Source organism: Cellulosilyticum sp. I15G10I2 (assembly GCF_900095725.1).
In the GTDB taxonomy this organism is placed as follows: Bacteria; Bacillota; Clostridia; order Lachnospirales; family Cellulosilyticaceae; genus FMMP01.
This window is the reverse complement of sequence record NZ_FMMP01000010.1, coordinates 1-84,112: the sequence shown is the minus strand read 5'-3', so window position 1 is coordinate 84,112 and position 84,112 is coordinate 1. Positions and strand designations below refer to the sequence as shown.

97 protein-coding genes, 5 tRNA genes and 3 rRNA genes are annotated in these 84,112 nt (G+C 32.7%); 13 read left to right on the top strand and 92 right to left on the bottom strand.

All coding sequences use genetic code 11. The annotated features are described in order from the left end of the window. Both BN3326_RS12065 and BN3326_RS12060 read right to left on the bottom strand, forming a co-directional pair. Positions 1-123 (bottom strand): 23S ribosomal RNA (locus BN3326_RS12065); the annotation flags it as partial. Between the two features lie 274 nt (positions 124-397). Continuing rightward, positions 398-1,093 carry a M48 family metallopeptidase gene (locus tag BN3326_RS12060; protein ID WP_069999501.1) on the bottom strand — a complete coding sequence of 232 codons (696 nt, stop codon included), beginning with the start codon at positions 1,091-1,093 and terminating at the stop codon, positions 398-400. A gap of 248 nt (positions 1,094-1,341) precedes the next feature. Between BN3326_RS12060 and BN3326_RS12055 the strand changes: the two genes are divergently transcribed. Together BN3326_RS12055 and BN3326_RS12050 are read left to right on the top strand one after the other, a co-directional pair. Then, positions 1,342-1,749: a nucleoside triphosphate pyrophosphohydrolase family protein gene (locus BN3326_RS12055; protein ID WP_069999500.1), complete on the top strand. Its 408-nt coding sequence runs from the start codon at positions 1,342-1,344 to the stop codon at positions 1,747-1,749. Between the two features lie 280 nt (positions 1,750-2,029). Beyond that, on the top strand, positions 2,030-2,506 hold the full coding sequence (locus BN3326_RS12050) for an NUDIX domain-containing protein (protein ID WP_069999499.1): 477 nt from the start codon (positions 2,030-2,032) through the stop codon (positions 2,504-2,506). A gap of 72 nt (positions 2,507-2,578) precedes the next feature. On the opposite strand, the gene BN3326_RS12045 is transcribed toward BN3326_RS12050, so the two are convergent. The 6 genes from BN3326_RS12045 to kduI all read right to left on the bottom strand — a co-directional run bounded on the left by BN3326_RS12045 (position 2,579) and on the right by kduI (position 8,691). Continuing rightward, positions 2,579-4,273, bottom strand: a complete 1,695-nt coding sequence (locus tag BN3326_RS12045; protein ID WP_069999498.1) for a methyl-accepting chemotaxis protein — start codon at positions 4,271-4,273, stop codon at positions 2,579-2,581. Positions 4,274-4,456: 183 nt separating this feature from the next. Then, positions 4,457-5,818 (bottom strand): DNA repair protein RadA, encoded by a 1,362-nt coding sequence (gene radA / locus BN3326_RS12040; protein ID WP_069999505.1) that lies wholly within the window; start codon positions 5,816-5,818, stop codon positions 4,457-4,459. A 167-nt stretch (positions 5,819-5,985) separates the two neighbouring features. Continuing rightward, positions 5,986-6,618, bottom strand: a complete 633-nt coding sequence (locus tag BN3326_RS12035) for a DUF305 domain-containing protein (RefSeq protein WP_069999497.1) — start codon at positions 6,616-6,618, stop codon at positions 5,986-5,988. Positions 6,619-6,763: 145 nt separating this feature from the next. Further along, entirely contained in the window at positions 6,764-7,528 is a 765-nt protein-coding gene (gene kduD / locus BN3326_RS12030; protein WP_069999496.1) for a 2-dehydro-3-deoxy-D-gluconate 5-dehydrogenase KduD, read from the bottom strand. Between the two features lie 65 nt (positions 7,529-7,593). Beyond that, entirely contained in the window at positions 7,594-7,779 is a 186-nt protein-coding gene (locus BN3326_RS12025) for a hypothetical protein (protein WP_069999495.1), read from the bottom strand. A gap of 69 nt (positions 7,780-7,848) precedes the next feature. Then, entirely contained in the window at positions 7,849-8,691 is an 843-nt protein-coding gene (gene kduI, locus BN3326_RS12020) for a 5-dehydro-4-deoxy-D-glucuronate isomerase (RefSeq protein ID WP_069999494.1), read from the bottom strand. A 462-nt stretch (positions 8,692-9,153) separates the two neighbouring features. Here kduI and BN3326_RS12015 point away from each other — a divergent pair, with 462 nt between their 5' ends. From BN3326_RS12015 to BN3326_RS22905, 3 genes are all read left to right on the top strand, one after another. Beyond that, positions 9,154-9,450: a transposase gene (locus tag BN3326_RS12015; RefSeq protein WP_074463613.1), complete on the top strand. Its 297-nt coding sequence runs from the start codon at positions 9,154-9,156 to the stop codon at positions 9,448-9,450. A gap of 140 nt (positions 9,451-9,590) precedes the next feature. Further along, positions 9,591-9,878 (top strand): IS3 family transposase, encoded by a 288-nt coding sequence (locus BN3326_RS22545; RefSeq protein WP_083258685.1) that lies wholly within the window; start codon positions 9,591-9,593, stop codon positions 9,876-9,878. 7 nt (positions 9,879-9,885) lie between these two features. Further along, complete coding sequence (locus BN3326_RS22905) at positions 9,886-10,293, top strand: DDE-type integrase/transposase/recombinase (protein WP_083258684.1); 408 nt, start codon at positions 9,886-9,888, stop codon at positions 10,291-10,293. Between the two features lie 290 nt (positions 10,294-10,583). Here the strand turns inward: BN3326_RS22905 and BN3326_RS12010 are convergent, their stop codons facing one another. The 7 genes from BN3326_RS12010 to BN3326_RS11980 are packed head-to-tail and all read right to left on the bottom strand — an operon-like array spanning position 10,584 to position 18,587. After that, positions 10,584-12,215, bottom strand: a complete 1,632-nt coding sequence (locus BN3326_RS12010; RefSeq protein WP_069999493.1) for an L-lactate permease — start codon at positions 12,213-12,215, stop codon at positions 10,584-10,586. Positions 12,216-12,229: 14 nt separating this feature from the next. Then, entirely contained in the window at positions 12,230-13,132 is a 903-nt protein-coding gene (locus tag BN3326_RS12005; RefSeq protein ID WP_069999492.1) for an AEC family transporter, read from the bottom strand. A gap of 53 nt (positions 13,133-13,185) precedes the next feature. After that, a complete protein-coding gene (gene kduD, locus BN3326_RS12000) occupies positions 13,186-13,944 on the bottom strand; it encodes a 2-dehydro-3-deoxy-D-gluconate 5-dehydrogenase KduD (protein ID WP_069999491.1) in 759 nt (252 codons plus the stop codon). Positions 13,945-14,001: 57 nt separating this feature from the next. Then, complete coding sequence (locus tag BN3326_RS11995; protein ID WP_069999490.1) at positions 14,002-16,065, bottom strand: heparinase II/III family protein; 2,064 nt, start codon at positions 16,063-16,065, stop codon at positions 14,002-14,004. Positions 16,066-16,117: 52 nt separating this feature from the next. Then, positions 16,118-16,837, bottom strand: a complete 720-nt coding sequence (locus BN3326_RS11990) for an SDR family NAD(P)-dependent oxidoreductase (RefSeq protein WP_069999489.1) — start codon at positions 16,835-16,837, stop codon at positions 16,118-16,120. A 14-nt stretch (positions 16,838-16,851) separates the two neighbouring features. Further along, positions 16,852-17,883 carry a zinc-dependent alcohol dehydrogenase gene (locus tag BN3326_RS11985; RefSeq protein ID WP_083258683.1) on the bottom strand — a complete coding sequence of 344 codons (1,032 nt, stop codon included), beginning with the start codon at positions 17,881-17,883 and terminating at the stop codon, positions 16,852-16,854. Continuing rightward, on the bottom strand, positions 17,883-18,587 hold the full coding sequence (locus BN3326_RS11980; RefSeq protein ID WP_069999488.1) for an RraA family protein: 705 nt from the start codon (positions 18,585-18,587) through the stop codon (positions 17,883-17,885). Before BN3326_RS11980 ends, BN3326_RS11985 begins: the two co-directional genes overlap by 1 nt. Positions 18,588-18,743: 156 nt before the next feature. On the opposite strand from BN3326_RS11980, the gene BN3326_RS11975 reads away from it, so the two are divergent. Next, a complete protein-coding gene (locus BN3326_RS11975; protein WP_069999487.1) occupies positions 18,744-19,547 on the top strand; it encodes a helix-turn-helix domain-containing protein in 804 nt (267 codons plus the stop codon). A 57-nt stretch (positions 19,548-19,604) separates the two neighbouring features. Here the strand turns inward: BN3326_RS11975 and BN3326_RS11970 are convergent, their stop codons facing one another. The 9 genes from BN3326_RS11970 to BN3326_RS11930 form a co-directional block, all read right to left on the bottom strand. Further along, positions 19,605-20,003 carry a hypothetical protein gene (locus BN3326_RS11970; RefSeq protein WP_069999486.1) on the bottom strand — a complete coding sequence of 133 codons (399 nt, stop codon included), beginning with the start codon at positions 20,001-20,003 and terminating at the stop codon, positions 19,605-19,607. 24 nt (positions 20,004-20,027) lie between these two features. Then, the gene (locus BN3326_RS11965) at positions 20,028-21,485 is read right to left on the bottom strand and encodes a glycoside hydrolase family 88 protein (protein ID WP_069999485.1); all 1,458 of its coding nucleotides are present in this window, start codon (positions 21,483-21,485) and stop codon (positions 20,028-20,030) included. Positions 21,486-21,653: 168 nt separating this feature from the next. Then, complete coding sequence (locus BN3326_RS11960; RefSeq protein ID WP_069999484.1) at positions 21,654-22,037, bottom strand: VOC family protein; 384 nt, start codon at positions 22,035-22,037, stop codon at positions 21,654-21,656. 58 nt (positions 22,038-22,095) lie between these two features. Next, positions 22,096-23,394 carry a TRAP transporter large permease gene (locus BN3326_RS11955; protein ID WP_069999483.1) on the bottom strand — a complete coding sequence of 433 codons (1,299 nt, stop codon included), beginning with the start codon at positions 23,392-23,394 and terminating at the stop codon, positions 22,096-22,098. Further along, complete coding sequence (locus BN3326_RS11950; RefSeq protein ID WP_069999482.1) at positions 23,384-23,890, bottom strand: TRAP transporter small permease; 507 nt, start codon at positions 23,888-23,890, stop codon at positions 23,384-23,386. Before BN3326_RS11950 ends, BN3326_RS11955 begins: the two co-directional genes overlap by 11 nt. Positions 23,891-23,969: 79 nt before the next feature. Further along, entirely contained in the window at positions 23,970-25,067 is a 1,098-nt protein-coding gene (locus tag BN3326_RS11945; protein ID WP_069999481.1) for a TRAP transporter substrate-binding protein, read from the bottom strand. 181 nt (positions 25,068-25,248) lie between these two features. Then, a complete protein-coding gene (locus BN3326_RS11940) occupies positions 25,249-26,763 on the bottom strand; it encodes a response regulator transcription factor (protein WP_069999480.1) in 1,515 nt (504 codons plus the stop codon). Then, a complete protein-coding gene (locus BN3326_RS11935; RefSeq protein ID WP_069999479.1) occupies positions 26,763-28,199 on the bottom strand; it encodes a sensor histidine kinase in 1,437 nt (478 codons plus the stop codon). Before BN3326_RS11935 ends, BN3326_RS11940 begins: the two co-directional genes overlap by 1 nt. 102 nt (positions 28,200-28,301) lie before the next feature. After that, positions 28,302-29,108: a helix-turn-helix domain-containing protein gene (locus BN3326_RS11930; protein ID WP_069999478.1), complete on the bottom strand. Its 807-nt coding sequence runs from the start codon at positions 29,106-29,108 to the stop codon at positions 28,302-28,304. Positions 29,109-29,330: 222 nt separating this feature from the next. Here BN3326_RS11930 and BN3326_RS11925 point away from each other — a divergent pair, with 222 nt between their 5' ends. Continuing rightward, positions 29,331-30,479, top strand: a complete 1,149-nt coding sequence (locus BN3326_RS11925; protein WP_069999477.1) for a hypothetical protein — start codon at positions 29,331-29,333, stop codon at positions 30,477-30,479. 78 nt (positions 30,480-30,557) lie between these two features. On the opposite strand, the gene BN3326_RS11920 is transcribed toward BN3326_RS11925, so the two are convergent. The 18 genes from BN3326_RS11920 to BN3326_RS11835 form a co-directional block, all read right to left on the bottom strand. Continuing rightward, complete coding sequence (locus BN3326_RS11920; protein ID WP_069999476.1) at positions 30,558-30,968, bottom strand: endosialidase; 411 nt, start codon at positions 30,966-30,968, stop codon at positions 30,558-30,560. A 99-nt stretch (positions 30,969-31,067) separates the two neighbouring features. Continuing rightward, a complete protein-coding gene (locus BN3326_RS11915) occupies positions 31,068-33,515 on the bottom strand; it encodes an ATP-dependent Clp protease ATP-binding subunit (protein WP_069999475.1) in 2,448 nt (815 codons plus the stop codon). A gap of 21 nt (positions 33,516-33,536) precedes the next feature. Continuing rightward, positions 33,537-34,550, bottom strand: a complete 1,014-nt coding sequence (locus BN3326_RS11910) for a hypothetical protein (protein ID WP_069999474.1) — start codon at positions 34,548-34,550, stop codon at positions 33,537-33,539. Next, entirely contained in the window at positions 34,550-35,110 is a 561-nt protein-coding gene (locus tag BN3326_RS11905) for a UvrB/UvrC motif-containing protein (RefSeq protein WP_069999473.1), read from the bottom strand. The genes BN3326_RS11910 and BN3326_RS11905 overlap by 1 nt, the downstream gene beginning before the upstream one ends. A gap of 15 nt (positions 35,111-35,125) precedes the next feature. Further along, a complete protein-coding gene (locus BN3326_RS11900) occupies positions 35,126-35,590 on the bottom strand; it encodes a zinc ribbon domain-containing protein (RefSeq protein WP_069999472.1) in 465 nt (154 codons plus the stop codon). Positions 35,591-35,687: 97 nt separating this feature from the next. After that, positions 35,688-36,614 (bottom strand): AEC family transporter, encoded by a 927-nt coding sequence (locus BN3326_RS11895; RefSeq protein WP_069999471.1) that lies wholly within the window; start codon positions 36,612-36,614, stop codon positions 35,688-35,690. 160 nt (positions 36,615-36,774) lie between these two features. Next, on the bottom strand, positions 36,775-37,122 hold the full coding sequence (locus BN3326_RS11890; protein ID WP_069999470.1) for a type II toxin-antitoxin system PemK/MazF family toxin: 348 nt from the start codon (positions 37,120-37,122) through the stop codon (positions 36,775-36,777). A 2-nt stretch (positions 37,123-37,124) separates the two neighbouring features. Next, positions 37,125-37,316, bottom strand: coding sequence for a hypothetical protein (locus BN3326_RS11885; protein ID WP_069999469.1), 192 nt, complete (start codon positions 37,314-37,316; stop codon positions 37,125-37,127). A gap of 103 nt (positions 37,317-37,419) precedes the next feature. Continuing rightward, positions 37,420-38,547, bottom strand: a complete 1,128-nt coding sequence (alr, locus tag BN3326_RS11880; RefSeq protein ID WP_069999468.1) for an alanine racemase — start codon at positions 38,545-38,547, stop codon at positions 37,420-37,422. Between the two features lie 30 nt (positions 38,548-38,577). Beyond that, positions 38,578-39,195, bottom strand: a complete 618-nt coding sequence (locus BN3326_RS11875; protein ID WP_069999467.1) for a LolA family protein — start codon at positions 39,193-39,195, stop codon at positions 38,578-38,580. A gap of 12 nt (positions 39,196-39,207) precedes the next feature. After that, positions 39,208-39,657: a CBS domain-containing protein gene (locus BN3326_RS11870; protein ID WP_069999466.1), complete on the bottom strand. Its 450-nt coding sequence runs from the start codon at positions 39,655-39,657 to the stop codon at positions 39,208-39,210. 30 nt (positions 39,658-39,687) lie between these two features. Further along, positions 39,688-41,217 (bottom strand): NAD(P)H-hydrate dehydratase, encoded by a 1,530-nt coding sequence (locus BN3326_RS11865; RefSeq protein WP_083258680.1) that lies wholly within the window; start codon positions 41,215-41,217, stop codon positions 39,688-39,690. Next, positions 41,186-41,605, bottom strand: coding sequence for a holo-ACP synthase (gene acpS, locus BN3326_RS11860; RefSeq protein ID WP_069999464.1), 420 nt, complete (start codon positions 41,603-41,605; stop codon positions 41,186-41,188). Before acpS ends, BN3326_RS11865 begins: the two co-directional genes overlap by 32 nt. Next, positions 41,602-42,291 carry a hypothetical protein gene (locus BN3326_RS11855; RefSeq protein ID WP_069999463.1) on the bottom strand — a complete coding sequence of 230 codons (690 nt, stop codon included), beginning with the start codon at positions 42,289-42,291 and terminating at the stop codon, positions 41,602-41,604. Before BN3326_RS11855 ends, acpS begins: the two co-directional genes overlap by 4 nt. Before the next feature lie 136 nt (positions 42,292-42,427). Next, complete coding sequence (locus tag BN3326_RS11850; protein WP_083258679.1) at positions 42,428-42,892, bottom strand: redox-sensing transcriptional repressor Rex; 465 nt, start codon at positions 42,890-42,892, stop codon at positions 42,428-42,430. 156 nt (positions 42,893-43,048) lie between these two features. Next, positions 43,049-43,585 (bottom strand): hypothetical protein, encoded by a 537-nt coding sequence (locus tag BN3326_RS11845; protein WP_069999462.1) that lies wholly within the window; start codon positions 43,583-43,585, stop codon positions 43,049-43,051. Between the two features lie 12 nt (positions 43,586-43,597). Next, positions 43,598-44,911: an FtsK/SpoIIIE domain-containing protein gene (locus BN3326_RS11840; protein WP_069999461.1), complete on the bottom strand. Its 1,314-nt coding sequence runs from the start codon at positions 44,909-44,911 to the stop codon at positions 43,598-43,600. Between the two features lie 2 nt (positions 44,912-44,913). Beyond that, entirely contained in the window at positions 44,914-45,135 is a 222-nt protein-coding gene (locus BN3326_RS11835) for a hypothetical protein (protein WP_069999460.1), read from the bottom strand. 500 nt (positions 45,136-45,635) lie between these two features. Here BN3326_RS11835 and BN3326_RS11825 point away from each other — a divergent pair, with 500 nt between their 5' ends. Beyond that, positions 45,636-45,845, top strand: a complete 210-nt coding sequence (locus tag BN3326_RS11825; RefSeq protein WP_069999458.1) for a helix-turn-helix domain-containing protein — start codon at positions 45,636-45,638, stop codon at positions 45,843-45,845. A 9-nt stretch (positions 45,846-45,854) separates the two neighbouring features. On the opposite strand, the gene BN3326_RS11820 is transcribed toward BN3326_RS11825, so the two are convergent. Further along, positions 45,855-46,430, bottom strand: a complete 576-nt coding sequence (locus BN3326_RS11820; protein ID WP_069999457.1) for a hypothetical protein — start codon at positions 46,428-46,430, stop codon at positions 45,855-45,857. Positions 46,431-46,548: 118 nt separating this feature from the next. On the opposite strand from BN3326_RS11820, the gene BN3326_RS22035 reads away from it, so the two are divergent. Beyond that, positions 46,549-46,716 carry a hypothetical protein gene (locus BN3326_RS22035; protein WP_171903829.1) on the top strand — a complete coding sequence of 56 codons (168 nt, stop codon included), beginning with the start codon at positions 46,549-46,551 and terminating at the stop codon, positions 46,714-46,716. Positions 46,717-46,741: 25 nt separating this feature from the next. Here the strand turns inward: BN3326_RS22035 and BN3326_RS11815 are convergent, their stop codons facing one another. The 34 genes from BN3326_RS11815 to BN3326_RS11660 all read right to left on the bottom strand — a co-directional run bounded on the left by BN3326_RS11815 (position 46,742) and on the right by BN3326_RS11660 (position 71,273). Next, a complete protein-coding gene (locus BN3326_RS11815) occupies positions 46,742-47,011 on the bottom strand; it encodes a hypothetical protein (RefSeq protein WP_069999456.1) in 270 nt (89 codons plus the stop codon). 124 nt (positions 47,012-47,135) lie between these two features. Next, positions 47,136-47,639, bottom strand: a complete 504-nt coding sequence (locus BN3326_RS11810; RefSeq protein ID WP_069999455.1) for a M15 family metallopeptidase — start codon at positions 47,637-47,639, stop codon at positions 47,136-47,138. Further along, positions 47,639-48,055: a phage holin family protein gene (locus tag BN3326_RS11805; RefSeq protein ID WP_069999454.1), complete on the bottom strand. Its 417-nt coding sequence runs from the start codon at positions 48,053-48,055 to the stop codon at positions 47,639-47,641. The genes BN3326_RS11810 and BN3326_RS11805 overlap by 1 nt, the downstream gene beginning before the upstream one ends. Positions 48,056-48,116: 61 nt before the next feature. Next, a complete protein-coding gene (locus tag BN3326_RS22030; protein WP_171903828.1) occupies positions 48,117-48,266 on the bottom strand; it encodes a hypothetical protein in 150 nt (49 codons plus the stop codon). Beyond that, positions 48,256-48,423: a hypothetical protein gene (locus BN3326_RS22025; RefSeq protein WP_171903827.1), complete on the bottom strand. Its 168-nt coding sequence runs from the start codon at positions 48,421-48,423 to the stop codon at positions 48,256-48,258. Before BN3326_RS22025 ends, BN3326_RS22030 begins: the two co-directional genes overlap by 11 nt. 47 nt (positions 48,424-48,470) lie before the next feature. Further along, positions 48,471-49,028: a hypothetical protein gene (locus tag BN3326_RS21740; protein ID WP_069999453.1), complete on the bottom strand. Its 558-nt coding sequence runs from the start codon at positions 49,026-49,028 to the stop codon at positions 48,471-48,473. A gap of 15 nt (positions 49,029-49,043) precedes the next feature. Then, positions 49,044-49,565: a hypothetical protein gene (locus BN3326_RS11795; RefSeq protein ID WP_069999452.1), complete on the bottom strand. Its 522-nt coding sequence runs from the start codon at positions 49,563-49,565 to the stop codon at positions 49,044-49,046. Next, positions 49,565-49,750 carry a hypothetical protein gene (locus tag BN3326_RS11790; RefSeq protein WP_069999451.1) on the bottom strand — a complete coding sequence of 62 codons (186 nt, stop codon included), beginning with the start codon at positions 49,748-49,750 and terminating at the stop codon, positions 49,565-49,567. Before BN3326_RS11790 ends, BN3326_RS11795 begins: the two co-directional genes overlap by 1 nt. After that, on the bottom strand, positions 49,747-50,760 hold the full coding sequence (locus BN3326_RS11785; protein ID WP_069999450.1) for a hypothetical protein: 1,014 nt from the start codon (positions 50,758-50,760) through the stop codon (positions 49,747-49,749). The genes BN3326_RS11790 and BN3326_RS11785 overlap by 4 nt, the downstream gene beginning before the upstream one ends. Further along, positions 50,757-52,685, bottom strand: a complete 1,929-nt coding sequence (locus BN3326_RS11780; RefSeq protein WP_141722910.1) for a hypothetical protein — start codon at positions 52,683-52,685, stop codon at positions 50,757-50,759. The genes BN3326_RS11785 and BN3326_RS11780 overlap by 4 nt, the downstream gene beginning before the upstream one ends. Positions 52,686-52,844: 159 nt before the next feature. Continuing rightward, positions 52,845-54,563, bottom strand: a complete 1,719-nt coding sequence (locus BN3326_RS11775; RefSeq protein ID WP_069999448.1) for a hypothetical protein — start codon at positions 54,561-54,563, stop codon at positions 52,845-52,847. A gap of 1 nt (position 54,564) precedes the next feature. After that, the gene (locus tag BN3326_RS22020; protein WP_171903826.1) at positions 54,565-54,741 is read right to left on the bottom strand and encodes a hypothetical protein; all 177 of its coding nucleotides are present in this window, start codon (positions 54,739-54,741) and stop codon (positions 54,565-54,567) included. 116 nt (positions 54,742-54,857) lie between these two features. Continuing rightward, a complete protein-coding gene (locus BN3326_RS11770) occupies positions 54,858-55,190 on the bottom strand; it encodes a hypothetical protein (RefSeq protein WP_069999447.1) in 333 nt (110 codons plus the stop codon). A 30-nt stretch (positions 55,191-55,220) separates the two neighbouring features. Then, on the bottom strand, positions 55,221-55,769 hold the full coding sequence (locus tag BN3326_RS11765) for a hypothetical protein (protein ID WP_069999446.1): 549 nt from the start codon (positions 55,767-55,769) through the stop codon (positions 55,221-55,223). 4 nt (positions 55,770-55,773) lie between these two features. Beyond that, the gene (locus BN3326_RS11760; RefSeq protein WP_069999445.1) at positions 55,774-56,160 is read right to left on the bottom strand and encodes a hypothetical protein; all 387 of its coding nucleotides are present in this window, start codon (positions 56,158-56,160) and stop codon (positions 55,774-55,776) included. Positions 56,161-56,167: 7 nt separating this feature from the next. After that, positions 56,168-56,497, bottom strand: a complete 330-nt coding sequence (locus BN3326_RS11755; RefSeq protein WP_069999444.1) for an HK97-gp10 family putative phage morphogenesis protein — start codon at positions 56,495-56,497, stop codon at positions 56,168-56,170. Then, on the bottom strand, positions 56,490-56,786 hold the full coding sequence (locus BN3326_RS11750) for a hypothetical protein (RefSeq protein ID WP_141722909.1): 297 nt from the start codon (positions 56,784-56,786) through the stop codon (positions 56,490-56,492). The genes BN3326_RS11755 and BN3326_RS11750 overlap by 8 nt, the downstream gene beginning before the upstream one ends. A gap of 11 nt (positions 56,787-56,797) precedes the next feature. Further along, on the bottom strand, positions 56,798-57,088 hold the full coding sequence (locus BN3326_RS11745) for a phage head-tail connector protein (protein ID WP_069999442.1): 291 nt from the start codon (positions 57,086-57,088) through the stop codon (positions 56,798-56,800). 52 nt (positions 57,089-57,140) lie between these two features. After that, the gene (locus BN3326_RS11740; protein ID WP_207646343.1) at positions 57,141-57,878 is read right to left on the bottom strand and encodes a hypothetical protein; all 738 of its coding nucleotides are present in this window, start codon (positions 57,876-57,878) and stop codon (positions 57,141-57,143) included. A 160-nt stretch (positions 57,879-58,038) separates the two neighbouring features. Next, positions 58,039-58,614 (bottom strand): DUF4355 domain-containing protein, encoded by a 576-nt coding sequence (locus tag BN3326_RS11735; protein WP_069999440.1) that lies wholly within the window; start codon positions 58,612-58,614, stop codon positions 58,039-58,041. Between the two features lie 110 nt (positions 58,615-58,724). Next, complete coding sequence (locus tag BN3326_RS11730; RefSeq protein WP_069999439.1) at positions 58,725-59,495, bottom strand: minor capsid protein; 771 nt, start codon at positions 59,493-59,495, stop codon at positions 58,725-58,727. Continuing rightward, the gene (locus BN3326_RS11725) at positions 59,488-60,801 is read right to left on the bottom strand and encodes a phage portal protein (RefSeq protein ID WP_069999438.1); all 1,314 of its coding nucleotides are present in this window, start codon (positions 60,799-60,801) and stop codon (positions 59,488-59,490) included. Before BN3326_RS11725 ends, BN3326_RS11730 begins: the two co-directional genes overlap by 8 nt. 14 nt (positions 60,802-60,815) lie before the next feature. Further along, entirely contained in the window at positions 60,816-62,069 is a 1,254-nt protein-coding gene (locus BN3326_RS11720) for a PBSX family phage terminase large subunit (protein ID WP_069999437.1), read from the bottom strand. A 136-nt stretch (positions 62,070-62,205) separates the two neighbouring features. Further along, entirely contained in the window at positions 62,206-62,769 is a 564-nt protein-coding gene (locus BN3326_RS11715) for a recombinase family protein (protein WP_069999436.1), read from the bottom strand. A 195-nt stretch (positions 62,770-62,964) separates the two neighbouring features. Continuing rightward, the gene (locus tag BN3326_RS11710; protein ID WP_069999435.1) at positions 62,965-63,339 is read right to left on the bottom strand and encodes a phBC6A51 family helix-turn-helix protein; all 375 of its coding nucleotides are present in this window, start codon (positions 63,337-63,339) and stop codon (positions 62,965-62,967) included. Positions 63,340-63,411: 72 nt separating this feature from the next. Then, positions 63,412-63,954 (bottom strand): hypothetical protein, encoded by a 543-nt coding sequence (locus BN3326_RS11705; RefSeq protein WP_069999434.1) that lies wholly within the window; start codon positions 63,952-63,954, stop codon positions 63,412-63,414. Positions 63,955-64,091: 137 nt separating this feature from the next. Beyond that, entirely contained in the window at positions 64,092-64,322 is a 231-nt protein-coding gene (locus BN3326_RS11700) for a hypothetical protein (protein WP_069999433.1), read from the bottom strand. 123 nt (positions 64,323-64,445) lie between these two features. Then, a complete protein-coding gene (locus BN3326_RS11695) occupies positions 64,446-64,760 on the bottom strand; it encodes a hypothetical protein (RefSeq protein ID WP_069999432.1) in 315 nt (104 codons plus the stop codon). A gap of 142 nt (positions 64,761-64,902) precedes the next feature. Continuing rightward, complete coding sequence (locus BN3326_RS11690) at positions 64,903-65,100, bottom strand: hypothetical protein (protein ID WP_069999431.1); 198 nt, start codon at positions 65,098-65,100, stop codon at positions 64,903-64,905. A 160-nt stretch (positions 65,101-65,260) separates the two neighbouring features. Further along, complete coding sequence (locus tag BN3326_RS11685) at positions 65,261-66,031, bottom strand: helix-turn-helix domain-containing protein (protein WP_069999430.1); 771 nt, start codon at positions 66,029-66,031, stop codon at positions 65,261-65,263. A gap of 536 nt (positions 66,032-66,567) precedes the next feature. Continuing rightward, a complete protein-coding gene (locus tag BN3326_RS11675; protein ID WP_069999428.1) occupies positions 66,568-66,864 on the bottom strand; it encodes a hypothetical protein in 297 nt (98 codons plus the stop codon). 76 nt (positions 66,865-66,940) lie between these two features. Continuing rightward, a complete protein-coding gene (locus BN3326_RS11670) occupies positions 66,941-67,558 on the bottom strand; it encodes a hypothetical protein (protein ID WP_069999427.1) in 618 nt (205 codons plus the stop codon). Positions 67,559-67,853: 295 nt separating this feature from the next. Next, positions 67,854-70,706, bottom strand: coding sequence for a hypothetical protein (locus tag BN3326_RS11665; protein ID WP_207646342.1), 2,853 nt, complete (start codon positions 70,704-70,706; stop codon positions 67,854-67,856). Between the two features lie 336 nt (positions 70,707-71,042). After that, positions 71,043-71,273 carry a hypothetical protein gene (locus BN3326_RS11660; protein ID WP_069999426.1) on the bottom strand — a complete coding sequence of 77 codons (231 nt, stop codon included), beginning with the start codon at positions 71,271-71,273 and terminating at the stop codon, positions 71,043-71,045. A gap of 281 nt (positions 71,274-71,554) precedes the next feature. Between BN3326_RS11660 and BN3326_RS11655 the strand changes: the two genes are divergently transcribed. Continuing rightward, entirely contained in the window at positions 71,555-71,857 is a 303-nt protein-coding gene (locus BN3326_RS11655; RefSeq protein WP_069999425.1) for a helix-turn-helix domain-containing protein, read from the top strand. A 35-nt stretch (positions 71,858-71,892) separates the two neighbouring features. On the opposite strand, the gene BN3326_RS11650 is transcribed toward BN3326_RS11655, so the two are convergent. The 4 genes from BN3326_RS11650 to BN3326_RS11635 all read right to left on the bottom strand — a co-directional run bounded on the left by BN3326_RS11650 (position 71,893) and on the right by BN3326_RS11635 (position 75,309). Further along, positions 71,893-72,078 carry a hypothetical protein gene (locus BN3326_RS11650; protein WP_069999424.1) on the bottom strand — a complete coding sequence of 62 codons (186 nt, stop codon included), beginning with the start codon at positions 72,076-72,078 and terminating at the stop codon, positions 71,893-71,895. Between the two features lie 14 nt (positions 72,079-72,092). Then, positions 72,093-73,073 carry a hypothetical protein gene (locus BN3326_RS11645; RefSeq protein ID WP_069999423.1) on the bottom strand — a complete coding sequence of 327 codons (981 nt, stop codon included), beginning with the start codon at positions 73,071-73,073 and terminating at the stop codon, positions 72,093-72,095. Between the two features lie 507 nt (positions 73,074-73,580). Further along, positions 73,581-74,522, bottom strand: a complete 942-nt coding sequence (locus BN3326_RS11640) for a tyrosine-type recombinase/integrase (protein WP_069999422.1) — start codon at positions 74,520-74,522, stop codon at positions 73,581-73,583. Positions 74,523-74,667: 145 nt separating this feature from the next. Then, a complete protein-coding gene (locus BN3326_RS11635) occupies positions 74,668-75,309 on the bottom strand; it encodes a redox-sensing transcriptional repressor Rex (protein ID WP_074463612.1) in 642 nt (213 codons plus the stop codon). A gap of 134 nt (positions 75,310-75,443) precedes the next feature. Here BN3326_RS11635 and abc-f point away from each other — a divergent pair, with 134 nt between their 5' ends. Continuing rightward, on the top strand, positions 75,444-77,354 hold the full coding sequence (gene abc-f / locus BN3326_RS11630) for a ribosomal protection-like ABC-F family protein (protein ID WP_069999421.1): 1,911 nt from the start codon (positions 75,444-75,446) through the stop codon (positions 77,352-77,354). A 90-nt stretch (positions 77,355-77,444) separates the two neighbouring features. Here abc-f and BN3326_RS11625 read toward each other — a convergent pair whose 3' ends face one another. From BN3326_RS11625 to BN3326_RS11615, 4 genes are all read right to left on the bottom strand, one after another. Beyond that, positions 77,445-78,095, bottom strand: a complete 651-nt coding sequence (locus BN3326_RS11625) for a GntR family transcriptional regulator (RefSeq protein ID WP_069999420.1) — start codon at positions 78,093-78,095, stop codon at positions 77,445-77,447. 90 nt (positions 78,096-78,185) lie between these two features. Next, positions 78,186-79,481 (bottom strand): hypothetical protein, encoded by a 1,296-nt coding sequence (locus BN3326_RS11620; protein ID WP_069999419.1) that lies wholly within the window; start codon positions 79,479-79,481, stop codon positions 78,186-78,188. Positions 79,482-79,583: 102 nt separating this feature from the next. After that, the gene (locus tag BN3326_RS21230; protein WP_074463611.1) at positions 79,584-79,751 is read right to left on the bottom strand and encodes a DUF1540 domain-containing protein; all 168 of its coding nucleotides are present in this window, start codon (positions 79,749-79,751) and stop codon (positions 79,584-79,586) included. Between the two features lie 65 nt (positions 79,752-79,816). Next, positions 79,817-80,668, bottom strand: coding sequence for a phosphatase PAP2 family protein (locus BN3326_RS11615; RefSeq protein ID WP_069999418.1), 852 nt, complete (start codon positions 80,666-80,668; stop codon positions 79,817-79,819). Positions 80,669-80,863: 195 nt separating this feature from the next. On the opposite strand from BN3326_RS11615, the gene BN3326_RS11610 reads away from it, so the two are divergent. Further along, a complete protein-coding gene (locus BN3326_RS11610) occupies positions 80,864-81,688 on the top strand; it encodes a tetratricopeptide repeat protein (protein WP_069999417.1) in 825 nt (274 codons plus the stop codon). A 48-nt stretch (positions 81,689-81,736) separates the two neighbouring features. Here BN3326_RS11610 and BN3326_RS11605 read toward each other — a convergent pair. Next, a tRNA-Tyr gene (locus BN3326_RS11605) sits at positions 81,737-81,817 on the bottom strand. Between the two features lie 14 nt (positions 81,818-81,831). After that, positions 81,832-81,903, bottom strand: a tRNA-Gly gene (locus BN3326_RS11600). A 260-nt stretch (positions 81,904-82,163) separates the two neighbouring features. On the opposite strand from BN3326_RS11600, the gene BN3326_RS11595 reads away from it, so the two are divergent. Further along, entirely contained in the window at positions 82,164-83,204 is a 1,041-nt protein-coding gene (locus BN3326_RS11595; protein WP_069999416.1) for a sensor domain-containing diguanylate cyclase, read from the top strand. 53 nt (positions 83,205-83,257) lie between these two features. Here the strand turns inward: BN3326_RS11595 and BN3326_RS11590 are convergent. The 5 genes from BN3326_RS11590 to BN3326_RS11570 all read right to left on the bottom strand — a co-directional run. Further along, positions 83,258-83,330 (bottom strand) — tRNA-Lys (locus BN3326_RS11590). A gap of 66 nt (positions 83,331-83,396) precedes the next feature. Further along, a tRNA-Pro gene (locus BN3326_RS11585) sits at positions 83,397-83,471 on the bottom strand. 6 nt (positions 83,472-83,477) lie between these two features. Next, positions 83,478-83,595, bottom strand: a 5S ribosomal RNA gene (rrf, locus tag BN3326_RS11580). A 3-nt stretch (positions 83,596-83,598) separates the two neighbouring features. Continuing rightward, positions 83,599-83,670: transfer RNA gene (locus BN3326_RS11575), tRNA-Glu, on the bottom strand. Between the two features lie 319 nt (positions 83,671-83,989). Then, a 23S ribosomal RNA gene (locus BN3326_RS11570) occupies positions 83,990-84,112 on the bottom strand; the annotation flags it as partial.

Genomic DNA, 84,112 nt, shown 5'->3' with positions numbered 1-84,112 from the left:
CCCCATTCGGATATCTCGGGATCAAAGCTTATTTGCAGCTCCCCCAAGCTTTTCGCAGCTTATCGCGTCCTTCATCGGCTCTCGGTGCCAAGGCATCCACTCTACGCTCTTAGTAGCTTGACCTAATAGATAAACTTTTGTTTATAAATAAACTCTGTTTATCGGTCAATATTTCTATATAATATAGAAAATAGTGCCTTGTTATTCTAAAGCAAACTTGCGTTTACTTAAAAAGAATAGTTTAATATTTTCGGTTAAATTGTAGATTTTAAATTTTGAAGTTTAAAATCTTATTTGATTATGTTTAGTTTTCAAAGTACAAAGTTATTTTTTGCCAGCCGTTTGTGTGCTGACTTTAAGAATTATACTAGATTCTATCATTATTTGTCAACCACTTTTACAACACTAAGTGAGCTTTATTTTTATCTAGCCATTCTTTATCCTCCTGATACTTTGGCAATATCTCTTTGAGTTTTTTAATATTCTCTTTATGTTTTTCAGGATAATTCAAATTACATAATATGCTCACCAATACATAATCAATAATATTAATCGGAAGCATCCCCACTACAAGACTTACATACAACTTATTATTTTTGATTTGGAGTAAGATCGACTTATCATTATTTGTAATAATTTCTACTGGTAAATGCTCAAACCATTTATTATAAATTTTTATTCTCTCTTTTATTTTTGCAGTCACTTTGTCTTTATACCATATAAATAATGCTTCTCTTAACTCTTTTTGATCATCTGTATAGGTTTCAATAACAAACTTTCCTTTTACAAGTTTAACAGTTACTTTATTGGTTTTTTTATTTTCAATTACTTCTACTTTGTAGGTCTTACCTAAGTAGGTATAGCGATCTAATAAACTGTTCTTGTTTTTTTTACAATGCTGTTCATCTAATTCATTGATAATCCAAGGTGCATTCCCTTTTACTTTATCTCTCACAGTTTCTACTGATGTGCCAAGCGGCGCTGTAACACTCACTTGTCCTTGTGCGTTAATATTAATGGATATTGCTGCTGTTTTTTTATACATTAGATTGTAATTAATCGTTGTTCCTTTGTATTCAAAACTTAGTTTCATAATAACCCCTCTTCTTTAAAGTGTTTTGGTCGGATTACTTCTTTAAACACTAATGTTTTATAAACATCTTTCACACTATCAATTTTATTAGTTTTGTATATATGGGTTAATTATATTCCCTTAAAGCTTATTCTTTCCAAATTTTTATCTGCTATTTTTTATATTTTACAAAGTATTCTCATTTTATATTTATGAATCACTTACACTGTGGTATAATAAATGAGAATATAATGAGGAAGGGGATTATAATGTGTACTAATATCACTGAACTTGAAGATTTCCAAACGTTTATAACTGATATTCTTATAAGAAATAAAAGTATTTTAGATCAAACTACTAAATTACAAGACGCCTGTACTCATCTTTGTAGAACTATTTCTAAAGCTGCTACCACCTGTGGTTGTATTACTATAGATGCTACAAAACAACAATATACTTTTTCCGAAAACACATCTCTTGATCAAATTAAAGATCTTATGAGCACGCATGTAAATGGGAAAATGTGTGAAAACTGTCAAGAACTTCTAGAAAAAGAGCTTGGCAGGGTGCTTTTTTATTTAGGGGCAATTTCAAATACTTTTAATATTTCATTATCTGAAGTGTTACAAAAAGAAAAATATCGTACAGAAATTTTAGGAAAGTATTCTTTAAAATAATAGTTTTCAAGCACTGATGACTTTTAAAGTTATCAGTATTTTTTTTGAATACTGTTTAATAGCTCCAAAATATTTTTATAATAAATGAATAGCTTTAGTATATCCAAAAACCTTCTATAAGATATAGTATTTTCTCAGAATGATTTTACATCACATATTAAGATGAATAACTAAAATTTAATGATGTGAAATCTATAGATATTGAAAATAATTTTTATATGTTATAATACGTAATATATGGGTAATCTTACTATGCTTTATATAAAATGCGGAGGACAAAATGAATCTAAGACCAAGAGCAGCAGCTATTATTTTAAATGATAAAAATGAACTGCTTGTTTTAAAACAAAAAAACCCACACACTGGGTTTGAATGGTGGACACTCCCTGGCGGAGGCATGGAAGCTGAAGAAAGTGTTATTGATACAATTGTACGTGAAGTCCAAGAAGAATGTCATTTAAAATGTCGTCCTGTCCAGCTTATCTATGTGAGTGAATATGTAGACTATACTATTAATACACACCATCTAGGTATGTTTTTTTTGGCACTTATAGATAATATTGAAGACTTAAAAGTAGGCTTTGATCCTGAGGTTGATGAGCAGTATATTAAAGAATGCAGATTTATCTCTAAACATGCATTAAAAGAATCAGGTATCCCTATCTATCCTCCTGTCTTTAAAAATCAATTTTGGGAAGATCTTCAAAATAATTTTTCAAGTTATGAAGTGTATCAAAGAGGTAAGCTGCTAAAATAATACAAACAGCCAAATATAGGCTAGCGTCTATACTTGGCTGTTTGTATTTAAAAAACTAATATGTTTTATATATTAAAACTCAAATTGTTTAATCATAGACTGAAGATCTGATGCACTATCGGATAGCGTAATAGCACTAGAAGTTATTTCCTGAAGCCCTGCACTTTGTTCCTCTATAGATGCAGCTACTTCATTGCAAGAATCTGAAGATTGTGTTGCAATATTTAATATAGCAGAACTCATCTCTTCTACTTTCTTAATTGCCCTTACATTATTTTGTAATTCTGTACTAATTAATTTTACTTGGTTCTCCATCTCTTCAGATGTTTTTAATATTGCTTGGAAAGCCTCACTTGCTTCGTAGGCTCTTTTTATGCCTTCATTTGCCTCTGCTACTCCAAGGGTCATCCCTTCTGCAACATTTTGTGTTTCAATCTGTATTTCATTCAATACTTTACTTATTTCACGGGTTGCAGATGTTGAAGCTTCTGCTAGATTACGTATTTCATTAGCAACTACAGAAAATCCCCTGCCATTTTCCCCAGCTCTTGCTGCCTCGATAGAAGCATTTAATGCCAACAGATTAGTTTGGGTTGCAATTGACGTAATCATATCAAGAATCACTTTTATATCTGCCGACTTTACTCTAAGGGTTTCTGTGCTGTCATAAGAAGAGGTAATTTTATCTTCTATCGTTTCAATTTGTTTAATAAGCAACTCCAGCTTCTTATTACCATTTGCAGCAGCACTTGTTGCACCTTCTGCAGTAGCTAGAACACTCTCTGTATTCTTTGCAATTTCTTCATTTCCTTGACAGACATCGTTAATAATTTTTGAAGTCTCATATGATTTATCTAATTGCTCTGTTGTGCCACCTGCAACATCATTCATTGCACTTCCGATTTCTTGCAATGAACTAGCACTTTGTGTAACAATATCTCTTACTTTCTCACTTAATAAGGCTACATTAACACTGCTCTCATTAATACCCTTAATAATAAGTGCAAGATTACTACTCATTTTATTGAAAGCATTGCCTAAAATGCCTATATCATCCTGAGTTTTCACCTTAATCTGTGGTACTTTTAATTTTCCTTCAGAAATATTATGTGCATATAGTGCAAGCTGCGAAATAGTATTACCTATGTATTTTGAAAAATATACTGCACCTAATGTACTGATTGTCCCAATCAAAACAATAGCACCAAGTGCCATAATTCCTAGAGCATTTGTCTTTCTTTGCAGTTCCATCCTTACAACTTTTTGATTACTAAGCTCCTGGGCAATAAACTGACTTACGCTGTCACTCATAAATCCTGCAACTTTTTTAGTGTATTCCTTCTGCTCAATAGCTTTACCTGTTTCTCTGTTATTAACAAATTCAATAGATCCATCGATGCTTTCAGTAAATGCATCAAATAACCTCGAAAGCCCCGTTAGGTTATTCTGACTTTCTTTATTCTTATTAGTAGCTATTAAAAAACTTATATTTTCTTGCACACTGTTTAAGTTTGCTTTTATTCTTGCTACTTCATTTTCGTCTTTACTTACTATGTAGTTTGTTAAGTCTTTTATAATTTCTGCATCTAGATCTAATACATTATTTGCAACTACACTCGTTTGTATCATTGCATCCAATTGCTGCATAGAGGCTTTCATACTAAAATAGGATATAATACTTACCGCACTCAACAGTACAATTATAACCAAAAACATAGCTGTCATCTTCATTTTTATAGACATATTTCTATTTTTTTTACTTTTCAATCTTATCAGCCCCTCTTTTTTGACTATTTTTACTGAAATTAACTATATTTCTACTCCAATATATATATAATAAACTATTATTTGTTATATTTCAATGTATTTAGTATAAACTTAAAATTATCTAGGCGGCTGCTTCTTGAATAATAGTAGATACCGTCCATGAGAACAGCCTTATACTTAAAATTATTTTAAAAGTGCAGCTAATGCTTCGCTTACATTATTTACACCAATAACTTTAATTCCCTTTACCTTCGGCATTTTGTCTAAATTGGCTTTTGGCATAATACATAACTCAAAACCTAGTTTAGCAGCTTCTATTACTCTTTTTTCTGCCATCGAAACTGCTCTTACTTCTCCTGTTAACCCTACTTCTCCAAATACAATTGTATGTGGATCTATGGCTATGTTCCTAAAACTTGAGGCAATCGACGCTATTATCCCAAGATCAAGCGCTGGCTCATTAATTTTAAGTCCTCCCGCCAAATTAACATAGGTATCATGATTGCTAAGATCCATTCCTGCTCTTTTATCAAGAACTGCTATTAAAATCACAACTCTATTGTAATCTACACCAGTTGCTGTACGTCTTGGCATTCCAAAGCTTGTAAAACTAGATAGTGCTTGTACTTCCAAAAGCATAGGTCTTGTCCCTTCCATTGTACAGCTTACCACAGACCCCGAAGCATTCGTCGGTCTTCCGCTAAGCATGATTTCAGAAGGATTTTTAACTTCTTTTAACCCTATATCCACCATTTCAAATACACCTATTTCATTGGTAGAGCCAAATCTATTTTTAACGGCTCGCAGAATTCTAAAAGAAGCATGTCTTTCTCCTTCAAAATAAAGCACTGTATCTACCATGTGTTCTAGTACTCTAGGGCCTGCTAGTGAACCCTCTTTTGTAACGTGGCCTACAATCATAATAGTAATACCATAACCTTTCGCAAGATTCATTAAAGTATGCGTTGCTTCTCTGACTTGACTCACTGACCCTGGGGCAGATGATACTTCCTCACAATACACCGTTTGAATTGAGTCAATAATTACAAGATTCGGTTTTTCTTCTTTAATAAGAACCTCAATAATATTCACATTTGTTTCAGCCAATAGAGAAAGATTAGGGGTTGCAACGCCTAGTCTTTCTGCTCTCATTTTAATCTGGGCAACCGACTCTTCACCTGATACATAAAGTACACTTTTATTTTGTGCCCCTATTGTTTCGCAAATTTGAAGCAGCAATGTAGATTTACCAATTCCTGGATCTCCACCCACTAGTATAAGTGACCCTTTTACAATTCCCCCTCCGAGTACTCGATCTAGCTCTTCTTTACCAGTAGTCGTTCTTTGCTCTTGTTCAATAACAATCTGTTTAAGTTTAACAGGTGCATTGCCACTTCTACTTGATTTAGTAAGCTTAGGTTTTGCAGTATCAACAACTTCTTCTACCAAGCTCCCCCATTCATTGCACGAAGGACACTTTCCCATCCACTTGCTCGCTTCGTAGCCGCATTGTTGACAAACATAGACTTGCTTTAGTTTTGCCATATACTGTTCCTTTCCATATGCTTTATCTGTTGTATCTAAATTCTTACACATTTCGTTCTATTTTATATTATAAACATATATTTCCCTTTAAAATACATGCTGTACTTAATTCTATTATACATGACACTATAAAATAATAAATAGCTATCTTCGTTATTGCCTCTAGATTAATGGATATAATTGAATAATTGATCCATTTCCCTTATTTCATCACTTTGTTTTTTTATAGTATTTTGAGCCATTTGTTTAACTTCTTCATTTGGGGTATATTTTAAAATACTACGGGATATATTTATTGCACCATCATGATGCGGTATCATCTGCTGCAGGAAGTCCTTATCAACATCACCTGTAAGTTTAGTACTTTCCATTGAAGTAATCATCGCATCATAAAACACCATAAAATCAATTCTATAAGCAGTTTCTTGGGCTTTATCTTCTTGCATATCTGCCTTAATTTTTTCGATAAGTTGATTCACCTTCGTAATCTCACCTGTTTGTTCTTCAATAATTTTCTGAGCTATTTCTTTAACTTTTTCATTGGTGCCGTATTGTATTAAATTTTTTGACATTGCAATCGCAGCCTCATGGTGTGGCCTCATCTGATAAAGATAATTAAGAGCTGGATCCCCTGTTTTTTCTGCATTTTCCATTTCAGCTTTCATTGTATTAAGAATAGATTGATAGCTTTCTAAATACGCCTCTTCGTTTTTAGGAATGTCTGCTAATATATTCATACACAAAAAACACATTACAGCTAGTACCACGCAAAGAAGCATTTTATTCCTACACTTTTTCATAAAGATTCCTCCTGAACAAATAATACTTTATTATTTGTAAGGAAATGTATTTTTATACTGTTTAATATTCTCTTACAGATAAATAAAAAGCATATATGAGCTATTTCATCATCTACTCATATATGCTTTTTATTTATCTATCTTATTATCTTGCTAACCAACCGCCATCCACAGCTACTGTATACCCATTGATATACCCAGCTGCTTCTGAAGCGAGGAATACTGCTGTACCAGCAAGGTCTTCTGGTGATCCCCAACGATCAGCAGGTATTCTTTCTAATATACTCTTGTTTCTCTCTTCATCCGCTCTTAAAGCCGTTGTATTATTTGTTGCCATATATCCTGGTGCAATAGCATTGACATTGATATTATGTTTTGCCCATTCATTAGCTAAAGCTCTTGTTATACCCATTACACCACTTTTACTTGATGTATAGGAAGGAACTCTAATCCCGCCTTGAAATGATAGCATCGATGCTATATTGACAATCTTCCCCCCATTATTTTGTTTCATATATTGTCTTGCAACTGCTTGGGAAAAGAAAAATACTGTTTTAATGTTAATATTCATAACATCATCCCAATCTTTTTCTGTAAACTCTATGGCATCACAACGTCTGATAATCCCAGCATTATTAACGAGGATATCTATTTTCCCAAACTTAGCAACAGCCTGATCTATAATACTTTGTATAGGCTCAATTGTAAGCAAGTTTGCTGTTATGCCCAAAAATGATTTGCCTAATTTCTTAATTTGCTCTTCTATTTCTGGCATCTCAACATAGTCTACACCCACTATATCTGCGCCAGCACTTGCAAGACCTAATGCAATGCCTTGTCCAAGCCCAGTAGATGCTCCTGTTACAATAGCTACTTTACCTTCTAATGAAAACTTATTTAATATACTCATATAAATAATCCTCCTAACATATTTATATATTTTCAAATAATTATATTATTTTAATACTTTTATTTTTAATTTATTAAATTCTTATTTAGTACATCTTCTACATATATTTTATGTGCCTTAGTTAACTCACTAAAAGGTCTTTGAGGCTTACCTGTATCTATTCCTTGTAATGTAAGAATGTATTTAATAGCTAGAATAAGTTCCACCCTTACATCAGTATTTCCCGGAAAATTATAAATAATAATCGTCATGCCCACTTTTTAATAAATATATTTAAATAATATGACTGTGATGACCACATGGATTAATAGAGACTGGTTCTATAGCAAATCTGCATTTTTGATATGATCCATATCAGTAAATGTTCTGTTTTCTCCTACCATACTCCATATAAAAGCATAATTACTAGTCCCGCACCCTGAGTGGATAGACCAGCTTGGTGATATAACTGCCTGTTCAGCTTTCAAAATAATATGTCTTGTCTCAGTAGGTTCTCCCATCATGTGAAAAACTATGTTATCTTCACTAAAATTAAAGTACATATAAACTTCCATTCTTCTCTCATGAGTATGGCTTGGCATAGTATTCCATACACTTCCCTTGTTTAAAATCGTACACCCCATGGATAATTGACAAGTTTCAAGTACTGCGGGATGAATGAATTGGTAGATAGTTCTTTCATTGGATGTTTCAAGGCTCCCTAGTTCAACTTTATTGGCTTGATCTTTTGTAATAAATTTTGTATCAAATTTCTTATGCGCAGGAGCAGAACACATATAGAATTTAGCCGGGTTATTTTGATCAATACTTCTAAAAGTTATTTCTTTAGTAGTCATCCCAAGATATAAGCCTTCTAAGTTATTAAGCTTATATTCCGTACAATCTGATGTTACAACGCCACCTCCGCCGATATTGATAATGCCAAGCTCTCTTCTCTCAAGGAAGTAGTCTACACCTAATTGTTTTGCTGGATCTATATAATCTTTGATATCAAGAGACTTTGCAACTGGCATAGCTCCAATAACGATAATTCTGTCAATATGTGAATAAGTTACATACATCTGATCTGCTGAAAACAATTTTTCAATTAAAAATTCTTCTCTTAAATCTACTGTATCGTAATATCTTGCGTCTTTCTGGTTGGCTCCATATCGAATATCCATTTACATTCTCCCTTATATAATATACTTGTTTAGTATACAAATGTTACTCTATACAATTTAAGATACCTATATCATTTTTTGTTTCCTCACAATTTTTCATTTTTCTAACCTTGATAGTTTTTACTTATTATTTCTTTTTATACGTTGCCCTATTATAAACCTGTAAATTTGTTCCCAATAAATTTCTAGTATAAATTTGAGCAAAATAAAAAATTTATGTTACCACTTACTAAATTAAGCCTATAAAACAATAATTTTAAGGGGAGTACATACATATTTTACAGCCTAATCAAGTTTGCTACTTTAAATTGACATTTAGATAAACAATGATAAATATTCCTTTTAGATTATGTCTTATATAATTAGATTCTAGTGTTAAATACTGTAATGCTATACTGAAGTTGTAACACCTTTGGGGAGTATAATGTTATAATACTTTCAAATGTCAAAGGAGTTATGATTATGTCAAATACAAAATACGATTCAGCATTACGTGATAAAGTTATAAGGCTTCACCTTGAGGAAGGTAGATCTCTGAAAAGTCTTACACAAGAATTTAACCTTGGCAGTGGCACAGCAAAATTTTGGATTGATAAATATCGCAAAGACTGTTCTGGTAGTAAAGAAGGCATTCAGCAATTAGAAGAACTTTCAACACAAAAAGAATTATTAAAACGCATTGAAGAACTTGAAAAAAGAGAACCGTTTCTTAAAAAAGGCGGCAGCCTTCTTTGCCAAAGAAATCGATTAGCAGTTTAGCAATTCATCGATACTTACCATTCTGAGTTCGGAGTCAGATGGTTATTACGTAAGTTCAGTCTCTCTGCCACTGCATACTACAACTACCTCAAAGACCGCAAAAAATCCTACAGAGAAAGTAAAAAGAATAAGTTACACGCATAGAGCATCTCTATCATAAACATGATGGTATTCCGGGCTATAGAATGATACATCACCTACTCAAAAAAACAAGTCATGCCTGTAGTAAGCCTACTGTTTATCAATATATGAAAGAATTAGGGATACGTTCTGTTATCATGCGTAAAAAGCCTTCTTACAAGAAAGGGCTTCAGCATAAACTATTTAAGAACCTTCTTAAGAGAGACTTTACTGCTGCGATACCTAATCAAAAGTGGTGTACCGATTTTGCGTATTTAACCTTAAAGTACAGGAGAATAACGCTATAATTGTAGTATCCTCGATCTCTATGATAGACGCATTGTTGCATCTTTAAATAGCAAATATATCGACAGTAAACTAGCAATTGATACCTTAGCACTTGCCTTAAAGAAACATAGTCCAAAACCTGGTCTTTTACTCCACAGCGACCAAGGTTCGCAGTTTGCCTCTCAAGAGTTTACAGCTTATTGTAAAGAAAATGCTATCGTCCAAAGCATGAGTCGCGCTGGTTGCCCTTATGATAATGCAGCTATGGAACGATTTTATAATACATTCAAAAACGAATATATATGTCGGTACTATTTTAAAACTGATGAAGAGCTTAACCTTGGTACACAGGATTATGTATTTGTTTGGTACAATTATACACGCCCACACTCTTATAATGGTGGGATACCTCCCTCAAGGGTAAGATTTAGATAGCAAACTCACCAATGGTATTACAATTTTGCTTGACCATTACATACCATTATGCCTATGAGAATTATAAGTTATAAAAAAACATGTATGAATCTTTTCTATTCATACATGTTTTTTTATAACTTATCTTCCTTATTTATTAACTATAAATACTATCTATGATTACTTATAGTAATTAACTTACAACCGTAGTAATATTATGAATATTTTATCAATATTAACATTGTGTTTCTTACAAGCTCGTAAAAGAGAAAAACTACTTTAACTAACTCTCTACCTCAAATAATTAATCTCTATCTAACGACTATATAGACTATTAGACTAACTAATACTGAATATAGAATCATGGGTAGTACTGTTTTTTTAATAATCTTCCCTTCACATCCAATTAAGCCAACAGTAGCACAAACAGCTACGATGTTATTAATGCATACCATGTTGCCTATACTTGACCCAACCATTTGTAACGCTACTATCCATTCTGATTGAATACCTAATAATTGTGATGTTTGGAATTGTAGAGAAGAGAACAAAATATTTGAAACAGTCGATGACCCTGAAACAAAAGCACCTAATGCCCCTATTAGCGGTGCAATAAAAATATAGAATTCGCCAGCTAAATCGGCTAGTCCACTTGCCATTACATTAAGCATAGAGGGCATTTGTGCAGTATTGATGTGTGAATTCAACATGAGTTGCACTAAACCAACACCAAAAATTAATGCTATGGCAGCTCCTTTAACTTGCATAAAGGATTCTGCCCAAGCAATTTGAATAGATTTTTTTGACATTTTGTGTAGGGCATGAGTTAAGATAGCCACTAACATAAAAGGTACTGTGCCAGGTAAATAGGCCCATTTTAATATATAGCGCTGTTGTATGTTAAAAAATGCCGGAAATGTAATTGTCATATTATTGAGTATTTCTTTTAACCCCAAAAATGGAATACGTGTAACAACTAATATAATAGCAATAATGATATAAGGTGACCACGCTTTTATAGGCGACATTGAGGCTTTCGTAACACTTGAAGTTTCTGTGGCAGCAACTTCATCCACATATTCACTGATAAATGTCTTATCAAAACCCCAGTGATCTTTAGGAACTAAGAACTTTCTTTTTGAAGCAATAATAACAATGACTAGTCCAATAAGTGAACCTATCAAAGATGGTAATTCAGGTCCAAATAAATAAGCAATAATATAATAAGGTATTGTAAATGCAAATCCAGCAAAAATAGCAAAAGGCGCTGCTTTAAGAGCGGGTTTAAATGATTTGCTCTCACCAAATACTTTTGTTAATATCAATAACGCCACGAGTGGTAGAAAACTGCCAATCATAGTGTGGAGTAGTGCTGCTTTAGTTGCAGTATTTGTTATAAAGGGTTCAACCAATATATTAGCTGCCTGAAGATCATTACTCAAAGTTGACATAGCACCAAAAACAGGGGTGCCAACTGCTCCAAAAGTTACAGGTACAGAATTCATAATAAGCGCTACAATTGCAGCAGCTATACTTGGAAAACCCAGACCTACTAAAAGAGGTGCTGCGAGTGCTGCAGGTGTTCCAAATCCAGCAGCACCTTCAATAAAAGCTTCAAATAGCCAGGCTACAATAATGACTTGTACGCGTTTATCATCGGATATCGTGCCAAACCCTTTCTTAATAACAGCTAATGCACCTGAATGTTTCAATGTATTAAGTATTAAAATAGCCCCAAAAATAATGATTATAACATCTATCGCTTTTAAAGCACCATAAATCGAATACCCTATGGCATCCCCTACTCTCATCTTCCAAAAAAGCATTGTTATAAAGAAGGTCATTGCCCATGCTACTGGTAGTGCTTTTTTAGAACTTACATTAAATCCAGTCATCATGATAATAATGACCAAGATGGGTATAAAACTAATAAATGCGAGCATAAAATAATATCTCCTTATAGAAATTTAGTTAAAATGATAATCATGATCATGCTTATAAAAGTTGATACAAGTACTGCTTTGGACGCTAATTGCTCATCTCCTTTTTGATACGCAATGAATAAAGGGGATGATGCATGAACGGGCGCAAATACCTGAATAAGTAATACCCCTCTAACTGTTATTGAAACATCAATCTGTGAAATAAAAAGCATAAAAACAAAAGGCACTGCTATGCATTTAATAACTACAATTATCCATAACGCACTATCCCTTAGCCACTTTCGATTTGTTGATGCATAAAGACTTGTTCCTGTAATTATTAGTCCCATAGGTATTGTAATGTCTCCTAGTTTATCAATAGTACGAAGGGCAAAAACAGGTATTTGAATCTGGGTGATATTTGCCACAAGGCCAATGGCCATAGCCATTATACTTAAGTTTATTTCCAAGCTGTGTTTTTCTCTATTATGTTTAAAAAAGGATACACCTACAGACCACTTTAATATGTTTTGTATGACAACAAAAAGCGTCGCATGTACAATACCCTCATCTCCAAAAAGTGCATAGCAGATAGGATATCCCCAAAAGACTACATTGCCAAACATCGTACAATACCTAACTACAGGAATTGCCGCTTTACTTAATAGATTTCTTCTTTCAATAACCCAACCAATAACAAACGTTAGTCCGTAGTAAATGAAAACGCCTGCAATCATAACCAAAAGACTAGGTCCTTCTTTTAAAAAGTTAATTTTATAAAAAGAAGTAAAGAGTATAAGGGGGATCGTGACATTAATTATTAAGTTTCTTAATACGCTAATAATTTGTTCATTTAAAACCTTATATTTTTTAATAAAATAACCTATAACAAAATACAAGAATACTTTTATACCTTCGTATAAGATTGTATGTATCATATAGCGTTCACCCCTTAAATAAGAAGAGGCGATCTATGATCGCCTCCAAAGTATTATCTTGCTAACCAACCACCATCAACAGCCAGTGTATAGCCATTTACATAATCAGATGCAGCAGATGCTAGGAATACAGCAGGTCCTGCTATATCATTTGGTGCGCCCCATCTGTTTGCAGGAATTCTATCTAATATCGCCTTATTACGATCTTGATCTGCTCTTAATGCTTCTGTGTTATTTGTTGCCATATAACCTGGTGCTATGGCATTAACATTGATATCAAACTTAGCCCATTCATTAGCCATAAGTCTAGTTACGCCCATAACCCCACTCTTACTTGCTGTATAGGATGGAACTCTTATACCCCCTTGGAAGGATAACATAGAAGCAATGTTAATAATCTTCCCACCAGTTTTTTGCTCCATAAACTCTTTAGCTACAGCTTGTGAAAGGAAAAATAATGATTTGATGTTAACATTCATAACATCGTCCCAATCTTGCTCTGTAAAGTTGATAGCATCTTCTCTTCTAATAATACCTGCATTATTAATCAGTATATCTACCTTTCCATAAACTTCTTTTGTTTGAGCTACAATATCTTTTATTGGATCAGTAGTCATTAAGTTAGCTTTTATTGCAAGATACTTTCTGCCTAATGCCAGAACCATTTGTTCTGTTTCTGGTGCATCAACATAATCTACGCCTACAATATCTGCTCCTGCTTGTGCTAAACCAACTACCATACCTTGTCCTAAACCAGTACTACACCCTGTAACAATTGCTACTTTTCCTTCAAGACTAAAAAGTTCTTTCATCCTTCTACCTCCATGAGTATATTTTTTTTATGAGTTTATGCTACTATTTATATACATTTAGAATGTATACTTAATACCTAAGTGATTACTATAAAACACCTTGTCCTCTTCAAATAAGAACTGCTCCTTACCACCATCTTTTTCAATCGTCAGTTCAAATTTTTCATACTTTTTGTAAGACTCTTGATTATGACCTAATGCTTTTCCTTGTACTTGTGGTTTTACTTCGTCTTTTTCTAATGGATAGATAACATAAATGTAATCTATACAATCAGCATCTTTATCATTTGGCACTAAGTTAATTCTCTTAACTGTTCCCTTAGAACCTTCTACTTCCATGTTAGGGAAGATATGATAAGCGGTATGCAGTCTACCGTCCTCTTCTTCAAAATCTACTGCTTCATTTGTGAAGAATTGTACCATTAAATCTGCTTTTGGCCTTTTAACCATAATTTGATTATCTTTAGCTAATAAATCTAGCAAACCATCTCTATTGTTAAAATTAAAACCACTGTAAATAGTGCCCTCTTGACTCCCTTTACTTACTTTATCTCTAATGACAAAATATCTTTTATCAACAAACCATATTTCTCTTGTAAATTCTTTGAGATAAGGTTCATAACATTTTCTGCCATCACTTGCAACATAACTAATGTAATTATTAATATTCTTACCTACTATTTGAGCTTGATTATGTGTTGAAACATGCTGTACAGCCTCATCATGAAGCATCCCTTTTTCAGCAAATTTTAAGGATTGATCTTTCTTATCAAGGGTAATTGTATTATGACTATACGTTTTTCTATCATATCCATCATGACTAACGCCACGATAACAAGAATGGCCAGGATCAACAATAAAATATTCGCCCTTAGCATATAAACTAAAGCTATTTTTATCAAAGTGTTCATGAGACCTTGAGCGTCCCCCTCCACCACTTTGAAGTTGTAAAACAATATCTTTGCCATCACCACTTAGTCCATCCCAGCTGTCTCTAAAAAATACATAGCCAGTGTCGTGGAAAATTCTATCAGTCGGCAAGCCATATACTTCCGGTGAAACTTGAGGTGTGGTTTCCTCGTGTAGTGCAAATAATAAACTATTACACTCATGCCATACATAATGTAACGATTCTTTTGGCTTCGCAAGATCTTTCATTAAGTAGTGTTCCATATACCACTGTGCTACTGGATTCTTAAAATAGTTAGCAAATAATAATACTTCTGGTGCTTCCATTTGAAACTGCATTGGGCAATCGTATGTGTTAACAGCAATGGCTACCTTCTTATCATACTCAGGTTCTTTATATTGCCCTACTTGATTATAGATGGCCCATTCAAAGGCTCTGGCTAACCATGGCGATTTTTCTAAGTCCTCATTACGTACTTGTTTTAAAGACCAAATTGCTAAGAAAATACAGTTCATTGGGTAAGCCCAGTAGTGATAAGCTTCTCCGTAACTGCCATCCGTTTCAGTCTTTTGAATCCATAGATTTAATGCATGTTTAGCTAAGCTTAAATCTTCTTCAACAGGCATTTCACCTTCTAGTACCAACAATAACATGAGTAGTGCTGTACTAATAACACACAAGTGGTTCATTACCCACTTCTCAGATTGAAATCTAGTTGAGTTTCTAAGCAGAGGATATGCATATTCTTTAAGCATTTTTTTAACTTTTTGACGATAACTCTCATCTAAAAACTTGTAACACCAATCATATACTGTTACAAGTCCCATTGTAATTTGTGCTGTTTCAAGTTCACCAGCAAACAGTGTTTCTCCATTATAATTAATTGTTCTTGGTCTATTAGGATATTCAGGACCTTGCCAAAAGTTCAGATCTTGTTGATCTAGATAATCAATATATTCTTTAACCGCAGTAATATAATCATGTCGTTCTGTCAAAAGCGTTAACATCCCTAAATCCATAGCACGGTTTCTGGCATAATACCAGTAGGTGAAAGTATCTCCATCACATATTAAATGCTTGTGTTTTACAATGTTATCTGAAGCTTTTTTCATTTTTTTATAAATATGCTTATATTTAGGATTGTTAGCTTTTTGTTTTATAAGTTCTATATTTTCTTCTTTAAAAAAAAGGCCTTTTGCTAGCTTACTCATTATGCGCTCCTTTCTATATAAGTCATACCTGGGTATGACTTATGAGATAGATTTAGTTGCCTTTAAACATTTCAAATGATTCGAATGCGAGATCTGTAATCATAACATGTGAATTACGTGTCATAGTAAAAATAAGGGCTTCTGCCATATCTTGGACTTGCATAAATTTATCATGGGGTACTTTTCGGTCTCCCCAAAACGCTGTGCTAATGCCACCTGGGTTAATGCTAGTCACACGAATATTTTTAGATTTTAACTGTATTGCCAATCCTTTTGAAAACATAACCACTGCAGCTTTAGCTGTACAGTATATAGGTGCATTGCCATTAGCATTTTTTGATGCCATAGAACCAATATTAATAATAAGTGGTGAGTTTTCAGTATGGGCGTATTGTACAAAATGCTTTGACATCAAAAAGCTTCCTTTTACGCTGACATCCATTGTTGTATCATAATCTTCTTCGCTCATTTCACTGATTGCGGCTGGTATACTTACTCCTGGAAGATTAAGTAAGATATCTAACGATCCAAAAGTATCATATGCAAAAGCTAAAAACTCTTTAACAGCATTCTCTTTTGTAACATCTACCAGATGATAGGCTGCTTCACATCCTTGTGACTTAAGATTTTGGGCCATTTCTTTTATACCCTCTTCAACAAAAGATCCAAGTACTACTTTGGCACCCATGGCACCTAACATCTTAACAACTTCTCTCCCAACACCACCATCAGCACCAGGAATTACAACAACTTTTCCTTTTAAATCTACCATTTACATTCACCTCTTTACATTTTGATTAATATTTTACCCATGTTCTCTCCAGCCTTCATTTGTTTGATGCCTTCTGGTAATTCAGCAAGAGGTTTTAGGTCCGTTATTAAAGCTTCTATATTATATTCCTTCTTAATTCGTGGAAGTAATTCTACTGCTCTTTTGAAATGGTCAAAAGAATATACTCTGCTGCCAACCACTGTTAACTCTTTAAAAATACATCTAAGCACTGGGAACTCTGGATTTTTTGATGGAAAACCAACTGGTACTATAGTTCCTCTGATTTTACATGCTTCTGGAGCAAACACTATCCCTGGTTGAGAACCTGAAACCTCAAAGACAACATCAAATCCTTCTCCGCCTGTTAATTCTGCAACTCTTTCTAAAGCATTTTCTTTAATTGGATTAATGATAGTATTAAATCCGAAAGATTTAATAAATTCTATACGATTATCATTAATTTCTGAAAAAACGACTTCTTTAGCCCCTGATGCCATAGCTACCATACCTGTAATAATACCAATAGGTCCGCCTCCAATAACTAAAACGGTATCGCCCGTATGAATGCCTGCTCTTTGATTAACATGAAAACCTACTGCAAAAGGTTCTGCTAAAGCTGCCTCTTCATCTTTAAGCTCATCTGATAATTTTATTACTTTTTTTGTATCAACCTTTACATATTCACTAAAACCACCATCTGTATGAATGCCTAATAATTTTAATGATTTACAGACATGCCAATGCCCATTGCGACAAGCTTCACATACACCACAGCTAACTAATGGCTCCACAACAACTCTATCGCCTTCTGAAAGATTAAAACTTTCACCCTCTATTTTTTCCACTGTACCCATAAATTCATGGCACAATACAACAGGTGGTTTAGCTGTTGGATGATGTCCTCCATAGATGTGAACATCTGAACCACATATACCTGCATATTTCACTTTAATTAAGCATTCTCCCTCGTTTAATTGAGGAATTGGTCGTTCTTGAAGCTCTAATTTTTCCCACTCTGTTAATACATATGCTTTCATGTTATTCATTAAAAATACCCCCCTCTTTTAACAACTTCACTTGGTAACATTCCTGATAATACCCATTCTTTTATTTGTCTTTCATTACGTTTTACTTCTTCTGAACGTACTAATACTTCATAAGCCACTTCTCTTGGTACAATAACGATACCATCTATATCCCCAAAAATTATGTCTCCCGGGTAAATTGTAACCTTCCCAATTAAGATTGGTTTTTGATAAGTATGTATTCTAAAACGGCCTAACATACCATTTGATGTCTTATATTTGCAAAACACTGGAAAATTAAGACCTAGTACTTTATCAGTATCTCTTACGCCTCCATCTACAACAGCTCCTCTGCATCCTCTAAGCTGTGAAGCCATTGTCATAACTTCTCCCCATTGCGCTGACTCATCATCACCACAGGTGTCCCAAATACTGATAGACTCAGGCTCAATAGCTTCTAGCATCTGAGCTCTAAACTCCATCTCATTTTCTAATGTTAAATCTTTTGATCCTTTAACGGTGAATGCAATACCTGCTAACTTCATATCATCCGTTAATGGTGCAATACTTGGTGGTAGTGTTTGATAAAGATATCCCATTTCTCTTAGAACATCATTAATTGCTCCACCAAATAAATCTTCATAACGATCACATAACTCTTTATCAGATATTGGAAATGGTTTTATTTCCTTATTCTTACCTAAACTTTTTAACTTATCTTCCATAATTTCCTCCTTGGATTTAATGATTGATATAATGTAATTATAGTCTTCATCAAGCTATATTTGAATGGATTATCGGAACGAGTATTTGTACTATTTACTTTTTTATGCTATAATTAATAAAGCTATATATAAAGAAAAAAAGTAGGAGGCGTGTATATGGATAATCAAAATAGTCTCTATGATTTACAAGTATCAAGTATCAGTCGTGTTGTTGAGATACAACCTGATCCTTCCTGGTCTATTACTAATCATTGTAATGATAACCAATATACGCTAGGCTATGCGATTCGTGGAAGAGCCGCCTATTCTCTCCCCGAGGATATACGCTTTAACGTTTCACAAGGCGATATACTTTTTTTTAAAAAAAATATGATTCATTCAGGTAAAAGCGATCCAGAAAACCCCTGGCACTTTTATTCAGCAGTTTTTGATCTAGATATAAGGGATCCTAGAACAAATGAAGCTATCAATCAAATACCTACATTATCTAAAATTTCAAACGAAACCATGTTTTATTCTTTAATCAAACAGCTCCATCACGCATGGGTTGGCAAACGCTCTTATTCTTTAATAGCGTGCCGTTCTATCATCATGCAAGCCATGATAACTCTACTTAAAACGACCGAATCTGCAGGCATAAACCCCACTCATTATCAAGCAGTAGAAAATGTTATTACGCTGCTGCAAAACGACTTTACCCAAAGATATAGCAGTGAACAGCTCGCGCAACTATGTGGTCTGAGTTACTCTTATTTCAGAACGCTTTTTAGTAGAATAACTGGCATGTCTCCTACACATTATCAAAACTCAATTCGTATCAATAAAGCTAAAGATTTATTGTCAAATGGAGATTGTAATGTAACAGAGGCCAGTCTCAGCGTTGGTATAGATGATATTTACTATTTCAGTCGGCTCTTCAAAAAAGTAACAGGCTCTACCCCTTCTTCTTTTATAAGATAAAAATAAAGAGAGGCATCTTATGTAACTTCATAAAATGCTTCTCTTCTATGTTTATATTTACTCCATACCTCTAATTTGACTCTTGAAATATTCTAACTGTTGGGAATTAATTTCTATAGTACGGCTATCTGTTGTATCCACGTTTTCAGCAATCAGTATTTTAGAATTTTCTTCAAGTATAGCCGCATGCCATTCTCCTGCTTCTACCACAAAAAGAGTTTCTTTTTCTAGTCTTCTAACCTTAAAGTTCCCAGGCTCTTTTTCTTTTCCACCTGTTATCATGTAAGCCACTCCACATAATAATGTAAAAACTTCATCTGTTGTATTATGCTTTCCTAAACTTTTCAAGGTATCAATAGCATTATGAGTACAAGGGAGAAGTACAGCTAATCTCCAGCTATTATAATCTTTTAATGGTGTATAGCCAACACCTTCTATCTTAATAATATTTGACATTTATACTCTCTTCTTTCCAATCAATTATGATTCTTCCATTTCTATCCTGTGAAGCGTTCCAACTAATTGCCCATAAAGGCCATTTGCCATCTGAGATATAACTCTATAGCCACTTCTTTGGAGATATTCTCCATTTTTGTTAGACTGTGAAACACCCGCAAGCCATCCATCAACCGTCAAATAACCTTCCAATGCTTTTGCTGCTTTTTTTGCTATATCAAGCTCTTCCACCTCCAATAAACCAGCATAATAGCCTTTTGCCATAGCTGCTGCAATACCAGCAGTTGCTGATGTATCTACCAAGGTACTTGCATCGTCAACAAAGCAATACCACATACCATCATTTGATATCAGTCTTTTTAAAATATGAATAACCTCAACAAAGTCTTTTTTTATCTGTTGCGTCTTTGCTTGTATAAGAGGATGATCTACATAAGTACCAAGAGCCATTAATGTTTGAATTTGTCCTAGAGTATACCAAGTATACGCTCTCCCCCAATTCTTAAAGGTTCGATCCCCATTCATATAATATCTTAAATAGATTGAGCCTTCGTCTCTCAAATAAGCCATTCTATTCATAACCTGTTGAACTGCCATTTCTGCAATAGCTATATCGTTCTTAATGACTGAAATAACGGCCAATGGGTATGCAATAGTATAACTTCCTTCTGCCGAGATCATCTCTTCATCTAGTACCATACCTTCATTATTGATAAATTGCTTCAATTCCTCTAAAAACCAATCTATTTTGGGATGTCTGCTATCGGTTTTGCCTAGAATCGCAAATGGCAGCATGCCTTCAATACCATACATTTTTTCTAATATGGGTTGGCTTCTAGGATTCTCATAACTTAGACGCTCTTTATGATCTAAAAAAAGTTTATAATGATCATTGATACATTTAACGACTTGTTGCCCACCTAACATAGACTTTAAATCGTAGATACCGTCCATCACACAACCTTCCATCCATCCAAAAAGCTGAATAGAGCTCCTTGAGCATAATGTTTTTATCATTTCTTTCTGATTGCCTATATCACAATTTGCAAACATAAGGTGACAGTTCAACTTTTGATTCATAGAAAAATGACTACTTGTATCATTGAAAAAGTAGATATTTGAAGTACCTTTGATCATCCTTATTGCAATACCTTGGTTCATCACCTTTTGGCACTCATCCTTAGGTATTTTAAGCTCAAATGGTTGGAATACAACACCATATCTAATATCTATCATACCCAAAATAGATTCTGTATCTGGAATTGAAACCTCTAAGATTACATCTTCTCTTATATCTATGGCTATGGTTAGTCTTAGATATACATATGGAGCATCAACTTTCATATTGTCAAAAAATAAAATCGTCTTTTCTCCATTAGCATTAATAGACGTTGTGGGCCAAGAAAAAGGTGCTCTCTTTCCTACTGGTACTGGCATATTGTTTCCAAAGCTTTTTTTAACGTAACTATAGCCATACTCCATTTTAACCTCCTTAATAACCATTATTACTATCAACTTAATAACTTCTAAAATATCCTAAATTTGCTTAATTAATTTTTTCACATCTAATTTTATATCGGAGACTCCCCTTAGCAAACAGGGGGATAATTTGACATATATATTATTAGATATTTAAGTTTAACTCTTTATCTAATAAGGTACATCTTCATTGCGTTCAACTATGTGAAATAGATTTCCCTCAATATCATAAAACAAACCGAGTTTAAAAGTATCTTTCAGTACGATTTCTGCCGCAGGCTTTACATCCTTATCCAATAACCTTTGGTATTCAAAGTCGAAGCCATCCACTCTTATGGCCAAATGGCGTATGCCCTGAACGTAATTATCATAATCCTTTTCAATATTCTCTTTAGCAGGGTAGATTTCTATATATGCCCCATGACGGTCACCTATAAAAAAAACAGTGTCATTAATATTTTTTAGCACCTCCATATTTAAAGTGTCACAGTACCAATTTGCTAATACATTTGGTGTCTTTGCTGCTATGCCCACATGGGCTATTCCTCGTATCATTATATCTCCTTTCAGTTGGGTATACCCCCTCAAACAGGGTGGATTTTTTTAATTTTCACTATCTCCCTAAAACTAGGTTTGGTAAGAATGTTGATATTGCTGGCACATATGTTAAAAATAAAAGTACACTAAACATAAGTACATAGAACGGTACCATAGACCGAGTCAGCCTTCCCACTTTCACACCCGAAATGGCAGAACCGATATATAAAACCCCTCCTACAGGTGGTGTCAAAAGACCCATACCAAGGTTTAACACCATAACCACACCAAAATGTACCAAGTCAACTCCTAAAGCTGTTAAAACTGGTACTAATATTGGCGTCAGAATCAATATAATGGAGCTCATACTCATTACCATACCAAGTAACAGCAATACAATATTCAACAATAACAAAAGCACTATTTTATTGCTTGTCAGAGCCAACAAACCACTGGCAATCATCTTTGGTATTCCTAAATAGGTGACTGTCCACCCAAAGGAATAGGCTACAGCAATTAGAATCATAATTATTGATAAGGTTTTAACTGTTTTTGTTGCTATCTTATAATAATCTTTAATACTCATATCCTTATAGATCCATACCGATACAACGAAAGACCACAAGACCGCAATGGCTGCCGATTCTGTCGCTGTCATGATGCCTCCACTAACGCCTAATACTATAATAACAATGGTCATGAGTCCAAACATAGCTGTCCATCCTGTTTTTAAAACACGTTTTAAACTAAATTTTTCACTTTTAGTATAACGATTTTTACGCGCAATGTAATAACTATAAACCATCAAGGCCAAACCAAGAAAAACACCAGGTACTAATCCTGCAAGAAATAGTGCCCCTATAGATACACCACCTGCAGTTACCGCATAGACAACCATATTATGACTAGGGGGAATTAACATACCTTGAACCGAACTTGCCATTGTAAGACAGGTAGAAAACTCCTTGTCATAGCCTTGTTCTGTCATCATTTCAATTTCTATAGGACCTAAAGAAGCTGTATCGGCCGCGGCAGACCCGGATATCCCACCAAAAAACATTGATGCCAAGACATTTACCATTCCTGCACCACCATGTACCCACCCCACCAATGCTTCTGCAAAATGTATGAGTCTTTTAGAGATGCCTCCACCACTCATCAATTCACCGGCCAATACAAAAAACGGTACTGCCATAAAGGTAAACACTTTGGTACCAGATATCATTCCTTGGAAAACAACTGAAATAGGTAATTTAAGATAAAGCATTGTTATGATAGTAGCGCCACCCATGGCAATACCAATACCCACTCTTAAAACCATAAGTAATGCAAATGCTCCTACAAGTAAAGTAATGGCTATAATCTCAGTTGACATTTCTAGACCTCCTTACATTTTCAATAATCAACACTATACTAGCTATCATCATAAAAACACCAGATACTGGAATAGCTAAATACAAAAACCCTTCAGATATCCTAAATGTGGACAGGATATTAGAGGAAGTCAATTTAACTAACTCCACCCCATATGAAATCATAAATACTGAAAAAATAATGTTTACCAATGCAGATAAGTATTGAAAATACTTAATTTTGTCTGCTGCTACTAAAACATCCATAAGCTCCATTTTTATATGAGCGTCATCACGAATCGAAAGGGATATACTAAGCAATGAGAACCACACCATACAAAAGAGTGCAAATTCTTCTGTGCCACGGGGTACATAATTGAAAAAATACCTTCCGATTATCATGATGATAATTGATACAACTTGAAGGGTTAGAAAAACTACGCAGAATAGATTGACCATTGCATCTAGTCGATCCATTATTTTGCTGATATTTCCTTGTTCTTTTATGTCTTCTTCCACTGTTATTCCTCCTTAATAAATATAAAATAGGATGAGGCCTAATTTTTGCATAGGTAGGTCCCATCCTGACTCTATTGCTTTATTTCATTTCTTGTATTTTTGCAATCAGTTCTTCAAAACCAACACCATGTTTATCATAAACTGGTTTCATTGCTTCAACCCATTTATCTCTATCTGTTAAACGAATAACTTCCACACCTTCTGCCTCTAATTTAGTAAGCATCTCTTCTTCTGTTTCTATAATCTTACTTTTAGTTGTTTCTGTTGCTTCTGTCCAACTCTCAGCTAGGACCTCTTGAACTTCAGGTTGAAGTTTATTCCAACTCAACTCTGAAAACAGAACCACCAATGTATTGTAGGTATGTTCGTCTAATGTAAAGTATTTGGTAACTTCATAGAACTTCCCGTTATAGTATCCTGCTGTTGGTTGCTCTGCACCGTCCACTACACCTGATTGTATCGCTGAATAAAGTTCTGCAAAAGCTGTTGGTGTAGGGCTTGCTCCCAACGCTACTGTCATATCACTATCCATTTCATAAGGCTGTACACGAAGCTTCATGCCTGCAATATCTTCCAGTTTTCTAATAGGTTTATTTTTTGCAGTAAAGAAGTTTCTAGCGCCATCCTTGAAATATCCAAAACCTTTTAATTTTACATTCCCACCATCTACTTTTTCCAAGAGACTATCTCCAATTTCACTTTCTAACACATTCCAACGATGTTCAAAATCTCTAAAAATATAGGGTAGTACAATTACACTCATTTCTTTAATGCCCATATCCACCAAGCTGGCTGGTTGAGTCATACTCATATCAAGTGCACCTACTTGGAGAGATTGAGTCATTTCCTTAACGCCTCCAAGTTGTGATGCTGGAAAAACCTCAACGGTAACATTGCCAGAAGTTTTCTCTGCTACTCTTTTTGAAAAGTCATTCATGGTTTCTACGATAATACTTCCTTCAGCACTTGTAGATCCAAAGCGCAAAGTTACTTTTTCAAATTCAAAAGCTGGTGCTTCAACTACCTCCTTAGGTGCCTCGGCAGGTGCTTCCTTTTCTACAGTCGTAGTGGCATTCTTATTACTAGGTTTTTCACTAGTTGCACATGCCGTTAATGTCATAATACCAATCATCATCATTGCAATAATTTGAATTAGTTTTCTAAAATTAGATTTCATATCGTTCCTCCATTTTTTTGTTTATTGTGTGGTTCCATAGATAAATAATAGCATTTCAATAGTTTAATGTATACGCAAATAACTTGTCATTTAAGAAAATTTATTGTTATATTCACAACAACATCACAAAATAAGAGGCATGATTAAGTGCATATTGCACAAAACACGCCTCATTTCAATTCTATTTTTTAAAATCTTTTGGTAAAATCCCAAAATACTTATGAAAAACCTTACTGAAGTAATTGGTATTATGATACCCTACCATCTTTGAAACTTCAGAGACGTTATTACCACCTTGTATAAACAACAATTTTGCTTTTTCCATCCTGACCTTGATGACATACTCCTTAAAATTAACGCCTTCTACTTTCTTAAAAGTTTTACTAAAATGAAAACTTGAATACCCTAATGCCTCTGCTATATTCTCTAGCGAGAGCTCTTTGTCCAAATTCGTCTTGATATATTCCTTTGCTTGTTCAACAACCCTCGAAACCACATTTCCTCCATCCGCTTCAAATTCTTTAGAATATAGGAGAATGAATTGTTCAATAATACCAACCAGCTCATCCATAGTTTCGGCTTTCTCTAGTCTAAAATCAATAGCATTTTTCTCTATAGTACTCTTACGACGTCCTGTAATCTGAAATATATAGCGATCAATACCTCTCCATAAATAACTGAAGTAAGCCTTATTTTTGATTAATTCCCCTTTATTGGTACTGTTAACCATTCTGGATAAATCCATGATTATTTGGTGTGTTTTCTCTCTATCTCCACCTAATATCTGTTCATATAAATTATTCTCAAGTATATAGATTTCCATAACTTTCTTACTCTTGAGGCCTTGTTCAATTTCTACTGTATTGACTTTCTCTTTAAGTCGTTGGTAAACAAAAGGTAATCCATTTATATCCTCTGTACTTTCACTGCTCATCTGTACATCTTGAACGTTAACACCTGGTAACAAAGATACAACCCCCTCAGGAATCTCATAGTTTTTATATCTTTCAGAACGCTCTTCGACTCGAATACCTACAATATCTCTCTCTAAAACACTACACACGATACCAGGAAAAGCACGCTCCATCTCCATTTGAATTGCCTGTATTTGATGCTCTTCAATCAGTAAGTTTTTACTAATTCTATACAGCACACATCTAAGCACTTTTTTGCCTATTGAAAAAAAATCATTATATAGTTCATAGGACCACTTATCAAAAAATCGCCCCGATATCATATAGTAGAGTATTTCTTTTTTTAAATACTTATCAATTTCAAGCATTTTCTTTTTCTTAGCGTTCTCATTAATACTATCTTTATTTTTTGCTACAAGTTTTTCATCCACTCTCCTGATGATTTCGTATAGTTTTTCCGAGTTATAGGGTTTTAAAAGATAATCCATTACATTTATCTTAATGGCTTGCTGAGCATATGCAAACTCATTGTATGCTGTCAATATGACGATTTCTACGTTCTGATCTATTTCACGAATTTTTTTCGCCGCATCCAAACCAGATAACACTGGCATTTCTATGTCAATGAAAATCAAATCAGGCCGGTGCTTTCTAAACAATAGTACCGCATCTGCACCATTATCTATTTCGTAAATTACTTCTGCCGGTATTTCCGACCTACTGATCAGTAATTTTATAGCCTCTCTTTCAAAATATTCATCTTCTACAATTCCAATTTTCATTAAGAAACACTTCCTTTCATTGGAATCCTTATCAAAACTGTTGTACCTTCATCCCTTACACTATTGTAGGTGACTAGGCCATCTTCTCCATAGTAATGATGCATACGCAATTTAACATTTTCTACGCCAATGCTTTTTTCTTCTTGTCTTATCTGGATTGATTCACCTCTATTGATTGTATCCAATAAGGCTTTTTCAATACCTTTACCATTGTCTTTGATACAAATCATAACAGAATCAATCTTCTTGGAAATCAAAATTCCAATAACACCACCTTTTGTAACACTTGACATGCCATGTATGATTGCATTCTCGACGATTGGCTGCAGTATCAAAGGTGGTATTAAGACCGATTCAAGTTTTATGCTTGAGTCTACTTCTAGATTAAACACCAGTTTATTCTTGAATCTCAAACGTTGAATACTCAAATAGGATTCAAGTGCATCCAGTTCCTCTGATAAATTTGCTGTGTGTGCTTCACTACGCATACTATACCTCATGATATTAGAAACCGACTCAACAAGTTTGATTGTAGATTCTGTATCTTCAAGTAAAGCTGTTCGACCAATGGTGTTTAATGTATTAAATAAAAAATGAGGGTTAATCTCCATTTGAAGTGCCAACAACTTTGTTTCTTTTATCGTTTTATCTTTTTCTGCGTTATGAAGCTTTTCTAAGAAGTAATTTCTTTCAATTTCAGCTTTTTCCGCTAGTTTCTCTATATAGTTTTTTATATTTAACTTCATCATATTAAAGGCTAATATGATGTTATTTATTTCATAAAACCGACTTTCATCTATATCTGCCACGTCCCAATTACCTTCAGCAAGTATGAGAGCATTTTTCGACACATTTTCCATGTCCAAGAGCATATCTCCACCACGTCTTAAAATCCATATACTAATGAGTACAAATGCTATAAGCAAGATACCATTTCTTACCATAACAATTTCTCTATAACGTATAAGAACGTCCCTGTAATGCAAACTACTATATTTTAAGTAAGAGAGTGCGAGTTTTTCCGCCTGTAATATTAAAAATTTAGTCTGGGTCTTTATACCCATTTGCGGGTTATAAAAAGTGTTAAATATGTTTGCATTATTTTCGCCTTGCGCAAAAGAATCAATATTCCGATACATGTTGGATAATGTTCGAAGATAAAATCTGTACTCGTCACTTCCAGAAACACCGTCAAATTTTTTAAGTGTATCCTCTAATATCTGCGCATGACTTTGATATTTTTCAAAGGCTCCTTCCCGATTGAAAATAATATAATTTTCAAGCTCAATATCTAGGATTTGTATAACAAAGGGTAACTGTGACAACTCCACACCTTGCTCAACAAAGGCGTCATACTCTTTGATAATTCTATTTTCTTGAATAGCTCCAACCAGAACAGACCCAGCAAACAAGGTCAGCATTAAAAGCCATAGCATGATAAAGCTCCTGGTGGACTTTATTTTTTTGTTCATATAGAGTAACCCCTTTCATGACATATAATTCCAATCAAATCTTTTCTTCGATAATCATTATGCGTATTATCTTTTTAAATACTCCGATGGACTTACTCCTGTAAACTTCTTAAATAAGTGACTAAAGTAGAATATATTATTAAAGCCTACCTGTTCTGCTACTTCAGTCACATTACACTCACCACTTAGTAGCAGATTTTTAGCTTTGTTTATTTTTACCTGATTTTGATATTGAGTCACTCCAAACCCTGTAATATCTTTGAAAATCATACTAAAGTGGGAATAACTTAAATCCGCTGCTTGTGCCAATTCTTCTACGGAATAATTTTTAGAATAGTTTTTTAGGATCATATCACAGATATCATTTATTGTATGTGCGTGTGGTGTAGAATGGCCCTGTTGGGTCTTTTGACTTAATATGATATATAATATCTCCATAATGATACTCCGACATTTCAACAAATAGTACGCATTCATTCCCGACCAGATATGATCTAGTTCTTTGAAAAGTACTGACATTTGTGCAAAGTCACTACTTCTTAAGATGTTATCAAGTCCATTAATCATATTTTTTGAATATTCATTTTTAAATACAATATCGAAAGTAGTAGAAATGAAAGACCAGGGCTTTTCGTGGTTACTCTGAACACTATGCATCTGAGCCTTTTGAAAGAAAATAATATCTCCTGTTTGCAAACAGTACTGCATATCGTTAAAGCGATACAAACATTCTCCTTTAATTGTAAGAGCAAGAACATAGTGATCAGGGTGCGAGATATTTTTAAAGTGCCAGTTGGGGTTAGGTCCTCTTTCAATAACATGTCTGATATCGCTTACTATAAGGTCACAGTATTCATTTTGACTTTGTTGCATAGTTTATCCCGTCCCTCTCAGCGCCTCAAGGCTCATAAATTTATAGTACTTATTATATAAGACTCCAATATTGATGTCTACCCTACAAGTTACTAACCTTTAAGGAAATTATATAAAAAAACAGGCTTTTGTTAATGTACATCCTCATTTATTAAAGCTATTATTAAGATATGTTAAACATAAAAAAATCAAATAAATGTTTTATTACAGGAGGTATATCAAATGAAAGCAAAAAAAACTGAGGGCTATCTTAGAGTCAAAAGAACATCATTAAATTACGTAAATACTATGAAGTTGGGAGATACGCCCGGAGTATATATGAAGGAAAAAGGCGAAAATTCCCCCAGCCTTTATGGCTCCTACCATGCGCTTCACATTCTTGATATGTTTGGTGAACTTGACAAATACTCGGAAGAGGACTTAGATCAATGGGCATCCTTTTTTCTAGAAAAACAATGTGAGCAGGGATATTTCTCAAATAACCCTAGTGATTTTAAAAAGGTGAGGACTTTAAGAGAGCTTGACCCAGTGCTACATAATACACGTGGTATGATATGGGCACTACGCATACTCAAGAGAAAACCTAAACGTCCTTTTAAATTTATGGAGTCTGCACTGAATGCACAGGTTTTATACGACTGGGTTAAAAGCTATGATTGGAGTAATTCTTGGGCTGCTGGAAACCAGGTGTGTGCTATCGCTACAATACTTTTTGCAATGCGTGACTGGTTTGGCGTTTCAGAAGTGGATAAAATTATGAAGGAAGGTATGTATCCTGCACTTGAGGAGCTATTAGACGCAAATACAGGATACTGGGGAACACAATTGGGATCTGATCTTTTAAATGCTCAGTTTGGCACCATCCACATAACGCCTATCTATTTTGCTCAAGGGTGGCCCTTAAGAGCACTTGAGAGAAATGTTGACTCTACCCTAGCTTGTCAACTGCCTGATGGATCGTTCTGGCCAGGTGGCTCAGACTGTCCTGATTTTGATGGGGCCTATATGATGATAAACCTTGCCCAACTGACTGACTATAGAAAGGAAGATTTAAAAGAAGCTGCTAGAAAATATTTAAAGCATGCACTTACTCATGAAGACTTTAATGGCGTAGGATGGCTTCTGCATAGAAAAGACAGTAAGCCATCTGATTGGAAGCCAAGACCTCATTTTTTATGGGTAGATGGCGAGGATCAAGCCCGCGCAGAATTACGAGATGAAGATCCAGCAAGAACTCATATCATGTTAGGCTCATGGTTCTATCCTTTATCTATCGCATTAGTAGCATATATGCTTGGAGATACAGGCTATGAAGGCCCGTATAATCTAAATCCTGAATCACTGCATGAATGCAATGTGTGTAAATTCTAATTAGTGTACGCCTGTGTTGGGTGTACATTAAAAAAGTAGGTATAACTAAAAGTTATACCTACTTTTTTAATAATTATATTAAATCTTCTTAAGCACGATTGTCTGTGCCTCTTTTGTACAATCTACTGAGAAATTAACTTTCCCAGAAAGTGTTGACTTGATATTGCCTACAATAACATCACTGATGACTAACTTATACTCTGTATTAGATTCAAGTTCTAAAGTAACTTGTGAACTGCCACTGCCTTCTACTAAGAAACTTATTTCTTTATCAGTTATCTTAAAGTTATGAACAGCTGTTCCTGGAATGGATTCATAAACTAAAGCGCCATCTCTTTTGAGTTTTGTTACCTCACAAAAAGTTTTTGCTTTATATAATCTGCCATCTACTTCGAAGTCTATTACTTTTGTTTTTTCTGGAAGCTCATAATTACCAAAGCTAAGAGCTCCATCGTTTTCCACTCTTATAATTTCATTAACAACAGCCATTGCTAAATCCTCCAATGTTTTATTACTTTATTAATCTCTTTATCTTTTTGAAGCTTATTCTTATTATACATGATTTAGATTAAAAAGTATATGGTAATCTTATTGTTTAATAAAGGTACATATTTCATTTTCTACATTTACAATAACTTTGTCGCCTTCCTTAATCTTCCCATCTAAAATTTCATCTGATAATCTGTCTTCTATATAGGTTTGTATGGTTCTTCTTAAAGGTCTTGCGCCATAAGCTTGATTATAGCCCTTAGCTGCAAGAAAATCTAAAGTCTCTTTACTAAGTTCTATTTCTATACCTATATTTTTACTAATTCTTTGTAATAATTTATTAATCATTACATCTGCAATATTTCTGATATGCTCTGTACTTAATGGGTGGAATACGATCATTTCATCGATACGATTTAAAAATTCTGGTCTGAAGATACGCTTTACTTCTTCGACAACATTTTTTTTCATATCCTCGTATGACTTAGCTGCATCTTCGTAAGATATAAATCCAAGTTTTTTAGGTTCAATAATATTTCTTGCGCCAATATTAGAAGTCATAATAATAATTGTATTTTTAAAATTGATTCTTCTTCCTCTTGAGTCGGTAATATGTCCATCATCAAGGATTTGAAGCAGTATATTAAAAACATCAGGATGAGCTTTTTCTATCTCATCAAAGAGTACAACTGAATAAGGCTTTCTTCTTACTTTTTCAGTAAGCTGCCCGCCTTCATCATAGCCTACGTATCCTGGTGGCGATCCAATAAGTTTAGACACTGTATGTTTTTCCATATACTCTGACATATCAATACGAATCATTGCATTTTCATCACCAAAAATCGCTTCTGCCAATGCCTTAGTAAGCTCAGTTTTACCTACTCCAGTCGGTCCAAGGAACAAGAAAGAGCCTATGGGTCTATTTGGATCTTTAAGTCCTACACGACCTCTTCTTACTGCTTTTGAAACAGCAGTGATCGCTTCATCTTGCCCCACTACTCTTTCATGCAGAATCTTTTCCATACTTTGGAGTCTTTCAAATTCTTCTTCCGCAAGACGTCTTACTGGAATATGTGTCCAGCTGCTTACTACATCTGCAATTTCATCTTCTGATACAATCTGAGTGTTTTTAGTATGTTTAGCTTCCCATTCAACTTTTGCATTGGCTATTTTTTCTTTAACTTGATTTTCTTTCTGCTTAATTTGTCCAGCCTTTTCATACTCTTCGTTTATAATAGCTTCTTCTTTTTGTCTGCTAAATTTGGCAAGCTCTTCTTCTAATTCTTTAATATTCGTTGGAGAAGTATAGGCTCTTAGTCTTACCTTGGATGCTGCTTCATCTAAAAGATCTATTGCTTTATCAGGCAGATAGCGATCTGCTATATATCTGCTGGACAGTTTAACTGCTGCTGAAATAGCCTCACTTGTAATTTGAACTTGATGATGTACTTCATACTTATCTTTAATGCCTTTTAGAATCTCTATTGTCTCTTCTTCTGTGGGTTCTTCTACTTGAACAGGTTGAAAACGTCGTTCAAGTGCCGCATCCTTTTCGATATGCTTTCTATATTCATCTAAAGTAGTAGCGCCTACAAGCTGTATCTCTCCTCTTGCTAAAGAAGGCTTTAAGATATTTGAAGCATCCATTGCACCTTCTGCTGCGCCTGCTCCAATAATAGTATGCAGCTCATCAATAAATAAAATTACATCTCCAGCTAGTCTTACTTCCTCTAAAACTTTATTGATACGTTCTTCAAATTCTCCTCTATATTTAGTCCCAGAAATCATAGAAGATAGATCTAAAGACACAACTCTCCTATCCTTAAGTAATTCAGGAATAGTTCCTCCAACTATTTTTTGAGCGAGTCCTTCGACTACAGCTGTTTTACCAACTCCCGGTTCACCAACAAGGCATGGGTTATTTTTAGTCCTTCTTGAAAGGATTTGTACAACTCTTTCTATTTCTGCCTCTCGGCCAATAATAGGATCAAATTTTTCTTCTCTGGCAAGTTGTGTAAGATCCCTGCTATATTTATCAAGTGTAGGTGTGGTTGACTTTCCTGGTTTGCTGTCTTGTTTTGAAGTAGCAAAACTCACATCTGTTTTTTGACTACCGCCAGTGAGCATATCTCCGAGAGCGGTGAGAAGTTTGTTAGTGTTAACACCCAATGACTCTAGCAACTTGACAGCTACGCAGGTTTTTTCCTTTAAAACAGAAATAAGAAGATGTTCTGTGCCTATCCCTTCCGTTCCTAGTTGCTTTGCGAGCTGAGAACTCACTTCAAAAATCCTTTTAACTCTAGGGGTAAAGTCTTTTGGCGTAACGAGTGTCGTTGTGCCCATACCTATTACCTCTTTAATTCTGTCTAGCAAATCCTCTTCATTAACGCCGTATTCTTCCAGTGCTTTTTTAGCCACTGACTCCTTTGCATGAATAAGACCTACTAGTAAATGCTCTGTCCCTAAATAGCCATGTTTAAACTCCATCATAATTTGTTCCGCATATTCAATAGCCGCTTGGGCTTGTGATGTAAATTTCATCTCCATCCTAACTCATCTCCTTTAGTACTAAACTGCTAGATACTTTCTTATACACTCTGCACGTAATATATTAAGAGGACTACTTTCTTTTAAGTTCTGAGAACTAGATAACACAACTCCCTCCTGACACATTAACATCATTTCATAAAGATTATGCGAAGGTTTATTAAAATCATATATTCCCATTTCAAACCCAAGTTTTACGTCTGATAAAAGTTCCATAGCGTCTTCTACCGGAAGTTCTCTAGCATATTTTAAAATACCATACGATTTATATAATTTGTTAATCAAAGCTCTTTGAGTTGTATCTGATAAATTCGATCTAATATACGCTTCCTTTTCTACTAAGTTATGCGTAACATTCTTAACAATTGCAATAAGATCAGCTTCACTTCTTCCAAGTGTAAGCTGATTAGAAATTTGATAAATGTCTCCTAGAGCTTTTGTTCCTTCACCATACATTCCCCTTATTTGAATACCTAATTTCTGTAAGCTTTCAAAAATCTTGCTGATATGCCCTGTTTTACTAAGCATGGGTAAATGAACCATAAAAGATGCCCGAAGCCCTGTGCCTACATTTGTAATACATGAAGTCATATAGCCATACTCAGCGTGAAAAGCATAATCTAGTAATCTGGCTATCTCGTCATCTAGCTTAGAAGCTACTTCCCATGTTTTTTGAATATCCTGGCCTCCTTGCATACATTGTATGCGTATATGGTCTTCCTCATTAATCATAATGCTGATGTCTCTTTCTTTGTTATAAATAACCATAGTTGGTAAATGTATCTGAGATAAAAGTGGACTAATAAGATGTGTCTCCACAAGTTTTTGCTTTTCTATATCGCTTATTGTTTCAAGTTCTATTAAACTAAATCCATAATTTGTAAGCTGCGAAAGCTTTAATTTTATGGTTTCAATAACACTAGAAGCTTCTTGCTTGTTCATTTTAACCGGAAACTTATAATTCACTAAATTTCTAGCAAGTCTTATACGATGTGAGATAACTATATGATCAAGTATGTCTCCCTCATACCACATTAACTCGCTCCCCCCTTTTTAAGTGCCCTAATTTTATCTCTTAAACGGGCAGCTTCTTCGTAGGCTTCTTCTTTAATAGATCTTTTAAGAGCTTCTTCTAGCTGGTTTATCTCTTCTTCACAATTTTTTATAGATTGTATTGATGAAGTGCGCTCTTGTTCTTTTAAAAAATTATTTATGTTACTCTGTAATTCCACTTCTTTTCCAACATGTTTAGCATTGCCATGTACATTTACAAAAGCATTTTTAAGTTCATTATTAAAAGTTTCATAACACGCCTTACATCCAAATCTGCCTATTTCTAAAAACTCTTTAAGTGATAAACCACAACTGGGACATGCTTTTTGCGGCGGATTTTTAGGTGATTTTAAATAACCTTCTTCTAAGGCTATTTTCATAAGTTCTGATATAAAGTTATTAAAGAGTATCCCCTCAGATCCCATACTTTCTTCGCTTGCCTTTACGCAGTTCTCACATAAATAATGCTCTGTCTTTTGACCATTGACCATTTCGCTTACATAAACACTAGCTTCATTCTGTTTACAGTTTTCACAAAGCATTATGATCACCCCTTATTAAAATTTATGGCCACAGTTAATACAATAAGATGCTTCTACATGATTACCTCTTTGACATTCGTCACAGATTTTCATGACTTCAAAGCCATCTTCCCCTGGCTTTGGTTTTACCTCATTAGCCATATTTTCATTCCACTTAGTTTTTACTTCTCTTTTATAAGTATCAAAACTATCTTTTTGACTATTTACAATATCTTCCACTTTATTTTCTAGTACCTCTATTTCTTTTAAAAGCGCATTTATTTTTATATATAAAGCTCTATGTGGTGTATCTGGCTCTCCTTCTTTAAACTCTTCATATACAGCAAGCCCAAGTTGTTGATATAGTTTTTTAAGTTCACCTTTCTTACTGATTAACTCTGTTCTATATACTGTTTGATCAACTGATTTTTGAGTTTGCTCAGTGGCTTCTTTAATAGTTGTTTTAATGCTTTCAGTTACTTTTGTAAAAATATCTCCCATATGACAACCTCCTTATTTATTATTACCTATTTAAAATATATTATAGTGAAGTCTTTATTTTTTTTCTAGTAAATCTTTTTAGTTTATAGCTGCCCTTCTATAGCAAATACGCAAGAAATGGTATTGTTATACCACTGAATAGTGTAGATATAAGTATAATTTGTGAAGCGAGCTCGGCATTGTTATTATATTCCTTTGCCATCATTGCAGCATTACTGGCAACTGGCATCCCTGCCACAATAACAGGTATTGCAATAAGCAAGGTGTCTTGTATTCCAAATACATATCTTAACAGAAGTAAAATTAAAACAGGAAATATAATAAGTCTTATAGCTGCTGCCATATAAACCTTTACATTGTTAAACATGCTCTTAATAGGAAGTGCACTTAACATCGCTCCTATAGTAATCATAGAAAGCGGTGTACAAGTACTGCCAGCATAATCAATTGCTTGTGTAAGAAAATCGGGAAATTCAAGCCCTGATATAAACAATATCAACCCTATTATACTGGCTACGACCCCCGGATTAATAAGCAGCTTAAAATCAAATTTATTTTTTTCATTGTTTCCTATCTTTAGTAACTTTATACCGAGTGTGTACAAGAGCACATTAAACATAATATTATAAACTGCAGTATAAAATATAGCTTCTTTGCCAAACATTGCCCCTAGAACGGGATATCCCATAAAGCCTGCATTTGAAAAAACAATTGCAAATCTATAAACACCTCTTTGGCTCAGGTCTTTTATAAATGCTTTTGAAAAACCTATTGCAATACAGTATGCAAGACCATATGTAGGAATTGACAGCATCAAAATATACATCGTATTATATAACTTTTCTGATGTAAGTGGAATCATCATTCCTGATATAATAAGCGCTGGCAACGCTACCTTAACAATAAATTTTGAAAAAGCTTCTATGCCTGCTGATGTAATGACTTTAATTTTACCTAAAATATATCCAAAAAATATTAATAAAAATAATACGCCTAGTTGTGTATAAACCCCTCTAAGTTCCATAAGTCATATCTCCTTAATCGTCTTGTTGATAATCTCATTTTTATCCTTCCCATTTTATCACACTTAATTTTAATTTTAAACTATAACATAATTATCCTTTACTATTAAATTTAAAACATTACAAAAAAAAGGAAGCTTTTTAAAGCCTCCTGATACATTTTTATGTATTGATTGCAAAACTAATTTTAATACTCTTATCTACTTGTTCCATAAGCTGATCATCTAAATGACAAATTTTTTCTTTGAGTCTTTTTTTATCGATCGTTCTAATTTGCTCAAGGAGTATTACAGAATTTTTAACAAGCTCATATTCTGCTGCATTAATCTCAACATGTGTAGGGAGCTTTGCTTTATTAATCTTTGAAGTGATAGCCGCACATATTACTGTTGGACTAAATTTATTGCCAATATCATTTTGTACTACAAGAACAGGTCTAATACCCCCTTGTTCTGAACCTATTACAGGACTTAAATCTGCATAAAATATATCTCCACGTTTTACTTGCACTTTTATTCACACTCCGCTATGCGATCGTAATAAGACTCGGCCTCTCTTTCTACCTCAAAATAGAGTTTTGAAATTGATAAATTAATCTCTGCCATTTCTTGATAACCTTTTTTCATGGTACTGATCTGCTTTTTTTCTGAAATTACTTTCAGCTTCTCTTCATTAGCCTTTATATCACTTCTTGACTTAGTCATTGCAAACCACTCCCTACTAACATCGTGATTCACTCCTAACTAGCTAATTTTATTTTTGCCATTTTTTAATAACTATATACGATGTTATTAATATTTTTAAAATTTAAACATATAAACGCGGAACCCTCTTGCCTATCATACACATAATTTCATAATTAATCGTATCTAATTGTTCTGCAATCTCTTCTACTCGAATACTATTATTACCTTGTTTTCCAAAAATAACGACCTCGTCTTCTACGCGCACATCTTTAATATGACTTACATCTACCATAAATTGGTCCATACAAATGCTGCCTACTATTTGGGCATATTCTCCCCTTATCAGCACTCTTCCTTTGTTAGACAACCTTCTTGAGTAACCATCTGCATAACCTATAGGGATTGTTGCAATTTTTGTTTTTTGATGGGTATAATACTTCCTGCCATATCCTACATAATGACCTTCCGGCAGTTCTTTAACGTGTACAACTTGTGACTTGAGTGTCATGGCTGGCCGTAATGCAATAACCTTATCTTGTAAATAACCTGATGGATAATAGCCATAAAGTATAATCCCTGGTCTTACGACATTAAGATGCGCATATTTATGACACATAGTCGCTGCGCTATTTGCAGCATGGATAGTTGGTAAATCGATACCTACTTGATTTAATTCTTTTAAGAAACCTTCAAAAATACTCCACTGATTTTTGGAATAGGTTGTGTCTTCTTCATCTGCTGTTGAAAAATGAGTAAAGATCCCTTCCATATTAATATTTGGAAGGTCTGCTATTCTTTTAATTTCTTCTATACTTTGAGGGGATGCAAAAAAACCTATTCTTCCCATACCTGTATCTACTTTAATATGAATATTAACTGTTTTATTCAGTATTACAGCCTCGTCAGAAATATATTTTGCCATATCGTATGAGAAAACGGTTTGTGTAAGGTCATTCTCAATAAGCGTTTTAATATCCGCTCTTGGGGTATAGCCTAAGACAAGTATAGGTGAAATGATACCTGAATGTCTTAATTCTTCTCCTTCTGCGGCTATTGCAACAGCAAATCTGTTTACGCCTTCTTGCTGAAGTATACCAGAAACCTCAATAGCGCCATGCCCATAACCATCAGCCTTTACAATAGCCATCATCTCTGTATGACTTGGGATAATATTTCTTATTTGTCTGTAATTATGTCTTATTGCACTTGTACTTACTTCTGCTACGACTCGGGGTCTAAGAGAATCCATACTTACCTCCTTTGTACATTCTGCCAACGCTTATGTATTAAAATCTATTTTTGTGTTATATTTAAAGCTATTAAATTCAATTTTTATGGCTATGTTATCCTCAATATCATAAATTTCCATTTTAAGTGGGCTAAGCTTAGTTTCATCAAACCAGACCTTTTCTTTTGCCATATACTTAAAGTTCCCTGGTATATTCACTTCTATTGTAGTAACTTCTTTGCCATCTTGCTTTTCTTTTTCCCTTTTAATGTCTTCTGCATTTAAGTAATTCGTTACAAAACTACTTAGTAATGTCTGATTCCTAGCCTCACTGGCCTGAGAATGCAAGTTTGTTTTTGTACTTGGGTTATACTCTGTTATGTTTTTACCATCAAAACTTATTGTATATCCCTTTAAGTACTCAGGACTCTCTACTGTAAGCTTATACTTGCCTCCTACTTCTACCTGATGTCTCATCTTGAAAACATTTGCCTCTGTATCTTTTAAAAATGACATTGTCACATCAGCTTCATAATTTTTAAGTGTCGTGAGCATGAGGTGTAGTTTATCTTTTGGTCCATTATTATTCATCATTTTATTACAACCATAAAATGCAAAGGACATCATTAGTAAAAAGATGACTATTAAGGCTTTCTTTCGCTTATACATACTTCCTCCGTGTTAATTAATAAGTATCGGAAGCAGATCCCCTCTACCTATAATACCTGCTAACTTGCGTTCTTTATCTATAACTGGTACGCGATTAATACGTCTGTTTACCATAACTGATGCGATCTCTTCTATTGATGCATCTAAATAAACGGTATACGCCGGCGAAGACATAATCTCCTTCGCGGTCAATGTAATGATTTTTTCGTGATTTGTATTATATTTTGAATTCCCATCTATAAATAATATACTCGCTACAAACTCAATATATGATGGAATATTTAGTCCTTTTTCTTTAGTAATGAGATCTTGCTCTGTTACAACCCCTACAACACGCCTATCCTGATCTACAACAGGTACACCGCTTATATTATTTTTCATTAGAACTGCAAGTACATCTTCTATACTATCATTTTCTTTAACAAAAATAACACCTTTTTTCATGATATCTCTTGCACGCATCCCCACATTCCTCCCTACTCATATGCCCTTCTAATCATCAATCAATTCTTTAAATGCTTCATCCATGCCTTGATATAAATCACTGGGTAAAAGTGTATATTCAGTTTTTAAAGCCTTCATAATATCTCCGGCTCTTGCGTGTAAATAAACCCCTAGTCTCGCTGCATGCTTTGCCTCTAACTTTTGAGCCAAAAGTCCTGCAATGATGCCAGTCAGCAAATCGCCGCTTCCACCCTTAGCCATGCCACTGTTACCGTTTATATTGATATATATGTTGCCTTTAGGGTCTGCTACCACTGTTCTTTCTATTTTTAATAGACTTATTACATGATTTTTTACTGCATACTGCATTGTAACAGTATGTGGATTATCTAATATGTCTTGTACTGTTAAATTTGTTAACCTCGCCATTTCTCCTGGATGTGGTGTAATAATAGTCTCTGCTTTTCTTGTCTCTACAACTTCAATTAATTCTCCAAGAAAATAGAGTGCATCTGCATCAACTATACAAGGTTTATCACTTGCAAGCACTACCAGTAAAATAGCCTTTATGGCTTCTGATCTGCCTATTCCCGGGCCTATAGCTATAACATCATATTTTTCTATTAATGCTTGTATCTGCCCCCTGGCCTCTGCTGCAATATGTCCATCTTGATCCTGAAGTGCTATAGTCATAATTTCTGTCAACTTGTTTTCCATAATATCATGAATAGCCCTAGGCACTGCAGCAGTAACAATACCCGCCCCTGCTTTGAGTGCAGCCATGCTTGTTAAGGCAACTGCTCCTGACATACCTCTCTGCCCTCCTATAACAAGCACCTTGCCATAAGTCGCTTTATTACTTCTTGTATATCTATGCGGCAGAAGTTTTTTCATCTCCTCTTTTTGAATGGTGTAATAGGGTGTCTCTATATTTTCTAAAATAGCTTGAGGTATGCCAATATCAACTATTTTAAGTTCACCAATATAATCAATAGCAGGATAGATATACAATCCTAACTTTGCGGCTGAAAAACTAATCGTTATGTCCGCTTTTACTGCTGCTTCTTGTATTTGCCCTGTCGTCCCATCGATTCCTGATGGTATATCTACACTCATTATATAGGCTGAACTTCTATTAATATGCGTGATAACGTCTGCATAAGCACCTGATACTTTTCTTGAAAGACCTGTACCAAAAAGTGCATCCACTATAATCTCTGCTGCCATTATCTCTTTATAAACTATTTCTATATTATCGGCTGAAACTTGTATCATTTCTACGCCTATATGCTGACAGATCCTATAATAAGTTTTCCCATCTGCTTGTAACTGATCTTGCCCCGCGAGCATAAGTACTTTCATTGGCCAATTGCCCCATATCTTAATTTGCCGTGCAAGCGCAAAGCCATCTCCCCCATTATTTCCTGGACCACATACTATAAGGATACTGCCCTTTTTATATTTTTCTTTAATATGCCTAAATAAATGATAGGCTGCATGTTCCATAAGTAAAATGCCTGGTATTTGATATTGACTGATCGCCTCCTCATCTATTTGCTGAATTTGTTTTGGAGTCATTAATTTCACCTGGTTCACCCCTTTCTATCACAACATAAGCCACTGCATAAGCCTTACAGTGTGATATCGTTACATGCATAGCTCCAGCCCCAAGCTCTGTGGCTAGCGCTTTGGCCTCATCATATAAAGTAATTTCCGGCTTTCCTAAGTCATTTGGCGTAACTTCTATATCTTTAGGTGTAAAACTTCTAAATCCTGTTCCTAGTGCTTTACTGACAGCTTCTTTAGCCGCAAATACCCCTGCTATTGTCTCTGATTTATAATGCTTGTTCTTAAAATGATTACGCTCTTTTTCCGTAAAAACTTTATTGATAAAAGCAGGGGTATTTTTAATCACTTTTTCTATTCTGGCTATTTCTATTATATCTGATCCTATTCCTAATATCATTTTTCTTTATCCCAGAGCTCCTTATCTATAACCTCTATTTGATTTTGCCCCACTACATGATGCATATAGTTGTAAATACCTTTTAGAATCTGTTCATTTTTCTTTTTTTCATTCGTTTTAAGTACAACTTTCTCACGAAGTTCATTAATTTCTTTTTCTAAATGTTGACAGTTATTTTTGCAGAGACTAATATATTCATACCCTAAAGCTATAATCTCTTCTATAATATTTCTATTGATTTTTTCAATCTCTTCTTCAACTTCTTCTAATCTCTTTTCAATGGCCTCTATTTTTTGATTAGCACCTAATGTACTTTCATGAAGCTTATTTAGCTTTTCAATTTTACCTGTATCACCTTCCCCTTGAAGCTCCCCACTTAATGTCAGAATTTGTTTGAAAAAATTTTGTTTAACAATGCCATATTCTTTATAATCATTTGTAAGCTTGCCCTGTTCTTTTAAAAGTTCCTGTAACACACCTTCGTTTTTATTAATAGACTCACTAACTATTTGATCTCTGATAGAATGCCAAAGAGGATCTAGCAGTACAATAGGAAGCTTTTTTTTATTAAGTATTTCTTTTATATAAGTCTTTTTTATATCTACTTCATTATTAGAGATCACAATTTCGGATGTTAAATCATTTTGCAAAATGATTTTTCTGCTTTTTTTAAAAAAATCAAACACTTTAGTACCCCCTCAAGTTTTCCTATACCAATTATTTTTATTATATATCATTCTTTTTAAAAATAATATGGCTTAAATACAAAACTGTGCATGAAACTTTTAGCGTAATACTAAAGCTTCATGCACAGTTTTAATTTTATTTATTCTCTTCTTCATCATCCTTAATTTTATAAGCAAGAGTCATCAAGCTATGTGACAAATGAACATTTTCAACTTGTACGCCTTCTGGCAAAACCAAATCAACTGCCGAGAAGTTCCAAAGTCCCTTGATACCCCATTTTGCTAAGTTTTCTGCTACTTGTTTGACTCTTATTTTAGGAAGAGTAAGTATCGCTATATCAACATCATTTTCTTTCACAAACATTTCCATCTTATCAATATCATACACTTCAAGGCCTCTGATACTCATACCAATCAGCCTCGGATTGACATCAAACAGTCCAACTAATTTAAACCCTCTTCTTTCAAATGAATTATAATTAGCCAGTGCTTGTCCTAGATTACCTACTCCTACAACAATCATTTTATAATTTTGGTCTAAGCCTAAAATCTTGCTAATTTCTTGATGCAGATAATCTACATTATACCCATAGCCTTTGATATACCTTAATAATCAATATTTAAAAGTGTCATCTATCTCAATCTTAAAATGTTCATCTATCTCGTTAATTTTAGTGTATCAAAATATATGTGTTTAGTAAAGGTATTATAGCAACAAAAAAGAGGGTTGTAATTAAACAACCCTCTAGTTAATATACTAATTTAATTCTATAAAAACATTTGGTTTTACATTAATCACATCTACAACACTACTTCTAACCTCTTTGCCACAAACATATAATACTTTGAAAGTGTTAAAATATCTTTTATCCTTATATATCTTTTCATATGAGGATATTTTTTTTACCAACGTATTATTAAATCTCTCTATTTCTATCATTAATACACCATACTCACCATTCTTCTCTATACCTATTATAGCATCTGGTTTAACCTCTCCTAACTTAACTTCCCTTTTGAAATTCAGCACTTCATATCCTTTTGATTTAATCCACAAATAGCACATAGCAACCATATTCATGTGTTCAATTTGCTTTGGTCGTTTACCAGTATAATAGAAATACTTCTCACCTACACCACCCCTATACCGTTTAATATATCCATCGGCTATCATTGCTCTTAATCTATACATTGTCACACTATAAGATGGGTAAAATAGTTTCTGTACTACATCACTCTTACAAGGACATTTTGAAATAAACTCTAACGCTTTTAAATCACGCTCAGTAAGCATTTATCCCACCACCTATATTAAATCTATATTCTTAATATCATCTTTAGTGGCTTTAGATTCCTTCTTAGGTGTTTCTTTTATTTTATCTTGGTATGTGCTATAAGTAGCTTTTTTAGTTAGATATTCTTTTAATGTGGCTTCTATTTCTTTTGTGGTCATAAATAGAGATTGGAATATCACATCATCGTGCTTTTCATCATTAATGATTCCTCTGCCAGCTGGAGCAGTTTTTAATTCCCTACTGGCTAAGTAATTCCCATGACCTAATACTATCTCTGAATCTACATCATATTTAACTTTGAAGCAAATGGTAGTTCTTAAGTTGGCTTTTATTCTAGTGTCAAGAGTTTTGAAGTCTGGACGTTGTATGGTCAGCACTACACTTATATTTGATGCTCTACTTAAATTTAATAGTAGAAATAATAATTCGGTTGCACTTTTATCATTGAATAATAAACTATATTCTTCTATTATAAATACGATTGGCTTCATAGGCTTCTTTTTAAACTTAGCGTTATACTCTTTATAATCAACGCAATTGGCATTATTTAAGACTATATACCTTTTCATCATTTCCTCATGTATCTCAGCCATCATATTAATGCATTCTTCTTGGAATATTGTATATTTTGTGCAGTTACTTGCCCTACTAAATATTTTGGTAGTCACTCCACCCTTTAAATCAGCTATTCTCAGTTCACCTTTTTTTATATCACCTTTGGTTTGTAGAATAAATTGTACCAGCAGATGCCTTAATAATTCACTCTTACCACTTCCTGTAGAGCCTGATATAAGCATATGGCAATCACTACTATTTAGATCAATTGTTTCAATCTTTTCACCACTCATACTCTGGCTAAAACCTACTGCAAATTTCATAAACTCTTTCTGCAAGTATTCTTCTGTAAAAGGATATAACTTCCCCAATGCTTTATTAAAGGTTTGTATTATGACATTAAAATTATCAGCAATATCTATCTTAACCTTTTTCTTTAAGGCATTTTCAATCTCATCTTGCTTATTTTTAATCTGCTCCCCTGACAATCCAGCTGGAACATGATACACCTTTTGTTCTCCTATATCTGTTTTAATTGTTTTGATACATACAGGAACTTTTTCATCCTTAGTTACTAATCCTATCATTTCCCACATCTTATTTCTATTGCCCTCAAAATTATCCCAAAATGCTAACCCTACACTTCCAGCAGTAGTCACGATACTTGGAATTAATAAGAATGGAAATGTACTAGATAATGCAATTCCACCTACACCAGCCAAACACATTACTGCTAAGGATTCATAATCATTTTCTTTTTTATCACTCATAGCTACTTACCTTTTATGACAATATCGTAGAAGGACGTCGCTAGATATTTTCCAACCTTTCCGGATTCTCGTAGAAAATCATTTAAGTATGATTCTTCACCTTTTTCGTACTCATATTCATCCTCTTCGGGATGTGTAGCCTTATAAAGTTCATAACACCCTTTTATAAGACCTTCTAATGTTTCATACGGATTATCAGTTGTGTGACCATATTTTTTAGACATACATATTACCTCCCTAGGGTATCAAATTAGGTATCAAATTGGTTTTAATACTGACATCTAATATTATCAAGGTATGGATAAGCCAATTTAGTGTTTACTATGAGGAAAGAGCGAGTGTAGTTGGAGCGAATGACGAATAGGGGTGCCGAACGCAACGCAAGGTTCCTACCCTAGTTAAAATTTATTAACTTTTTTGCAAATATACGACTAACTTCTCTTTGATTCATATTTCCCGATTCAATTGCATCAAGAAAATACAATATAGATTCTTCAATTAGCTCACTAGCATTACTGCTATTAGTTAGCAACTTAATAACTATGTCGTTCGTAACGGATATGTGTTTATCCATCTAATCACCCTTTCATGTACAGTTTATGGCTGTTTTGTGTTTATAACTATATTTATGTGTGTTAAACCACATATATGTGTGTTATATGGAAATATATTGTAATTTATGTTATTTTATATTTAGGGTATTTTTATATTTAGGGGGGTACATATGATAAGCTATAATCCACTATGGCATTTATTGATAGAGTTAGGCAAAGAAAGAAAGCATCTTAATGAGGAAATAGGTATCCATTGGAGTACAATAAAAAGAATGAAAAACAATGAATCTGTGAGTGCTGATACCCTAGAAAAGATATGCCTCCACTTTGATGTCCCTATAGAAAAAATTATTGAAATCAAAAAAAGCCCAAGTATATAAATACTTGGGTCAGTTTAATTTATAACATAATGAAGTTTTCTCATAGTTCATCCTATCGGTATTTAATCCAAATATGCGAACCCATTGTATATTAGAAATATCTTTATTGGCTTCTAATATAACTCTTAATTTTCCATTATACCTATCTCTTATATAATTCATCTTAGAAAATTTAATTTTATTACTATCAGAATCATATAACATGTATTCTATCTCATCATTCTCTTGAAATAGATAGTAATAATAATCTGTGTCATTATCATAATCTATACTCATATCAATAACTATAGAATTTCTATAAGTACTACCATTAAATTCAAAAGGTTCATCTATTTTATAAACATCTTTTATAACTGCATTGGTTCTTTCAGCTCCATCGCCAAACATATAACCTAATCCAATTTCTCCTACCATCATATTATCATGTGAATATTTGATACCTTTTTGAATTAAGGATGTCGCAATTCCTACTATAATCAAAAATACAATAACTCCGATAGTAATTAATGTACTAAATGCTTTCATTTGTTCCTGTTTCAATTTAACTTTTGCATACTGCTCTACCGCACTCGGTTCTTCTAACATGTGATCACTCCCCTATCATTCAAATATGCAGAATTTAATATATTATTTAAACAAGTATATCATAATTAGTTTAAAATAAAAATAAGTCGTCCATACTTTTATCAAAAAGGTGTTGGATATGAAAGATGAAGAGTTTCTAAAACAAGAATTTGAAGATATCATTAAGGCTTCTATATATGGATGTGACAATGGAATCCATCTAAAAAGCAAGTGCAGACATTGCTTGTTTAACGCTGGCTCATATCTTAATAACGAGATTGTATGCACTTTAGAGAATAAAAAATAAGGCTCTTAATAACTAAGGAGCCTTATTAATATATCACTTTTCTGATCGTCCACTTATGATCTGATACAAAGTAACGCAACTCCAATAATTGCTCTCTATCCTCTATACATATTTTGCATCCATAATCAATGGTATTTATACCAGCGTAATTGTTATCTTTAACGTATATAATACTATTTATAGTTGAAGTAACAAAACTTTGATCATCGTTTTCTAAACGAATTTTAAGCGGTGTAATTTCACCTAGAGAATTGAACTTAGATATCGCTTCAATTGGTTTGTTAGTAAAATCCATAAATCACCTCATATAATCGAACATATGTTTGATTAAAATTATAACAAAGAGGAAGATTTTTGTAAACGGGTAAAATTAAAAATAAACTTTATTTTCATGATGTATACCATGTTTCACGATACACCTATAGTTTTCCAGCAAATTTAATAATCAAACTCTCAACATTATCCTTAGTAAACTTCTTTTCTTTCCATATCTCAGGACTTCCAATGACACCTTTATCAACTAATTTATTTACTGCTTTTATGTACTGATCATCTACTGCTTTTATAGTACCAACTGGATTATTATTTTCTAAATGGCAAGAATCATAAAAACCTTTAAAATCTCCACCCCAATATAATCCTAATTTCTTACCTATGGCACCGCATTTACGCATGATGTCATCTGGATATAGGTTACCTACCTGATTATTATAGAAATCGAAAGCCAAACCATCCATATGTTTAGATCGTGTTATTTTACTAGCACCACTTTTAATCATTTCTTTCTGACGTTCTTCACTTCTCCAAGTTTCAGATATACCAATATTTAAACCTTGTGCTTTGCATTCTGCCAAAAATCTTAGGCATAATATCTTTGTTTCTGGAGTTAACTTATTTATATCTCTACAAGCTACCGTTGCCATCACTTAACCTCCGTACCTTTGTTATTATTCCCTCGTAATTGAAGTAATACATCTTTAACCTTCTCTGGAATCGGTAATCCCATTTCAGAAGCATTTTCTAAAATTGAAAGTCCTTCATTACAAGCAAAAAATGTAATAACAATCTCTCTCAATGGTATACCAACCCCCATACTTGTTTGTAAAATATTGGCTATAACTATCATTATAAAAATGAGTACCTTTTTTATGATACCTTTATAACCAATTGCTGATGATAATTTTTTATTGTAAATAGCTTTTAGTAAACCTGTGATATAATCTAATATAATAAATATCACAAGAGCCATTAATACCTTATCCCATCCACCAAGCAAACCTATAATACATCCACCTGTTGTACCGAACAAGATACTTATACCGTTAAATAACTTATTCATTTGTTCACCTACTTTCTATTAAAAATGAGCACAAAAATACACCTATTTTTATAGGTGCTTATTATTTCTCATCCGCTAATTCATATTTTTTAATACCAAGTGATTTTCTGATTTCTCTCTCGGTCAATCCTTGTTCTTTAATAGCTTTTTGGACTATATTCCTAATATTTTTCATACAATTTAATTTCGTAGGTTCTACATTATTCTTCATCCAAAAACCCTTCTTCTTCTAATTCCTCTTTTAATTCTTTCATACTTTCAGCCCATGAACGTTTAGGCAATTTACCTTCTCGCATTAGTTTTACTTCTTTCATACTTTCTCTGAGTGATTCCTCAATAGTACAGTATCTTTCAACTGGTTGATTCATATAGAATTACCTCCATTCATCAAGATATTCATCTATTATAGTATACATCATATAAATAATTCATCAAACCTAACTTTCTCATTATACTCTTCCAAATCTTCAATCGTTCCATTTTCATAAATCGCTTTCAATTCCTCAACAACTATCTTCTCGATAGCAAACGCTTTAGCAATATACATTTTTCCTACACGTTTCATGTTAATAAAATATGTAACATCTGTTACGGTATCATATAATCCATTAGAATATTTCCATTCTATTGAATCAATATCACCATCTTCAAATGCCTCTATAGTTAAGTTAATCAATGCTACGTCATCTGTATTGAATCTTTGTACACCACCACAGTTTCCATAAGGAAAATTCCTACCAATTTCATGTTTATATGAGTCAATAGTCGCTATCTTCGCATTTAAAATGTCGATTTTACTAGGTTGTGGCTCTTCTATTTCTATCTCTTTTCTAGTCAAATATTCTTCTTGTGTCAAAATCTCAATCTCACTCTCTAAGAACCCTGAATTTATTGCATTTTGGATTAAAATTTCGTCAGGGTTTTGAGAACCATCAATCACTGTAGTAGTATTTTTTAATACACAATATTTCATTGTTCATCCCACCCTTTAATCATGATAAGAAACTAAAAATCTTAATTCTGCCGTTCCAGTAGCACCTACTCCTGTTTTTGTCCAATTAATATCAAAACTTGTTGTTGTAATATTTGTTATGCTCCCAATCGTTCTATCAGCAGATCCAGCATTAGAAAAAATACAAAGAGCCGTCCCAATGAGATAATTACCTGTATCGCCTGCGGTATATGTGACCTGTGGGTTAAATCCTTTTGAATACATACCCTGGCACCATTTTTTCGTACCTTGTACAACACCGAGCACGAAAATTGACTTTATCTCTCTCGCTGAGGCTTTTGCTACAGTTTGAATTCCAGTTAGAGAAACATCTCTTGTTACGCTTATTATTTCTGTTGTATTTTCAGCCAAGTGTGCATCAATATTACCTTGTAAAATGCTTATTTTACCCTGATTATCTTTCGTATTTTCTAATAATTGACCATATATATCATTAAAATTATCAGCGTGATTAGTATCAGCCGTTGTTAAAATTCTTAGATTCTCATTAAATGCCATTACTTAACCACCTTTCCTTGTAAAATATAAACCTTACTTATTTCATCGTATAAAAAAAGCACCCTATCCCCTGTTATTGGTGAATAAAGTGCATTTCTAAAATATCTATTCAATTCTACTTCTGTATCTTCTCCATCGAATAAAACTTTACTATTTGCTTTAATTGTAGCAAACTTAAACGTCATATATTAACCACTCTCCTTGCTATATGCTTCATCCTTCCCCCTACTCTACATTCTATTTCCCATGATGTTTCTATGTATTTATTATCAATATCACCATATTTTACATATAAGCAATTTAGATAACTATGTACTGGATTTATAGCCGATTCAAATTCAAGATGGCTATAAATCTGGCTGGCATTATACGCATCTTTTTTACATATATCCTGTAGTACATTTATATCCACAACATCAACAACTTCCTGAGCATCAACATTGGGAGATGTATTAACTGTGCTTGTGAGGCTATCAACTCTATTATTCTCATATCTAGCTATTAGAGGGGGATTTATATTAGGGTTATTTGTGTATCTAATAAAAATATTTGGTATATTAAATAAATCCATATCTTCTCTAACAGTTTTATGCAAAATACTTCCCTTACCTTCTTTATACTCAATTTCAATATTCCTATCGCTTGGCAATACGTATTTTTTAGCTGAAAATACTCCATTAACATCAACATAAAGTGAAGTGTAGTTAATACTGGATAGCAGATCGTTGATAATCTCAATTATTGGTGTACCCACTTCAAACTCTTTATTAATAGCACTAATAAATGTACCTTCCTCAATATTATAAGAATGTGTACCTAATAACCTTTTGACTTCTGCAATGATATTGCTCCCCTGTGGTAAAAAGTATCTTGTTTGCATCTTATCCCTTTGTAATAACACTATAGGGCTATACGCATATATATCTCTATATATTAAATCCTCATTCTTATCCTTGTTTGGAGAGGTTATTATATATATACCTAGCGGATAATCAATATTATTTAACCTACAAATTACTTTAATCCTATCATTCATAAAATCAATACTATTATCATTTTTCATTTTTAGGTTAGCAGTACTCTTTAACGTAAAAAGAGAGCTATACGTAATCGTACAACTCTCAATGTTAAATAAAGGTTTTATTAAATTATTATTTTTATCTAACAAATGATACTTAAAATCAATGGCTCTCATCCTTGTACCACCCCAGTCAGTTTTATACTTCCATCTAATTTATATTTACCATCAAGATAAATAACGTTGATAGATGGCTTTAATCCGTTACTGAATAACATATCTTGTATATCAAAATCAACTTCAATTAAATTAACCTCTATGTTGTAAGCCTCCAGATAATCTTCATAATTATCTTTTATATCACCCACTATAAAACCAAACATCTGCCTACCCATGTAATCCCTATAAGATAAAATAGTATTTCTTGTTAGCATATCCATACATGAATCATATTCATTTCTTTCAATAAAGAATGATAATTTAGCCTCTGTGTAGCTTTCAATACCTACTTCAATTGTTGGCTTAGTACATCCAGCAAATACATTATATGAAGTTTTTCTAACCTTATTAAATTTGCTTTGAGGATTACTATTAATTATGATCTGATTAGTTGGATTAGTTGTATCGGTAAGAATATAATCATTCACATTAGTTGTTATAGAAACGATGTCACTATCTGCTAATTCTCCACTAGTTCCAACACTTCTAACTTTATAATAGTATTTTGTACCTTCCCCAATTGTATAATCTGTAACACTATCAATTGAAAGCAAGTTATTAGCTATTCTAATCCAATCAGTTCTATCAGTTTTTCTATAAATAGAATTGTGACTAAATATACTTACATCTGGCGCTGTCATTTCAATAACTGCATTATTACCTTCACCATAAATTAAAATATTGGGTTTAGATAACTCGGTATATTGTATAGTAAATTGTTTAGTCGCATAATCGCTCCATAAATCCCAACTATTTTTTATTCTAACTTTAACTATGTACGTTGTGTTATTGGCTAGGTTATTTATAGTTTTATAGGATTTGTTGGCACCTATTTGTGTTATCTGCTCTACTAAAACATTCGCAAGAGTCCTGATTTCAAGATTATACGATGTTTGTTCTATACCATTATAATTCCATGTAAAGTTAGGCAGAGAAGTACTATATAATGTACTTTGATCTAAGGTAGGTGGATTAGGTTTTCCGTATACTTCAAATGATACTGTTTTAGTTGTTGTCAATCCGCTAGTTGTCCACTTGCAAATTAATTCTAAAGTACAAGTACCAACACTTAAAGTATTAGCTTGTATTAATATTTGTTTCTGGGTAGTTCCTGTATATGTCCTAATAGTAACACCATTTTGTTTTACGTTTAGCGTAAATTGATCAATATTTTGACCTTCCCAACTAACTGTAATTTGTGATTCTCTATTCTGGGGAATATTACTAGGCTCCAAACTTGTAATAGTAGGTGTAAGATGTACATTAAATGTAACCCAATCACTAAAATCACCTTCTGTATCTGTTGCAGATATCGCCTTTACTCTCCAATAGATTTGTGAACCAGTAGGAAATGTATTAGCTGGAACATTACATTCACTTAAAGCACTTTCAGCAGATATAGTATTTACTGCTCCACCAATTCCATTTTTCCATTCAATCGTATATGATTTTTGGATAGAGCCATCGGGACAACTATAAACCCATGTAAATTTATTAACATTGTTTGAGTTAAGATATATGTTCTGTGGAGTTAAAGTTGATACAGATGGTTTAAAAAACTCAGGTTTCCAATCAACATCAAGATATGCTTCATTTGCACTTCCACGACTACCAATAGAAAGTGTGCTTCTCACAATAGTTGAACCTGAAGATATACTTTCCAATGAGGTCGTATAATTTGTAACTGCACTTGCACTGTAGCTTACATTATAATAATCAGATGCACCTACAACGTTACCTATTTTACTAGGAGTATCTAATATAGTAGTCGCCCATCCTGAACTACTGCTATTACTTCCATATTCTTTGTGGACATACTTATAACCAACACTCCAGCCAGCATAATAAGATGTATCTGAAGTATTGCCTACATACAGATACACTGTAACTTTATCTATATAGTTGATGTTGTCAATTATTTTAGGATGGTAAAATGGAATATCAGAATACCCATAATAATAAGAAGTGGAATTTCCGCTTTTTTTAGCCGTAAAAACTAAGGATGATGTATAACTCCCTGTTGATTTAAATATTTCTCCCATTTATCCAGTCACCCCCCCTAGTTTATTAAATTGATTATTTTTATATGGCATATCCTTTAGTACTCTTGTTATTTCATCCACTTTACTCATTAAAGCATTCACAATACCACTATCTGTATTATTGTTATTGTTAATAATTTCTTTAGTTTGTGTGTGAGTAGATACTTTATCACCACTACTTAATCTTACTAATTCAGCCCCATGTTCTCCAACTAATGCTAATCCACCTCTGCTATATAATGTACCTGTGGCATGAGCTGGAATTGTGCCAGTTCCACCAGATAAAGAAGCTCTTCTTCTTTCATATTCTGCATCCTTTGCAAGTTTTTGATCTAAATACCTATCATAATTTGATAATTTTCTTTGTATCTCTTTTTCATTAGCTAAACTCTCACTAGCAAAAGATTTTCTAATACTTTCTTCATATTTTTTCATTTCTCTTTCTTTGAAAGTGGTATATGCTTTTTCTATACTATTAAAAGTATCTTGTGCAGTATTAGTAACAGTTTCAAAAGAATATTTAATCTCGTCATTGCTCTTTTTAATCTTACCAGTTAAAAAATTCATAACACCATCGCCAGTAGTACGTACCTTGTCAAATATAGGTGTAATCTTTTCAACTAATGGATTTATGTACTCATAAAACTTGCCAATTATATTAAGACTAACTCTAAAAGGTAAAGTTGCAACTTCTATAACTTTCATTATATTTTGTACTACAAATCCTATAGATTTACCTAGATTCTCAATCATTTCTTCATTTGATTTAATGTACTCAATAAAATATAACTTAGCATCTGTAAGAGCTGGTAATAATCCTTTACCAAATTTACCACTTACAGAATCAATAGTATTTTCTAAAGTTCTCCCAACGTTGGCATACTCCTCTTGTGTTCTGTTGAAATCCCCCTGTGCAGTTTTAGTATTTTCAAGTATATAGTTATATCTCAACGTTGCTTGCTCTGCTTGTGTCATACTCTGCCAGGCTTTATCTATACCTTGGCTAAGGGCATATGCTTGTAAATTAACAACACTCATTACTATACCAAATTGTTTAATTGGTTCTGTTTCCCCTGTGATAGCTGAACGTAAAGCATTAAATGATTCCTCAGTACTTTTATTCCAAAAAGATGATAAGTCCGCTGATAATTGAGTTAGGTTGATACTCATATTTTTAATGCTATCATTAGCTAATCCAGAAGGTTTTAAAATAGCTCCTAAAGTACCACTATATTTTTTAGCTTGTAATTCACTAAGTCCAAACGCACTTGCAGTATTCTTCGCCCAATCATTAACACTATCCGCTCCATCTTCAAAAGTTACATCAATTACGTTCTGCACTTCATTCAATGCACTAGCAGTTGCAATACCTTGTTTAACAAAATCTTGTAATGCTTGTATTGCTTTTCCTATTGCTTGTACTGCTAACTGTATAAACTGTACTGCTAATGCACCAATAGCACCACCGAGAAGTCCAGCCATACCAGCACCGCCACTCATAACTCTACCCATATCTCCTAAACTTACACCAAATATTTTCATATCACCAATGCTGTTTCTTAGTGTTGAACCAAGATTTCTAAAACTTAATCCACTTCTATTCGTGTTAGTTTCTGTTTGTCTAACAGTAGTATTTAATCTGTTTAAATCTGACTGAGTTCTTTCTACTCCATCGGTTCTAATCCTTATGTTTAGTGTGCCCAAATCTAAACCTTGCATATCATACCCCCTTTCCAAAAATTTGTTTTAATCGTTCCATGTCAGGCTCTTTCTTTCCAGTGGCTCTTTTTAATAATTTCATTCCTTCTTCTGTTTTCATTAGATTGTTTACAATGGAATGTTTATATAAAAGCATAAACTCATCACATACAAGATTTTTAACTTCTGCATAATTCATTCCAGTAAAATCTAAAACTGCTTTTAAAAGTGAAATGTAATTGTCGTCCTCACTTCCAATAACCTTATAAATAAAATCCCCACCAGTACCACTATTATTAGATGGTAAAGTAGGGATTAAGAGTTTGGGTTTGCCATTACTTCCTCAACGAATTGAAAGTATAGATTTATTATTAAAATTTGCAAATCAAAATCTATTTTCTTTATAAAATCTATATCAATTTCTTTATTTTCAAGGTTATTATTTAGAATTTTTAATACTATATCTTCTGTTAGTGCTGTGATTCTTTCTAAGTTGCTTTGTTTACTATTTTTTACTTTTATAAATCTCTCTAGCTCAATTAAAAATCCCATGTTAGGTTTTAATAAATGTAATTTTGTTTTCTCTTTATCATTCAATGTAAATTCCCATGTTTTTTGTTCGAATACACTCATATCAAAACTTTGCATTATACATCTCTCCTCTTAATAAAGGGGCAATTAAGCCCCTACTACTTCTTCTGAAATTTTAACTAATCTATCTTCAGTATTCATGCTAAATGCTTTAAATTCGCAACCAATTGTCGTAGCCTCTGCTCCAAATACAAGTGATAATCCATTCTGATTTTTACCTTTGAGAGTAATTCTTATCTTCTTACCATCATCTTTGGTATGAACAAAATGTACAAAATAATATTTATTTATGTAGTTTTTAATTCCACCAATTTCTATGGTGCGTATTCCATTGACTTCATCTTCTGTTACTTTTCCAGTTTGAACCATCTTATCAATAGTTTTAGTGTTCCACGATAAAATGTCAGCAGTTAATTTTACTTCCTCTTTAATTGGGAAACTCTTAACGACTTTACCTTTTGAGTTCTGAACCTCTTTCCATTCACATGAATATTCAAGTGTTGTATCATCACTTAGTTCCCCTATTCTATTAGCTTCTACTTCTATAGTTGCATCATCTGGAATTACATCTGTAAATTCTACTAAGTATAAATCACCACTACCAAGGGTAATTTCTTCTTTATTTGCTAATGCCATATTATTACCTTCCTTCTCTATAAGTTAAAATAAAAAATCCCTTTAATTGGAAAGTGTTTAAGTCTGAATCTTTTAGACTTCCACCACCATTAAGGGATACATTTTTAATACTATTTAATTGATTGTGCTTACTTCCTATTGTTAATAGGATTTTTTTTACTTGCTCTAATATCTGCTCTGCTACTATGTAATCTTTGCTTATACATGTTATCTCTAACCTTGCTTGTGCTTTAATGCCATTACTTGTTAGAGGAATAAATTTATATACAATACAATTACAATCTTTATTTGTATCATACATATAAATTTTATTGTCAATAACAGTAGGATTTAATAAGGCATTAAGCTCTGAATTTGTTTTAAGCAAGTTTAGTATTTCATCTAATACCATATTCCACCTACTCTCTAAAACAATTAATAATCTCTGTCATGTTTTGGTCAACTGCATCTTGTAGATATGGTCGTTCTCTCATTTTAGATGTGCCACTATGTACTGCTGGAGCATATTCAACATTAGTTCCAATGGATACACTCATATTATCATTATCAACTTTATGTGTAATGCTTGCTCTTAGTGTTCCAGTATCTATTGCTTTATTTTTACCCTCTGTCAATTGTATCTTGGCTTCATTTTCTATGAGTTGACCAGCTTTCTCTAAACCCTTTTCTATCGTTTCTGGAAGTATCTTATTAATAAAGTTGGCTAAATTGATAGTTATATTATTCATATACAATCACTTCCTTTAGGATTAATTGAGTTAACTTTCCAATAACAAATGATTCAATTAGATATTCTTCACTACTAGAAACTAACTTATATTGATATTTTTTTTCAAACTTATCATATCTAGTTAATCCCATGGGTTGATGTAATATATACGTTTGGTCACCTATTACTTTAAATAATTTTTCTTTAGCAATACTTACATCAATAGTATCAATATCTTCCCATTCATCCTTAGGATTTCCATAGTTATCATATATGGTTACTTTCTGCTGAAGGGTAAATTCTTTCATATTAGAATTAATCATAATAACTTCACCCTCTTAATAAATTTATCCAATTGAGCATTAATATACTGCGGATACTTATCACTATAGGATTCGCTCATACCAGATGCTGAGATACTATTAATTCCTTCGTTTCCTTTACGATTTAATTTAACTATAACTATATCAACTAAAACATTATCCATTGCTTCAATGTATGTTAGTTTAGTTATAGTTTCTATTTCCTTCTTTGTCTTGGTTATCAAAAGATTAATAAGAGCATCATTTTTGTTATCTGATAATAACTTAATTTGTTCTAAGAGTTCCATCATCCCTCATTCCTTTCTATAAAAATAGAGAGGGAATTATATCCCCCTCAGATTAAACAGTTTTGGCTAATTTAACTACTTTACTTGCATCTGTAAGTGCTACTAAATGACATTTACGTCCATAGATAGTATTTTTACGGATGTTCTCATCTCTCTCCTGTGCAACTTCTGAACCTTTCTTAGTAAATACAGTAACTGCTGATTTTTTAGCTAAGAATGCTGTATCAGCTGGAACAGATTTAGAAGTATAAACTGGAACATTATTGATAGTCCCTATGTATCCTGTTCTAACAAACCCTTCAACATATTTAAGGTCATCTTTAAGATTCTTTCTAATTTGTGCTTTCTGAGCTGGATTAATTAATAGGAATAAACCATCTTCATCCTCACCAAATTCTGCTGTAGCATCAACAATTGTATTAAAGTCAATACCGCCAGTTGGATAATTCATTATGTTTGTAGCTTTATCTAGTTCAGCATAAAACTTACTTGTTAATTCATTTACCATATTAGCTGACATCTTTTCTACACCAGTTTGTACTAACATAGGGTCTTGCATTGCTTGTTCATCAAAATAAGGAAATCTACCTTGTACATATTTTACTTCGTATTCAAATTCATCAAAATCAACTTCCACATCATCTAATGCTTGATTCCCTTCACCCATTGCTACGTCACGAACAGAACCCGTAGCTTTGTAACGGTGTTTCATAATTTTCATACCAGCAGAACCTTCTAAAGTGTTATCTGCTGTAAAGAAAGGTACTACAGATAATTGAGTATCAATCATATTGTCGATTTTGTTTTCTAAAATAAAGTTTTCATAAATTGTATGTGCCATAATTATTACCTCTTTCTTTGCTCAACCTATTAAGGGAGCATACGTTTAATTTTTTTTAATTTTTCGCATAAAAATAAGCCATAGGATGTATCATTTCACCTTGGCTTTCTTACTTGTTTGTTAATTGCATATATAAATCTTTATTATTTTTATAAAGGTCAGTTTGTTGTTGTATGGTCATTTTATTAAACTGCTCTTTTGTAATCTGACCATCAAGCCCAACAGTGCTAACTTTTGGATTAGAAGTATTTAATCTCTTCTCGATTTCAATTTTGACCATGTTTTTAAATATTTTATCCAGCTTTTCAATACGTTCCATCGCTTCATCAGCATCATCTGATACAACTACATAATCAACTAGGTTGGCATCTAATCCTCTATTGGATAGTACTTTTCCAATCTCTACTTTTGTATTAGTGAGCCTAAATTGTTGTAACTGATCTTCTAACTCCTGAATGCGCATATCTTTTTCTGCTTTGGCTCTACCCTCTTCATCAAGGGCAGATAGTGATTTATTTTTAGCCATTTCTTTCTCGAATTTCTTTTGCTGAGTTTTTAATGCCTGAGCAACCCTTTTATCAGTCTCGCTCTGGATTAATGCCAGCATCTCATCTTGAGTATATGTTTTATTTTCGTTTGTTTCTAATTCCTCTTGCTCTACGTTAACGTTTTGATTATCTTCCATTATTTATACATCCTCTCTTTAGTTGTGCACTTTTGCACACCCCTATACGTTTTAATTTAGTTGTTTCTTTTAAGCCTAACCCCTATTATAAAAAGGCATAAAAATAATCCCTAGTTAATAACTGGGACTGCTATACTTCTACAATTTACATGGAATGGTGGATAATTTACCCCTTGTATTGCTTCACTGAAGTTGTAAATGTTTCCGTTCTGCTCCTTGCATATATCACTCGTTCTACTATCTAGTGACGCTAAAATTCTATACTTCTCATATCCGTTATCTATATAAGATTTCATTTGCCCACTATTGAGTACACGCATATTTTCAGTGCGGATTAATCTTTCAGCATCTGAATAAGCTACACCAAATCTATCTCTAACAGCTCTTGATGCTTTCCTAACATCTTGACCAGTGATAGCGGTATTTATAATACTCTTCTCAATTTGCTCTCTTAACTTATCCTTATTTAGCCAAATACGGTCACTATAAACTGCACCTTTGAAATTAGCATTAACAATATTTTTTGCTATATTATCATTAAAAATTGTCAAGCTAGTATTGAGATTATATCCATCATTGGTACCTATGTATGATTGTTTGTAGCTATCAAGGAGCGTTGATTGTATATACTCCTGTTCAATCGTACCCAGTTTATATAATTCACGCTGTATGGTGTCCTGTAATGCTCTAAACCTATTCATTTTATATAAGGTAGATGCTGATATTTCACCATCTTCAAGCATTGATAACCATAGTTTTGTTATCTCATTATTGATGGATTTATTGGCTTGTTTATAAATGGATATTACCTTTTTTTCTAATGCTTTAGTATTCTTATTATAGATATCATCTAGTAACCTTTCTTGCCAGTAATTACTCATCAACATCACTTCCCATTAGATAGGAGTTGATCTCATTTTCCTTTGCTATTTTCTCCATCTCTTCCTCTACATCTGATACAAAAGGTAATTGTGATAATAATGTTTCTCTGCTTACAAATGGTAATAACTTAGAGAGAGCATCTGATAGTACAGTAATATCTAATGGGATATTTCTTACAAAGGTAATTGCTATATCATTGAAATTATAAGTACTGCCAGTGACAGATAATATATTACATATCATTTCAATTCTACGTATGAGGGCATATTTAAAATATGATTCCTTGATAGCTGTTAGTTGTTCTAATCCCATCATACCCAATCTTGCTTGTGTTGCAGATGTATGCGACTTAGTATCTAGCAAGTCATTAACATAGCTAAATTTATGTATATCCTTTTCTAAACGTGATTTATAGTTCTCGGCTTCAATATCATTAGAATCTTTATTAAGGAATTGTATTGCTGACTGCATACCTTCTTGAGCATCTTCTATCTGGATAATACGTTTCTCTTTCATTGACAATATGTCAGTATCCTCAAGATTAGTGTTCTTGAATACTAGATATGAATTATTTAACTCTTCTCTGGCATTAGCAGTATCTGAGAGTGATAAATCATACCCATCAACCAATGGTATAACCTTCTCAAAATCTCCAAATGTATCATTGTTATTTTTATATACATTAACTGGCACTTCTCCAAAATAATGTGATATGCTATCTATTAATACAGTACCATTCTTATTTTTTTCATAGGATATAATCTCACTATCTGTATACACCTCAATGTTTGTTACCACCTCGTCGGTAAGAATATCCTTGGTATCAAAAAATCTTATACAGTATAATAAATCCTCTGATATACTATTGTCATAAATTGGAATAACTGTTTGTGGATTGATTGTACTAAATCTAATCACTTTATCCTCTGATAAGTATAGTAGCTCATATGCTATGCCATATATACTCATATCAATAGCCAATTGCTGATTTTTAGTAGATTCATCATTGTAGCGAAATATAGCTGATAATTCTTCTAGTAGAGCTGAATCTTTACTCGTATATGTAACTGGCTTACCAATAAAATAAGCAGATACTATATCACTAATGTACTTACCCCAAGGAGTAGCTATTTTCACATTAGGTTTAGTTGTATCTGCAAATGTACGATTTATTATGGTATCATTTTTGCAATCATAATACCTTTTAAGTTTTTGTAATCTAGGAAGTTGGTTTGCTTTAAACACTTCTATGTATTTATCTATCAGCTCCGTTGTTAGTGCTTTATTTTTATCTATATAGAACATTTATTCACCTCTTTCTATAGTTTTATAGTTAATACTTTGGCTTGTTTCTTTATAATCTGTAGAGAGTATCTCAGGGCATCGATACAATGACAAAATCCATTATCCAATGGCTCATTTGTATATTCTCCAGTTTGTTTACTTTTCTTATAGCAATAGTTATTAAATTCATCTATAACATGGGTACATTTAGGATGCACTATAATCTCATATTGCAATAACTTCTGTAGTCCATGCTTAATACTATCTTTACCTTTTTTGCAAGGTGTAGCCCGTTCAATACCTAGTTTACGCAATTCTTGAATTGATTTAGGCTCTGCACAATCAAAGAATATCTTCTCTTTTCTTAGATTCTTACTAATTATCATTCTGGCTATATCAGTATTTAACATTCCTCTTTCATAATGCTCATCATAGATATATAATTTCTTATTTTTATCATCTACTACGCTACATATAAGAGTTGTAGGATCTTGATATCCAAAGTCACTTCCCAATGCAAGAAATCTCTTATCCCCTTTATCCTCATTTAACTTTTCTTGCCAATCAAATTCCTCAATATTATAGTGTGGAATTACAAGTTTATCTAAAGTGGCAAAATCGCCTTCTGCTTCAATCTTATATCTAGCTGGATTACGTTCCTTTAGACGTTCTAGTCGTTTTATTTCAGCTTCTGTACACCATTTATTATCTTTATATGTAGTTTTGAGAATAAAAGTATCTGGTGGAACTACTCCAGTATCGAATCCAAAATATTTATATACCCAATTTGACTTATCAACTGGATTGAATGAAAAATATATTTCTTTATTTTTCTTTTTACCCCTTAATGTACCATCTACGAGGTCAATGTCCTCTATATTAAACTTTGTGCATTCCTCAAACCACACTGTATCTATATCAACATATCCTTTAGCTTTCTCAGGGTCATCCATACCAGTCATTTTTACCCATGTTCCATTAGGCAATTCTATTGTATGATTCGATTTATTGATTTTGCATTGGTTATATAGTTGAAACTTATGTATACTATCTAAAAATAATCGCCAAATAGTGTCCTCAACTTTATTCCCTTCTTTCATAAGAAATAACATTCTACGTTTATCACTTAAACCTTTTATAAGTAGTTTATCTGATATAAAATATGATTTACCTGAACATCTACCGCCATAATAAACATTGTAACGATGTGAATAATCTATTACATGTGGAAAGTACGCTTCATTAAAATTTCTTTCGTCAATTTGTAAATCTATTTCTTGCTTTACCATCTAATATGAATCACCTCTCTTCTGGTTTAAAATTTAGTTGTGAAAATTATTGATACCCTTTAGAGGGGTACACCATTTCGAAAAGGGGGAACACCCACCTGTTCAAATAAAAAAGCTACCTCATTATCGAGATAGCTCATCGTTCTTGCTCATATTCTTTTATTAAATTATAAAATGTATTTCTCTTTAGATTTAATAACTCCATTGCTTTATTAGCTGTTATCTCTCTCTGTTTATACTGTGAATACACTTCTTTCCATTGCTGAGGATAATCTATTTTCTTCCTACCCTTAAACTTACCTTTTTGTTTGGCAATCGCAATCCCTTCTGCTTGACGTTCCTTTAAGTTGGTACGTTCAAATTCGTTTATTGCTCCTATCATAGTAAGCATAAGTTTTCCTGTTGGTGTACTACTATCTATATTCTCTTTGTTACTGACTAAGTGAATACCTTTTTTATTTAACTGTTCAACTATATTAAGCAAATCTGTTGTACTTCTAGCCAACCTAGAAAAGTCATGAATATAAATAGTATCACCTTCTCTTGCAAACTCTAACATAGCTTTTAACTCTTTCCTATTTGTATCTTTTGCACTTACCTTTTCAACAAACCATTTATCTATATTCCTTACTTCTAATGCTTTAACTTGACGTTCCTCGTTTTGCTCTATTGTAGATACACGCACATATGCTATATTCATACCCTCAACCCCTTTGATTGTTTGAATTAATTATAGCATATCTGTTTATTTAGAGTCAATAATTTACTAAAACAAATGTTTATTAAATTAAAATATAACTCTAAACAAACAAATATTGATATGCTTTATACTATTTGTTTAGAGTAAAGTCCAGATAAATAAATCATAGGGGTTTAAAACATTGGTTTTACTTGCTTATTCTTCCTCATTATCCTTAATAAATGATACTTTGATATTTTGTGTGGTTTTCAAATCTATCTGTGATTTATCGGTACACATATTATTTTCACCAAGCACCAGTTTAATAGCTTGTAATTGTGTACGTTTATCGCTATCATCCTTAATTAACTTAAGCAACTCTTTTTGTGCAACATCTCCAGCTACATGAAACTTATTTCTGCGTTCCTTTTGTAACTCATCCATGAAGTCATCTCGTTTATACCATCGCCAAATAGTTTCTCTAGCTACACCAATTTCTTCTGCAATTTCAGATTTACCTTTATCACTCCATACAAGCAATTGTATAGCTTTATACATTTGTTCTGTAATTCCTTCTATATGTTTAGGCATTCATATCACATCCTTTCTTACCTTAAATTAATTATTACTATATTTTATACTTAGTATTACTAAACATAAAAATTAAAAAATATATGTTGATTCATTAACATCAATGATTACAGATACTTTATCATTATCAGTAAGCCACTTTTTAAACTTTATCCAATTAACTAACCAATACTTCCTATGTAACTTTTTATTACTATTATCACTAGCCTTATCCCAAGCACTTAACAATCTTAACTTACTTTCATGGATATTGATATAGCTCTGCAAATCCTCAAAATGATACATGTAAATTATCTCACTTACAACATCCACCGTAGCTATGTAATCAGCCTCTGTATAATAGAACCATCCTTTTCTGCCAGTATCAGCATCTTGATACTTTTCTACACAGAAGTTACCATATTTATACATTTCTCCTTCACCCTTACATTCGTAGCTGGAAATACTCCCTGATTGTGCATTTTTTAATATGAAATCAATATCCTTTTTTTGATACTCTTTATCCAATCTAACATCTTTAATTTTATGTCCTCTATCAGTCATTACCTTCATAAATAAATTTTCTGCTCTAATTCCTACTTTGTTTGTTCTATTCCATGTTTCTGTCGTACTCATTAACATCATCCCCAATCATATTATTTTCTGATTGGAGTGCAAAACCCTCCTGTTTCGCATATGCTTATTACATTGCACTCACTTCTTGCATATACCCATTTTGTTACATAAAAATAAGGCATCATATAGATACCCTTCTAACATCCGTATTTAATTCTCATAGCTTCTTGCTTGATCTCTTTGAACGCATTTAAATATTCTCTCAGTTCTAAATCAGCCTTATACATCTGCTTAATCTCATTAAACTCCTGAGCATATTCTTCATCTATATACCCGAAAACTTTATTATTTTCATCCACTAGAAATTGAACAGGGATATCACTATGTGTCTTGATATAAGCCAGCATATTATAACTATAAATCTCCATCACTATCACCTCTCTTTAGATCATCTACCTCTTTTTTAAGTATCTTTATTGCTTCTTCATTCTCATAAACCTTACTAATCAAATTGTAAAAAGCAGTAAATAAAATTATGTATTTCAATACCACTAAAAATAACATTGCTCTTCACCCCTATCTTTATCAACTTTTGCAATTACTTCATTATTTCTATCAATTGCTTGCTTAGTCCTTTGGATAACATTATCTATATTCTTATCAAATCGCATATCCATATGTTTTCTATACGCCATATACGCATCTTTAATATCTTTATTCTCTTCCATAAGTCGGTCATTAGCTCTCTTTAAACGATTCATCTCGAGAGTTACAACCACCCAGACAGCTACCAATATCATACCTACTGCTAAAATAATAGTTCCAATAATCTCCATATCACTCATCACACCTTTCATAATTTTCATATAACCTTATATCCGTTTACATTACCTAATATAAATTTGTACTTACATCTACTTAATTTTTTATACTGCCTTATATAAACTAATATAAATTTGTGCATAATAAAAGCACCTTACCAGAAAAGTAAGATGCTCTATGTACTTGCTATTTACCATATTTAAGTTGTGCTTCCTCAAATGGTATTCCAGCTATTTCAATTGTTCCATGATTTTCGCAATTGAATGCTGTTATTGTAGTATATTCTCTTCCTTCTGGAAGTGGTTTATTTCCATTCATAAACCCTGAATCTACTGGTTCAATAGTTAATTCGCTCTTACATGTAGGACAAATCTTTTTCTCCATACCTTTCACCCCCTCTCATGATATTATTGTACTACTATTCAAAATAGTTGTCCAAATAAAAAATATTTTGTCATGTGTATGCGAACGTACTTTATAGCTATATATATATAAAATACACTCTGCCAGTTAGTGTAAATGTACCCCTACTATAAGAGTAATATTAACTTGCTAATAAATCTGTATTTCCCCATTTATTAATCATCTTGACTACTTCATATAGAGTAGAAACATCTACTTTGCTAAACTTATTACCTTCACCAATAATAGTAAATATCTTATCAAACAATACACTTTGCCTAAGTTTATCTAGGTTCTCACAATATATTTTTATCCTATCAATAACTTCATCTTTAGATAATGGTTTACTCGGTATTTCTTCTATATCAGGCTTATTATATGTAGGATTGGGTTCTCCACGTTCCGAAGAATTCTGCGTATCGATATTCCCAACAACCTCTCCAGTAACAGTATCAATTGTATTTTCATTAATAACAATACTATCTTGCTTCTGCTTTTCTTTCTTCTTCAATTTTTTATTTACTCTATCAGATAATACATTTTTCCTTCTATTTGCTTGTTGAGATTCTATACAATTATCATAAAACTTTTCCTTGGGGAAATAATAATTATTAGCTATACCATGCCTACCACTATTGATTATTATATAACCATTATCATACAATTCATCAATTTGCCGTTGAACTGTTCTCTTTATTTGATTTGTTTCACTAGCTAATACACCCAAAGAAGGATAGCATTGATTATTTTCTGTATTTCTATGAGATAACAATACACAATACATCATAGCTACTTGCATATTAGTTTTATAAATTATCTCCCTGATTAATGGATTATTAAATTGTAAAAATCCAGTCATAACAAACTTACTTTTATCTACTACTTCCCATGTAACTTTTTCTTCTTTATTCATAATATCAGATCCTCTCATTATATAGTTGTAATCCAATAACAATAACAACTTTACATTTGTCACTGGATTCTTTTATTCTTTAACCGACATTATCTTGGACAATTTCAATTGTGCAAGTAAGTATTCATCTAATATATTCATTTAATAGATTCATATAATATATTAATATAGTTGGTGGGACATCTATGTCACTATATATAAGGACATCAGTGTCACTAGCTAGTGTCATCTATGTCACTCTATATAGTGTCAAGAATGTCACTAGGGTTTATTAGTGTCATCAGTGTCCCTATGCTTACTATTTTTACACCATTGACAATAAGCATCATAACTCTCTGTTCTATTAAATGCCCAGAATGGTTTATTAGTTTTTTTATGAATACCGGTATCTAATACTATGCATCCTCTACTAACATAAAATTTTGCTTGTAATGGATTATATATGTAAATCATTATAATCAGCTCCCATCCTATTTATATATGTAATTGCTACCTCCACTCTCCTCCTAAAAATAGAGATAGCAACACATTTCAACTTACATCTGCCACTCGACAATAATTAAATCACCATCACCATCTTCAGGACAAACATGATAAGGCTCACAAATTACATAGCTACCTTCATCCATATAAAATCCACAAATATAATCATCATGGTTTATGTATTGTCTTAATGCTGGTATCCAATCTTCTATAGTTTGTATTAAGTCAGAGTATTCAGTAGAATACATTTTTTTATCCTGTTTTATTTCCTTGATATAATCCTCTGCTTTTGTAATGTGCTCGGCTATCGTTCCAACATCTTCTAAATCGCATAAATTTACTGTATTCATTTTTATATCTCCCTCTCATCATATAGTGGGGATTTACAGGCATCCCCTAACCTTATATGTAATTGTTATGCCGTAATTAGGCAGTGACTAATTTCCACTCATATTTACCACTCATATCAGATGATTTAACATATTCATGTTTAACTGGATAGATTTCTTTATTGCTACCATCAACCTCATTATATGACTCAATAATTTGTAAGTACCCATCATAGATTGTAACAATACCAACGGATACATGCTTAAAACTTTCTGACTTTTCATCGTATTGTAATGTAGCAATATCCTTACATTCTAATCCTACTGGATACTGGAAAAATAAGCTGTTTTTATATGCTAGGTATAAATTGCTAATCTTATATGTAATATCCTTGCTGTTTAAATTGAGTAAATCCGTTAAACATAAATCTAGCTGGTATGCATCCATGTTCTCCCTAAGTGTGAGGTTGTTATCATTGTTAATCAGTGTTTCATCTGCAAGCTCTACCATTTCATATAAACCTTTTGGCTGTATAGTGATTCCAGCGAAAGTATCATCCTTTGTCATCCTACTTACTAGATATTCCATTTCCTCACCTATCGATGATTGCTCTATGGCTCTCTCTACTTTCTTAATGGCAATATCTAATAGATACTCCATACTCACCACTTGATTTGCTACCTCTGTGTTTCCTACTTTAATCGTTTTTTTCATTTTAAAATCCCCTTTTCTTAGTTTAATTTTTTATTTTTATACTTGTATTTATATTTAGTTTGTGTTAAAATACGTTTGTATAGTGAATCATCAACACAAAAAAATATCTGAAATTATTAAAAAGCTATTGTATAGTATAATAATTTGTGTTATACTATAGGTAGTAATTATGTGTTTATTTAAAAAATAAGGATGTCGCACTACTAATCCTATAGATTTTCGTGGGCAACTATGTAAAAATAGGTCTGACTTTGCACTCAACATCCCTTCCTTTAGGACACCAATAAAAATTAGTTCAAGCCCCTTGTATCAGTTGATGCTCATGGGTTTGTTTTTGCGTTGTTTTTAAATGTGTGGTACTTTTTATTGATATAATATTTCTTCTTCTGTTAAATACATCTATAAATACTTCTCTCTGAGTTTTATGTAGAGCATTTAGTAGTTTTACAGTTATATCACTCTTATTATTTTTTACCATATGATACATAATTCCATACATAGTGTCTGGTTTAACTGTACTTCTACTTATGTAGTTGTGATAATATTTAATTACACTATCAATCTTTCTGTATTTTTCTTTTTTCTCTTCATCATCATCTTTATTATTGGATGATTCACTTTCTATTTGATTTATCTTTTTGCACATTTCGTTTACATAATCAAATATTTTTTGTTCTTGTTTTCTATCAGCTTTTGATGGATTTAGTTTTTTAAGTAAAGATAATAAACTAACATCTTTTCTCTCATTTGCTCTTGGTAGAGTACTCATTACATTATATAAATTATCCATTGAACATTTATAAGGCTCTACTCTTCTGCTAATCGTTTTACTTTGACTGATATATTTAAAAAACATTGGTTTTCCTACTTTAGTTAGTTGTACATTAGTTATATTGTTAATTTCTGTTTCTAGGTCAATGGGATACATTTTTTTAGCTAAATCAATACATACCGTTGATAGAACAGTAGCTACATCAACTTTTTTTAATAGCTCCTGTAGTTTATCCTGTTTATCACCTGTATTAAGAAGATCATAGTAAGCCGACATAACCAACTGAGCATCATTAACGCATAATCCTATATTTTTTTGACTTGTACTTAATTGATTATCAATCTTATACATATTCTCAAAGTTTACTTTATAATTTATAGGTTTTAAGGTACTACCGTCTGAATTTTTAATGTCATTTATACATGGCTTATACTTGCCAAACATTTCTTTACAACGTTCTGTCATAGCTATATTATCAAAAATTACAATACTATCTGAATCATAATCAGCAGAGCTCCATATGTCCTGACAAGGGTAATTGATAGCGTTAACACATACTATATTTTTGGTTAAATTAAAGTATTTATTTATAAATTCAACTTCTGTGTTGCTACCTATATAGATATTAGATGGAGAAGTATGAGGATTCCGCATACAAACTAACTCTTTATCATAATCAAATAGTGTTGTTGAGATCTGATTGTCAAATAACAATAAACACCCATCTTCTTTTTTCCATCGACCTATGGCATGTAATAAATATTCCATCGGATTACCAAGTAGAACGCAATAATCTCCATTTAAACGTACTTTACCTTTTTTCACTCGCTTAACATATTTGCTTATTATCCCTTTTCTAAAATTCTTAAAAACTGGTGTACTCATAAAATTATTATTGTGTTTTGCCAAATCAGCCATCATCATATTGCTATTATTGTTATCGGCAGTAGTTATGAGATGTTCAATAAACTTATCATCATCATTCTTTAGATTATTAATATAATCTCTTTCAAATTTTGTTATGCCCTCAATATCCTCAGTCGTGAAGTTTATACTATTTAGCATTTGATAACTTGTTTGCTGGAGTACATTTCCTTCTTCATCGGTTCCTCTTTTGCTTTCTTTTTCATGTTTGCATATACCAAAAATATTACCTTCATTTTTAACAGTTTGTTTCCAGTGATTCCACATCTTCTTTTGACCTAAAAACTTATCCTCCTCAAATATTTTATAAAACTTTAAGGCTTTTAGGCTAGTAGGAGTGCAAATCATATGTACATCTTTTGCTAATATCGGCTCATTAAACATATTTTTGAGTTCCCATGTGTCAAAATCAATACCTAGTTCCTCAGCCTTATCACGCATGAATTTTTCTATATGACATGCAAATGACGCTGATTTAAACATATGATTTCTTAGTAATTGCATAGAATGGTTGCCTTCGCTTGTGAAGTATTTTACATCTAAAATTGTTTCTCCATCAAATAAACTATTTTTAACCTTATAAGTTTCAGGAAAACTATCAAGACATCCAGACTCTTCATTCTGTCTAACAACATTACAATCCCATTCAAATACACTCTCAATATCATCTACAAGCAAAATATTGTCAGGATTAATTTCTATTATATCTTCGAGTGCTGAAGAAACTAGAGATTCATAAGCAAGTAGGCTCGCTAGGTCATATTCACCTTTACTAAAATCAAGTCCCATTCTACTCCAAGCAATCATGTTGTTATATAAATCTTTCTTTATAAATAAACATTGTCCTGTCCTACTTTTTGCTGAACTACGTTTATATACTATATAATTTGTTTTTATAACCTCCCCCGTTTTCTTGTTGATCTCCGTAAGAGTAAAACCTTCAGTGTAGAGTTTTTTTCTTAATTCATCATTTTTAACTTCTTCCCAATTTATGCAAAATTCTTTATCAGATAACTCTTCTTTGAAATTATCAATACTTTTTTCTAGTAAATCTATAGATTTTTCTAGTGATTCCTTTTTCTTAATCTCAATATCAGTTAAATTATCTCTATCTATCAGAAAAGCATATTCTTTGTTTAGCTGGGTTAATTTGTTGTTCTTATGCTCCAATATTATAAAACCAGATTTCACCTTACGTTTAAACTTTACATTAATCACATCTTTACTTACTAACTTTCCTGTCTTGTTATTTGTCTTAACTTTTAACCCTTCTTTTCTGAGTTTCATAAGCTCTAAACTGTATGGTAGCATGCCACAATAATCTAGTTCTATATCATAACCCCTAAACATATTGCAGTATATATCCTCTGCCTCCAGACTTGGTATGTACACATTCTTTTTCTTCATCCAATCATCTCCATTTCTTTTATAGGTTTTCTTTTTTCCATTCAACCACACTCCATCATCTTGTTTTAAAACTACTTTTATGGTATAAGTAAATATATTTATTTTCTTCTCCTACCTCCTCTCCCATATCAATCCTATAACAAATAAAAAATCATTACAATTATTGAACTTTTTAGTATTTTGTGTTATAATAAGGTTATAGGGAAGGGAATTAGTAGTGTTACCAAGAGATTTCCTTAGATATTGTTAGTGCATAACTTCTATATACCGAGAGTATATGGTTGTTTTTTTATGCTTTTTTACTACAAAATCATATCATTATTAATTAGTTGTAACTATTTAATATATTCAAACACTTCAACTTGTGCAAATACACGTTTTTTAAGCAACTCCATAATAAGCATTATGTATCTCAGTAATCATATAATTAAACCTATCAAACTGCTCCTGATCTACAATATTATCCATATCATCTTCATCCGTAATTAACTCTAATCCGAATACTATATGGTCAATGGCTAGGTCTAATATTTCTTTGTTGGTGTAATCTACTTCTTTAATTCCTGATAGTTGACATACTGCATTGATAAACTGTTTTGTTTGTTCACTCATTTTACATCTCTCCTCTTTAATTATAATATTCAAAATATGTATAACTAAATATTGACAGTAGCAAATATAAATGATATTATTTATACAAGTGTTAAATTTGATACTATATATGCATGACGAATAAACCTCTGCCACGAGATATTATTGATATTTATGCATATATGGATATCACTATATTTTATACTGCTCGATTAGTTTAATTTAAGTATAGTGTCAAATTTGCTACTTGTCAATATATTTAGTGTTATTTTTTTACTATTATTTTTTGAGGTGAATTGTTTATGTCAATTGTAGATAGAATACAAGCGTTATGTGATGCAAAGAACACAACTTTAATAGGTTTAGAAAGAGCTGTTAATCTTGGTAGAGGTACGATTAGAAAATGGGATACTAATTCTCCATCTATTGACAAGGTTGTAAGGGTTGCTGACTATTTTCACATTGCAGTTGATTATTTAATTGATAGAGAAGAAAATCCTCTATCTTCTGAGATTTTAAAGATAGTATCATTCTTACAGGATAAAGATATTTCTCCTAAAAAAGAAGCTCTCATTATGCAGTATTTGGAAACTATGTTTGAATAGAAAAGAGGATAGCAATTAAGCTACCCTCTATATTTTTATAAATCATCTAATGTTGTATCAAACGAGCCATCAAAATCACAATCTACTAAATCACAATTATAAAAGTTTTTACAATTGGGCTTACCTTTAATTGTCTCAAGCAAACTCTTACATCTTTGAAGTTGCATTCTTAACTTTTTATTTTCTTGCTCAAGTTCCGATATTCTTTCTAGGTATTCCATACTTACCTCTAATTCTATATTTCATTTAATAAATCCATCAAACCTTTCTCTTTCTCATAATTAACTTCTTTACCCAAATACTTTGATAATGCTCTATCAAACTCATCCCTATTTACTAAAGATATATTGCCATTCAAATAGTGTATTGGGATTTCATAAATTGCACAAACCTTTTTTATAACTGTTAGATTCACATTATCAATATACTTATATCTTCTTTTAATCATACTGAGGGTTCTATAAGCAGATTTATCCGTGCTAACTTGATTTTTATGTATCCCTTTCGGATTATAATAAATTAGTAGCTCTACAATCATTTCATCTAATATCGAAGCATCTACAGAAATATAGCTATAATGTGTAAAATTTTTATTCCGTTGATATGTAATAATTCTATTTTCCAGATTTTTCTCAACCCCTGTTATATAAGTAACTTTACCTTCATTAAATAATAGGAGTATTACTGGATAATTATCATGAGTAATACTAATTTCATCCTTTTTATATAATTTCTGATTTTTAATTAGTTTAATTGTATTTATAGTATGTTCTTTGGATAGCTTGGGAGAAAACATGTAATATTGTTTAACATATTCATGCCACTCTTCTCGCATTCTTCTTTCATTATATCCTACACCTTTATCGTTACCCGCTATTTTTTCTTTAGCTTTTTCTACAATATTTAAATCCCCACTTGATATATCCCAATATCCCTTATAATTTAAAACTTTATCTATCTTGGTTAATAACAATGACACATCTGATATATATCTACGTCCATAACTAAACATCCAGCAATCATGAATTGTTGAATGTATTTCTTCATATTCTTTCAACACATCAATACCTGTTTCTAATTGATATTTAAAACACTTTACGAGAACATCAACTCCCAGATTGAAGTAACTATAACTACAATCATCTATATTTATTCCCACTGGATGATTTGAAAAAAAATCATTTAAGCATTCTTCTAATTGGTTATCCCATTGCATATTTAAACCTCAATCTTTTGAATTTAACTTTAGCTAAAATTATAGTATCATGATACCTTAAAACGACAGATTATGATATGGACATTTCAACGTTTATGAGTGCTATAGTTCATTAATCTTGACAATAGATATTTATGTGGTTTAATATTATATTGACCTTTTAAAGTGGCGATTAAATTAAAATTATAAACACACATAGAGAAATGAATAAATAACCTCTAACTTCACCTTAAAATATACTTCTATGGAAATTATAGGTATTATTTTAGACTAATAATAGGGAAATTGTATCCTATAACACTATATTTAAGCCTTGATATGCTTAGAATTTCAATAAATAACTCATAAAAATTATGAAATAATATTAATATAATTACATAACAAAAGAGCCTATATACTAATTATGTATACGGCTCTTATTTGCGTTTATAGCGTTGATTTATATCAGGGTGGTTAATTGTATGACTAGATACTTTACGTTACTTGTACAAGGTTGTAATGCTTATACTATCTATTTATTTTTATCTTATCTTTAACACCAGAAATATTATCTAGTGGATTGAAATTATCAAATCCAATTTGCAAATCACTGCTATACATGTTCACGTATTTACGTACCATATCCATTGTAGAGTGGGATAATATCTTTTGGAGCCTGAATATATCTCCACCATTTAGAATCCAATTCTTAGCAAATGTGTGACGATATGAATGGCTCGATGTATTAGTAACACCTCTACTATTATTATAACGCTGTACATTGCGTTTAAATGCATCTGCTGACATCTGTTCTCCCCTATAATTAGGGAATAAATAATCATCAGGTGTATTATCCCATAATGATAAATAATCTTCTAGGGAACTTTTTAACATACTAGACATTGGTATTATGGTCTGACGTTTATTCTTAGTTTCCCTGTAATATATCAATTGATTATCTATATCTAAATCTTTAATCTGAATATTAATAGCAGTTCTTACTCTACATCCAGTTCCTAATAAAAAGTTAGCTATCATCCAACTCTTCCATTGATTGAATGAGTTTCTATCTGGCTTCTTTAATAATTTTCGCAAATCTGCATCTGAATAAGTTTCCTTTATAATCTCAGGTTTCTTCGGTAATTCTATTTTGACATTTTTAATATATTCTTTACCTATACAAAAATTAATAAATGTTCTCGTGGCTTTTATTCTAGTTGTAATTGTTATTACATTTGTATACCTATCATTTAATACCATTAAATATTCTTGTACTTGATTATAAGTAAATTCTTTACATAAAGTATCTGAAGGAATAATCGTAAAAAAATGATTTAAATTCTCCTCATACATACTCATTGTAGCCTCAGCTAACCTTCTAACCCTATTATAGTTCATAAATTCTTCTCTTGCATCTTTCAGAGTTCTTGCCTTATTACCTTTGATTTCAATTTTTCTTTTAGTAGTCATCTAACTCACCTTTCATAATTGTTAGATGAACGCAAAATGTACACCTAACAACTCATATTTTATTAACGAGATAGATGTACATTTTAACTATTTTAGATTCAATTTTAAGATTAGCATTTTCATCAAATCATTGACTATCAAGCGTTTAGCTCTCTTCTTCATCATCCTTAATTTTATAAGCAAGAGTCATCAAGCTATGTGACAAATGAACATTTTCAACTTGTACGCCTTCTGGCAAAACCAAATCAACTGCCGAGAAGTTCCAAAGTCCCTTGATACCCCATTTTGCTAAGTTTTCTGCTACTTGTTTGACTCTTATTTTAGGAAGAGTAAGTATCGCTATATCAACATCATTTTCTTTCACAAACATTTCCATCTTATCAATATCATACACTTCAAGGCCTCTGATACTCATACCAATCAGCCTCGGATTGACATCAAACAGTCCAACTAATTTAAACCCTCTTCTTTCAAATGAATTATAATTAGCCAGTGCTTGTCCTAGATTACCTACTCCTACAACAATCATTTTATAATTTTGGTCTAAGCCTAAAATCTTGCTAATTTCTTGATGCAGATAATCTACATTATACCCATAGCCTTGCTGCCCAAATCCACCAAAGTTATTAAGATCCTGACGAATTTGAGAGGCTGTTACATTCATTTTCTCGCTCAATTCTCTAGATGATATTTTATCAACACCTTTTTCTAGTAACTCACCTAGATATCTGTAATATCGTGGCAACCGCCGAATTACAGCCATAGAAATTTTTCTTTCCTCTGCCACCGTCTCCACTCCTTAATTTTTATTAGCTTTAGTATATCATCTTGGTTTTTTTTTTGTCAATGTTATCCTCACTATTCCTTTCATTTCTTTACATTTTTTGATAAAATAGTAGAGCAAGTAATTAGGAGGTTATTATGATTATTTCATGTAGTAATATAAAAAAATCATTTCATGACAAAACAATATTGGATGGCGTAAGTTTTCATATTGAAGCTCATGAGAAAGTTGCTTTAATTGGTAATAACGGAGCTGGCAAAACTACCTTGTTTAAAATACTAACCAAAGAACTTCCCAGTGATGATGGTTTAGTAACTTATTCTAAAGATTGTACGATTGGCTATCTTAAACAACATATGGAGCTTAATTCAACCCATACAGTCTATGAAGAGCTTCTTCATGTGTTTGATCCTGTTATTGCTTTAGAAGAAAAACTTCATCAAATCGAAGAAGAGATTGCCAGAACTTCTTCATTAGAATTAATCCATACTTATGATCAGCTACGTCTGCAATTTGAAAATAATAAAGGTTATGAATATAAAAGCTTAGTCAAAGGGGTATTAAAAGGGCTAGGCTTTGAAGATAGTGTCTACAATAAACCTATTTCTATACTATCCGGCGGTCAAAAAAATAGAATTGCACTTGGTAAACTTTTGCTTGAGCAGCCTACCTTGCTTCTACTTGATGAACCAACTAACCATTTAGATATTGAGGCTATAGAATGGCTTGAAGGATTCTTAAAGGCCTATAAAGGCGCACTTATCCTTATTTCTCATGATAGATACTTTTTAGATAGAATTGTAAATAAGGTCATTCATCTCGAATTCTCAAAATGCTTTATGTATGGTGGTAACTATACTGATTATATGATTAAAAGTGCAAAAGAATTTGAGGTTGCGATGAAACATTTTGAAAAACAACAGCGTGAAATCGCAAAGCAGCAGGCTGTTATTGCAAAACTTAAACAGTTTAACCGCGAAAAATCCATCAGGCGTGCAAGAAGCCGTGAAAAACAATTGGATAAAATAGAAGTTATAGATGCCCCTATGATTGATAATAAACCTATGCAGCTCACTTTAGTTCCCCGCATCGTAAGCGGTCAAGATGTTTTATCAATCACAGAGCTTAGCAAGTCTTTTGATAAACAGTTATTATTTGAACATATTAATTTGGCTATCAAAAAGGAAGACAAAGTTGCACTTGTCGGACCAAATGGTGTAGGCAAAACTACATTATTTAGGATGATCCTTAATAAGTTAGCACCTTCTAGCGGTACTATTAGTTTGGGCGCTAATGTAATTGTTGGCTACTATGACCAAGAACATATGAACTTAAATACCAATCATACCATTATGGAAGAAATACAACTTGCTTTTCCTGAACTTAAAAACGGTGAGATTCGTAATGTACTGGCTGCCTTTTTGTTCACTGATGACGACGTATTTAAAAGCATTGCTACTTTAAGTGGTGGCGAACGCGGACGGGTTGCCCTTGCTAAGATTATGCTTTCAAAGGCTAATTTTCTTATCCTCGATGAGCCTACCAATCATTTAGATGTTCTTTCAAAGGAAATCCTTGAAAATGCTATTAACAACTACGAAGGTACTGTCCTTTATGTTTCTCATGATAGGTATTTCATCAACCAAACTGCAACCAAGGTCGTTCATATGAGCGCAAATAGTATGACAGAGTATCTTGGCGATTACGACTATTATGTTGAAAAGAAAAAGGAACGTCTGCTAATAGTTCCTGTGAGAACAGAGACATCTCTTCCCTCTACTAATAAAGAAGATTGGAAACAACAAAAAGAATATCAAGCCCAGATAAAAAAACTTCAAAATGAACTTTCAAAAACAGAAGTTCAAATTGAAGAAGCAGAAAATCAAACTGCCAAAATAGATGAACAACTATGTCTTGAAGAAATCTATACTGATTTTGTTAAATCTAGAGAGTTAATGACAGAAAAAGAACGATTAAGTGAACTTATTAAGACACTCTATGAAAAGTGGGATAATCTGAGTGTAACTTTAGATGAATTCAGTCAATAAGCTATTTTGTTTAAATGACATAAATTTATTGTCTTAAATAATTATAAATAGGTTGTCGTATCAAAAATGATTAATACGACAACCTATTCTTTATAAATGCATATTAGTAGTTACATTACGCACATGTTGATCGATAAGCTTTTCTACTTTTTCGATCTCCCTATTTTTTATGGCATTATAAATGTCTGTATGCTCCTCTAGAAGGCGTTTAGCACGGCCAGGCGTGGCAATAGACTCTTTTCTGGTTTTTTGGACGTAAGCATGAAAATCAGACAGCAGATGTTTTAAAATCTTGCTTTTAGTTGCTTTATAAATAATATCATGGAATTTATGATCTAATTCGTTAATATGATTGATATCATTTTTATTTATATAAAATTCGGTTAAAGCCAACACCTCTTCCATTTCTTCTAATTCTTCTTGGGTAATCCTTTCTGCTGCACGTCTTCCTGCAAGCCCTTCTAATCTATTGCGGATCATAAAAATATCTTGTACATCTTCATGGGTTATGCCAGAAACAACTGTCTCTTTGTTAGGAATCGAATGGACAAGTCCTTCTAATTCTAATTGTCGTATAGCTTCTCTAACAGGTGTTCGACTAACGTGAAGCTCATTTGCTATCACTGTTTCTCTAAGTACATCCCCCTCTTTATATCTTCCTTCTAAAATTGACTCACGTATCGCACTAAATACCTTCCCCCTAAGGGATGATTTATCTGATGAATCAGGCTGGTATATCACAGTTGTCCTCCTTAAACTTCATAGCACTATATGTATAATAGTATACAATACATTCTATCAAATTTTGGGTAAGATTCAATAGTTTTTTCTTTAATATTGCACCCATTTTCCCTCTAAATCTTTGTATGAAACAATACTTTGTTTCATTGTTCTATCAGTAATCAGCCACTTCTCCTGCGATATATCAATTATTGTATCCCATTCTAGTATAACCTGATACTGCCTGTTAATATATCTGTTCTCATATTCATCAAATTCTTTATTGGTTAATTCTATTGTTTCTAATACATCTGTATGTAAAAATCCTAAATTATCAATCTCCATCTGACTCGGTACAGCTGCTATTTTTGCATCCTGAATGTTTTTATTTTCAATAAACCACTGCGTAAAATTGCTCATAAAGTCTTTGCTTGTTTCTTCGTGAATATAAGCCTCTATATGCGTACATTTTTGATCTTTAATATCTTGTAAATAACTCTTATAAAAAGCTTTTATAAACTCGTCTAAATAAGCTTTGCCTGTTTGAGATAAGGTTATATCAAACACACTAAATAATCTTGTATCTTTATCTACACCTATGTTCATTTCTACTGGATCAATAAAATTATTTGGGCTAAATACTCTTAGTTTATAATTACCTTCTAACATGTTATTGAAGGAAGCAATGCCATTCGTACTATTTTTTTTAATATCATCTAGCTGCACGATCATATTTTTAGCTGTTGCTACCTCAACATTCAGAGTATTGTAGGGCAGAAAAACTTCTTTTTCATCAGGTACATTAATCACTTGATTATAAGTACTATAAATTTGATTGGGAAATTCTATCTGTATCTTGTATTTACCAGGTAGCACATTTCTTTCTATGTACATTTCATTTTCATAAGTCTCAATCTTTCTCTCATTGATATAAACAGCTGAACCTAATGGTGCATGTATTTTAACTTCTGATAATAGGAAAGGAAATTTAATACGCCACTCATTATTGATTTTCTCAAGATAAAGGGGCACCGTTTTTTCACCGCTGTTATAGATATACCTAACGTTACAAAACGCTATGTTGTTTTCTTTACTTGAAGGATCCCCTTTAAAAATAACGCTTCCTTTTTTCATTATCTCTACTAAGCTGTTCTCCCTATCATAGCTTCTTGTATAGTATTCAATAATCTGCTCTTTTGAATACCAATTAAGTTCTGGCCCATTATCAAACATCTCATAAATTTTATGATATTCCTTTTTTTCTAAATGCTTAATATACGTATCTATTTTTACTTCTGGTCCAGTATAATAACGATATAGATTCATGCCTGTCCATGTTATAGCTATTATGAATAGTATACAAAAAGTTTTAGCCATAGATGCTTTATAGCTCTGTTCTATGAGCATGTCCATCCCCCCATTTTTTTTATACTCTATTCATATGTGTTATTAATACCATTTATTACTTTTACTTAAAAATAAAATTAACAAAGCACCAATAAGATTTTCTTATTGGTGCTCATCTCTTAATTCAAAACTTGAACAATCAGTTGCCTGTATGGTACTACATAAAGCCTCCGTATGTTTAACGACTTTTATTTTATTTAACATGCAGTATCTTTCTACATTATTATTATACTTACACTCTATTACATCACACTCAATACTCATATTCATACAATCAACTCCTTGTAGTTTTATAAAAGTATTGTGTTCTTTTTTTAATCGTTTTATCCGTTTAATTATGGATTAGAATAAGTATTTAGACCCTTAAATAAGTAAGGTGCTCCTGCACTGATCCATAGAAATAATAAGCCATACCTTATCATGTCATATACTTTGTAAGGAGGAAGCATTTTTTTAACACCTACATAAATAATCAGCACTCCAAATATGCCTATAATTACCTTAAGTATTTGGATAGTCATTTTTTGAATGGGCTTAAAATGGATATATTTTTGCTCCATATACGCCCCCCATGTCATGCCCCATAAAGCAGCGACAGATTTAGTCAAATCATTCTCAATAGGTGCTATAAGCGCCGCTAGAACAAGACAGCTTACTGCCATTACATGCCATCTGCTTATAACTGCTTTTTCTCCTAAGAGCTGATTTGCAAACAAGACCGCTAGCACCCCAAATGCAATACCTCCTACCGTGTCTGCTGGCCAATGAAGGCCTAAATAGATCCTTGAAAGTGCTGTAAGCAGAATGATACATATTCCCATCAAAATACTTGCCTTAGACTTTAAAACAAGCATGCTGCCACTCCAAAAACTTGTTGCTCTTTGGGTATGTCCGCTTGGAAAAGAATACCCAGCTGTCTCTTCACTGCCTACAGGAAGAACTACCCCTTTTTCAAAAGGCCTAGGCATTTTGAAGGTCATTTTAATGACTTTGTTAAATGCATCACTTAAAAGAAGCATCCATGCAAGCCTCACACCTTTTACTTTGTCAACGCACCAATATAAACATGCAATAAGTGCTATCAAAAACAATTTATCAGCCATTATCGTAATAACTACCATAAGGGAAGTTAAGAATTCTGTTCTTATAGACTCTAAATACTGAAGGATCTGTATTTGAAAATTCATTGTAATGCTCCTTATTCTTTATTAAAACTTAAAGATATTGTACATATATATTGTATATGTATATTTTTTGATTTACAATATATATTATTCTAATTATTCATTTATTTAGAGGGAGGGATTATTATAGTCAGCCAAACTACAGTTCCAACTATCGACATTTCACCTAACTACTATTTTAAACAGGCCATGCATTTCATGTCCCAGAGAAAACTACTTGATACAATACAGCATATAGACTGTGCTATAGTCTTTAGCTCTCACTCTTGTTTTTATATTTATCAAAAAATCAAATTCCTTTTTGCACTCAATGAAACTGCTGCGTGCAGTGCATACATATTAGATCAACTTCATTTTCTTTACCAACATGCTTCTCTTTATATACTCTGCAAAGCTCTATACTATTATCAAAAGCTAAATGCACTTTCATCCGAACATTTAAAGCAGCTCTTAATAGAAAGATCCGTTCCTTACGCTTTAGCTGATGAATATCAAAATATATTAGAGTCTAAAACATCTAATCTCTTATACTATGCTAAGAAAGCTTCAAATCAGGATGATTTTTTATTATGTATTGACTATTGTACTTTAATTCTCAAAAAAAACAAGCATTCACTAGAGGCATTGTATCTAAGCGGCCAGGCTTACCATATGCTGGGTCATTTACATCAAGCATGTGAATACTATAATAAATGTATTCAAGTGGATCCCCAATATGACCTGGCTTATAATGATCTAGGACTTGCTTTAATGGAACTTGGTTCTTTTCCCGAAGCACTTGAAGCACTTAATAAAGCCAAAGCACTGCATCCAGGGAATATTGATTATTTAGCACACATCTCAGAATGTTACTACGCTTTAAAAAAATATGATCTTGCTCAGCTGACCCTTGAAAGTATTATAAAAATTTGTCCTTCTCACTTGCAAATCTATTTTAATCTCTCTTATGTGTGTAGAAAGCAAAATAAAAAACGCTTATCTAAAAAATATATGAAAATAGCCCAGAAACAGCTGAAGGCATAATTTTTTCAATAAAAAACCAGCTAAGTCTACACTTAACTGGTTTTTTGATGGGAGGAGAAGGATTCGAACCTTCGAAACTATCGTAACAGATTTACAGTCTGCCCCCTTTGGCCACTCGGGAATCCTCCCCTATTAAATTAATCAGCGCGAGACGGGACTCGAACCCGCGGCCCTCTCCTTGGCAAGGAGATGCTCTACCACTGAGCCACTCACGCATGATATTCGCTATTAATTAAGCTCACTCAAGTACTATATCAGATTTTCGACTTTGATGCAACCCCTAATCTTATTTTAAGACATATTAAACTTTTAAAAATTCATTTACTATTTTAAATACTTTTGAGATTTACATAAAAATTTATCTCTTTTTATATTTATGAGAATTTATCTGAAACACCTTATATTTTTATAGTACTTATTATATAATGACTATATTATCTATTTTATAATTTTATAAATAGAAGGAGAAGTTATCATGGATCCTCAGGTTTTTGAGAAGTATCAAATGTTTACTGAAAAAACTATCTTTGACTTATCCCAACAAGTCATAATGCTTGAAAAAAAACTGAATGTATTTACTAACTTACTTGAAATAAGTAAATATATTAATCAATACATTAAAGACCAAAATTTGTTTTCATTGATTAATGATATGTTGATTGGTGTATTTGGTGCTAAATATTCTACTATATATATTAAATCAAATAATGAATATATAGAAACAACGCCTAAAACTTTTTCTTACTCCTCTATAGAAGAAGAAAAAAAACTTATTTTGGATCATCTTGAAGAAGAGTTTATTATCAATAGTAATAAGCCTATCTATGAAACTCAAAATGCTGAAGAAAGTGTTTTCTCTTGTTTAGGGGTTCCGATCAAAGTAGATAATCGTGCGGTAGGATTTATACTTATTCAGCATAAAGAAAAAGATTATTTTTCTAAAGATCATGCAACATTTCTATCATCACTGGCTAATCATGTAGGTGTAGCTATCGAAAATAATCTCTTATATACTCAAATCAAGGAAAGTGCCTATAGAGATGGGCTTACTGGTATATTTAATAAGCGATATTTCTTTGAAACGCTTGAGGCTATCCCGCATTTAGATGAACAGAATTATACCCTTGTTATGATTGATCTAGATAACTTTAAAGTGATAAATGATACCTATGGTCACCCTTACGGTGATGCCGTACTAAAAAAAGTATCTTCTATTATAAAAAGCGGTACGCGTCCTAATGATATCGTTGCAAGGTACGGTGGTGAAGAGATGATTATATTCTTTTATAATTTTACTGATAAAACTAAAGTATTTCAACGGGTAGAAGCTATCAGGCGAGAAATAGAAAAAACAGTTATTAGAGATGAAGGTATTTCTTCTTCTGTTACTGCTAGTTTCGGAGTTTATGTTAAAGTTGACGAATCTCTTTCACTTAATGATGTCCTCAAAAAGGCTGATGAAAATCTATATGTTTGCAAAAGAACAGGCAAAAATAAAGTAATACTTAATTTCTAGCACCAAAAAGGTTCTAAACTTTATATTTAATATAAAGCTTAGAACCTTTTTTATGAGCCACCCGGGATTCGAACCCGGGACCACTTGATTAAAAGTCAAGTGCTCTACCAACTGAGCTAGTGACCCATATACCTATCTGTTTACATAATGAAAGGTAGGTATGTAAACCTACCTCTTCATAACCTATGTAAATCGGGGTGACAGGACTCGAACCTGCGGCCTCCTGAACCCAAATCAGGCGCTCTAGCCAAACTGAGCCACACCCCGGCTTAAAGTTGGCAACCACCTACTCTCCCAGTCCGTCTCCAGACAAGTACCATCGGCCGACTTAGTCTTAACCTGCGTGTTCGGTATGGAAACGGGTGTTTCCCTAAGTCGCATCATCACCAACAAATGACCCATAGGGGAATCGAACCCCTGTTACCGCCGTGAAAGGGCGGTGTCTTGACCGCTTGACCAATGGGCCGGGAATAAATATCCTTCAGTCTTCCGACTTCGTCTTGCTGCAAATCTAACAGCTTGATTTGAATGAACGGTCGAAACTCGCACGCGCTCAAACAGTCTCCCTAAGTACCATTCAAATAAACCTGTAAGATTTGCTACGCAATACTCCGTAGTCAGTCTTCAGGATACTTATTCCCTCTACGTGAGTGGGATATCCTGCCTGAAGCATTCAACAGCTTAAATAAATGAATAACTTAGTACTGAAGTTATTGTACTCTCAAAAACAAATACTACGATGTATTTTATGATAGTGTTTTTTACTATCTTTTAACCTTGTTTTTTAGGTCAAACCCTCGAACCGTTAGTATTGGTCACCTACATGTATTACTACACTTACAGCTCCAACCTATCAACCTCATAGTCTCTAAGGGGTCTTACTCCATTTCTGGATGGGAAGTCTTATC

Excerpts from the sequence above, each read along its gene's own strand:
- BN3326_RS11740 (WP_207646343.1), bottom strand. The coding sequence starts at position 57,878 with ATGATTGATACTCAATTATCTGTAGTACCTTTCTTTACAGCAGATAAC.
- BN3326_RS11970 (WP_069999486.1), bottom strand. The coding sequence starts at position 20,003 with ATGTCAAATATTATTAAGATAGAAGGTGTTGGCTATACACCATTAAAA.
- BN3326_RS11865 (WP_083258680.1), bottom strand. The coding sequence starts at position 41,217 with ATGACTCCAAAACAAATTCAGCAAATAGATGAGGAGGCGATCAGTCAA.
- BN3326_RS12050 (WP_069999499.1), top strand. The coding sequence starts at position 2,030 with ATGAATCTAAGACCAAGAGCAGCAGCTATTATTTTAAATGATAAAAAT.
- BN3326_RS11700 (WP_069999433.1), bottom strand. The coding sequence starts at position 64,322 with ATGGAGATTTATAGTTATAATATGCTGGCTTATATCAAGACACATAGT.
- BN3326_RS11920 (WP_069999476.1), bottom strand. The coding sequence starts at position 30,968 with ATGGCTGTTGTTAATGAAATTATAAGAGTGGAAAACGATGGAGCTCTT.
- BN3326_RS11720 (WP_069999437.1), bottom strand. The coding sequence starts at position 62,069 with ATGGTAAAGCAAGAAATAGATTTACAAATTGACGAAAGAAATTTTAAT.
- kduD (WP_069999491.1), bottom strand. The coding sequence starts at position 13,944 with ATGAAAGAACTTTTTAGTCTTGAAGGAAAAGTAGCAATTGTTACAGGG.
- BN3326_RS11875 (WP_069999467.1), bottom strand. The coding sequence starts at position 39,195 with ATGTATAAGCGAAAGAAAGCCTTAATAGTCATCTTTTTACTAATGATG.
- BN3326_RS12010 (WP_069999493.1), bottom strand. The coding sequence starts at position 12,215 with ATGCTCGCATTTATTAGTTTTATACCCATCTTGGTCATTATTATCATG.
- BN3326_RS11725 (WP_069999438.1), bottom strand. The coding sequence starts at position 60,801 with ATGTTCTATATAGATAAAAATAAAGCACTAACAACGGAGCTGATAGAT.
- BN3326_RS11895 (WP_069999471.1), bottom strand. The coding sequence starts at position 36,614 with ATGGAACTTAGAGGGGTTTATACACAACTAGGCGTATTATTTTTATTA.
- BN3326_RS11705 (WP_069999434.1), bottom strand. The coding sequence starts at position 63,954 with ATGAGTACGACAGAAACATGGAATAGAACAAACAAAGTAGGAATTAGA.
- BN3326_RS11835 (WP_069999460.1), bottom strand. The coding sequence starts at position 45,135 with ATGTCTAAAAAATATGGTCACACAACTGATAATCCGTATGAAACATTA.
- BN3326_RS11785 (WP_069999450.1), bottom strand. The coding sequence starts at position 50,760 with ATGAGAGCCATTGATTTTAAGTATCATTTGTTAGATAAAAATAATAAT.
- BN3326_RS11965 (WP_069999485.1), bottom strand. The coding sequence starts at position 21,485 with ATGGAGTATGGCTATAGTTACGTTAAAAAAAGCTTTGGAAACAATATG.
- BN3326_RS11770 (WP_069999447.1), bottom strand. The coding sequence starts at position 55,190 with ATGCAAAGTTTTGATATGAGTGTATTCGAACAAAAAACATGGGAATTT.
- BN3326_RS11595 (WP_069999416.1), top strand. The coding sequence starts at position 82,164 with ATGGATCCTCAGGTTTTTGAGAAGTATCAAATGTTTACTGAAAAAACT.
- BN3326_RS11815 (WP_069999456.1), bottom strand. The coding sequence starts at position 47,011 with ATGGATTTTACTAACAAACCAATTGAAGCGATATCTAAGTTCAATTCT.
- BN3326_RS11655 (WP_069999425.1), top strand. The coding sequence starts at position 71,555 with ATGTCAATTGTAGATAGAATACAAGCGTTATGTGATGCAAAGAACACA.
- BN3326_RS11775 (WP_069999448.1), bottom strand. The coding sequence starts at position 54,563 with ATGCAAGGTTTAGATTTGGGCACACTAAACATAAGGATTAGAACCGAT.
- BN3326_RS11915 (WP_069999475.1), bottom strand. The coding sequence starts at position 33,515 with ATGGAGATGAAATTTACATCACAAGCCCAAGCGGCTATTGAATATGCG.
- acpS (WP_069999464.1), bottom strand. The coding sequence starts at position 41,605 with ATGATATTAGGAATAGGATCAGATATAATAGAAATAGCCAGAATAGAA.
- BN3326_RS11980 (WP_069999488.1), bottom strand. The coding sequence starts at position 18,587 with ATGGAAGATAAGTTAAAAAGTTTAGGTAAGAATAAGGAAATAAAACCA.
- radA (WP_069999505.1), bottom strand. The coding sequence starts at position 5,818 with ATGGCAAAACTAAAGCAAGTCTATGTTTGTCAACAATGCGGCTACGAA.
- BN3326_RS11930 (WP_069999478.1), bottom strand. The coding sequence starts at position 29,108 with ATGCAACAAAGTCAAAATGAATACTGTGACCTTATAGTAAGCGATATC.
- BN3326_RS11975 (WP_069999487.1), top strand. The coding sequence starts at position 18,744 with ATGGATAATCAAAATAGTCTCTATGATTTACAAGTATCAAGTATCAGT.
- BN3326_RS11735 (WP_069999440.1), bottom strand. The coding sequence starts at position 58,614 with ATGGAAGATAATCAAAACGTTAACGTAGAGCAAGAGGAATTAGAAACA.
- BN3326_RS11650 (WP_069999424.1), bottom strand. The coding sequence starts at position 72,078 with ATGGAATACCTAGAAAGAATATCGGAACTTGAGCAAGAAAATAAAAAG.
- BN3326_RS12055 (WP_069999500.1), top strand. The coding sequence starts at position 1,342 with ATGTGTACTAATATCACTGAACTTGAAGATTTCCAAACGTTTATAACT.
- BN3326_RS11925 (WP_069999477.1), top strand. The coding sequence starts at position 29,331 with ATGAAAGCAAAAAAAACTGAGGGCTATCTTAGAGTCAAAAGAACATCA.
- kduI (WP_069999494.1), bottom strand. The coding sequence starts at position 8,691 with ATGGATATTCGATATGGAGCCAACCAGAAAGACGCAAGATATTACGAT.
- BN3326_RS11845 (WP_069999462.1), bottom strand. The coding sequence starts at position 43,585 with ATGCTTACTGAGCGTGATTTAAAAGCGTTAGAGTTTATTTCAAAATGT.
- BN3326_RS12015 (WP_074463613.1), top strand. The coding sequence starts at position 9,154 with ATGTCAAATACAAAATACGATTCAGCATTACGTGATAAAGTTATAAGG.
- BN3326_RS22020 (WP_171903826.1), bottom strand. The coding sequence starts at position 54,741 with ATGAATTATGCAGAAGTTAAAAATCTTGTATGTGATGAGTTTATGCTT.
- BN3326_RS11610 (WP_069999417.1), top strand. The coding sequence starts at position 80,864 with ATGTCCCAGAGAAAACTACTTGATACAATACAGCATATAGACTGTGCT.
- BN3326_RS11715 (WP_069999436.1), bottom strand. The coding sequence starts at position 62,769 with ATGAATATAGCATATGTGCGTGTATCTACAATAGAGCAAAACGAGGAA.
- BN3326_RS11955 (WP_069999483.1), bottom strand. The coding sequence starts at position 23,394 with ATGTCAACTGAGATTATAGCCATTACTTTACTTGTAGGAGCATTTGCA.
- BN3326_RS11755 (WP_069999444.1), bottom strand. The coding sequence starts at position 56,497 with ATGAATAATATAACTATCAATTTAGCCAACTTTATTAATAAGATACTT.
- BN3326_RS11670 (WP_069999427.1), bottom strand. The coding sequence starts at position 67,558 with ATGAAAAAAACGATTAAAGTAGGAAACACAGAGGTAGCAAATCAAGTG.
- BN3326_RS11640 (WP_069999422.1), bottom strand. The coding sequence starts at position 74,522 with ATGACTACTAAAAGAAAAATTGAAATCAAAGGTAATAAGGCAAGAACT.
- BN3326_RS12060 (WP_069999501.1), bottom strand. The coding sequence starts at position 1,093 with ATGAAACTAAGTTTTGAATACAAAGGAACAACGATTAATTACAATCTA.
- BN3326_RS11905 (WP_069999473.1), bottom strand. The coding sequence starts at position 35,110 with ATGCTTTGTGAAAACTGTAAACAGAATGAAGCTAGTGTTTATGTAAGC.
- BN3326_RS11820 (WP_069999457.1), bottom strand. The coding sequence starts at position 46,430 with ATGTTAGAAGAACCGAGTGCGGTAGAGCAGTATGCAAAAGTTAAATTG.
- BN3326_RS11685 (WP_069999430.1), bottom strand. The coding sequence starts at position 66,031 with ATGAATAAAGAAGAAAAAGTTACATGGGAAGTAGTAGATAAAAGTAAG.
- BN3326_RS11660 (WP_069999426.1), bottom strand. The coding sequence starts at position 71,273 with ATGAGTGAACAAACAAAACAGTTTATCAATGCAGTATGTCAACTATCA.
- BN3326_RS11730 (WP_069999439.1), bottom strand. The coding sequence starts at position 59,495 with ATGAGTAATTACTGGCAAGAAAGGTTACTAGATGATATCTATAATAAG.
- BN3326_RS11790 (WP_069999451.1), bottom strand. The coding sequence starts at position 49,750 with ATGACGTTTAAGTTTGCTACAATTAAAGCAAATAGTAAAGTTTTATTC.
- BN3326_RS11675 (WP_069999428.1), bottom strand. The coding sequence starts at position 66,864 with ATGAATACAGTAAATTTATGCGATTTAGAAGATGTTGGAACGATAGCC.
- BN3326_RS21230 (WP_074463611.1), bottom strand. The coding sequence starts at position 79,751 with ATGAATATGAGTATTGAGTGTGATGTAATAGAGTGTAAGTATAATAAT.
- BN3326_RS11805 (WP_069999454.1), bottom strand. The coding sequence starts at position 48,055 with ATGAATAAGTTATTTAACGGTATAAGTATCTTGTTCGGTACAACAGGT.
- BN3326_RS11985 (WP_083258683.1), bottom strand. The coding sequence starts at position 17,883 with ATGAATAACATGAAAGCATATGTATTAACAGAGTGGGAAAAATTAGAG.
- BN3326_RS11695 (WP_069999432.1), bottom strand. The coding sequence starts at position 64,760 with ATGAAAATTATGAAAGGTGTGATGAGTGATATGGAGATTATTGGAACT.
- kduD (WP_069999496.1), bottom strand. The coding sequence starts at position 7,528 with ATGAGTATATTAAATAAGTTTTCATTAGAAGGTAAAGTAGCTATTGTA.
- BN3326_RS11935 (WP_069999479.1), bottom strand. The coding sequence starts at position 28,199 with ATGCTATGGCTTTTAATGCTGACCTTGTTTGCTGGGTCTGTTCTGGTT.
- abc-f (WP_069999421.1), top strand. The coding sequence starts at position 75,444 with ATGATTATTTCATGTAGTAATATAAAAAAATCATTTCATGACAAAACA.
- alr (WP_069999468.1), bottom strand. The coding sequence starts at position 38,547 with ATGGATTCTCTTAGACCCCGAGTCGTAGCAGAAGTAAGTACAAGTGCA.
- BN3326_RS11615 (WP_069999418.1), bottom strand. The coding sequence starts at position 80,668 with ATGAATTTTCAAATACAGATCCTTCAGTATTTAGAGTCTATAAGAACA.
- BN3326_RS11690 (WP_069999431.1), bottom strand. The coding sequence starts at position 65,100 with ATGGAGAAAAAGATTTGTCCTACATGTAAGAGCGAATTAACTATTGAA.
- BN3326_RS11900 (WP_069999472.1), bottom strand. The coding sequence starts at position 35,590 with ATGGGAGATATTTTTACAAAAGTAACTGAAAGCATTAAAACAACTATT.
- BN3326_RS11960 (WP_069999484.1), bottom strand. The coding sequence starts at position 22,037 with ATGATACGAGGAATAGCCCATGTGGGCATAGCAGCAAAGACACCAAAT.
- BN3326_RS22025 (WP_171903827.1), bottom strand. The coding sequence starts at position 48,423 with ATGAATCAACCAGTTGAAAGATACTGTACTATTGAGGAATCACTCAGA.
- BN3326_RS22035 (WP_171903829.1), top strand. The coding sequence starts at position 46,549 with ATGAAAGATGAAGAGTTTCTAAAACAAGAATTTGAAGATATCATTAAG.
- BN3326_RS11645 (WP_069999423.1), bottom strand. The coding sequence starts at position 73,073 with ATGCAATGGGATAACCAATTAGAAGAATGCTTAAATGATTTTTTTTCA.
- BN3326_RS11750 (WP_141722909.1), bottom strand. The coding sequence starts at position 56,786 with ATGAAAGAATTTACCCTTCAGCAGAAAGTAACCATATATGATAACTAT.
- BN3326_RS11840 (WP_069999461.1), bottom strand. The coding sequence starts at position 44,911 with ATGAGTGATAAAAAAGAAAATGATTATGAATCCTTAGCAGTAATGTGT.
- BN3326_RS11990 (WP_069999489.1), bottom strand. The coding sequence starts at position 16,837 with ATGGTAGATTTAAAAGGAAAAGTTGTTGTAATTCCTGGTGCTGATGGT.
- BN3326_RS22030 (WP_171903828.1), bottom strand. The coding sequence starts at position 48,266 with ATGAAGAATAATGTAGAACCTACGAAATTAAATTGTATGAAAAATATT.
- BN3326_RS11885 (WP_069999469.1), bottom strand. The coding sequence starts at position 37,316 with ATGACTAAGTCAAGAAGTGATATAAAGGCTAATGAAGAGAAGCTGAAA.
- BN3326_RS11745 (WP_069999442.1), bottom strand. The coding sequence starts at position 57,088 with ATGGAACTCTTAGAACAAATTAAGTTATTATCAGATAACAAAAATGAT.
- BN3326_RS11945 (WP_069999481.1), bottom strand. The coding sequence starts at position 25,067 with ATGAAATCTAATTTTAGAAAACTAATTCAAATTATTGCAATGATGATG.
- BN3326_RS11940 (WP_069999480.1), bottom strand. The coding sequence starts at position 26,763 with ATGAAAATTGGAATTGTAGAAGATGAATATTTTGAAAGAGAGGCTATA.
- BN3326_RS11910 (WP_069999474.1), bottom strand. The coding sequence starts at position 34,550 with ATGTGGTATGAGGGAGACATACTTGATCATATAGTTATCTCACATCGT.
- BN3326_RS11795 (WP_069999452.1), bottom strand. The coding sequence starts at position 49,565 with ATGGCATTTAATGAGAATCTAAGAATTTTAACAACGGCTGATACTAAT.
- BN3326_RS11765 (WP_069999446.1), bottom strand. The coding sequence starts at position 55,769 with ATGGCATTAGCAAATAAAGAAGAAATTACCCTTGGTAGTGGTGATTTA.
- BN3326_RS11810 (WP_069999455.1), bottom strand. The coding sequence starts at position 47,639 with ATGGCAACGGTAGCTTGTAGAGATATAAATAAGTTAACTCCAGAAACA.
- BN3326_RS11620 (WP_069999419.1), bottom strand. The coding sequence starts at position 79,481 with ATGCTCATAGAACAGAGCTATAAAGCATCTATGGCTAAAACTTTTTGT.
- BN3326_RS12005 (WP_069999492.1), bottom strand. The coding sequence starts at position 13,132 with ATGATACATACAATCTTATACGAAGGTATAAAAGTATTCTTGTATTTT.
- BN3326_RS11870 (WP_069999466.1), bottom strand. The coding sequence starts at position 39,657 with ATGCGTGCAAGAGATATCATGAAAAAAGGTGTTATTTTTGTTAAAGAA.
- BN3326_RS11710 (WP_069999435.1), bottom strand. The coding sequence starts at position 63,339 with ATGCCTAAACATATAGAAGGAATTACAGAACAAATGTATAAAGCTATA.
- BN3326_RS11995 (WP_069999490.1), bottom strand. The coding sequence starts at position 16,065 with ATGAGTAAGCTAGCAAAAGGCCTTTTTTTTAAAGAAGAAAATATAGAA.
- BN3326_RS12035 (WP_069999497.1), bottom strand. The coding sequence starts at position 6,618 with ATGAAAAAGTGTAGGAATAAAATGCTTCTTTGCGTGGTACTAGCTGTA.
- BN3326_RS21740 (WP_069999453.1), bottom strand. The coding sequence starts at position 49,028 with ATGAAATATTGTGTATTAAAAAATACTACTACAGTGATTGATGGTTCT.
- BN3326_RS11825 (WP_069999458.1), top strand. The coding sequence starts at position 45,636 with ATGATAAGCTATAATCCACTATGGCATTTATTGATAGAGTTAGGCAAA.
- BN3326_RS11760 (WP_069999445.1), bottom strand. The coding sequence starts at position 56,160 with ATGGTATTAGATGAAATACTAAACTTGCTTAAAACAAATTCAGAGCTT.
- BN3326_RS12025 (WP_069999495.1), bottom strand. The coding sequence starts at position 7,779 with ATGACGATTATTATTTATAATTTTCCGGGAAATACTGATGTAAGGGTG.